Below are 88,796 nucleotides of genomic sequence, written 5' to 3'. Positions count from 1 at the left end.
GAAAAGTGAGTACACTTGAAGATTCACTCCGTTTTCAAGAGGGAAAAGTGGGTACACTTGAAGATTCACTCCGTTTTCAAGAGGGAAAAGTGAGTACACTTGAAGATTCACTCCGTTTTTAAGAGGGAAAAGTGGGTACACTTAATGATTCACTCCGTTTTTAAATGGGAAAAGTGAGTACACTTGATGATTCACACTTATAAGAGTAATAAAAATTTCAGTTCTGATGAGAAAAGCTGAAATACAGCATTAAAAAGTGAAATGGAGGATTGCAATTTTTGATAAGAGATGTAAGTAAACATTGATTTTCACCAATTGTTACTTCATTTTATAAATCTATTGAGGTATTAATAAAAACATTAATAGATGCAAAAACATTAAGGCTTTGGATAAAAATAGCGAAAGTTGCTAAGGTTTTCGATGAAAAGGGTATGATTTTCGATGAAAATGATCGAAATTTAAATTTATTAGTTACAGAGTCATTTTCACAAAATTTTAAGATGATATTTATAAAAAAAGTAAAGCTAGTGAAAGTTGCTTTACTTTTTTCCTTATTCATTTTGTGCAAATCAAAAATTGTTTGTCCTGGTTCTAGCGTTATCCATTTACCAGAGGATTGTTCAGCTCTATGCGCGTATAGAGTATTTATTTCTTCATCTTCTTTTGAGTCTTCTAGATCTTGAGAAAGTCTATCAGTATTTTTCATTTATTTGCAACCTCCAGTATGCTTATAAAAGTATATGCAGATGTGAGTGTAGGATTTCAGTGATGCTCTACTTTAATTAAGCTCCCGTTAATTTTTTGTTGGTTCAAGTATTGCAGAACAAGGCTGCAACTTTTCAATTTTATTTTCAGAGTGTGTTTGTGAAGGAAGAGTTACTAAAACGAAGATAAGGCTAAAAAGCATTTTTTTCATTTCTAATTCTCCTTAAATTTGTTTAGTATCATTATCCCCCAAAACTCCATATTTATTGAATTTCAATCGTTCCTTGTTGTACTAACTTGCCTCGTTAGTTGAAGAAGAAAAAGATGGGATCTCTGTGGAATCCCATCTTGAAGTAAAGCACCCGTTAGTTGAGTAAGTAAATTATTTTTTTACGCCACTGAATTCCACGTGACTTAAATCGCTACCAACAAATTTTGCCGTCGGGATACTCCACTTGCCAGGGAAAGACTTCTTAAGCTATTAATTCACCTTCACGGCATTTTCCTTAGTTCTTTACTTTTTCTTCTGTTTCTTTATTCAATTTGCCTTCTACTTTTGTTTCTCCTTCTACTGTTGTCTCATCTTTCTTTTTCGATGCTTGCCACCATTTCACCCCGGTAAAAATACTCACTAATAAGGCAGCGCCTGTATTAATTACAGCACTTGTTAACACTTCATTTACAAAGAACCAAGATATTCCAGTGGTTATCAACACAGCAACAGAAATGAAAACCGATGCTTTTAGATTATTTGGAAATAAACCATATACAATTGTAAGAGCTATCGCAATAAGATTTGTTATAACGTTAAGAACATCTATATTCAGCTCTTTATCAATATACTTTATTTCGTAACTCTTTCTACTGTCTATATAATCCACCTTAACCACAGAACCATTAACTTTTTGGGGTTTTCCGGACCGATAAACAGAATAACCATTTGGAAATTTAGCATAAACTTCTGAATAATCCTTAATTAAAATAATTCCCTCGTTGTTTACCCATCCATAATTTTTCTCAATCGTTGCATCTTCATTACTCACTACAAGATATCCATTTACAATTTCTGCATTAAAAGGTTCATTTACTAAGCCAGAGGGGTTACAAGCAAACTTCACTTCATTTTTCTCAGCAAAAAAACTAGCTAAAGTAAAACCGTCAGAAACGCTCATCCCAATAAAACTATCATCTACATTCATTGCATTTGAACATTCGGTAGGTATTAATAGGGTGATGATATCTTTATTCTTTATATCAACATTTTTCACTTCTAAACTCATTTCCAAAATTGCATCTTTATCTACAGTAACTAGCAAATTAGACTCGTTTGCAAATGCAACCTCGATTTGCACTAAATATAAGAATAAACTGAATATTAAAATCCTTCTCATACTTTCACCTAAATACGTATTGCTGTTGAGATTAAATAGAGTATATTTAGAGCCCAAAATATAATCAAGAAATATAGAGACAAATTCAACTTCCCTACTAACTTTTTATTTTTCTTCATAAATCCAATGTCATCCCCATCCCAATTGGATTCATTAATCGAAAAACTCTTTAAGACATTATTGAGAACAGAATATAAAATCACCCAACCAGACAATAAAAAGATATATCCTATTATTGATGCAAAATACATTATTATATGAATTGTAGCAAAAAACCTAAGATCCCTTAATTCATATCGGCCTATTCCATCTAATGCAAAACCTGAGCTTAAAACATACACCAGGAGCAACATTAAACTAAAAACCAATAAACTAAATTTCCTTAAATTTTCATCATTAATCACATTCATCTCTCCTAAATTACTTTTTTCCTCATCGCTCAATATTAACAAAAAATGATTAAAAAAACAAAAAGTGTAAAAGTATTTTCTCGCTACTTATAGAATATTTAAATATTAATGAACACCATTTAGAAAACAGCCGAAAATAAAAATAACTTCCCAGTGATCTCCATTGGGAGGTAATATTGCTCGATTTATATCTTAGGCTGTTTTCGTAAATCACCAGTTAATCCTTTTCTTCTTAAGCTAACCTGCCCCGTTAGTTAAAGAACAGAGAATTATTAAGTAATGTTGTCTAGAGAATAGACAATGGTAAATGAAATAACTCCAATGCTTAAGAAATTTAAGTACAATAAAGGGGGGAAGAATCAAATGAAAGAGAAAAAGGATGATGGGATGGGGACTATGAATCAAGAAGAAAACCAAGTTGATATTGAACAATATTATGCTACTCGTGAATCAATCGGTGAAGTATTATCGGGAGAAGCGTTAGCTAAAGCAACAATTAAGTATATGAAAGAGCTAGCTAGTAAAATTTCTCCTGAAGAAGAAGCGGCATTTAGAAAAGAACTGTTAGAATTGAGAGGAAAAAGGGGAAAATAATATTAGGTGAGCATCTAATAATAGTAATGCAAGGATTACTTAATGATGAATATAAATAATTTGTAAAAAGCAAATGTTATACAAGATCTAATGCTAAAGATGCTAGTTAAGGAGGTTGCCATTGTGAAACCGGAAACCACATTTTTAACAAAAAACGTAGTATGGAATATTGATGGCAAACAATATGTAGTCGAAAACGTCCCCTATTCTGAATTAAAAGCTGAAGAAAATGAATACTTCGATATGGACGTTTCTATTCGTTTAACGATGCTACGTGATTTAATGCTTATGGAAGAAATACCGTCTAAAATAGATTATAGTATGGTAGCGAATTTTGAAGTTTAGCCTATACTTGATGCATATTCATAAAACTTCTAATGACTTATTAGGGGGTTTATTTTTTCTTTTTTAGGCTGTTTTAGCAAGAATTACGTTGTTAAAAGGTTGATAAATGAATTTTATGAGGTCTGATGGAGCTTAGTAATATATAATTAAAACAACTTAAAAGGGGTGTATTTATATGACAAACAATGAAAGAGCCTCCGGTGGGATTTGAAAGTTCTGAAGAGTATTTTGCAAAGCGAATAGTTGATGAATCTGAATTGTTGGAAGGCGAAGAGTTGGTGGCAAAGTCCATTAAACTTATTGACGAACTTTATGAGAAACGTGATCGTGAAGAGTTTTCCGGAGACTGTGAACGCTTTGAAGATTATGCTGAGTTTGAGGCTTATGTTTTAAAACGGATGGCAAACGAGTTAGGAACACAGCTAGAAGGAGAAGAATCAATTAAAGCAACTACTGAATTTTTATCAAAGATTACAGAGGAACATAAAGATTATTTAGAGAGTGTTAGAGAGCGTTGTTTAGAAATGAGACACCCAAAAAAGCCGTTGTAATCGAAAAGAAGGAAATTGAAATAACTCAAATTGATTTTATTGAACAAATGATTAGACATAACCGATATCCTGTTCAAGGACTTCATTTCAGAGTTGGAGGTACTAGAAGATCAATTTGCTATCGAAAAGGATCTAGAGAAAGTGAAGTACATTAAACAAGTGCTAATGCTTTTAGAATAACAACAATCTTTGGGAAAACAGCCTTAAAAAAAGATGCAATTTAGTTCTGCATCTTAGAAATTGCCCCAACAGCATAATTTAGTAGCCGTAGTCAAAACCGTAGTCAAAGCTATTTTTATAGCAATTAAAATAGCCCTTAAACATTGATATAACAGCTTTTTTTATAATTTGCGGCTTTCCTCCCGCCGTCTCCATATATATAGTGACTACAGGCGTAATCATATCATATGACGTAAAGTATAAATTTTCCGTTTGGAATTTTTATGCTTTATTTCATTTTAGGAATTTTTATTATCGATTGAGTGTAAGGTAACGGGAATAATGTTTAGTTTTGTGTGATTTTGTTATTAAAAGCATAGCTTTGCCTTGTTGGCAGGTGATAATACAGCTGTAGTTCAATAAAACTCACAGAATGGCAATTATATAACTATAAGAGACCTATTAAATAAAATGGGATATTTTAAATTTAAAATCTAATTTATTACAAAATTTAATTAATGTAAAAGTGATAAAAAAATTTCAGGGGGATTGCCAATATTTTTGTGTAATTGATAATCTAACCTTTTCCAATAGATCATCACCACAAAGTTTTATATCCTTCTAACTGTGGAACAAGGAAGCGTCAGGTGATTCTTCTTTTGAAGATGCTCTTTGCGTTTTGTATATTTCTTAATTCTTTGATTAAACTACACAAATTCCCTTGGGAATCTTAACTACACATCCTATATATTGTAATATATAGATTGAAGGGAGAGGTTATTATGAGCTTTCAAACACCAATGACAATCAAAGAAGTAATTGATAATATTCGTCGACATGAATATGTGCTACCAGCAATTCAGCGTGAATTCGTGTGGGATACAGAGCAAATTGAGCATTTATTTGATTCAATTATGCAAGGCTATCCAGTGGGGTCGTTTTTATTTTGGAAGGTATATAAGGAAAATAATTCAAAGTTTCAATTTTATGAATTTATTCGTGATTATCATGAGAAGACGAATAAACATAACAGGGTAGCAGAAATTGATCGTGATACGGATTTAACGGCTATTTTAGATGGTCAGCAACGTTTAACATCATTATTTCTTGGCTTGTTAGGTAGCTATTCCTATAAAATGCCGCGCATGCGTAGAGAAAATCCGAATGCCTATCCGAAACGTTTTTTATATTTAGACATATTAGCAGAGTCTGAAGATTTTGATATGAAATATGACTTTTTATTTTTGGCTGAAAAAGAGGCAGCTGAGGATAATGCGAAAGGTGTAGCACATTGGTTCAAGGTTGGAGATATTTTAAAGTATGAGGAGCCATTTGAAATTAATAATTACATTATGGATAAAGAGTTAAATGCGTTGCCGCAATATAAATTTATTAGTTCTACACTATTTAATCTACATAAGGTAATTCATCAGTCACCGATTGTTAATTACTATTTGGAGAAAGATCAAGAGTTAGATAAGGTGCTCAATATTTTTATCCGAGTAAATAGTGGAGGAACGGAGTTAAGTTATTCAGATTTATTGTTATCAATTGCGACTGCACAGTGGAAGCAAAAGGATGCACGTAAAGAAATCACAGAATTTGTAGATGAAATTAATCAAATAGGCAATGGTTTTTATTTCAATAAGGATTTCGTATTAAAAACGAGCCTTGTGCTATGTGATTTCCCTGATATTGCGTTTAAGGTGGATAATTTTAATGCTTCAACAATGCAAAAAATTGAGGAGAATTGGGATTCTATTAAAGAATCGATTCGCAAAGGTGTCCAGCTAATTGCAAGCTTCGGCTACTCAGAGCAGACATTAACTTCTAATAATGCGATAATACCGATCATTTATTATTTACATAAAGCGCAAGTTTCGAGTAATTATTATATTGATCAAAACTATAAAATTGATTGTAGCGATATTAAAAAGTGGTTAAACATCGCACTATTAAAGAAAGCATTTGGCGGTGCACCAGATACGATTATTATTAAGCTGCGTAAAATTATTGCAGAAAATCATCAGCAATTCCCGTTAACTGAAATTGTGCAAGCTTTCCGTGGAGAGGTGAAAAATTTCAGTTTCGATGATGATGAAATTGATAATTTATTGACCGCAAAATGTGGAAACAGTCGTACATTCTCGATTTTAGCAATTTTATATCCAACGCTAGATTATCGTAATCTGTTCCATTTAGATCATATTTTCCCTCGAAGCAGCTTTACGAAAAAGCGACTGCTAAATGCAGGTGTGGATGAGGAGAAAGTAGACGGTTATATAGCACAAGTAGATTCCATAGCGAATATTCAATTGCTCGAGGGCATCCCGAATATTCAAAAATCGGATAGTCCATTTAAAGAATGGCTTCAAAAAACGTACACAACAAATATGGAACAGAACTACTATATGAAATTGAATTACATTCCAAATATTGATTTAGAACTCACTAACTTCGAAGTATTTGTAATTGAACGAGAGAAATTACTCAAGCACAAGTTAAAACAAATTTTGCAGTAGTTAAATGGAATTGATTTGTGGTGTTTGTAATCTTAAATTTCGTATTTGATAGAGCACAGAGGGAAGGGTTTAGGAAACCTTTCCCTCTGTAATTTTCAAATAATAAATCTTGTTTAAGATATATACGTTGGGTGTATAATCCCACATTTCGTTTTGTAGAGTTATTTTGAATCAAAGATTTATAAAATAAAGGAATATCGTTTAAAAAAGAGAGGAGTATTATATGGATTTAACAAAGCTTATCAAGGAGAATATTCAGATTTCTTTCGCAGTAGCTCTTTCCTTATTTTTTATTCAGATCTTTATTATGCAGGTCTATACAAGCCTGAGAAACAAACTTATGTACACTAACTTTTGGAAGTATTTAACTGAGAGGAATATTTCACGAACGATTACATATGTAGTACTACCTATAGTTTTACTATCTTCGCTCACAGCTTTTCAACAAAAATATGGTATTATACAGCTTGGGAAAGAGGATAATTATATTGCGTTGGTTATTAGCATTCTAACTTTATACGGTATTTTATATACTTTTCTGCAGTTTACAATTGGTTATGCCCTTCAAAATAAAAATGATAAGTACTGGGGGCGAAGTATAACTAAGGATTTCATTCTTAAACGTCTAGGTTTCGAAATATTTAAATCCACATTTTTTAAGATACTTTTGCTATATGCTGTTATTTACCCAACTATAAGTAAGACTACTATTTTAAGAATTAAAAACTTTAACATTCCCCTTAGCAATACAATTCCTCAAGCCTTTTGGGAAGTGAGTGTATCGTTCATTTATATTCTGTATGCATATTTATTTTTACAAAGCCTAAGCAGCATGAAAACGTTATATAATACTCTGGAGAGAAGAGACTCGAGGTTAGAATGGAAAATAGAATCGGCTGTAGCTGAAGAATATAAGTATTATTTCGATTATTCTTACAAGAATAATCGTGATTATTTTTTAAATAAACTGTTTGATGAGTTAAAACCATTAGATCAAAAAGAACAAGGTAAAATGTTGATGTATATTTTAGGAGAGATATTCAGCTCAGAATCTTTTCCTAAAAATCAACAAGGAGGTCTATTTAAACTTTTCAAACAGGATGAATATTTATTTAGTCATGGACCGTTTTATCTAGATAGATTATTTAATAGCCTTTATGTAAAAATAGAAGAGTGTAATATTCAATTAAGTTTACGTGAGTTATTAGCTATATATAGATGGCATGATAATGCTATTTATAGCAGTTTAAGAAGTTCGAATAAACATGATGATTTACTGAATGGAGATGTTCTCGATGAACTAATTAGTGTCTACTCTAGAAAAAAAAATTTATCTTATAATGAAGACTGTCCTTATTTTAAGTTGCCATCTATCATCGAAAAGCGTATATCCTCCTACAAAGATATTGAGGAAATTCATAGTCAAATTATCCAAAAACAAGGTTTCAAATTTGTCTTAGATAACAAAGTAAATGCTTCAGAACATACAGACTCTTATGACATGATGGTTAATAGTTACTATCAATATTTTTATAAAATGTTGGATTATTATGGGGATTATTTAAGCATTCTAAAATACAATCATTATTCCGGATTCTTTGGAACATTTGGAAAAAGTATAATGAATGAACAGGAAAGTGAAATTATTTATGGTTATTTAATTAATATGGAATTTACAGAACAAAATAAAGATTATGCTATTTTTTTAACAAGTAAGCTAGATTTTAAGTATAGAGCATCCTTCATTTTCTATAACATTCTATACACAGGACCTTCGCGAAAATGGGAAAAAGAAATTCTGTTTTTTAAATATATAATAAATAGAAATATGATGGATGAATCAGTTCGTGATGAACATATACTAGAATTTGTTTGTAATAAAATTAAAAAACATAGAATCGATAGTGACTTGATTAAATGGATAATTAAAAATATCACTATTTCACAACTTAATGAAGAGATTCTTAAAAGATGTCTATCAGAGCAACATATGTCTTATGCTAAATTTCTTAAATTAAAATATATTTTTACTGAACATCATTTTTGCTCATTATATTTCTATGATTTTGATTTTGACATAGTGAATTTTAAACCTCATTCAAATTGGGAACTAGATTTATTAAAGGATATTATGCAAACTCCTGAGTTATTAAAAGAACAATTTTTTTCTCAACATTTGTTTTATTATTGCCAGAAAATTTCATATGAAACAGAGCATTTTCATTACGAACGTAATTTTAGATTATTCCTTATCAATAGTTCCTTCCAGCTCTCGGAAAAACAATTCATTGATTTGCTTGATAACCGTTATTTAGGCAGAGGTATCATAGATTTTTTAATTTTACAATTAGTTAAATCAAAGTACAAATATCTAACGGAAGGGGTAGCCTACAAATCGTTTTCTACTGAGGTGAGAAAAATCATAAGGGAAGCAAATATGTCTGTTAATAGCTATATAAATGAATTAGTTAGTCAGGCTAATAAATGTAGGGATGGAATTATTTACGAAGAAGAAAAGAATGAAATTGTCCAAATAGTAGAGAAGATGATTAAGATAACAAAATAAAAGTAGTGATCTGATTAAGGAAATATAAAAAAAGCAAGTAATTATAAAAAAACCTTCTCTGTAATAGAAATGGCAAGAATAGATGAGGGAATTGCAACTTGGAGGATTTGATTATCAAATCCTCTTTTCTTGTTATACCCTTAGGCTTTCTTAATGTCTATAATAAAATAAATTAGTACAAAGATTGTCTTTCATGTCTAACACGTTTTTTTGAAAAATCCTCTTTGTTGCATTAGCTTTCTTTTAAATATAGATCTATTCGATTTCACTACATCTATATACTTTATAAAAAACAACTAAATTAATGGAAAACGATTATGCCAAAATAAAGAGACGTTGTTTTTGCAACGGTTTTTTATACAAAAAAAAGCATGAATTATAATAGGTTAAATACAAAAAAAGAGTATTTAAAAGTAATTAGTTATTTAAATAAACTAGAAGTAGTGTGTAATTTTGAAAATCATTCAGAATTTTTGAGATTCTTACAAATTTATATGCGATCTTTAACGAGATTAGGAATTTGTCATGCAAGGGAGTATCTCGATGACTATTCTAATTTTGAGCAAGCAAGTACACAAATAGCTAAATTAGAATTGATAAAAAAACAATTAGTCAATACCAAAATCCATCACCAAAGTTTAGGGATTGTAGCAATGCAAGATGATTTGACTATAATTATTGCTTTTTTAGATAAATTGTTAGAAATCATCCAATTCAATATTAATTTAGCTAATTTACAGAGTAACAATGATAGGAGAGCTGGTTTACAAGTTAATAGAAGTCATTTGGAATCATTTGATAATTTAGAAAACTGTTAAATGAACAAATAGATCTTAATTCCGTTTTTAATGATCTTAACGAGAGTTATATAAAAGTGAAATTTCTTATAACAAATAACGGAATTAGTAAAGAGGAAAGAACTACAAATAAAGAATGGATCGAAGTAAAAAATCCAATCGTTTTGATGAATCTTTTTTCAAAACGATTGGATTATTCAATGAAAATCAATAGTTTTTAAAGCAACACCCATCACATTAAAGTGATAAAGTTCAGGCTTTCCTTGGTTTCGGATATCCAATAAGGATAGCGATAATCCCGCAAATCCCTATCAAAATCGGATAGAAAGAGTATTGCAACATGCTCACTGGCGATATTCCAGCAACGCTTGCGGCTGCCAGGAACTGGGCTCCGTATGGCAGAAGACCTTGGGTTGTACAGGAGAAAATATCTAATATACTTGCGGACTTTCTCGGCTCAATCCCATACTGGTCAGCAATATTTTTTGCAAGCGGACCAGCAATTAAAATAGCAATTGTATTATTGGCTGTAGATAAATTAGTTAGCCCCACAAGACCGGCAATCCCGAATTCAGCACCCTTTTTCGATTTAATTCTTCGTGTGGCAAGGTGAAGTAGGAAGTCAATCCCTCCGTTAAGCTTAATAATTTCCACCATTCCAGCTATTAAGATCGCAAGAAATGCCATTTCATACATGCCTGACATTCCTTCGCCGATCTTTTGAAAAAGGTCCATTAACTGATAGCTGCCATCCGCTAAGCCGACAGCCCCGGCCAGAACAATCCCAAATGCAAGAACAAGGAAAACATTCATGCCAATTAGCGCAAAAATAATAACTAATACATAAGGAACAATTTTTATCCAACTATAGCTTAAATGCTCTACTTGTGTCGCAGTTCCACCCATTGTGATAATTCCTAAAATAATGCTCGTTACAATAGCTGCTGGCAACACAATCCAAAAATTCACCTTAAATTTATCTTTCATTTGTGCGCCTTGTGAACGAACGGCAGTAATGGTTGTATCTGAAATAAAGGATAAATTATCGCCAAACATCGATCCTCCAACAATAGCTGCCATTACTAAAGCCATTGAAAAGTCGGTATGCTCACTGATCCCAACTCCAATTGGCGCCAGTGCAACAATCGTTCCTACTGAAGTACCCATTGATAGGGAGATAAAGCAGGCGATGATGAATAAGCCTACGACAAGGAGATTTTGCGGAATGACCGACAAAGCAAAGTTAACAGTGGAGTCCACTGCTCCCATACCTTTTGCTACTTCTGAAAAGGCGCCAGCTAATAGAAAAATAACAACCATCAGCATGACATTTAAATTTCCTGCGCCTTTACAAAAAATATCAACTTTATGTGAAAATGATTCTTTTCGATTCATCGCCAGAGCCACAGCGCCCGCAATGGCAATGGCTACAATGACTGGGAAGGCGTAAAAATCACCTGTAATAACCCCTGAACCAATAAATAAAATCAAAAAAACAACAAATGGGATTAGCGCCCATGGATTTTCTTTCTTCATTGTTCTACCTCCAAAAATTAAAAATGGATCGTCTTTGTCCATTTTTCTCTAAAAAAAGACCTCTTCTTGAAAAACAAGAAGAGGTCTTATATTTATAAAACACTCCTCTTATCTATCAAGCCTTTGCTTGCTGGATTTGGCACAGTAACTTAATCACAAAGTTCCGCTGCCGAGATTTCATAGGGCCAGTCCCTCCATCTCTCTTGATAAGAAGAAAAACATATTATTTTTTGCACAATAATGAAATATTATAATAAAACATCTATATTTGCAACTTATTTTTAATCAAATTGAATTTCAAAACGACATAAAAGTACTTTTTCTCAAAAAGGTCTGCTTTAAGGCTACTAAGAGAAGCTTTAAATTCTCGCGAAATTTAGTGCCTTTAATCTCTTGAAACTGAAAAAGATTTAATATTATTCATCTGGTAATGGATTTTTTTGACAATATAGTAATCGTAAACTATAGTAAAAATACAATATTTAAATAATATTAAAAATGAAATGGAACGTTTCCTAAAGCTAAGGGTGAATTTATGAGTAATTTTATTGTAATGCAAAATGCTACACACGAGGAAGAAATTATCGGAGGATATATGTGGTCCCCGCAAAAAAATAAAAATGGAAATAGCAATCATGCGTATGAACGAATGGCTACAATTAAGGCTGGTAATAAAATTTACAGCTGTTATGGTCAAGCGATTCGTGCGGTAGGTATAGCGACGTCAGATTGTTATATTGCAGAACAACCACATGAGCTACAAGAGAAAAATCTATGGTCAGACGATGGGTATAAAGTGGATGTAGATTTCACAATTTTAGAACATCCAATTATAATTAGAGCTGTTTGGGGAGATATGGAATCTGATCGTCCGCAAAAATATTCTGCCTTTCAAGAAAATGGACATGGAAATCAGGCTTACTTATTTCCATGTCCTGAAGCTTGGGCTAGCTTGTTTGACAGCTTTCTGAACGAAGATAGCTCAGAGGCTGGAGCAGAAGCAGAACTAATAGAAGATGGTGAAATTAACGAGGAAACGTTTGCGACTTCTAGTTACGAGCAGGGAGAGTCTAGAGTTAGTAATAGGGTAGCGGGTAGTACAAAGAAACGTGGTCGAGTAGTAAGCCAAGAACAGCTACAAAAAGACTTGAAAAAGCGTAAAAAAATTGGTGATATTGCAGAACAAAAAGTATTTGAATATGTAAAAAAGAAAGTAATAGAAGTATTCGGAGAACAATACGGAGAGCAGGTAGAGCATGTTGCGCAAACACAAGGTGACGGATTAGGATACGATATTACAGCGTTCGATTATTTACAGCCACAGTCTCCTCCAAGACCAATAAAAATTGAAGTGAAGGGTACAACATCAACAAGTACAAGCGCAGTCTATTCAATTTCTTATCCTGAATTGGAAAAATTTATTCAGTATAAGGATGAAATGTGGCTAGTACGTGTATATGGTGTAGGTAAGAAAAGTGAAATGAAAATGGAAATAGATAATGACTTTAGTAGTTATCACTCAGTAAGTGATTTGCTGACACGTAAGTATGCATATATTCCATCAACTATTGATGTATATGGCACACGAGTGGAGAGTAATAAATATAGATAAAAAATAGGGTTTGAAAATTCACTACATAAGAAAGACTCGACATACATAAAAAATGCAGCAAACTTCAAATAAGTTTGCTGCATTTTTCTTTCGGTTTATAAACCTTCCTCAAAAAAGTCTAAATCCATACGTTTTATTGTAAAGGTTTGTACATTCGATACACCTACATTGTATAAAAACATTAACTCAGTAAGTTTCATCCCATCAATTAAAATTAATGATTTCTCGATACTCTCGGAATATGCAATTGCTTCTTTCGTAAAACGAGAGGTAGTGATAAAAATGCCTTTGTTAGCTTTAAAGCCTACCAAGCTTCCAACAAATGCTTGGATATCAGGTCTTGAAACTGGATTTGTCCAACGTTTTCCCTGTAAGTAGATTTTATCTAATCCGAGGATGTCTTCTTTCACAATGCCATCGATTCCTCCATCACCCGATTTCCCTACTGCTTTCCCGGCATCTGAAATCGATCCCCCGTAACCCATTGCTACGATTAAGTTAACAATTAATTGCTCAAAGAATTGAGGGGAGCATTCCATAATTTTTTCTAATAGTTCAGTTTGCAATGACTGCTTTAAGATTTGATAGTTTTCATTCATAATTTCTAAGGGGGTTCTGGAATCCTCAGAAATAACTGTTTTTATATAAGAATCTGTGGAAGGTTTTGTCCGGTTTTTAAATTCTAAAAATTGAGGGTAACGTTCTAATACTTTCTGATTGATTTCTTTAACAGACGAATCTAGAAGAAGTCTTAAGCCTTCAGGTGTAATTTTAAATACAGCGCGTTTTGGACTACTAATGAGACCAGCATTTTTAAGGTATGTACGTGCCCAACCTATTCGATTGACGACAACTGTTTGATTTCCACTAGGGAGAAGTTCTTCTACTTGTTCTTCTGATAAATTGAAATATTGAGGTAGGAATTCATATAATTCTTTTAATGTATGCTCATTTTCATCTTTGAGATAGTCTAAAAACGGAAACATAAACTGTTCATAAGTAGGTATTTGCAAGTGAGTCATCCCTTTGTATTAATGTTAAAAAACCTATACTTTTATTTTACGATAATTGTATAAGATATGGGACATAATGTTAGATTATAAGGAAGATATATAAGTTATAAAACCTGAGAATTATAAGATAAAAAAACTCAATAGATATGGTAAGAACGACCAATACTATTGAGCTTTTTGTATTCAGCTTTTTAAACTTTAAAAGGTAGAGATTAAATTTCGTTAATCCCACGCTCTATTAATTTGGCATAATCTTTAATATAGGTTTTATACTACAATAAAGATTTTAACATTCCTGAAATTCTGTATACTTAGTCTAAAATAACTGCTAAATTATTTTTATCGACTTTACCATTTAACGTTAAAGGTAATTTATTTAATTCAACATAATAAGACGGTACCATAAAATCAGGCAAAAATTGCAGCAAGTATTCTTTTAATTCTACGGCAGAATTTTGCTCATTCATCACTATATAAGCCGTTAGATATTTATTTTTATTTTTATTTTCTCTTGCAATAACACAAGCCTCTTCAATGGAAGGATGTTGTAAAAGTTTTTCTTCAACTTCACCAGGCTCAGTTCTTCTCCCACCAATTTTTATTTGATTATCAATTCTACCCAAAAATTCAATATTCCCATCAGGTGACCATCGTGCTAAATCACCACAAATATACATTTTCTCATTTTCTACGAATGGATTTTGCGTATAACGTTCACTAGTCAAATCAGGACGATTTAAATATTCTCGAGAAACGCCTACGCCTGATATACATACTTCTCCAGGAACACCAATAGGGGCAGGCTGACGATTTTTATCTAAAATATAGACTTTATAGTTAGCAATAGGTTTACCAGTTGGAATATTATTTCCTACCTTCTCACTTGTTACTTCATAATATGAAATACAAACAGTAGTTTCAGAAGGGCCGTAGGTGTTATATATTTTTACTTTGTCAATCAAATTACTGATATATTCTTTTCTTAACACATCGCCGCCGCTAATCATTGTATGCAATGATTCAACAAGAGGATATTTATTTAATTCATTCAATAATAGTGGAAATCCACTAATCATTGTGACTTTATTATTTCTCATTATATCTAGAAGTTTTTCTGTAGAGGCTACATCATCCCTACAAGCTATAACTAAAGTTCCGCCTGTAAGCAAGATTGGGAAAATTTCTTCTACAGAAATATCAAATGATACTGTTGATTGTTGTAGCATAATATCATTTTCGTTTATGTTGAATTCATTTCTAAAACTATGATAATAGCCTACAACATTTCTATGTTCAACAGCAACTCCTTTTGGTTGGCCGGTTGAACCAGAAGTATATAAAGTATACATTAGATTATTTACATCATGTAATTTATCTAAATTACTAGTAGGATAATGATGTAAAGGGGAATCGTCTAAATATATTTTCTCGCAAGGAATTGATAATTCTATATTTATATGGCTATGAGTTAATAGTAAATTTATATCTGCTTGTTCAAACATATAATTAATACGTTCTAACGGGTAAGCTGGATCAACTGGGAGATATGCTCCTCCCGCTTTAAGGACAGCAAACATACAAATTATCAAATCTTCTGATCGTTCTACTATTAAACCAACTAATTTTTCTGGTTTAACACCTTTTTGGCGTAATAAATGTGCTAATTGATTTGATTTTTCATTTAGTTCTTTATAGGTTAATTTTCTATCTTGGCAAATCAATGCGATTCTATCTGGCCCTTTTTTAACTTGATATTCAAAAAATTCATCAATGGTTTTAGTTGAATCGTAATTAAGTAGATGGGAATTAAAATCATATAATACTTGATGTTTTTCTGTTTCTGAAAGAATATTGATGGCATTAAATGTTTTATGTGGGTTTGATAGTAGGTCAGTTAATATATTAATGAAATGTTCGTTCACTTTAGAAATTGTAAAAGTATTAAATAATTCAACATTATAAAGGACAGTACATTCCAATAAAGAATCTACCTCTAAACTTATATCAATCTTGTAAGTTTCACAGAGTCGTTGAATGTTTTCATCCTTTTCACCAATCAATAAAGCAGAACCAAATAGTCCATTTTTAAATTTTATTTGACTATAAGATGCAACTTCTTCTAAAGCCAGATCTTCATATTGCTGTCTTAGTTTCGTCTCGTATTCAATTTGCTTAACGTATTCTAATCCTGTTGTATTAATATTAGATTTAACACAAAAAGGTAAAATGTTTTTATCAATAGTCATTGTACCGAACATAACATGATTTATATCATTATACTTTTGTAGTAAAATTCCCCATGCTGAATATAAAATAGAAGTAACATTAACACTGTAAGTTCTAGCAAATTTCCAAATTGACTGTTTGGTTTCCTCGTCTAAAATAAAGTTTTCTCTTGTCAATTGGAAACCATTATTATTAAATGTGCCTAAAGGTACAACCGTTTTCAATTCAAACTCTTGTAAAATAGTTTTCCAATACTTGTCCTTTGTATCTTGCTTTGCAACTTGCATTAATGTCATCCCCTTTAATAATATATTTCATACCATTGTATATAGGAGCCGTGTTCTATTTTGTTAATATATGTTCATTCTGAATCATGTCCTCTTTTATCTCTTGGCTAGTAACAGTTTTATTTTGGAAGTAAATCAATATTGTTAAACTGATTAAGAGAAAGAAACCTCCAGTAATTTGAGAAAAATGTAACCGTTCATTTAAAAATACAAGAGCAAATACAGAGGTAAAGACAGGTTCTACCATACTAATCATCGATACGTTAGAAGAACTTAATAATTCTAGTGACTTAAAAAATGCTATTTCAGCAATAATGGTTGAGAGAAATACCATACATGCTATGTATAGCCATGCATGAGCATTAAAATCAAAAGAAATTTCCTGCTTTACTAAACCAAATGTGAAAACACCCATTCCTGCAAATAGCGTTGTATAAGCACTGATTATCACAGGAGAATTATTGATCGTTACTTTTTTTCCAACAATCATATATATGGCAAATACTAAAGCTGCTAGAAGGGATAATACTACTCCATAAATATTCATTTTATCTAATGAAACTCCCAGTAAATAAATCATGCTAATGAAAGCTGCCACTAAAGAGATCATAGATCCAATATTCAACTTTTCTTTATATAAAAAATAGGAAATGATACAAACCAATAAAGGGAAACAATAGAGGAGTAGGACTGCCATAGATGAGGAGATATATTTTATTGATTCAAAATGAAAAATAGATAATAGTGTAAATAATACACCACCTAATAAGAAAAGATTTGTAATATCTTGTTTTCCTATTTTTATATTTATGCCTCTAAAAAGGAAAAACGAAAAAAATATCACGGAACTTAATGCAAATCTTAAAAAAAGCAATGTGTAAACTGTCACCCCGTGCTCATAAGCTTTGACAGTAAAAATAGGCATAATCCCATAGCCTATAGCTGAAATAACAGCATATACAGCTCCTTTACTAAAGTTACTCATAGAGCTCACCCTCTTGTACATTATTTAGTAAGAGCCGTTCCGGACAGCTGAATCCTGTGAAAGGGAAACTATAGAAGTCAATTTTTATTCTTTAAATACATGAAACTTTTCCTCGAATGTTCCATTAGCCTCCTCCTTTAATCTGATATTTTTTAATTATCATATGGAAAATCTTAGTTGTTTATATAAATATACATTTTTACCTTTTTATTGTAAATACAGTTTTTTTATTATATTTTTTTGTTACCAATAATCACCATCTGATTTCGGGCGTAAATGTAAGAAAATGATGCAACAAAGTGATTATGAAAAGTACGAATAAAAAAAGAGACATATATAAAAAGCTCAATAGGTATGCCATAACTATTGAGCTTTTTATATTCAGAGAATTTCCACATGATTAATACAATAAATTTGACTGATCATCTAACAAAACATAAATATATTTAATTTAAACTAGTTTAATTTGTTTAATCTAAATCGGTATTTTTTTAAGTAAAGATACTAATGTTACAATTAAATATGCTGTAGCTAATGTTTTTGTCAATCCTTTATAATCGTTAGGTATATGTAGACTGGTGATAAACGCTATTACTGCCATTACTATATAAGTTAAAATGCTTTTTAATTTTGTATTTTTTATTGTAATTAAATACATTAATGATTCAGCAAATAAAATAATAAGTAATAAAATAAATATATTTATTAATACATAACCCAAAGTCTTCACCTTCTTTTAAACGATTAAAAAAGGATATCAAACAATTAATACTCTTTATTGATACCTTTTTTTATAAAATTAAATTTTCTAATAATAGTCTCGTGCACCTAACCATTCCCTTAGTTAAAACTATGCGGGTGTATTCTTAGGGCCAAACATACAATAACCAATCTAGATTGTTTAGTTATAGAACCTGAGGATAATAAAAAATGTAGGGGTATTTGCAGGAATTGATAATGAACTGCTACAGGAGGATGAAGAGGTAGATAGTTTACTAGAAAGCCTAAAACCAGATTTACTTTCTTTATTCGAGCTTACGAATGACCTAAAAAAATTAAAGCCTTGGCAATATTTAAGAGATGATGAAGTCGTTATCATTGACTTTGAAGATGCAGATTACAAAGTACTTGTTTCTGTTATGGGAGCTGGTGGTGAAGAGTTTGGATTGATGATTTTTGACATGGAACTCCAAACTGCACCTCCAATTGTAAGATGGTATGTCTAACAATTGGAGCGCAGTTCAAATACGGATCAGCATTTTTTATATCACTATTTCAAATTAAATCATACTTTTTTAGATTGAGTTGGCACAAATATGGTACAAGTATTTCAGAGGCTAACCTTCAAAAAAGGTCAGCCACTTTTACAATTTATTTCTAAAAATGAGGTTGTTGCTCAATCAATTTCCTCAATCACTACGGTTTAGGTTTACTACTTGATTAGCAATATAAAATTTACCCTCTCGTTTATACACTACAGATTTTGGAAATTCATCTCCGTTTTTTCTTTCATATATAGGAGTACCCTTATTTAAAGAATTAGACTCAAAATTATTATCCGGAATTTGATATCTATTTATTTTTTGCTTAATCTCCCCCAATTTTCTTACTACTTGGGAATTTCAACTGGTTCCCAGGTTACGACATAGACTGTATCTTGAATTTTTAGCATCTCTACAAGATTGTGTTTGCTCTCGTAAACCTTATCATAAGTTATAAGCAAGGCAACTATAAGTATTGTTATACTAATAATCCAAAATGTTTTTTTGTTTTTCATACGGAACACTACTCTCTATTTATTTCTACTCGTAACATATGTACTTGAGCATTGCTTACATATTTTGTCGTGGAACCATTGTATATTCCTGCTCCATTATATTTCTTCACATTGTATTTAGTCACATCCATGATATTTCCTCCTTCTTTATTTTCCCCGAGTATATTACAAGCATATCAGTAGCTTTAAATAATAAAAAATCAACTTTTGTTATAAATTGAACTAAAATTGATAAAAATCGGAAAAAAGCTATTGTAATGGACTTTGTAGAAAGTTATTTGAGGAGTGAGAGAGTTTATGAAAACTGTGAAAATGGATTTATTTAAAAGAATAGTGTACAATTATTCAACATTTTCGTGTTTATAGCAAGTTAATATACGTTCAAACAAATCTTATAGGTAATAAAAATTATTTATAAACTATTAAGCAACCATACAAAATCCCACGGAAAGGGTGTAGCCTTTTCCGTGGGATTTCTTTTTAAAGTAACTACCTATCCCCGATAAACACTTTCACATGTATCAGGTGCTGGTTCATAGAAGCAATGATTTTTAAATTGACCAGTAAAAGGTTGACCGTACCATGTTGGTGGGCATGGTGCGTATGGATTGAAGTACCAAAGTGCGAATTTCGCTGGATGTTCTCTCCAGTAATCCAACGTCAGTTTGGCTAATCTTTTTTCATTAGGTCGCGCTCTTTGGTAAAATAAATTCCCTTTTTGAACCGCTTCAAAAGAAAAATTTCCTCCTTGTACCTGATAAATAACATCATTAATGGTTCTTAAATCTTTGAAGTCTGGACATTCTGCTACAAGACGATTCACAATGACATTGCCAACATATAGCATTCCTTGATTTCCTTCACCTTCCGCTTCCGCTCTCATCATCCTTGCCACTAAGCCAATGTCAGAATCTATATATTTTACTCTTGGCATTTTTTCACCTCCACCATATAGTATGAAAAAGAGCCTTCATTATTGTCATTTGAAAATCTAAACGTATCGACAACTAAAAAACACACCATCTATGCTGTCGGCAAAACGGCAAGAAGGTGTATTTATAGGGTAGTATTAAAAATTCTTTTTGAAGTACGGTGTTTTTTTCATCACGATACATACTGGAATTGCGATGATTAATCCGACAATGTTTTGGATTAAGTCTCCAGGAATGGATGCCATCGGGGCAACCCAGCTTTTGAACATAATCGCTTGCCCGATATAGTAAACCCCCATCATTACGGGCATAGCTACAACTGCTGCTAAAATGTTTAATCGGATGTCGTCGCCTCTACGTCCTTTAGACCAAGCGATTTTACCAACGATGGCGCCTTGTAATGCGCGGGAGATAATTGTAGTTGGCGCCCAAATTAACCAACCACCTACAATATCGAATAAGCCCATTCCGATTGCTCCGGCAAGTGCTCCCTTTTTAGGTCCGAATAAAATCGACGTGATTAATAGCATAGATGTCCCTAAGTGAATAAGGCCACCTTGCCCAAATGGTAGCCTAATATTAATAAACATTGTGGCGACGAAAACAAGTGCTGCTAAAATGGACGTAATCACCAAATCAAATGTTTTCGTGCGTGGTTTTGTATAGGATCGACTTTGTATTGTTTGCATTTGCATGTCCTCACTATGATGAATTTTTTGATAATTTTAATTTAGCAAAGGGCTGACTATCGTAAAAGTGCCAATTTGATAAAAATATTAAAGGTCAGTTTAATTTTTTATAAATATGCACATTTTCGCATCTTTCTAATTGTGATACGATGAAGAGAGTACAAGCAGGATTAGTTAGGTGGGGAGTATGATGAAAAAAGTTGCTGTAATTCAAGATATGTCATCCTTTGGGAAGTGCTCGTTAACTGCCGCGATGCCTGTGCTGTCAGTGATGGGAGTTCAGGCGGTGCCACTACCAACAGCGATTTTAACGGCACAAACAGGGTATCCGAGTTTTTATTGTGAGGATTTAACGTCAAAGATGGATTACTTTGTGGATGAGTGGAGCAAGCTTGGCGCGACCTTTGATGGCATACACACAGGCTTTGTGACAGGGAAGGAGCAAATCGATAATATTTTTCGATTTTTAAATGTGTTCCACTCAAGTGAAACGAAGCTGCTTGTCGATCCTGTAATGGGCGATTTGGGCGAGGTGTATAAAATGTATACAGGCGAGTTGCTTGATCGTATGAAAGCGCTAGCGAAGTGTGCAGACATTATTACGCCAAATGTTACGGAATGTTGTTTGCTTACAGGATTGTCATACGAGAAGCTACAAAGCTATCAAGATGATTCAGATTATCTTCAGACGTTAGAGGAAGCGGGTCAGCAGCTACAGCAGACGACAGGGGCAAACGTCATTATTACCGGTTTGAATCCGCCGCCAGCAGAGGCGAACAAGCGCTATGTAGGCAATATGTATGTCGATGCAGAACGTTCATTTTCTAGCATCCGAGAATATAACGGCGAGAGTTATTCAGGCACAGGTGATTTGTTTGCATCCGTCATAATGGGTGGCATGATGCGCGGGCAGGATTTAGTTGAATCGATGAAGCTTGCTGAGACGTTTTTAGCCGCTTCAATTGAAGCTACGTCAAAAGAGCATATTCCGCGCGAAGCAGGCGTGAATTTTGAAAAGTTTTTACGAATGCTCCTTTAGATATCTTTTTAATACGTTAATTGGTGGTACCGGCTATACTTCACGTCTTCTATTTAACGGGGGATGGATTTTTTGTAAAAAGGACATAATGAACTTCATGAATTGGGGAGGTGTATAATGGATTCAATTAGATATTACGTAGTGCAAGTAAATGATCTCTATTACCAGGGCGAAATAGACCTTCAATCATGCACAGATGATGAAGAACAGGCCTTTGCGTTTACGGATATTGTGGCAGCAAACGAATTGGCTCATGAGATTAATGGAATCGTCCTGACAAGAGACGTCAGTTATAAGGAGCTAGAAGATCTTTCAGCACAATATCTGATTGAGTACGAAGCATTGCCAAAAGAAGAGCGTGACACTATAGAATCATTTTGTAGGGAGCTCAGTTTAGGAATGTTTGAATAAAAGTCGAATCGAATCTTTTCGGTTCTTTTTTTATGTAGTTTTTGATTGAACTTCAACCTATCTCTCTAAATCCAGAAAATTGTAAACAGCCCGTAGCCACGATTGATGGTACGGGCATTCTTCCTCAAAGATAAAAGAAAAAGCTTCGAAGAAACTAACTCTTCAAATGGCTTTGCTAAACGCTTTATTTAGACATGTTGAACACACAACTATTTAAAAACTACATGTAGAATTATGATCCGTCCCAAAGTATATATGAAAATGCTTGCTGCAATTTGGATTAAAAAGAGTATGACAATGCTTACAGTTTGTGCTATTCATATATTCATGAATCGTTAATTCCTTTTTGCAGACACCACAAAATATTGCCTTTTCATCAAAATCCTCTTTATCCCATGGCTGGATTGTATGATTTGAATTTTCCTCATGGCATTTATAGCAAGGATAATATTCGCCACAACATTTGAATTTTATTGAAATCGTATCTTGCTTATTAGAATAGTGTGTACATCTTCCTTGATCATCAATAACATTTCCTAGAATAATCATAGTTCTAACCTCTTTTCTTAAATGAACTGGACATAATTTTCTTAAGTTAATATTTCGCTGGACGCAATCAATCTATTATATTGCTCCCTCATCATTCTAAAATGATGCTTTTCGTGGATGGCAAGTAGCTGGATCGATTGAATAAGATTAGGGTAGTGGGCGATGGGATCAGGAAAGACAATATGCCCGGCAATATCCTCCTCAATATTTTTTACTAATTTTTGCATTGCGCTCGATTCATTTATTAGTAATTGTTCTATCTCATCACTGTTCAGCGTAAAACGTATTTTAGAGGGAGGCACTAATATTCCTGGAGCTCTCATGCCTCGTCCTTTTTTGCTTTTATATTCGTCGTAAATATCATGTATTTCAGTGGCGAATGGCTTGTTTCTCCGCATTTTCGCGTAAGGGGTAAGTAGTAGTGAAAATTTTGTTGCTGTTTTCAACATTTTTAGGATGAGATAAAGGTGATAGAAATGTTCGCCAATCGACCATTTATCTTCTTTCTCGCGATGCCATAGTTGCTCCTGCGAGAGTGAGTGAATACAAGGTAGGTAGTGAGTTCGCTGCTCTTGTAATGTATGAAAATGATGCGCCATATTGTTCGATTTCATAGTTGGAATCTCCTTTATGCTGTTATTCCTATTTTAGGAAACTTTGTGGTGAAAGTACATGAAACATTATTTATAATTGTCATAAAAATAAAAAATATCGGAGGAGGGGAACGAATGAATAGTAGACGTTTAGCAGCTACAGATGCTAAAGCCTATCAGAAATTACGATTAGAGGGATTACAACATAATCCAGAGGCATTTGGTTCTAGCTTTGAGGAGGAAAAGGATTCTCCGATCGAGCTGATTGCCAGCAGATTAAAATCACAGAGTTCTTATACGATAGGGGTATTTGATCAAGAAGAATTAGTGGGCGTAGCGACGTTAGTTCAGGAAAGTATGCTTAAGCTAAACCATAAAGCAGGTATCTATGCCGTTTATGTTTCTCCCGAAAAGCGTGGACTTGGCATTGGCAAGCATTTAATGGTTGAAGCAATTAATAAGGCAAAAGAGTTAGAGGGAGTTGAGCAGCTTAATTTAACAGTTGTGTCAACGAATGCTTCAGCGAAGAGACTGTATTCCTCTTTAGGTTTTGAGGTTTTTGGGACGGAGAAGAAGGCATTAAGAATAGATCAGCAATATTTTGATGAGGATTATATGGTTTTGTTTCTTTAATGAAAAAACTCCAATAGCTTTTTAGCCATTGGAGCTTTAATTTTTATGGAGATCCCCAAAGAAAAAATGAAAGCAAAGCAGTAATTAAAATAATCACAGTAATCATAAAAGCAACGTAGCTGCTAGCGTTGCTCGTTTTATTTTTCAATAGCTTTAGACTTAGTACTATATTAATTATCGATAAAGGGAATGCTAGCCAAAACCCTAAATGACCTAATCGTTCAATTTGTATGGGTGATTGATTGTAAAAATAATAATAGGTGATACCTAGAACAAGTAAAATTGACAGCACGATATTGGTCGATGCAATTTTATTGTTGCTAATCATAATTGCCTCCAATCGATCCTCTTCTTGATGTATAGTATGCATGAAATAAAAATCTGATAAAGAATTTATTTATAAGTGTCCTTATAGATCCCGGGATTACCTTTATCATCATTTGTTAAATGATAGCCATTTCTATATTTTCAGCTAGCAAAAAAATACCCTGAAAATGTTAGTAAATGTCTAACGTTTTCGGGGCAGAACAGGATACGTATCGTTAGTCGTAATATTCAGTAAACTCAATAGATACATCTCTTTAGCTTTTAGGACCTATTCTTTCACCTCTTGTTAACCAACTCCAACATATCTCGAAAAACTTCACTTTTTCTTGTAATAAATAGGGAAGGCCAATAAAAAACCAATACATAAAAGCAAGAATGAACACACCAGTTAATATACTGTCCATCTGTGTAGCGATAAAAATGCTAAGGAACATAATAAGAAGATATAGTATAGCTATTCTTTTGTAGGCTATCATAAAATTCCCCTCACTAATATTAATAATTGTGATTTCTAAAAATGAATTTTGGTTCTTTTAAGGTTCCTTAAATCCATAAAAAGCCATTAGATAAATCCAGCTAAACACTACTAATATAAACGAATTTAGGACGACTAAAATCATACGAGTGGGCCCTTTTATCCCTAAAATAGCGAATATTAATCCTAAAATTCCTGAAATAAATGGAATTGTTAAGCTAATTTCCAGGATGTATTGTGGAGCTAATCCAATAACAAATGTTAATAACAAGAAAGTTATTGATAAATACGTAAAAATTTTTCTTTGCAAATAGCACCGCCCCTTGTATGTAAAGAATATAAAAGTTGACTACACATTTACATGAATTTAGCTTATACAAAATCAAACCTTAACATAATTAATGTTAAGGTTTGACTCTATTACAACTATACCACATATGTTATTTATTTACAGTTTTTATCGTATCAAATAAACCTTTCTTTACTTGTTTTGCTATCGTTGTCAAATTCGGCACTTATATCACTTATTTAAAACTAAAATCCACCAAATAAAATTAGGTATTTCTAAACCTAAATTATTTGGTGGGTCTATTTTGTTAATAGATCATATTTCATTAGCATGAATCTGACAATATTCCCTCAATAAATTAGAAGAAATACTGGAATTTTGTATAAGATTTATTAGTAAGTCGCGTTCTTTTAGAGACAGACTGTCATTCGTTAAACAATTTGTATAAAATGATTGAACTTCTCTTGCTTTACAGTAACAGGCCATTAATTTTTCAATTTCCATGTGGATTACCCTCCTTTTTTGTAATTAAGAGATTTAATAACTTCAGATAACTCCATGATGACCGCTTCTAATTTATCTATTTTCCTTTCAAAGCGAATGAATAGATAGACTGTAATAGCAATAGGGAATCCAAAATTTCCTATTAGGCTAATCCAAATTGGAACATTTTCTGGTGTCATAATGTAAATCACCCTCCCTCTTACTCCAAATTAGTAATATAAGGTGATACTCGGATTCGAACCGAGGATCCAGGTTTTGCAGACCCTTGCCTTACCGCTTGGCTATATCAGCAAAATTGTAACTGTACTATGTAAAGAGGATCTTTCTATAATAAAAACAACCTTTCAGTAAAAACATATTATTTTGTCTTGGTTTCATTTCTTATGTTTTTGTCCTCTTTATAGTAAAAAGGAGGTCTCTAAGATGAAGTATGATATAACGGTATATTCAAGCGATGGATGTCAATATTGTGTTAAGTTGAAGGAATGGTTAGAGGAAAATAATATTACTTATATTAATAAAGATATTAATGAAGAGCACGTATTAAAGGAGTTTAAGCAATTTAATAGTAGCGCTATCCCATTTACTTTATTAGTCGCTGATCATAAAGAAGAGAGAATTATTGGTTATCAGCCAGAAAAAATAAAAGCTATATTAGTAGTTGAATGAGTTGGATTAAATCACCTTTTTTTTTATAAAAGGTGATTTTTTTACTCCTTTTAAGAACATTTGTTCTTGTTTTGGTTTATAATATAGATACGACATTCACTTTAAAATAGAAAGAAGGCGGATATATTGGAGGGATAATAAATGGAGAATCAAAAAGTAGAGGAATTCTTCTATAGAAATAATGAGCAGGTTAACAATCCAATCATAAAAAGCTTTTTGTCGGATTCCAATAATCTTTATTTGGTGCAACAGGCGATTTTATATCCAACCGAACATAATAAGAAACTTGTCGATGAATCTTTCCAATTGCACTATATAAATGTTAGGAAAATCAAATATGTCAGTAATTTAATTTATTTCTTTAGCTTAGATTTTGATAAAAAAAGGAGAAGGCTGCAAAATCGTGCTTTATTAATATTAGATAAGGGCTTATCAGAAGAAGGTGGCACGACCGCGAAAGAGCTAATGGAAGATGCAAGCGTTGGAACGGGACTGGATTATTTAGTTGGTGGAGGATTATTGGACAATATTGAAGATGAACTGCTTTTAAAGTCTTTGCAAAAACTAACGGTTAAACAGCTTCAAATATTAGAGATGATTTATGTAAAAGAGCTTTCTATAAAAGATATAGCTCACACATTACAAACTACACCACAGAATATATCAAACCTTCATCGGAAGGCTTTAAATAAACTCAAAACTACACTCAGGGAAAAGGAGGAATAGTTTATGGCGATTTTAGAAAATCGATACAATGAAGAGACGCTAACGATTATAGAGAATTTCATACCGAAAATAAAACAATGTTTGCACAATACCGACTTTCAGGAAAGAGAAGACTTGGAACAAGAAATTAAATTGAAAATTATAGAAAAGCTTGCAACAGTAGATTTTCAGGATGCCCCTAGTTTTTGGGATATTCTCTCGTGAACTTTATACTCGGTTATCTCGAGTGGCCACCCGGCAACCTAAATTCCAACACCTTAAAATAAAACGATGTACATAGTAAAGATATTATGTACATCGTTTTATTAATGGATTAGCCTTTTAGGAAATCAGGCTTTTCGAAGCTTGGGTTTGGATATTTATAGAAGCCTTCGCCTGATGCTCGACCTAGTTTGCCTTTTTCGATATACTTTGTTCTTAAAAGGTTAGCTAATTTATTCAAGCTTTCATCATTAGTAGCAGCGGCTTTCGCTTCTACAATGTTGAGGGAAGTATTAATACCGATAATGTCAAGGATTGCGAATGGACCTAGTGGTGCTCCTGTTGCGATCATCCATGTTTTGTCGATTGTTTCTGGGTCTGCTATTTCTTTTACTAGTAGTGATTCAGCAGCATCTAAAAAGGGAACTAGTAATGAATTCAAAATATAGCCTGGTTGTTCTTTATATAACTGTAGTGGAACCATGCCGATTGCAAGTGCAAATTTTACGACTTCATCGAATACGTTCATATCAGTGCCAGGGTGTTTCATAATCTCGGCTGTGTTGTTTTTCCAAATCGTATTTGCAAAGTGAAGCGCCAAAAATTTCTCTGGGCGACCAGTTGCTTCTGCAAATTGGCTTGGTAATAAAGTTGAAGAGTTTGTTGCGAAAATTGTTTTAGCAGGGGCAACTTTACCAAGATTTGTGTAAAATTCTGTTTTAATTGTAACAACTTCTGGGATCGCCTCAATGACAAGATCAGCATTTGCAACGGCTTCCGATAAATCACTTTTAAATGATAAGCGTGCATAAGCAGCATTTACTTCTTCTTGAGTGGCACCTAGATCTTTTTGGTATAACGGTTTTAATTTTGTAATACGATCTTGTGCATTTTTTAATGCTTCATCATTAATATCGTATACTGTTACATTAAATCCTTTAAAAGCTGATTGATAAGCAATTTGACTACCTAGAACACCGCTACCTGCAACGGTAATATTTTGATAATCCATCCTAAATTCCTCCTTTGTTATTTTTTTCCTTATTACAATCCCATACTACTCCTTTCAATTTTGAAAAATCAAATGATAGCCAATGATAAAAAAAATTCTAAGCTGCATTAATTTTTCCGGGAGCATAACAATAAAAAAAACGCCATAGAGTGACGTTTAATTTTCAATAGCTACTAAAGCATTATCCATTTGGCGTTCATTATATTTTATTGCATTACTATTAGTCGATTCGAGTCCCTTAAAAGTATAATTAGAATTTTGATAAAACCCAAAGACAAAATCGTTGATAGGTGTTTCTTCCTCTCCATAATATCTATTCACTACAGTTGACTTAAAAATATTTCCTAGCATATATTCATCATTTTGTACGTCTGCCAAATATTTTTTGTTTTTATATTCGGCAATAATGTAATCCTCGAATTCTTTGATTTCAGCCTTTGTAGCTGGATACTTTTTAGCGTAGGCTACAATTGTATCGAACTTTTCAGTAGGAGGACTATTAAGAGACGCAATTTCCTTTACGTTATCCTGCCAAGTTACATCTTCTGTTTCTACTTTAGCTACAGGCTCTTTTTCAGACGTATTAGCTACATTTGCTTTATTTACTTCATATTCAGGGGAAATATCCCAATAGGCTAACATACATAAAATCATAAAGATTATGGGAATCGCAGTAAATTTCAGCATTTTCAGAGCTTTAATTCTGTCCAATTTGATGAAATGGAAAACGGCAAGAAGAAGAAATACAACTATCATAATGATACTAATAAGAGTAATAAGGACTAATATATTTACAAGGGTATTTACCAATTATAAAAAACTCCTTTCTTTAGATCGAACTCTTCTGTTTATCAAATATTTTAATATATAGAATAAAATAGAACTACAATCTAGCTGAAATTTTATGCTATAAAAAAGAACAGCTCTCGAGCTGCCCTTGCACTAAACAAAATTTCACTTGCTACTTATAGTGTAACTTTAAAACTGATCGCTTTTCCAATAATCTTTGCAGGATTATTTTTGTCTATAAGGTTCATGTTTAGGGTTATCTGGCATAAGTAAAATGGTATTACCTTGTTTTTTAACACGCTTAAGAGTTGCTTCTGTATCTCCGTTTACAAGTACAGCTGCTATCTCACCGTATTCAACTTCACTTTGCTCTCTAATCAAAACCTTAGAGCCATTTGGTATACCGAAACATATCGCTCTCAAGAAAGACAAAATTATTTATATTCCCAAGGACGTACTCGGCCAGGGCATGTCGTTACTTGGACGCTTAAAAGCAACCATAGCAGTCGTTTAGCTTGGGATATTGCCGTTGGTCCTCCAAAAACACTTTATGATGTAGCTACACTTAATAAAGTAGGTACTATCGCTCGCAAGCTTGGCATTACATGGGGCAGGGATTGGATCGGTAGCATTGACCGACCACATTTCGAAGTTAGATCAACTTGGAAAATGGCTACAGGTTATAAGTTAGAAGGTCAAGTAATCGTTCCTAGCAGTAGCAAAACAACAGTGCAATTACTTGTAGAAGACAAGAAGGAGGACAACAAAGTGACACAAGTATGGAATCCTGCATCACCAACAATGCGCACAGAAACAGAAAATTATATAGCGCAAGCAATTAAAGAAGGTATTATTCAAGATTCGCATTTAAAAGATTTAAAAAATGGTGTAATGACAACTGATCGGTTATTAGGTCTGTATATTACAATTCAGCAACGTCGAGCTAATTAGTTTTAAAGACACCGCCAAAATAATGGCGGTGTTCATTAGCTTGGCGTAGGTTTATTTTTTGGCAAAGAGATTTTATATCAAATGATTCTCCATTATTTAGCCCCACAATCTACATAGTTTTACCCTCTGCTATTTCTTTAGAGTCTTTTTGACTGGGAATATATTCATATTTACTATTCTTTATACCTAATAAAGATTGAACAAGTTTACTATTTTTTCTACATAATTTAATAAGAGGGATAAAGCATATTTATAATAGGGTGTTAATTCAAAATAAGAAATAATGATACAATACGTTGGATTTACTGAAAAAACTTCATAATGCATAGTAGAAATATGCAATATGTTCTCTGGGTTTACATGGGGATTTAGTAATTTTTTACGTTATGAAAAATAGGACTTTCTTATAATTTTGAATAACTTACATAATTTTATAGATTTACTAACAGTTGTTTTAGTACACTAAATTTATGAATTGAAAGGGGCAAGATTAATAATGAAAAAGACACTTATAGCTGGTGCACTTAGTATTGCATGTTTTACAGGAGGTTTTGGATTACAAGCAAATGCACAAGAACAAGTACGAGAAAATTTAAATGTTGCTAGCATTATCCATCCAAAACAAGAAGTTGCTGTAGTTATTCCGTGGCAATCATTGACTTACCAGGACCTTTATAAACAACTGTTAATTTCCGAATTAGCTATTGATCATCGTGGTATTGTAACAACAAAAAATAGTATTACAGCAAAGTGGGCAATAGATCCTACAATGACTCCACAGGAACAAAAAGAATTTAAAGAGTTGTACGGTAACGCTATGCAAGTAAAATTTACTCCATCTGGGAATTCATTTAAAGGAGAAGTTTTGATTAAAGGAAAATGGATACCTTTAGATAAGGAAGAATTAAATGATTTTATTAAAGAGATATTCCGAGATGAAACTATTGATTTAAAACCAGGCGGTTACTTCACAGATTCTATAGGTCACTGGGCTGAGAGCTATATCCAAGTACTTTATCAATTTGACATTATTAATGGTACATCTGCTACAACATTTAATCCAAACGGAAAAGTAACACGCGGACAATTAGCTTCTATGATTTTCCGTGCTTCTGGATTAGATGTGAAGGAAGATTATGAAGGTCCTGCTTCATATAAGGATTTGGGGAATTTTGCAGGTGCAAAAGAAGTAGCGGTTTTAGAGGCATATGGCTTACTTGATATTTTTGATGGTGCTAATTTTGAGCCAAATAAACCTGCTACACGTGAGGAAATGGCATTTGTAACAGCAAGATATATAGAAGGAACGGACTATGATGTAAGTAAGGTTAGTAAAAATAACCCATTTACAGACAAAAGTAAAATGCGTCAAGAAACTGTTGAATCTATCGGATTATTAAAGCAATTAGGTATAATTGATGGAGTGAACGGTCAATTTAATCCAAAAGGTAATCTTACACGTGCCGAGTTCTCTAAAATTTTTACACTAACATTAGCGTTATTTGATGATGCTGAGTAATTAATATAAAGCAATCCACATATTTGGTGGATTGCTTTTTTATTCGACTAGCATATGAAATACGTGACTTAATAAATAACCTAATAAAATATATGCTATAAAGGATGTTCGTGATACTGATCGAATATGATGCAAAATAAATTCTGAAATACTGGCGGTTGCGATTAACCCAATCGATACACCCATTAGTACGCCTTGTGCATTATCGGATAACTGCCAATATTGACCGATCTGTATAAAAATACTGAAGAAAATCGAAAATGCTACAAAATAAATAAAAAGTCTCCATAGCTTTTCTCCCTGTGATAGTAATGCTGTTGAAAGTGCAAAGCCTTCTGGTAGATGATGTAGAATAATGGAAGCTGTTATTGCAATACTTAATGCGGATTTCCCTAGTAACTGTCCGACAGTAAGGCTCATCGGAATCGTATGGATAATGATAGCGATGGCAAGTAGTGATACAGAGGGATTTTGTGTATGTGAAGTGTGAAATACACTATTCAGTATTTCAAATATTAAATAGCCCATCAAAATTCCGAGTATAAGGCCTAGTGAATTATATAATTGAAAAGAAGAAGGAATGACGTCTACTACAAGTAAGCCCACTAAAAATCCGCCACATAATAATGATAATCCATGCGTTGTATGTTGAAATAGCCTTGAGAATACCCAAGCTAGGGCTCCTCCAATGCTAGCACTAAAAAATAGAAAACCACCAAGTATCATTGCACTCAACTGCAAAATTCCTCCACCCTATATATACTTTAAGCTGTTTTAAAATATATGCTAAATAGAAACGAATATGATAATAGTCAGTTTTTAGAAAAAGATTCATTGTATTCATTACTAAAATTAAAAGATCATTTTTCGATGAATCTCTTTTTGTCGTTTTATTATCGAATTTTGCGTCATTGACATGTTGGTGATATTGAATTGACTGAATATTGTTTAAATTTTATACTTTTTAGTAGTAATACCAGATTCATTGATTTAGTAACTACTAATGAAGGTGAGGAATGGAAGTATGAAATGGGATGCGAGTTATGATGTGGTAGTAGTAGGTTCAGGCGCAGCAGGGCTAACGGCAGGTCTGACAGCAAAGCTACATGGGATGAAATCATTAGTTATTGAAAAGACAGAGCGTTATGGAGGGGCATCTGCCTTGTCTGGTGGAGCACTATGGATTCCAAATAATCATGTGATTAAGAGTGAAGGTGTTCCTGATACACATAAACTAGCGCGTTTATACTTAGATTCAACTATAGGTGATCGTGTACCAGAGGCTTTAAAGGAAGCTTATATTAAACGAGGACCAGAAATGTTAAGGTATTTCAATAATCATACTCGGCATATGCGTTTCCAATATGCGAAAGGTTATTCGGATTATTATCCTGAAAAACCAGGTGGCTTCCCTCAAGGACGGTCGATTGAGCCACTTATTTTTGATTTGAAGAAAATGGGGGCATTAGTAGATACGATGCGTCGTTCTTCATTATCCACTAAAGGTTTTACGATGAATAGCTCTGAGTTTCATAAGGTAAATATGATTAGACGTACGACAAAAGGGAAAACAACTGCATTAAAACTAGGCTTACGATTAGTGAAATCGAAAGTAACAGGAAGTCTGCCTGTTGCATTAGGGGAAGCGCTCATTGCTCGTTTACGAATGTCACTTGCAGAAGCGAATGGAGAACTGTGGATCTCGACTGCATTTAAAGATTTTATAGTTGAAAATAATCGAGTGACCGGTATTGTAGTTGTACGAGATGGGCAGGAGATGCGGATTGAGGCGAAACGTGGGGTAGTCCTTTCTTCAGGTGGATTTTCTCATAATCAAGCATATCGCGAAAAATATTTGCCGGCACCAACAAACTCAAAATGGACTTCTACGCCAGAGGGACAAACGGGAGATATTATCGAACCAAGTGTGAAAATAGGGGCGACGCTAGATTTAATGGATAAAGTATGGGGAGCTCCTTCCGTTATTGATCCACAAGGGCAACCTTTCTTCCTTGTTGCAGACCGCGGAGTGCCTAATATGATAGTTGTGGATGGTGTTGGGAAACGATATTTGAATGAAGCGGCACCTTATCATGAATTTGTAGATAATATGTATATTCATCATCAAGAAACAAATCAGGCTATACCTTCTTGGATCGTCATCGATGCAACAGCAAAGAGCCGTTATATTTTCACAGGATTATTTCCAGGCCAAGCTTTCCCAAAAAGTTGGTTTGATAACGGCGTAGTGAAAAGTGCACAAACAATCGAAGAGCTTGCAGAGCAAATGAATGTTCCGGTGGAGAATTTAGTGGAAACTGTAGAGCGTTTCAATACCTTTGCTCGTAATGGCCGAGATGAAGATTTCCTTCGAGGAGATAGTGCTTATGATAAGTATTATGGAGATCCTACTTTGAAGAATCCGAACCTAGCAGAGCTTACAAATGCTCCATTTTATGCACTCGCTTTATATCCAGGAGATATTGGGACTAAGGGGGGCTTAGTGGTGGATGAGCATGCGCGCGTTTTAAAGGCAGACGGTACGGCAATTGAAGGGTTATATGCATCAGGCAATTCCTCAGCCTCTATAATGGGAGAGACTTATCCGGGACCAGGTGCAACATTGGGCCCTGGTATGACATTAAGCTATATTGCAACAACGCATATGGCGAAAGAAGGTAATAAGGAACAATTGCCTTTGCTAAAAGTTTAACATTGTAATAATGCCTAAGTTCAGTATTTTACTGGATTTAGGTTTTTTGTTTGATCTTCATTCAATTGATTATTGAATAAAGGGTTCTATAAGTTAATAGATACGAATATAGATTCAATTAAGTGTAAAATTGGTTCATACCCAAAAATAGGGATAATATTTATCGAAATGCATGTTAACTATAAGTTTTGGTGCAGAGCCTGAGCGACACTACGTAGGAATGGAGATCCCCGCTTTATGGAGATGAGCTGTAAAAAACTTAGAAGGGAGAGATTATGCACGTGCTATCTTATAGACTCGTAACAACGATAGAAGAGTTAGAGATCTATAAAAGTACTTGGTCACAAATACTTGAACGTGAAAAAAATAATAATCCATTCATTGAATTTGAATGGGTTTCGACATGGTGGACGACGTTAGGTGTTCATGACAACGTAGAGATTTACATAGTCGAACATAAAGGTATGGCGATAGCCTTTTTCCCGTTTGTTCGTTGTCAACGATTAGGTGGTACACAGTATTATGTTTTTTTAGGACAAGGGTTTGCGACTTATATGGACGTCATTGCAGAGAAGCAATGGAAGGAACCTGCAATAAAATACTTACTAAAGGAGCTTTCTCAGAAAGATGGTCGGTTTATTATAGCGTTAAATGGCTTGTTAGAGAGTGAACAAACATCTCAACTATTAGAAAAATATGCAATAGAGCATCAGATCCCTCATTCTATTTTTCGTACGGTCACGTCTTATATTGATTTTCAATCTATAAAGCTTGAGGACTTTCTTCATAAGCATAGAAAAAATTTTAAATCGATTCAACGTCGTGAAAAAAAGTTAAAGGTGCTTGGTCAAGTATCTTTTCAAGAGGTACATCCTGAAGGCCTAGCTGGCATGTTTGATTTGTTTGCGAGAAGATGGCGGAAGAAACTCGATACGAGTGGGTTTACAGAAGCTAAAACACGACTCTTTTTTGAGCGATTGGCAAAGGAGAAAAGTAACGCGTTCCGAGTAGAAATCGATAGTCTCCAGTTTGGAGGATATTGGATTGGCTTTACTATCGATATTTGCTGTAGAGATCGAAATTTTTGCCAAGCTATGGGACATGAACCTGATTTTAATATGTTCGGACCTGGTCGTATAATCGAGAGAGAAAATATGCTCAAAGCACACGCCAAAAACTATCGTTTTTATGATTTAGGCAGTGGTTATGAGCCCTACAAGTTTGAGTGGTATACAGATGTTGATTTTTCAAGAAAATTTGTAATGAGTACAAACGGCAAAAGAGAGCGTATTTTACGATTCATGATGGTCTTACGAGACAGATTGAAAGGTCAATTAAAGAATAATCACCAGCTCGTGAAATTGAAGCGAAATCGATTAGGGGAGCTGTGCTATTTTTTAAAAAATGCCCGACTAAAGGATTGGTTCCATTGTTTCAAAAAGGGAATTAATCGCATGATAGCTGTTCATATGTTTGATATTTATGTTGCTAACAATGGACAATGTAAAACTACATCCAATTTTAATGAAGTGTTTATTCAGGATGTGATGGCATGGGAGGGTCGTGCTAATTACGTCTCAAACTATCATAAAGGCTATCGGATCTTTAGAAATAGCGCGGATGAAATAGCTTATGTAAGACATGATCAACTATTTCGTGAAGAAGCGACAGGATTTACACTCAAGCTTCCATCAAATGTTTCCTACATTAAAGAAAAAAATCAACAGCTGTCCGATGTTGTTGCCAATGTGCAGAAGGAAGGAATAGCCGTCTGTACATCCGTTTATTGGTATGAAAGAAAAAGACGTAGAGAGCTAGCGCAATTAGGTTTTCAAAGGATAGAGAGGATAAAAATAATTCAATTATTTAAAAAGAAAAAGATATACCGCCAAGAAAACAATTGGTTAAAATATCTTCAATCACAAGGGCAAAATATTGACCATCTATGGCAATTAGCACTATTACCTTTATTAATCTAACTTCTTTCAGCAAATGTCTTTTGTACCGAATGCGTAGTTACAGATACAGGTGTCCAAACACCGGCTGAAATAGAGGAACTCAGTCAAAGAACGCCACGTCCTGTGGCAATGACTGAGTGACCAACATCTCGTTGGCCTAAAGCCTCCGGCGGATGTCACGGAATCGGAAAGGAGTTCTTAGGGGATGCTAGCCTAAAAACATCGCATCCATGCGATAACGGCTAACTGACCTGCATCGGTAAAAACGCCACGTCCTGTGGTATTACCGAAATGACCGACATCGTGTCGGCCCTCGTGCAGGCCAAAGCACAAAGCCGATTCCAGACGCAATTATGCCGAGGCATAATTGATAAAAAAATCCCTAGCGTCAATGACGCTAGGGATTTTTTATGATTAAAAGTGTATACCTGGTTTATCAGAAAGCTTGCAGCCTGTACCATATTTCGCTTTTAGAGCACCTTTAAAATTAGTTTGCTCAAGTTCAGGGAATGCTTGTTTCCAAAGTTCAAACACATTGTGACTTGAAGCAGTACCTTCTTTTGTTAGTCGAACAATATGGAAACCATATTCATCGTTGCATCGAGCTAATGGACGATTTACACGCACATTAATGATTCGACCGCTCGCTGTAACTTCATATAAGCCTTCGTAACCTGAAATGGCACGTTTTACTTCATTAATCTCAGCTGTTTTTTCTACTTTTTCTTTCTTTTCTTTTTGTGCTTCTTTGACTTCATTTTTTTCTACAGGCTTAGTAGCTTCTTTAACTTCTTCTTTTTCTACAGGCGTAGCTACTTCTTTAACTTCCTCTGTCTCCACAGTCGTAGCCTCTTCGTTATTTTGAGGTGCAAGCTGTTCCATAATGACAAAATCCTTGTTAGAAGCTTTGTCGCTCATTGTAGCCATTATGTTCATAATAGAGCCTACATAACGCACTGGTTTATCTTTACCTTCTTCAAATACGAAAATATTATAATCGGTTTTATTCATTTTTTTCATAATAATATTTCCTGTTTTAGTAGTAAAACCGATAAATTTGTTCTTTTTAAGTGCTTGTATTGCTTGTTGCTTTGTTAAAATCATTTTTTAAATCTCCTAAAGAATCGTTTTTTCTATTCTACCATAAAATCAGCTTCTCTGTTTTTCTTAAATATTTGCTGTTTTATTATTGCATTAATAATTCAAAGAAAAGTGATTATCGACATAGTGTGGGGGTGATTTTCGTTCCGGCTGGCGCTTTCGATGAGTCGCTTGGGGTAACCTTGCAAACTGTTTCGGTAGGTAATAGAATTGTCGGGTAATCAAGAAAACTGTTCCGAGCGTGTGGAACTGCTCGGGTAACCGCTCTAATCATACCCACATAACCAAAAGGAGGATTTTATTATGGTTCAACATTTATTTAATATGAATTTAAAATGGTCGGAGGGGAGAAATGGGACTGGTACGATTGTTGCGGACAATCTTCATACGAAAATTTCTATTCCTCGAGAAATGAATGGACCAGGGGTTGGGACAAATCCTGATGAAATGCTGCTCGGAGCGGCAGCGACGTGCTATTTAATTACACTGGCTGCATTACTTGAAAATGCGAAGGTTGCTCTGTTGGATTTGACTATGCAAGCTGAAGGTTATGTAGATGTCACGAATGGTGTTTTTACTTATGAGCGAATCGTCCATAAGCCGAAAATTGTTGTACAAAATTTAACGGAGCGAGAACAAAAGAGAATTAATCGATTAGCGGAGAAGGCTGAACAAACATGTATGATTAGTAAGGCATTAAAAGGCAATGTTCACATTGCATGTGATGTACAAATTATACAAGGGTAACATTTGAACATATCCATTTATGGCAGGAGTTTTTCAAACTAGTTTTGAAAAAACTCCTTTTTTGAGGCATCCACAAAAATCAACCCATGTCATGGTGATGAACCCCTTTTTACCATTTTATTATGAAAATGCTTTATCAAAAGTAGTTCTATAAATGTCCCAAATGAATATATAAAGTTAAGTGCTAAAAAAATGCAAAGGATGATGTATTGCACGGGCAGTTAGCTCAGACTAAAACATTTTATAGTAAAATCGGAAAAAGAATTTTTGATATTGTGGGGGCACTCCTATTACTTTTCATAACCATTCCTCTTATGTTAGTAGTTTTCCTCATTCTACTCATTAGTACAGGTCGTCCTGTTTTTTTTAAACAAATCCGTACTGGACAGGAACATCAGCGCTTTATTATTTGGAAGCTGCGGACAATGACCATACAGGCAGTTCCGGTAAAAATGCCAAGATTGTGTGCTGACGGAATTCCAGATGATTTTTATTTTAAAACCGAACAGGATGCACGCATTACAAGGGTTGGGGCTGTTCTTCGGAAGTTAAGTATTGATGAAATTCCTCAGCTCATTAATGTCTTAAAAGGGGATATGAGTATTGTTGGACCAAGGCCAGAAGTTCCAACCATTACAAATGCTTATAACACTTTACAGGCACGACGTTTAGAAGTGAAGCCTGGTTTAACAGGGCTTGCTCAAATTAACGGCCGCTCTAATATTTCTCACGGACAAAAAATTTCATATGACCTAGAATACGTTGTTAAATATTCATTTTGGATGGATATAAAAATTATCATCAAAACACTTTTCGTAGTTTTAGCGAGAACAGGTGCTTATTAAATATTAAGGAGTGTTAGGTACTGAAAATCGTTCAGCTTATTACACGGATGGATAGGATTGGCGGAGCGCAAAAGCATGTGGAGGCTCTTGCCATAAAATTGAAGCAAGATGCTCACGAGGTAACAATTGTAACGGGCCATTATGATCCATCATTGTGGCGTTTTCAAGAAGAAAAAATTGATGTTATTAGTATTCCGGCTATGCAGCGGGAGATTCACTTAAAAAAGGATTTACAAACCTTTTGGCAATTAAGAACCGCATTTAAAAAAATAAAACCAGATATTATTGCAGCCCATTCATCAAAGGCAGGAGCAATTGGACGTGTAGTAGGTAGGCTTTTACATATTCCTACTGTTTTTACAGCCCATAGCTGGAGTTTTACCGAAGGCGTACCACATAAAAAAAAGATGGTGTATCGTCGAATGGAAAAATCAGTTCAGCCGTTAACAGCTAAAATTATTACGGTATCTGAATATGACCGCAAGTTAGCATTAACGAAAAAAATTGCTCCTGCTCATAAAATGCTGACGATTCATAATGGCATTGACCAAATAGAGAAGCAAGTAGCACCTAATAGAGAGAAGCAGGAGCATCCATTAATTGTGATGGTTGCTCGTTTTGAAGTGCCAAAAAGACAGGATTTATTGCTAGAGGCTTTAGCAGAGCTTTCTGATATACCTTGGCGCCTTCAATTAATAGGTGATGGCTCATTACGTCCTAATTTAGAACAATTTATTGCTACTAAAGGTTTAACGGATCGTGTCTCATTTTTGGGCAATCAATTAGATGTCACCTCTTTGCTTGAGGAAAGTCATTTATTTATTTTGCTATCAGATTGGGAGGGCTTACCGATCTCAATTATTGAAGCGATGCGAGCAGGGCTTCCGATTATTGCCACGAATGTAGGTGGCGTCAATGAGTTAGTTACTGATAATGAGAATGGATTTTTAATTAACCGAGATGATAAAGACCTATTAAAGAACAGGCTTAAACAACTGTTGATGGATAAGAACAGTCGTCAAAAAATGGGGGACGCAAGTGAACGTAGATTTTTAAGGGATTATACGTTTCTACCAATGTATCAGAAAACTCTATTTGTCTACGAACAAGCTGTATCAGAGTCCGTTAAGAAAGGTGATTAATTTGCAATTAATTCGCATTCGAACAGATGATGAGCTTATGTGGTACAAGGATATTTGGGATGGAATTTTAGAAGCGGAGGGCAATGATAATCCATTTATAGAATTTGCTTGGTTTTATAACTGGTGGCAAATTGTTGGGCGTAGAGAGCGCATTGAACTCTATGCTGTTGAAGAAAATGGTACAATCATTGCCTTTTTCCCCTTTACGGTTCGACTTCGATGGGGAGTACGAATTTATGCCTTTGCTGGAGAAAATATTGCAAATTATTCCGGTGTTGTAGCGGAAAAAGAATGGTTGTTTTCTGCTACCACCTTTGTATTTGATCAGCTCATTGAAAAGTATAAACATCTACTATTTTCCTTTCATGGATTATTGGAAAGTAAAGACTCTACAAAGGTTATCGAGCAATATTTTGTTGAAAGGCAGTTACGCCCGAGTATTTTTCGTGTAGTAACACCGTATCTCGCCTTTCGCGATATAGATTTTCATACTTATTTCAATCAACGTAGAAAAATGCATGGTGTGGATAGAAGAGAACGGAAGCTACGGAAATTAGGCATATTAACGAGGAAAATACCTTCACAGGACGAGCTTTGGCAAATGTTTAAATTATTTAATCGACGATGGGCAAAAAAAATAGACACAAGTGATTTTACGAAAGGCAAGAAAAAGGATTTCTTCGAACAGTTAACGCTTCTTAAAGGGGAGGCGTTGCAAGCCAAGGTAGACGCACTTGTTTTTGAAGACCAATGGATTGCCTTTACCTATGGAATTTGCTGTCGAGGACGTTATGTCACTTATGCACTTGCGCATGAGCCGACATTTAATATATTTGGGCCGGGTAGATTAGTGAATCAGGAAACGATCAAGCGGATCTATTCTGAAGACTATCGCTTGTTCGATATGAGTATTGGCTATGAGTCGTATAAGTTCGATTGGCGCTCTAATATTGATTTTACAAGGCGTATGCTCGTAAGTAGTGGTACGAAACGGGCAAAGCTATTGGCGGGTCGTTTTACGCTGAAGGAACGACTAAAGGAATTATTAAAAGGCAATCACCGTATTGTTGAATGGAAACGCAACACTCTAGGTCAATTACGTTACTTAGTAAAGTATGGAAAAGTGAAAGATTGGCTAGAATATGGACAACTATTCGTAGAAAGATTTATTCGTTTTAAGCAAGTGGATTTGTATGAATTATCCCCATCAAATAGTGTGACACCGCATCGGCCTGTAGGTGATTTGTTTGAGGAGTTGTCGATTCAGGAGGCGATGCAACTCGATGATGAGGAGATTATTTCTTTATTTTATAAGGGATACACTATTTATAAAGATTCTTTTGCAGCAACGAATAAGCCTGCGTTTGCGTTACATGCGGTGAACTGGCGTGTAGATGAATTGCAAATTGTTGAAGCATTGCCGAAGCAGACATGTTTTTTAACCTATGATGTTTATAAAAATATCGATATTATCACAGCCTTTTTCCAAAAAATGAAACCTGCACAAACACTTTGTGTTACTGCAAGCTTTTGGCACTGGCGAAAGCGTAAACGATTATTGCAGCTAGGCTATAAACGTATTTCTCGAATGAAACATTTTAAATGTGCTCGTTTTGAGCGAAATCATGTAGAAAAATACACAGAGAGTGGGGGCGATGTTCATTCTGTCCATTAAAAGTAAGCGATGGAATATCGCAATGCAGCATTTTTATTTTGTAGAAAAGCCAGCCAATATTAGAAAATCAATGAAGGTCGTTGGCTATACAAATTCACTTGTACCGAGCCGTAAGCTTGTTAAAAGTGAAACGGTTCATATTCACCTGACAGATAGTGAGTTATCATTGTATCTTGCTCTTTCCGAAAGTAATCGAAAAATACTTCGTCGTGCACAAAAAGAGTCCTATCAAGTTTTTATTTATAAAGAACCATCAGATGAAAATTTACGAGCCTTTCAACAGTTTTATAATAATTTTGCGAAAAGGAAAAAACTCGAGCTCATAAGTAAGTCTCAAATGGAAGCTATTACGCTCTTAAAAGATAAAGGAGCGTTATGGTTGTCTGAGATTCGAAGTATTTGTGGACAAACACTTTGCTATAGACTCGATATTGTATACGGTAAAAAAGCAATGTCCTATTATGTAGCGACTTGTCATTCGCAATCGGTGCCAGATCATTTAAAAAGACCAGTTCGTTATGCAAATCGTTTTTTACTATGGCACAATTTATTGCATTTAAAGGAACAGGGCTTTAGCTTATATGATATGGGGAAGCTAACGGATGACCAAAATGTTCGTGCATTTAAGCAAGGCTTCGGTGGACAAGTCGTCGATGTATACTCTGGCTACATTACTCAATCAAAAATACGTGCAATGTTATTGGGCGTGCAAAAATGGAGGAAGTAGTAATTGAAGTGAATCGTGGAGGACTTGTTATATCATTGGATTTTGAGCTAAATTGGGGTGTCCACGATGTATTTAAGTACGGGCAATACAATAAAAATTTATATGGTGTGCGTGAGGCACTGCCTAAAATACTAGAGTTGTTTGAACAATATGGCATTCATGCGACTTGGGCCACGGTTGGTCTATTGTTTGCAGAAACGAAAGCAGAAATGGCTCACTACTTAAGAGGGATCCCTGTAAAATATACAAACAGGCATTATGCAGCACATACACAATTTGCAAAAGTAGGAGAAGATGAGCAGGATGACCTCTTACATTTCGGCAAATCCTTAATTGATAAAATTAAACATACACCACATCAAGAAATAGGAAGTCATACATTTTCACATTTTTACTGTTTAGAAAGTGGACAAACTGAAGCAGATTTTCGTGCAGATTTACACGCAACTGCAATGATTTCTGAAGAATATACCGCACCGGCGAAATCGATTGTTTTTCCGCGAAATCAAGTGAATGAAGCATATTTCCCAGCATGTCAGGAAGTAGGGTTTATATGCTATCGTGGAAATGAAAAACATCCGTTATACGACCCTCAAAAATTCACAAAAAAAGGTCGACTATTAGGGGCGAAAAAATGGCTGGATAGCTATGTGAATGTAACAGGAAATCATCTAGTAACACTAGAAGAAATGCAAAAGGATCCCTTTATTAACATTCGTTCAAGTGCATTTTTAAGACCTTATTGTAGCCCATTACGGTTTTTTGAAGGCTTCAAGATTAAACGTATAAAAGAGGGGATGCATGCAGCTGCAATGTCTCAAGCTTTTTATCATTTATGGTGGCACCCTCATAATTTTGGCAAGAACATAGAAAAAAATTTAGCAATGCTTGAGGAACTTTTACAGTACTATCAGGAATTACGTCATCAATATAACTTTCAAAGCTATACGATGCACGAGGTCGCAGAGCTTTGCCAATCTATATCCCGTAAAAGCCCGATCGGTGAAGACTAATAATCAGTGAGGTGAAAAACCCCCACTGTATAGAAGAAGGAGCAAACTAGAAAATGGCCTAGTTTGCTCTTTTTTATGTTCTAAGGGTAAATGGAGTGAGGAGAATTTTTCAAAATTAAGAGGAAAAATCCTGAACTTTGACGAAAATGTGTGTACTAATGGTACTATTAATGTTAAAGGTAATTCTCTAGGTATTTTTAAGGGGACGATAAATTAATGCAGGGCAATTGACTTTAATTTTGCTCATCACCTAAAAGATGGGGATGACATTTTGTTAGAACATATGTCATGTGGATAAGTTGATTTCAGTTCCGACTCGACGCCCCTAGGAAAGCGCCCTGTCGGAACTGAAATCAACCCCACGCTAAGATATAGAAAAATAGTATGAAGGGGTCGAAAACATGTTTATTCAACCAGAATGGCAGTATAAGCAAGAAAATGGTTCAGCTATGCATCAATGGATTAAACAAAAAGAAAATCCAGTTCCAAGTGATGTAGATATTATTTTGTACGGAGCTTTATTATCGTATAGTAGTAAACCATCCGAAAAAGCACTATATCCAACAGCATTTCGAAAGGCTTGGCCAAGCTTTCAATCTTATAATTTAGATGAGCAAGTAGATTTACGTTCGTTGGCAGTCGTTGATGTAGGCGATGTGGCTATCCATGAGACGGATAGAATGCTTTCAGAGTCAGCTCTTGAAGCTGCTGCAGAAAGCTTAAGTACTGCATATTCTAAAAGTTTCACCTGTCTTATAGGGGGAGATCATGCGATTACAGCTTGTTCCTTAAGAGGAATAAAGAATGCTTTTCCAAATGATCGCATAGGGATTATTCAAATTGATACGCATTTGGATGCCCGGAATCAGGAGGAAATTGGTTTAGCTATGGATTCTCCAATGCAGAAGCTTATTGCAGCAGGGATTGTAGAGGGAAAACATATTTATAATGTCGGGCTACACGGCTTTTTTAATTCCCCAGAAATGATTCACTATGCGAAAGAACAAGGAATTCATATGATTACGTTAAAGCAAATGCGTCGTGACGGCATTCAATTAACCATTCGCGAAATGCTCCGTCAGCTTATGTATGAGGTAGATCGCATTTATGTATCTGTCGATTTGGATGTGCTCGATATTACATTCGCCCCAGATGTACCTGCAGCAACACCAGGTGGATTAACGGCCTATGAATTATTCGATATTCTAAAGCTCATTGGAGAAAATGAAGGAGTCCGCCATATTGACTTTGTTTATGCGGATCCAAAAGAGGGGGACCTACGCCCAGAAACCGTAAAGATGGGCGTAACAGCATTTTTACAATGGTTAACAGGTATTCGACTGGATTACCGCAATCGAATTTCTAAAAGAGGCAACGCCCTAATTAGATAGTTGGAAAATGAGACGTAGAATGATGGCTTGTATATATTTACAATGAAGTTTGATGATAGTTTGCTATAATAGAACAATGCTTAATATTAATATACTATGGCAGGCCTGTTGATTAGGGAATTATAGGTTTATTATTGATCGACAAAAGAATTTTTTTGTAGATACTTTGTTTATGATGCTCATTTTTTAACTGATTGTAGCGGAGGGCTACTCGACTCCCGCGGGAAAAGCGGGACAGACGAGACCCTGCACGGAGCGGATGTTTCCTGTGCGAAAGCGAAGCGACAGCAACAAAAGCGGAGGAAGCGGCTCGACGCTCGCCCGCAGGAAAGCGAGTAGCCCGTAGCGGAAATCAGGTTTTCTAATTAAGAGCGTGGATGCAAATGGTTAATCAACACACCTGAAATATTATAGATGAATACAATCATTGTATTGTTATAGAGAGGATTATTTATCATGACAACAAAACCAAAACTACTAATTGTTGATGGCATGGCGCTATTATTCCGTTCATTTTTTGCGTCTGCAGCGATGGGGCATTATATTCGCCTTGCGGATGGGACACCTTCGAATGGCGCTCAAGGATTTGTACGTCATGTTTTAACGGCACAATCTATTATGAAGCCGACCCATCTAGCTGTTTGTTGGGATATGGGGGCACATACATTCCGCAATGAATTATTTGATGGCTATAAGGCTAATCGACCATCACCACCAGAGGAAATGCTACCGCAATTTGATATGGCGAAAAATTTATCTCAACAAATCGGCTGGCAAAACTTCGGTGTGAAAGGGATGGAGGCAGATGATTTAATTGGCTCAATGATTACAAAATTTCAGGATGAGGCTGACATTACGGTAATTAGTGGAGACAAGGATTTACTGCAGCTTTTAAGACCATCAACGGAAATTGCTTTTACGAAAAAAGGCTACACAGAGTATGACGTTTATACGGATTCACGCTTTAAAGAGGAGTATGGCATCGAACCTATTCAATTTGCACAGGTCAAAGCTTTTATGGGAGATTCGAGTGACGGTTATCCTGGCGTAAAGGGAATTGGACCAAAGCAGGCACTTACGTTAATTCAAACGTATGGTTCTATCGAAAATGTTCTTACATCGATTGACGAATTAAAGCCTGGCCAACGTACGAAAATTAAAGAGAATGTAGATATGCTTAATTTGTCACATGAGCTTGCAACAATTCAAACAAACGTATCAATCGAGGCAGATTTAGCAAGCTTAGTATTACCTAATTACGAGCCGCAAATGTTCAAAGAAATAGAACAACGTGGCTACACATTAATCGCAAAGCAGGCGCGCTCGTTGTATTCACTTATTTAACTTATTTCAGCGGGTGTTCAAACATCCGCTGAAATAAAGGAACTCAGTCTAAGAACGCCACGTCCTGTGGCAACGACTGAGTGATCAACATCACGTTGGCCCAAAGCCTCCGGCGGATGTCACGGAAATCGAAAAGGAGTTCACATAGGATGTTAGCCTAAAATCATCGCATCCATGCGATAACGGCTAACTGACCTGCATCGTGCAGGCCTAAGCACAAAGCCGATTCCGGACGCAATTATGCCAAGGCATAATTGATTAACAAACATCAAGGTCATCAAAGCAGAGTATAGAAATATGCTCTGCTTTTTTATTGCTCTTCATCATAAGTTGGGGATGACATTTTGCTAATTCGTATATCATGTATAAGTTGATCTTCGTTACGACTGGGCGACTACTTGGGGATTAGCGATATAGAGGAACGAAGGCTAAAAGCATCACATCCTGTGATAACGCCTTCGTGACAAACAACAAATGTTTTATCTGTGCGAAAGCGTAGCGTCAGCAACAAAGCGCCCAGTCGGAGGAAATCAACCACACGTTATGGTGAAGAAACTATAATTTTTTGTAACCTTTTCCTAGCCTCAAACGAATTATAAGCAAATAAGTAAAAGGAGGGGAAAGATTGATTGATTCAAATAACTTGGAATCAAGAATCGTTGAAATCTACAATTTGTATTACTTAGACGTTTATAGATTTCTTGTTTGTTTTACAGGAAATCAAAATGATGCTGAGGATTTGACCCAGGAAGTATTCATTCGGGTATTAAAAGGTTTATCGAATTTTAACGGAAACTATCAGTTAAAAACATGGATTTTTTCAATCGCAAAACATGTGGCGATCGATCACTACAGAAAGAAACGATTTTCCTCACTATTTAAGGACGGTTTTTTTAATCAATTATCATCGAATGAAAAGAGGCCTGATGAGGAATTTGAGGTAACAGAATTAAAACGATTTATTCATGAAGCTATTGCTAAATTAAAACCAAAATACAGAGCTGTAGTCATACTTCGAGGTATTAATGAATTTTCCATTAACGAGACTTCGGAAATTCTTCAATGTAGTGCATCGAAAGTTAAAGTTGATTATCACAGAGCCCTAAAAGAGCTCGAAAGAAAACTGAATATTGAAATAGAGGGGGTATTGACAAATGCAAAATGAAAAAGACTTTTTTGATATGCTAAAAGAAATGTACCCTCAACATCCTAGAAAGGAGTTTGTTTCTGCAACTGAGAATACGCTTAGACAACGAGCACGTAGCATGGGTAAAAAAAGAATTTTAACAAAATTCTCCGTGATTACAGGTGGTGTTTTAGTTTGTGCATTTATTTTTTCATGGTTACTCTTCTTTAATGAAAATGGCAAAATTTCAGAGGTAATCCAAAGTGTTGGTGGGACTTCATCGTCTTCTGCAATGGACGAAAAAGAACCTGTAGTCTATATTTATCATTCACATAATATAGAATCATATATTCCAGAGATTCCTGCACAGCAGATGTATAGAGAGCAGGCGTACAGTGATACTAAAAATGTAACATTGGTAGGTAAAGAGTTAAGTAGAGCATTGAAGGGATTGCAGGTTCCATCAATTCATGATGAGACTGATATAGCTGGAATCTTAAAACAAAGAGGTTTACATTTTCCGGATTCATATAAAGTGTCACGGGAAAATTTACAAAAAGTCTTAGCTGAAAATGACAGTATTCGCATGGTTTTTGATATACATCGAGATTCTACAAAAAGACGGGACTCCACAATTGAAATTAAAGGCAAAGATTACGCAAGAATTAAATTGGAAGTATCAAAAACGAGTGGGAACTATGAAACGAATAAAAAATTTGCAACTCAGCTTCATGAACAACTAGAAAAATTATATCCGGGACTATCAATAGGTGTAGTAGAAAAAGGGGTCAATCCCCAAAACACCTATAATCAAGATCTTCACGATAATTCCGTATTATTAGAAGTTGGAAGTATAGAAAATACGCTGGAAGAAACGTATAGAACAATGGATGTTTTCGCACAAGTTCTAAAAGCTATTCTTGAAGAGTAAATAAGTGAAAAAACAGCGTGTCTAACATTGTAGGCACGCTGTCAGTTAGCTCGGTGTGATTTTGACAAAGCTCAATACTTTCTCATTATCTTTAAAAAGGGCCGTTCGAATTTTACTTTCACGATTAGCACCACCATTATCATGGAACATTAATAACAGCTCATCATTTCGTATTTCATAGCCAATCAGAGGTACCCAATGATACGCGAAGGCAGCCTTTTTATCTCCCCAATTCAGGCTAAAATAGCGGTCAAAGCGTATGGCGACAGGTCTCCCTGCATCGATTTCCTGCATAGCCTCCTTTAAAGTACAATCACGAATATCCCATGTCGGCCGGAGCCGCCGAAGATTGCGAATTAGACGCCACTTAAATAACCCAATTTTGGTGCCACCAAGAAGTTTATAAAGATCATTTACCGAAGGAGCTTGATCTTCCAAGTAGTTTAAAATTACATGTACAGTTGTAGGTCCACAAGCGGAATTACGATAGTTTGGTGAAATAGATGCATCATATTGTGATCTTCCGAGTAGCGACAATTGCTGGCGCATCATATTCTCCTTTCTAAAAAGAGCCGCATTTCAAAAAGAAATGCAGCTCCGTTTTTCAATTATTTTTGTTCAGATAAGAAATCTGTAACTTGCTGAGGTGTTTTAGCATTAGCACTATGTAAGTGTGCTAATTTTTCACCGTTTTGGAAAATTAGTAGGCTTGGAATACCCATTACATCATATTTGTCCGCAATTTCTGGAAGTTCATCACGGTTAAGTTCATACCAGTCAAATTGGTTGTACTCTTCGATAATTGGATCGATGAACATATTCATGCGTGTGCAATCTGGGCACCATCCAGCGTAAAATTTTACTAGCACTTTTTGGTCACTAGAGATTAGTTCATTAAATTGGTCAGCAGTTGTAATTGTTTTCATTTGTTATTTCACTCTCCTCGCTTTCCATTCTACACATTTTTAACGTATCCTGAAAGTTTTCTGTTTGGAATAATCGCTATCTGCTTATTGTCTTGTTTTCGCTCGTAAAAAACGAAAAAAGTTGTATATCGCAAAAATAATTGGAGAAAAAAGATTGCTAAATGAAACAAAATATTCTACACTGAAAACAGAAAAAGTAGTTTTATCTTCATTCGACGGAAAAATTTACCTCAAAAACTAAAATGGTAGTTGAACGAAGATAAGCCTTAGTTGTACGTCACAGATTAAATTTGAATAGAGCTAAACTAATTCAAATACTGGACAAAAATACACGAGGCAAACTTTGATATTTTTTTGGTCAAAAAATGAATGACTATTCATTCAATGGGAGAATAAGGGGGAATTGCTTGTGACTTACAACATTAAAAAAGCAGCTGTTCTAGGTTCTGGGGTAATGGGCTCTGGAATTGCAGCACATTTAGCAAACATCGGTATTCCAACATTATTATTAGACATTGCGCCGAAGGAACTAACAAAAGAGGAAGAAGCAAAGGGTCTTTCCTTAGAGCATCCTGCTGTGAGAAATCGTATCGTTAACGGAGCTCTGCAAAAGTTATTAAAGCAAAAACCAGCACCACTTACTTCTAAGAAAAATTTATCACTACTAACGGTTGGAAACTTTGAGGACGATTTAGAGAAATTAAAAGATGTAGATTGGGTTATTGAAGTTGTCGTTGAAAATTTAGCGATTAAACAAAGCCTATATGAAAAAATTGATGCTGTACGTAAGCCAGGCACAATTATTAGTTCAAACACATCGGGCATTAGTATCGATGCAATGGCAGAAGGGCGCTCAGAAGATTTTAAAAAGCATTTCTTAGGAACTCACTTCTTCAATCCGCCGCGTTATTTAAAATTACTTGAAGTCATTCCAGCAAACACAACAGCGTCAGAGGTTGTAAGCTTTATGAAAACATTTGGCGAAGATGTGCTTGGGAAAGGTGTCGTACTTGCTAAGGATACACCGAACTTCATTGCCAATCGTATCGGAACGTACGGTTTACTAATTACTTTACAAGAAATGATGAAGGGTAGCTATTCAGTTGGCGAGGTGGATTCTGTAACAGGTCCATTAATTGGTCGTCCAAAATCTGCAACCTTCCGAACGTTGGATGTTGTTGGTTTAGATACATTTATTCATGTAGCGAAAAACGTCTATGATCAAACAACTGGTGAAGAGCAGCAAGTATTTGCAGTACCAGACTTCCTACAGAAAATGGTCACAAACGGCTGGCTCGGAGCAAAATCAGGTCAAGGGTTCTTCTTAAAGCAAGGCAAAGAAATACTTGAAATTGATCCAAACACTTTAGAGTATAGCCCAGTTAAAAAGTTAAAAACTCCTTCTATTGAAATGGCAAAACAAACTCGTGGACTAGCAAATAAAGTGAAAGCATTAACTTATGCTAAGGATCGTACAGGAGAGTTATTATGGGGTATCTTCGCTCCGACGCTCATTTACTCTGCACAGTTACACGGTGAAATTGCTGATGATATTGTTGCCATTGATAATGCTATGAAATGGGGCTTCGGCTGGCAGCAAGGGCCATTTGAAATATGGGATGCAATCGGCGTCAAAGAGTCCGTAGCTAAAATGGAGGAAGAAGGTCGTGAGGTACCGGCATTCGTCAAAGATATGCTAGCAAGCGGCTTTGAAACTTTCTATTCCGACATGGACGGTGACCTAGCCTATTATAATGGCTCTGAATACGTAAAAGTGCCAGTGAATGAAAAGGAAATTAACTTAAAACGCTATAAGAAAAAGCACGGCGTTATTAAATCAAATACAGGTGCTAGTTTAATAGATATAGGTGATGGAATTGCATTACTTGAATTCCATTCCCAATCAAATGCAATTGGCTTAGATATTATCCAAATGATTAACTTTGCAATCGATGAAGTAGAAGCGAACTATAAAGGCTTAGTCATCGGTAACCAAGGGAAAAACTTCTGTGTTGGTGCAAATCTAGGAATGATTTTAGTAGAAGCACAGGATGATAATATTTTTGAACTAGATTTCGTTATTAAAGCATTCCAAGATGCGATGCAAAAGATTAAATACTCTCGCAAGCCTGTTGTAGCAGCGCCTTTTGCTATGACACTAGGTGGCGGAGCAGAGGTTTGCTTACCAGCTGCGCATATTCAAGCAACAATGGAAACGTATATGGGCCTAGTTGAAGTTGGCGTAGGATTAATCCCTGGTGGAGGCGGTAATAAAGCACTTTACCAAAAATTCCTTAAAGGGTTACCAAATGGCGTGGAAGTAGACTATCAACATATTGCTAATAAAGTATTTGAATCGATTGCGATGGCAAAAGTTTCGACATCTGGTGAGGAAGCACGTGAAAATAATTTCTTAAACTTTGCTGATGGGATTTCTGTTAACCCAGATCACCAACTATATGATGCAAAACAAGCTGCACTAGCGCTTTATGAGGCAGGTTATTTACCACCTATTCCTACGAAAGTTCCTGTAGTCGGCGCATCAGGATACGGTACGCTACTAATCGGTGCGCAAGGGATGCTTGAATCAGGCTATATTAGTGAACACGATTTAAAAATCGCTAAAAAATTAGCGTATGTCATTGCTGGTGGTAAAGTTCCATATGGCACATTAGTAGATGAACAATACCTATTAAACCTTGAGCGTGAGGCGTTCCTAAGCTTAGTGGCAGATCCGTTATCTCAACAAAGAATGCAGCACATGCTTTTAAAGGGAAAACCATTGCGTAACTAACTTTAAGACTGAATTCACTATACTTGCACATGAAACAAAGGGGGATTAATACGATGCGTGAAGCCGTTATTGTAGCAGGAGCACGAACTCCGATTGGAAAAGCGAAGAAGGGTTCTTTATCAACAGTTAGACCAGATGATTTTGGAGCGGTTGTTGTCAAAGAAACATTAAAAAGAGCGGGCTATGAAGGTCCGATTGACGATTTAATTTTAGGATGTGCAATGCCGGAAGCTGAGCAGGGCATGAACGTAGCACGTAGTATTGGAGCGCTTGCTGGATTACCAGATACAACGCCAGCACTAACAATTAATAGATTTTGTTCGTCAGGTTTACAAGCAATTGCTTTTGCAGCAGAGCGTATTATGCTAGGACATTCTAAGGCAATTCTTGCTGGTGGCGTCGAGTCTATGAGTATGGTGCCAATGGTAGGTAATACACCTCGCTTAAATCCAACATTAGCTGAAACTGCTCCACAATATTATATGGGGATGGGGCATACAGCTGAGGAAGTGGCACGTCAATACAATGTTAGTAGAGAAGATCAGGATGCATTTGCTGTTCGTTCACACGAGCTTGCGGAAAAAGCGATTAAAGAAGGTAAGTTCAATGATGAAATCGTACCAATCGAAGTGGAGCAACATTATGTAGATGACAACAACAAACTACAGGTGAAAAAATTCACGTTTAGCATGGATGAAGGTGTACGTCCAGGTACATCTGTAGAAGGTTTAGCGAAGCTTCGTCCGGCCTTCCATGTTAAAGGTAGTGTTACAGCTGGTAATGCTTCTCAAACTTCGGATGGTGCAGCAGCGGTACTAGTGATGGATCGCGAGGAAGCAGAAAAACAAGGTCTTACTCCGATGGCGAAGTTTTTAGGCTTTGCAGTTGGTGGCGTACCTCCTGAGGTGATGGGTATTGGACCAATCGTGGCAGTACCTAAAGCACTTGAAATTGCAGGCTTATCAATAGATGACATTGATTTATGGGAAATTAACGAAGCATTTGCGTCACAATCCTTACAAGTCGTCCGTCATTTAGGCATTGACCAAAACAAAGTAAACGTTAATGGTGGAGCAATTGCCCTAGGTCACCCACTTGGTGCAACGGGAGCTATTTTAACATTAAAGCTCATTCATGAATTAAAGCGTCAAGGTAAGAAATATGGTGTCGTAACAATGTGTATCGGCGGCGGTATGGGTGCTGCGGGAGTATTTGAACTTCTATAATTTTTGCTAGATCAGCTTGGAGTGCACCGTTTTCGGTTGCCTCCGAACGTAGTACTTCAAGCTTTTCTATATATTGGGGATAAAAACTATTAAAAATAGATATATAGGGAGGAATTTAGAATGACAGAAAAAACAACGGATTTCATTAAAGGCGGCGGATTTATTATTGAAGATGTGGAATTAGATCGTGTGTTTACACCAGAAGATTTCACAGATGAGCATAAAATGATTGCTAAAACTACAGAAGAGTATGTAGCAAATGAAGTGTTACCAGTCGTTGAAAATTTAGAAAACCATGAATTTGAGCATTCGGTTCGTCTACTAAAAAGCGCAGGTGAACTCGGCTTACTAAGCGCGGATGTACCTGAAGAATATGAAGGGCTAGGATTAGACAAAGTTTCTTCTGCATTAATCGCAGAAAAAATGTCTGTAGCTGGCGGTTTCTCTATTACACATGGAGCACACGTAGGCATTGGTTCTTTACCAATTGTCCTATTCGGAAATGAAGATCAAAAGAAGACGTATTTACCAAAGCTTGCTTCAGGTGAATTAATCGCTGCTTACGCATTAACAGAGCCAGGTTCAGGTTCTGATGCATTAGGTGCAAAAACGACTGCGAAGTTAAACGATGCAGGAACACATTATATTTTAAATGGTGAAAAGCAATGGATTACAAATGCAGGCTTTGCAGATGTATTTGTTGTCTATGCAAAAATCGATGGCGATAAATTCTCGGCATTTATCGTAGAACGTGCCTTCAATGGCGTTTCAGTTGGCGCAGAAGAGAAAAAAATGGGAATCAAATCTTCATCAACACGTACTTTAATCCTTGAAGATGCAGAAGTACCTGTAGAAAACCTATTAGGTGAAGTAGGTCGCGGACACGTTATTGCCTTTAATATTTTAAATATCGGTCGCTATAAATTAGGGGTTGGAACAATCGGTGGCTCGAAACGTGCATTAGAGCTTGCTATTCAATATACAAACCAACGTCAGCAGTTTAAAACGAAGCTGTCTGATTTCAATCTAACAAAAGAAAAATTATCGACAATGGCATCACAATTGTATGCGTCTGAGTCATTAAACTATCGTACAGTAGGTTTATTTGAGGACCGCTTAAGTCAGCTAAGCCCAGATGAGCAAAAACAAGGGAAAGTGATTGCTAGTGCAATTGCTGAGTATGCTATTGAATGTTCTATTGCTAAAGTATTTGGTTCTGAGACTTTAGATTACATTGCGGATGAAGCGGTTCAATTACACGGTGGTTACGGCTTTATGGCTGAATACGAAGTAGAGCGCATTTATCGTGATTCTCGTATTAATCGTATTTTTGAAGGTACAAATGAAATTAACCGCATGATTGTACCAGGTACATTTATGAAAAAGGCAATAAAAGGTGAATTGCCGTTGCTACAAGTTGCTCAAAATTTACAACAAGAGCTTCTTATGCTAATGCCTGAAGATGTAGGTACAGAGCCATTAGCACAGGAAAAATACCTTGTGAAAAATGCGAAGAAAATTGCTGTATTAGCATCAGGTTTAGCAGCACAACGCTTCGGCGCGAAGCTTGATCAAGAGCAAGAAGTATTAGTGAAGATTGCAAATATCGCAAACCAACTATTCGCTATGGAATCTGCTGTATTGCGTACAGAAAAGGCGATTGCTCGTGACGGTGCTGAAAAAGCTCATCAAAAATTACTGTATACTCAAATCTTCTGCCAAGAAGCATTTGCAGAAATTGAAAAAGAAGCAAAAGATACGATTCTTGCTTCAGCAGACGGCGACGCTGCACGCATGACATTGTCTGCACTGCGTAAATTAACTCGCAACAACCCATACAACTTAATCGCGAAGAAACGCGAAGCTTCTGTTAAATTAATTGAAGCAGAAAAATTTGTAGTTTAATATGCAAAAAAACCCTAGCTATCCACAGAGTTGCGATAGCTAGGTTTTTTTGTTGGAAGTAAAAGTATAGCTCTTAAAATGAGGGGGTGATTTCCGTTCCAGGCTACTCGCTTTGTTGCTGCCGCTACGCTTTCGCACAGAGCAAGGCTTCCTGTGGGCGAGCGTCGAGCCGCTTCCTTCGCTCGGCTCAGTCCAGGATCTCGCCTGTCTCACTTTCCCACGGGAGTCGAGTAGCCTTCCACTCCAATCAACAATATCGTAGAACTTTAATAAATTTTATGAATGGCAAATGAGAACGCTAAGGCTACACATCATAATCAATCAGAATAGTAAGGGCGATTGTACATCTGTTGTTGATTCTGCTACGATAACACTTCGCTTTCGCACGAAAAAACACCGGTAGCTAAAGCTTGGTTTTATTACATTAAATCGGATAAATATGCAAGAAACACACGCTATATGAATTGGTTGATTGGAGTGGAGGCTGGGCGACTCCTTGGGGATCAGCGTCACAGATGAGACCCTGCAGCGAAGCGGCTCATCGGACGCTCCCAGGAAGCTCTGCGCGAAAGCGAAGCGTCAGCGGCAAAGCGCCCAGCCGTAACGGAAATCAACCCCACGATATGGAAGGAATAAGTTAATAATTGTTTCATTTTGGTTCGTAACGGTTATGATGGTATACTACAGAAAATGAGGGATACACTGAAAATGTAGTTCCTAAAAATGATAGTAGAGGAGCCTTTAAATGACGATTCAATTTATTCAATATCCGAAATGTACTACTTGTAAAAAAGCACAAAAATGGCTAAATGACAATGGAGTTTCATATGAAGATGTACACATTGTCGAACAACCGCCAACAAAGGACGAACTATCAAACTTATGGCAAGTAAGTGGACTACCTTTAAAGAAATTTTTTAATACTTCTGGTATGAAATATCGCGAGCTTGGCTTGAAAGATAAGCTTGCTGAAATGACTGAAGTGGAGCAACTTGAACTGCTTGCTTCAGATGGTATGTTAATTAAACGTCCAATTGTAACTGATGGGAAAAAAGTTACGTTAGGGTTTAAAGAATCAGATTTTGAGCAAGCTTGGAAATAACCGCTTTTAATCGCTTTTAATCTTGTTTTTATGAAAGAAGTATGGCACACTGAAAGTGAATATATTACATATTTATGGAGGGGTTTTTGCATGAACACACCTAAAGACTTACGTTACTCTGAAGAGCACGAATGGGTTAAAGTAGAAGATGGAAAAGTACGTATCGGTATTTCTCATTTCGCACAATCTGAACTTGGAGATATCGTTTTCGTTGAACTTCCACAAGTTGGCGACGAAATCAAAACAGATGATCCATTTGGTAGCGTAGAATCTGTAAAAACAGTTTCTGAATTATATGCACCAATCTCAGGTACAGTAGTTGAAGTAAATGCAGATTTAGAAGATAGCCCAGAATTCGTTAATGAATCACCATATGAAAAAGCATGGATGATCGTTGTAGAGCCTGCTGATGCATCAGAAGTTGAAAAGCTTATGACAGCTGAGCAATACGATGAAATGATTGCAGAATAAGACAAGCTTATAAGACAAGCCTGTAATAGAAAAACGTCGGAAACTACCGACGTTTTTTATTATCTTCATCCATTCTGCCATCATAGTGGATGAGGGTGAATGCCAGTATATTCCCTTAACAATAGGTGTCTAACAGTATCAATGACAAGATTTATTGATATAATAATGATAAGGGATATGTCTAAACGGGGGTGGCGTTATGTTCGAGGGGAAATGCTTAATTGTCGAAGGCCGTTCGGATAAGCTTCAAATTGAACCTATTTTAAATGAACATGTTAAAATACTTTGCACGAATGGTACAATTGGTGTGCATCAATTAGAAGAGTTACTTGATCCATATGAAGGCTGTGAGCTTTATACATTTTTTGATGCAGATACATCGGGTGATAAGCTACGAGCATTAATGGACAGACATTATCCAGAGGCCGAGCATTTACGTACAATGCCAACATATAAGGAAGTAGAGACAACTCCGAGAAAGGTGTTAGCGGCGATTTTGCTTCGTGCACATTTCTCAATCCATAATGAATATATTTTGTAAGGTTGCGTGAAAAAAGATGGAAGAATGGTCAAAAGAGCAGTGGGACGTGGCTATCCAGTCTGGTGAAAAGGCTGCTTTTTATTTATATACACCAATGTGTGGAACGTGTGTAGTTGCATCGAAAATGATGTCGGTTGTTGAACAATTGCTGCCACAGCTACAGATTGGTAAAGCGAATATTAACTTTATTGAGCAAATCGCTTATGAAAATAAAATTGAAAGTGTACCGTGTTTACTTGTATGTGAAGGCGGAAAAGTGACGGAGAAGGTTTATGCCTTTCAATCCGTACCGTATTTATACGAATTGTTAAAAAAATAAATTGACTGGACTTTACTCACGTGGTAAAGTACGAATATACTAAAAAATATAAATATATCGAACTCTTATAAAGAGCGGCTGAGGGAAGTGCCCTATGAAGCCCGGCAACCATCACAAAAGTGAAAAGGTGCCAAATCACCCAAAGATTTTATCTTTGAAAGATGAGAGAACGGTTCAACGTATAAGTTACGTGACCCCTTCTACTTGTCTATAGTTGAAGGGGTTTTTTACTTCTTTCAGCCGCTGAAATAGAGGAACTCAGTCTAAGAACGCCACATCCTGTGGCAACGACTGAGTGACCAACGTCATGTTGGCCTAGAGCCTCCGGCGGATGTCATGGAATCGAAAAGGATTTCTTTGTGCCAGCACAAAGCCGATTCCAGACGCAATTATGCCGAGGCACAATTGATATAAGAAAAGGAGAATTCGCTATGATTCAGCTTCAAAATATTACGAAGAAATACAAGACCTCGAATGGCGAATTAACAGCAGTTAAAGACGTCAACCTTTCTATCGATAAAGGTGAAATTTATGGCATTATCGGCTATAGTGGCGCTGGTAAAAGTACAATGATTCGTTTGTTAAACGGTTTAGAAAAGCCTACATCTGGTACGGTAACGGTTAACAATCAAGAATTTTCATCCATAAAGGGGCAAAAGCTTAGAGATGCTAGACAAAAGGTCAGTATGATTTTCCAACATTTCAATTTACTTTGGTCTCGAACTGTTGCGGAAAACATTGCTTTCCCACTAGAAATCGCAGGTGTTCCAAAGGCAAAACGTGAGGCACGTGTGAAAGAATTGATCACACTAGTTGGCTTAGACGGACGTGCTAAAGCGTATCCATCACAATTATCGGGGGGACAAAAGCAACGTGTAGGCATCGCTCGTGCACTTGCTAATAATCCAGAAGTATTGTTATGTGATGAGGCAACATCCGCACTCGATCCGGAGACAACAGATGCTATCCTAGATTTACTTGTCGATATTAATGAACGACTAGGTTTAACGATCGTGTTAATCACACATGAAATGCATGTTATTCGTAAAATTTGCCACCGTGTAGCGGTTATGGAAGCTGGAGAAATTGTAGAACGTGGTGAAGTATTACAAGTATTCCAAGCGCCACAAGCGGACATTACAAAAAAATTCGTTTCTCAAATTACAGATACGAAGGAGACACAGGAAACTGTGGCACAAATTAAAGCAAATTACCCTAATGGACAACTTGTAAAGCTAATATTTGTAGGAGAAAAAACAGAGCAGCCTGTCATCTCACATCTTGTAAAACAGTGTGATGTAGAAGTAAGTATAGTACATGGTAATATTTCGCAAACAAAAAATGGTGCGTACGGTACACTTATTGTACAAATTGAAGGCACAGAGTCGAATGTTGCAGCTGCACTTAGCTACTTGCATACAGTCGAAGTACAAACGGAGGTGATTGCCAATGCTAACTAATTTCTTTCCGAATGTCGACTGGGAAAAAATGTGGGAAGCTACGTATGAAACGTTGTATATGACAACAATCTCTACGGTGATCACATTTATACTTGGATTAGTAATTGGGATCTTATTGTTTTTATCAAGTCCAAACCAACTATGGGCCAATAAACTGGTGAACTTTTTAACAGGCTCAATCGTTAATATTTTCCGTTCGATTCCATTTATCGTTTTGATTATTTTATTAATTCCATTTACGAAATTTTTACTCGGCACAATTCGTGGCGCAGATGCTGCTTTACCGGCACTAATTATCGGAGCTGCACCATTTTATGCGCGTATGGTATTAATTTCATTGCGTGAAATCGATAAAGGCGTTATTGAAGCGGCTCGTTCAATGGGTGCTAAAACGTCAACGATTATTTGGAAAGTTTTAATTCCAGAATCGTTCCCAGCGCTTATTTCTGGTCTTACTGTAACGGCTGTAGCACTTGTTGGCTATACTGCGATGGCAGGTATTATCGGTGCAGGCGGTCTAGGAAACTTAGCATTCTTAGATGGTTTCCAACGTAATCGCCAAGATGTAACTTTAATGGCGACTATATTAATCTTAATAGTAGTATTTATTATTCAATGGATTGGCGACTTAATTACAGCCAAAACAGATAAACGCTAAAAAGAAAAAAGCGTATCTCGCTACGAACATCAAAAAAGTTATTTCGGTTTTATGCCGCTAACATATTTTAAATTAGTTAAAAGGGAGTGCAATAAAATGAAGAAATTTTTAACAGGATTATTTTTATCAGTATTAGTATTAGCCTTAGCTGCTTGTGGTGCTGGTAAAAAAGATGATACAAACTCAAACGCATCATCTGGTGATAAATCAGACAATAAAGAAAATGTAACATTAACAATAGGTGCTTCTAATACGCCTCATGCGGTTATTTTGGAAAAAGCAAAGCCAGCTTTAGCTAAAGAAGGTATCGATCTTAAAATTGAAACGTATCAAGACTATGTATTACCAAACCAACATTTAGAATCAGGTGAACTTGATGCAAACTATTTCCAACACCTACCTTTCTTAGAGCTTAGCATGAAAGAAAATGGCTACGACTTTGTAAATGCTGGTGCCATTCACATTGAACCAATCGGAATTTACTCTAAAAAATATAAAACTCTTGAGGATCTACCAAAAGGTGCAACAATTTTACTTTCTAGCTCAGTTTCAGACCACGGTCGTATGCTTTCATTGTTAGAAGCTAAGGGCTTAATTAAATTAAAAGATGGCGTTGATAAAACAGCAGCAGAAATAAAAGATATCGCAGAAAACCCTAAGAACTTCAAATTCGATGCAAATACAGCTCCAGAAATGCTTGTACAAATGTATGAAAATAATGAAGGCGATGCAGTTTTAATTAACTCGAACTTTGCAATCGATAACAATATTAATCCATTGAAAGATGCAATTTCTCTTGAAGATAAAGAATCTCCTTATGTAAATATTGTAGCTGTACGTGCTGGTGATGAAACAAAACCAGAAATTAAAAAATTGATAGAAGTATTAAAATCTAAAGAAATCCAAGACTTCATTATTGAAGAATGGAAAGGCTCAGTTGTGCCAGTTAAATAATTTATTTAAAGGGGTGTGTAAGTATAAAACTTACATACCCTTTTTCTTGTTATCGAAAGAATTGAATAATAAACAAAGGCTGATTTTCACTCCGATTTGGCGCTGACAGGATGAGTCGACAAGCTGGAATAAAATAGTGTTTTTTGTAGTTTGAAAGGGTATGTAATTTAAAAGATTACATACCCTTTCTTCTTATTATAAAAAGGCTGTCTTTTATCAGAAAAATATAACTTTTTGTCAGGAGAGGTATTATTCTGTAGTTTATAACAAAAATATAATAATATTTTAAAAGTGATCGATTTACCAAAAATTTTGTATAGAAATTGTTTAGTCATATTTATTACTATAGTTGTTGTGTTTATAAATCAAAAGAATGATAGAAAAATAACGAAGAAGAATAAAATGCTTCTTCCATCAACTGGAGTGAACACAAATGAATAAATTAATCGTTGCGGAAGATATCATGCAGGAGCATGAGGTGAAGGGTTATTTTGAAATTTTGCGTGAGAGTGTTATTCGTTCGCGTCTAACAATGACTGCAGTCTTTTTTAAAGTAGCGAATTCCTCACAAGGAACTGATATAGAACGTAATCAAGTGAATCATCAAATTTCAGCTTTTTTAAAATCTAAAATACGAAAAACAGATTTACTTTTCCAACTAGCAGATGGCATGCATTGGGGGATATTTTTTCTGCAAAGTAGTGAAGTAGAGGTAAAAGCATTTTTAAAGCGGATTTTCGCAATTCTAACGCAAGAAAGGGAATTTCAACAAATAGCGTTAAAAGCTTCCGTTACTGAAATAAGAAATAATAATGTTGATTTTGAAACATTGTTAGAGAAAAACAAGCACAAACTAGCAGATGAAGAACAGCCGACTTGGTCAGTAGAACAGGTTACAGATTATCGTGTACAACCGACGGAGCAAGTAAAGGTTAGCATTATTGAACAAAATGAAATCTTTAGAAAAGTGCTAGAAACGACACTCGAAAATTTAGACATTCCTCATTATACTTTTGACGTGTCGACCTATGAAGATGGCTATGATTTTTTACAGTCCGATAACTATAAATCTGGCCATATGCATTTAGTTTTGATGAACGATATTTTACCACGTAAAAATGGCTTAGAAATTTTGCACGTTTTGCGAGAAATGCCGAATGAGAAAAAGTTCATCATTTATATGATGTCAGAACGAAACTCAGAGGGTGCAACACTGAATGCTTATGAAGGTGGCGTCGATGAATATATCGTAAAACCATTTAATTTACGTTTGTTAGAAGCAAAAATTAAGAAGACTTTTGCGAGGTTTTGGCTATGATCAAGCTGTCGATTCCTTTTCTTTTAACGGTCAGCGGTATTTTATTAACAGTTCTATTTTTATTTACGATCTATATACTTGTTCAGCGCAAGCGGGAGATTCGTTTTGCAGAAGTGCGTGATACTTTTTTACAAAACTCTTCACAGCAATGGTACAACTATTTAATCAATGATGAAATTTTCTCTATAGTGCTTGTACCCCGAGAGAGAGCTCAAGTAGCAGCTATAGAAATAATCTTTTCATCTTATTTGAAAAATATAAGCAATGAGAAAGTTGAACACAAAATAAAAGAGTTTTCTAATCTCTATTTAAAAAAGTATTATGAAAAGGATTTGACCAGTAAACGATGGAGCATTAGGATGAATGCTTTATATCATATTGCTGATTTACAGATAGAGGATTTATTAGAGACATGTCTTCAATTCGAAAAAACCAAAATTTCGGAGGAGGAATATTTTCAACTGTTAAAAATATACTCTCTCTTCCAACCAGAATTGTTTATCGAAAAAATTAAAGAATCGAACATTCATTATTCTGAAAGCGAATATAGAAGAGTATTTGTCTTGTTAGAGGATGACGTATTTATTCGATTATTTGAAGACTTTAATAGCTGGACAACAAATATCCAATTTGCTGCAATTGATACTGCAGCTGTAAAAAGAAATATACAATACATTGATCGGTTAAAACAGCTATTAACGCATGAGGTTCCAGAAATACAAATAAGAGCATTAAAAGGTCTTTATGAAATTGGTGTAATTGATGAAATCGATCCTTATGTTCCATTTGTGACATCAGATATGTGGGAAATAAGATTAATGGTTGCGAAAATCTTTAAGCATGTACCTCTAAACTATACCTATGCTTATTTAGAACAACTTCTTCAAGATGAAAATTGGTGGGTTCGCTCACAGGCTGCTAAAACAATTGCTGAAAATAGAGATGGAATTGCGAAATTACAGCAATTTATGGAATCCTCAAATGACCCATATGCAATTGACATGGCTCGTGAAACAATCGTCAGAAAGCGAGGGAACAAATGAAAGTATTTTTAGATTTTTGTATGTGGTTCTTTGGTGGATTTATTCTATTTTATATGTTGTTCGTTATTGTTTCGTATTGCGCCATGTTTGTTATAGCCATGTTAGTTATGCGAAAACGCTATAAATTAGACCCCTCAGAGTATGATGATGCGCATACAGATGCCTTTTACTCAAAACCAGTATCCTTATTAGTTCCTGCTTACAATGAAGAGATTGGCGTTGTAGACACAGTCTATTCATTGTTGAATTTACGATATCCACAAACGGAAATTATCATTATTAATGACGGGTCTACTGACTCTACACTACAAACCGTAATCGAGCATTTCCGAATGAAGCCCGTTGATAAAATTGTTCGTACACATATCCCTACAAAACAAGTTAAACAAATTTATGAATCTGAAATCTATAAAAATTGTATTTTAGTAGATAAAGAAAATGGTGGTAAGGCAGATGCATTAAATGTTGGTATTAATGTATCTCAATATCCATATTTCTGCTCTATTGATGGTGATTCAATCTTAGATGAAAAATCATTGCTTCGTGTGATGAAACCGATTGTTTTATCTGATGGTGAAGTGATTGCGGCAGGAGGAAATATCCGAATTGCCAATGGCGCAAAAATGCAGCTTGGTTCCGTTACTGAAACACACTTATCAAATAATTACTTAGTGATCATGCAAATAATAGAATATGCGAGAGCCTTTTTAATGGGGCGAATAGCTTTAAGTAAATACAATCTTGTGCTTATTATTTCGGGAGCATTTAGTGTGTTTTCGAAGGAATGGGCTGTGGAAGCGGGCGGTTATTCAACGAATATTATTGGAGAAGACATGGAGCTCGTCGTGAATATTCACCGTTTGATTAGAAAGAAAAAAGAAAAGAAACGTATAGAATTTGTTCCAGATCCTGTATGCTGGACTGAAGCACCTCAGTCATTAGGGGTTTTGCGAAACCAGCGTAGACGTTGGCATCAAGGATTATTTGAAAGCCTATGGAAGCATAAGACGATGACGTTGAATCCTAAATATGGCTTAATAGGCATGCTTTCATTTCCATACTTTTGGCTAGTAGAATGCCTAGGACCACTAGTTGAGCTAGGTGGTTATATTTATATCGTAGTGGCATTTTTCTTAGGGGAAATCTATTATGAAGTAGCCATAATCCTGTTACTTCTTTTCGTTATTTATGGGGTAATTTTTTCAATAGCTTCTATATTATTCGAAGCATGGATTTTGAATACTTATCCGAAACCGAGAGAGCTACTACGCATGATACTTTTAGCATTTACTGAAATTTTCTGGTATCGACCACTCACTCTTTTTTGGCGCTGTGAGGGATTGCTCCGGTTTGTGCTAAGAAGAAGCGATTGGGGTAATATGAAGCGTGTCGGCATCGGTGAAAAGGAGAAAAGTGTATGAAGCGTATATATATAGGAATTATAGTCGTTCTAATTCTCATTATAACACCTATAGCATGGTGGTATTTCAGCGATGAAAAACCACTCAATGTTGCGATTCTAGATAAAACGGTTCCGAATGAAACTTATCGAGAGCATTTAGGTGTGAACTGGTTTTTAAACCATTATAAATACACAATCGATGAGCATCCGTATGATATACAAAAAAATTACTATGGTACGCTTCCGAATGATAAAACGAAGAAAGTGTCGGAAAAAAAGTTTCCGACTGACTATAGTAATTATGATGTTATTTATTTGGCTGATACGTACGGGGTTTATAAGGATGATTTAGATGAAAAAAAGCGCTTAGGTAAACGTTCAGAAAAAATTGTAGGCGGCTTGGAAATGGATGAATGGCAGTCTATAGTAGATCGTTTAGCAAGCGACAAGAAAAGTATGTTGATTGCTGAATACAATACATTTGCGTCACCAACGTCAGTGGAAGTTAGAAAAGAGTTACAGGATTATTTAGGAATTTCATGGTCTGGATGGATTGGGCGATATTTTGATGAGCTTGATTATCATAAAAATACAGAAATTCCACAATGGGTTATAGATGAACATGGTGATAATTGGCCATACAAAGGCGGAGGCTTTCTTCTATTTAATGAAATTACAGAAAAGCTCATTGTGCTAGAGTTGGACAAGCATGTTAACACAGAAGGTATTCAAGTGCAATTTACTGAAGAAGGGAAAAAGTTCTTCAACACCTCTGCTCATGCAGAATATGGCTATTGGTTTGATATTATCACACCTAAATATGCAGAGGATGCTCTCGCTAATTATGAATGGGACTTAACAAAAGAAGGGGAAAAACTATTAGAGGACAACGATATTCCACAGCAATTTGCGGCAATCGTTTCACAGGATAAACGCTACACGACAAGCTATTATTTTGCAGGAGACTTTAACGATATGTCCCAGGTACCAACCCTTTACAAAATAAAAGGATTACCGACCATTTATAAATATGCTGAGAAATATGCAGATAGTTCATTTTATTGGTCAATCTATATACCGGTCATGCATAAAATTTTTGAAACGTTTGAACAAAAAGAAGTTCAAGAAAACGTTAATCATGACAAATTAAATTACAACGCACGTATTAAGGGCGAGTCATTTGAAATCTTACGAGATGGAAAATGGGAGCCGATAGTCTTTAAGGGCGTTAATATCGGTATGGGTAAACCAGGAGCATTCCCTGGTGAGGCTGCTATTACAGAAGAAGAGTACTATCGATGGTTCCGTCAAATTGCTGAGATGAATGCCAATACGATTCGTGTATATACATTACACCCGCCAGGTTTTTATCGGGCACTTGCAAAATACAATGAAGAACATCCAGATAAACCACTGTATGTATTGCATGGTGTATGGATTAACGAAGAAGGCTTGGTTGATTCATTAGATGCCTATGATGAAGCTACTCTAAAGGATTTTCAACTTGAAATGAAACGAATGGTAGACGTTATCCACGGTAATACTTATGTGAAGCCAGTAACAGGGCATGCCTCAGGATTATATGATGTGGACGTTTCAAAATATGTAATAGGCTGGGTGCTAGGAATCGAATGGTATCCACATATGGTTGTTGGTACGAATGAAAAACACGCTAATATAGGCGAATATAATGGAAAGTACTTTGAAACGAAAAGTGCTTCACCATTTGAGCATTGGTTAGCAGAGCAAATGGATCTAATTACTGTTTACGAGAAGGATAAATATAATTGGATCCGTCCAATGAGTTTCACAAACTGGGTAACAACCGACTTATTAGACCATCCATCTGAGCCTTCTGAGGATGAGGATTTGGTAGGCGTAAATCCAAATGTCATCTATACGAAAGGTGAGATGCAGGCACCAGGTCAATTTGCTTCCTATCATGTTTATCCTTATTACCCTGACTTCTTTAACTACGATCAAAAATATTTAAATTATAAAGATTTCCGGGGCAATAAAAATAGTTATGCAGGATATTTAAAAGAACTACATGAGGCGCATAATATGCCTGTTCTTGTTGCGGAATTTGGAATACCTGCAGCTCGTGGTATGACACATGAAAATGTTTATGGCTGGAATCAGGGCCATATGTCCGAACAGCAGCAAGGTGAAACGTTACAACATTTATATGAAGATATTATGCATGAAGGCTTGCTCGGAGGTCTTGTCTTTACTTGGCAGGACGAGTGGTTTAAGCGGACGTGGAATACGATGGATTATGATGATCCAAACCGTCGACCGTTTTGGTCTAATGCACAAACAAATGAACAACAATTTGGCGTACTAAGCTTTGATCGATCTAAAGTAAAAGTAGACGGCGATACAAAGGAATGGAAAGGTACACAAATGTACAATACCTCACCTTCTGACTCAACAGATTTTGCTGTCGATTATGATGAAAGATATTTGTATCTCAAATTAAAAAGTGATGTTTTAGAACAAGCCTCACCTCGTATTTTACTTGATGTAGTACCAAATCAAGGGAATACTTCAGCTACATCCATAAAAGATATGACGTTTTCAAATGGCGTAGATTTTATTGTGGAATTAAATAAAAGTGGAGACTCTCGAGTTGTCATAGATGAATACTATGATTTCTATGATTATTTTTACGGTCATAATATAAATCTGATTCCACCTCGTATGGCAGTTCCTACAAAAAATAGTGGTAAGTTTACTCCGATTTATTATGTGTTAAATAAACAACTGTACTTACCAGAGGAAGATAGAACTACCGACTTTAGTTATTATGAAACAGGGAAGCTGCTTCAAGGGAATGCCAATCCAAAAGCAAAAGATTATAATTCGTTAGTAGACTATACGTGGACGGATGATCATGTGATTGAGCTACGAATTCCTTGGCTACTAATCCAAACTAGAGATCCAAGCCAGCGTGAGTTTATGGGAGATTTATATAAAGATGGAGAGACAGCTTCGATGAAAGTCGATAATATTTATATTGGTGCGGTCTTTGTAGATAGAGAGGGCAAAGTTGTAAAATCTTTACCTGAGAAAAATGGCCAAGTCTTACCGAAACTCTCACCTTATACTTGGGAGCCATGGCAAACACCTAAGTATGAAGAGCGTTTAAAACAATCATATTATATTTTACAAAAATTATTTAAAGATTAATCAATTATGCCTCGGCATAATTGCGTCCGGAATCAGCTTTGTGCTTGCACAAAGAACTCCTTTACGATTCCGTGACATCCGCCGGAGGCTTTAACTTCTTTCAGCTGATGTTTGGACACCCGCTGAAAAGGGCTTAAAGCCACATTCATCTCATCATCTTTAGAGGTGGGAGATCTTTGCTGAAAGAAGTTACAAAGAGCTTAGGATAGGTGATTTTTTACCTATTCTAAGTTTTTTTATTGTTCGATAGAAAATAAAGAAAAGTTTTGCAATTCCGCCTATTCTCCGAACTGTATATTCTCACGATTGTTTATGTTAAATTACTACTAATACATTCGAGAAAGACAGTTGTTTTTTTAAGGAGGACATTATAGTGAAGTTTAAATTTGGTCTATTGGCAAAAATTATTGTCGCTATCTTTTTAGCGGTAATACTTGGAGGTTTTATGCCGGAGCCATTTGTACGTATATTTGCAACATTTAATGGCTTATTCGGTAATTTCTTAAACTTTGTAGTACCACTTATTATTATTGCATTTATTGCACCGGGCATTGCCCAGCTTGGGAAAGGCTCAGGAAAATTATTAGGCTTGGCAACATTCTTTGCTTATTTCTCAACAATCATTGCAGGCATGTTCGCCTTTTTAGTAGCGCGAAATGTGTTGCCTAACTTCATATCAAATGGTGCTATGGAAAGTATGAAAAACCCAGAGGAATTTTTAGCACAGGCATTCTTTAAAGTTGAAATGCCGCCATTAATGGGTGTGATGTCAGCATTAATTTTTGCATTCATCGTAGGGATTGGTATGACAGTCATCAAAGGCGATGTGATGAAACGTGGTTTTGAAGAGTTTAATGTAATCATTGAAAAGGTAATTGCATTTGTCATTATTCCACTTTTACCATTCCATATTTTTGGGATTTTCTTGAACATGACATATGGAGGTCAAGTAGCAAAAATCTTATCTGTCTTTGCAATTGTCTTCGTACTAATAATTGCGATGCATTGGGTAATATTGCTAGTGCAATACACTACTGCGGGAACTTTAAATAAGAAAAATCCGCTTAAGTTACTTCGAACAATGCTACCTGCGTATTTTACAGCATTAGGCACACAATCTTCAGCTGCGGCTATTCCGGTTACATTGCGACAATCACAAAAAACAGGGGCTTCAGAAAAAGTAACGAATTTTACAATCCCACTGTTTGCAACTATTCATTTATCAGGTAGTACAATTACAATCGTAACTTGCTCTTTAGGTGTTATGATGATGAACGGTATGGATATAGGCTTTGTGCAATATATCGGCTTTATATTTATGCTAGGTATTACAATGGTTGCGGCACCCGGTGTCCCAGGAGGAGGAGTCATGGCAGCAATAGGCTTACTGCAAACAATGCTCGGCTTCGACGAAACAATGGTTGCACTAATGATCGCACTGTATATAGCACAAGACAGCTTTGGTACAGCTACAAATGTAACGGGAGATGGTGCATTAGCCATGATTGTCGACCGTTTCAACAAACAAGCAAATTAATAAATATCAAAGTGAACGGATAGAATCACTAAAGAAAAAAATCGCCTGCTACGGCGATTTTTTTTTGCTTAGGTCGCGAAATAATATTGGAGTTCTCTTAAAGATTAACTAGGGGGTACTACTTTTCAAGATAAATAGCTAATGGTGATAAAGCGTTACGGATTCAATAGTATGAGGTAGCACACATTTTTTAAGACTAGAAAATTTTTTTGTGATAAGTAATTAAAGTTTTTACTTGCTGAAATTTAATAAAATTACATGTTTATGTAGGGATATATCGAAGGATTATAGTTCTAAAGAAAGGATGTGTGAGTTTATTTGGGATACTGGTAATTGGTAAAATAGTTATTTTTTCATTTATAAAGGAAATTGTATAGAAAATGTTAAGTTTTATTTAGTACTATATATGTATTAGATAGGTGCATTTTGAATTATAGGATAATGTTACTTCGTTGGATGTGCGATGAGGGAAAACATTACAAAAAAAATGAATCGTAAAAGAAATAACGATTGTAGAGATAGTCTTTGAATTAGGTTTTTAATTTCTTTCAGCAATTTTAGTAGCGAAAGTGAAACGCCAGCTACAAGTGTTTTTGTAGTGACATGCAAGCCTAAGCAAGAAATCGATTCTGGACGTAATTTTGCCGAGACATAATCGATCATAACTTAGACAAAGGAGGAATTTGTTTATGGGGATAAAAATTGAGCTAAGGGGATTAGCTTTATCAAAAAAAATCAAAACAAGAAGTGCAACAATTGGAATTGTTGGACTTGGTTATGTGGGGCTCCCGTTAGCCTTGGAAATCGTCAATAAAGGCTTTGCAGTAATTGGATTCGATAAAGACATTGAAAAAGTTACTAAAATAAAAAGCGGTGATAGTTATATTGCTGATATGTCTAATGCAGCCATAGAGAAAGCGGTTAATGAACAGAATTTTGAGCCGACATATGATTTTTCTAAACTTGCACAAGTAGATATTATTATTATTTGTGTACCAACACCTACAACCTCAGATGGAACACCTAATATCTCGTATATTGTTGATGCAGCAAATGCAATCGTACAGAACGTATCCTCAAATACTTTAGTTATTCTTGAAAGTACAACTTACCCTGGAACAACAGAAGAAATAGTTCAACCAATCTTAGAAAATGGTAACTTTGTTATTGGACAAGATCTATTTTTAGCTTATTCACCTGAACGTGTCGACCCTGGAAATTTTAATTTTTCAGTTTCCAACACGCCTAAAGTAGTTGGTGGAATAACAACATCTTGTTTAGAAGTTTCTAAGCTTTTTTATGAATCAGTAATCAATACAAATGTATTTGCTGTAACAAGTCCAAAGGTTGCCGAAATGGAAAAGTTACTAGAAAACACATTTAGGCAAATTAATATTGCTCTTGTCAATGAATTAAGTCAGATTTGTCATAAGATGGATATAGATGTGTGGGAAGTTATTGAAGCGGCTTCGACAAAGCCTTATGGTTTTATGCCATTTACACCTGGCCCAGGAGTAGGTGGTCATTGTATCCCGGTGGACCCTAAATATTTATTATGGGCTGGCCAGCAACATGGTATTGCTGCAACTTTAATTGAGACCGCTGATAAAATTAATAATTCCATGCCAAGCTTTGTAGTTGCAAGACTTGAAACTTATTTAAATGCGCAAGGAAAAGAGATAAGTGATGCGGAAATTGTAGTGATTGGAGTTTCCTATAAGCCAAATATTAATGATTTTAGAGAATCACCAGCATTACGTGTCATTGACGAATTAATGGACAAGCAATGTGGGCTAAATGTTATTGATCCATTTATTGAAACGTTTACAACTGGTAATTACATGTTAAACACAGTTTCACTTACAAAAGAAATCATTCAAAAAGCAGATGCTGTAGTCATTTTAACGAATCATACAACAATTGATTATTCATTAATTGATCAGCACGCTGCTTTAGTTTTTGATACACGTAATACCCATCACTTATTCGAGAATGAAAAATACTACAAATTATAGGAGGGATTCTGTGAATGTGAGTCGACTGAAAATATGTAGTCTATTATTCATTTTATTTTTAACAGGATGTCAATCGTCTGCTCAAACTAATCAGGTTCAACCAGTTGATTCAACAATTGAGGTAAAGGAACATGATGGGACGATGAGTGAAATTTATAGTCACGCAAGCATTCTTAGTCCGAGGATAGCATTAACCTTTAATGGGCTTGCTGACAATGAAACAATGCTGAAGCTATTAAAGGTATTAGACCAATGTAACATGAAGGCAACATTTTTTGTAGAAGGAACGCGAGTGGCACAAGATCCTGAGTTAGTGAAGGACATTTTAGCAAAAGGTCATGAAGTAGAAAATGGTACGCTGACGTTTCCTGATATGACCGATTTAAATTATGAAGAAACCTATAAAGAGATCTATTTAACGAATCAAGTTTTTGAAGAGCATCTAGGTTATACACCAAAATACGTTCGAAGTCGTTCTGGTGACTCAACTGACAATATGCGTTTAGCAACTAAAACGCTCAATATGAAGGGAGTCGTAGCATCTTCCATAAATCCGAAAGATCGAAATATGCAAAGTGCCGAAGAGATAACGGATTATATTCATCGTTTTATCAACAGTGGATCAGTCATTCATTTAAACACATACATTAATCCTGCGATTATTGATGTTGTACCACTATTGTCTCAATTGGGGAAAGAACAAGGATATGCTTTCTCTACATTAACGGACGTATTAGATGAGCAATATATAGCAAAACCCTTAGAGTCAATAGAAGGCTATGACGCTATTAAAGTGAATCTGGATTATGAAAATGTAAAACCAAATATGTACTACCGTAAAAATACTTCTAAAAAGGAAGTTGCTTTAACCTTTGATGATTGGGCGAGTGAGGAGAGACTTAAAGAAATTTTAGATGTTCTTGATAAGTATAACGTTCACTCTACATTCTTTTTAATCGGCAAAGGTGTGGAAAAGGAACCGCAACTAGCGCGATTAATTGTTGAGAAAGGCCATGAGGTTGCAAGCCACTCCTACAATCACCTTGATGTAACGACAATGACACCGGAGGAACTCCAAGAGGATGTCGTGAAGGCGCATAAGGCGTTAACATATGCCTTACAGGAAGAACCTTTATTGTATTTCAGACCTAATAAAGGTGCTATTAATGAAGAATCAGCGAAAATTATTGCCGCAACAGGTATCAAATCCATTGCTATGTACGATATTGCATCATTCGATTGGAATTTAGAATATACCGTTTCAGATATTTATAATCGTGTGATGAGTAGGATTGGTCCAGGAAAAGTAATTGTTATGCACATTTTAGATGGTACAAAAACAGTCGAGGCTTTACCAGTAATCATTGAAAAGCTGCAAAAAGATGGGTATAGCTTTGCAAAAATGTCGACTTGGATTGAAGAAGATTCAAATAAGAAAGTGAATTGATAATCATGAATAAGAAAAAAGAGATTTTAACGATACCGCGCTCTGATCGACGAATTTTATCGAATATTCCTGACCCAGAAAATGTACGAAATCTCGTTAATCGACGAGGTGCTTCGTATCAAAAGGAAGAAATCGATCCTACAGATGTCAATGAAATATATCGTTTACAGCTGTTAAGTTTACGCTATGAAACTAATTTTGAAGTACAAATTAAAAGAGTAAAGCAAAAGGTTAGTGACAAACATTATGCGGAGGATATTTCGGTTACAGGTATCCTTATATTTTCAAATAGTCCTAATAATTTTGAAATAGATGAAATTATTACGATGAAATTTACTATACCTGGTGGTGCGATGCCGGAGGGCTATGAATCTAAGGTAAAGGTAAAAGCGAAAGTTGTTCGCCATTTTACGAAAGAAGTAGATGGTGAAACTAGATGCTATTATGCATGTGAATTTCTACAGCCTTTAAATGACTATATGACTAAAAAACGTTGGGGACTATCAATCTTTGTGGCAAGTTTATTTCTATTGATTGTTTCTCTTATTGTGGTATTAATGAGGGCTGAAAGTGTTATTTATTTCAGATTCAATAAATTCCTATATCTATATAGTATTATTGCTGCAACATTTCTTTTAAGTCGATATTTATTCGGTATTTTCTATAGGAATGTCCCGATAAATCCTAAATTTGAACCGGGCGTTTCTATTATTATTCCAGTGTTTAACGAAGAAGAGTGGATTCATAGAACAATTTTAAGCTGTATTAATCAGTATTATCCTGTAGACAAATTAGAAGTTATTGTTGTAGATGACTATTCAACAGATAGAACTGAGGAAAAAGCTAAAGAAATGATTGAACTTATTCATAGTGAGGGTGAGCGATTTAAAACAAAGAATCGTTTAAGCTTCCATAAGCTACCTCAAAATGGGGGGAAACGAGAGGCTCTAGTGGCCGGAGTGCATCTAGCCAAACACGATTTAGTCGTTTTCGTAGATTCAGATAGTTTTTTAGAACCTCATGCTATTCGAAATATAGTGCAGCCTTTCCAAGATCCTAAAATGGGCGGTGTGGCTGGAAGAACAGAGGTTGAAAATAAATTTACAAATGCTCTGACAAAATTGCAAACCGTTCGCTATTATATAGCCTTCCGGATAATGAAAGCTGCTGAGTCTTGGTTTGATACAGTAACTTGTTTATCTGGTCCATTAGCGTGTTATCGAAAAGAGCTTATTTTAAAGAATGAAACAGCATGGTTAAACCAAAAATTTCTTGGACAACCCGCAACATTCGGTGATGACCGTAGTATGACAAATTATATTTTAAAAACACATCGAACGGGATATCAGGATAATGCCGTATGTTCTACAATTGTTCCATCAGATTCAAAAGTCTTTTTATCTCAACAAATGAGATGGAAACGATCTTGGCTACGCGAATCGTTACGAGCATTTTTATTTATGTGGAAGAAGGAACCTTTTATGTTTCTTTTCTTCATCATCGGTTTAATCGTACCGATAGCAGCCCCTATTGTTGTTGTTTACAATCTACTTTATGTGCCAATTATGCATGGCGTTTTTCCAACTACGTTTTTAATGGGCTTGTTATTGATGGCAATGCTAATGAGTTTGGCCCATCTTTTCTTTCGAAAAAGTAAGTTATGGACATTTGGCTTTATCTTTGTACTTTTCTATGAATTTATTTTGCTGTGGCAAATGCCTGTTGCATGGGTTACATTTTGGAAATCAACATGGGGTACGAGAGAAACACCTCAAGATGTCATCGCCAAAGAAAAGAAATTGGAAAAACAAAAATTGCGAAAATCCCGATTTTCGATTCTAAATAGAAAAATGGGTGAGAAGAAATGAGTGAAAAAAATGTTGTATTAAATCCAGCAAAAAAAAACCGAAGGAAAATAATACGATCCATTGTTCAAGCGATTATCGTTATATTTTTAGCGATCATTTTAATACGTGTAGTGTTTTTAACAGAAAAAAGGGTAGAGGAAACGGTTCCTCTAGAAAATAAAGATGGTTTCATCGCATTATCATATTTTGGTGTGAGCAGAGGCGAGTCTCCTAAATACGTATCTAAAGAGAATTTAAAAAAACAACTAGCATTACTTGAAAGTCAGGGTTATCAAACAATTACTCAGCAAGATATTTTAGATTTTTATCAGAAAGACAAACCGTTGCCAGAAAAAGCTTTGTTTTTATCATTTGAAGATGGACGGACAGATTCTAGTATATTTGCTCAAAACATCATGGAGGATCTAAACTATAAAGCTACGATGTTTACGTACGCCAATAAAATGGATACACGGGACAACAAATTTTTAAAGCCGAAAGACTTATTACTCATGGAGAAAAGTGGGTATTGGGAGTTGGGCTCTAATGGGTACCGTCTAACATATATTAATATTTTTAATAATAAAGGACAGTCGTTAGGTGTATTAGATGAAAATAATGTGCCGAATAAAACAACTATCGAATATTATAATCATTATTTAATGGACTTCATTCGCAATCAATATATGATTCCAAGTGAAACGCGACAGGAAATGGAAAAACGTATTCAAAAAGATTACAAGCTAATGCAAGATATTTATGAGGAGGAATTAGGAGAAGTTCCTAAAGCTTATGCGATTATGCATTCCAACTCACTTTATAATAATATGGATTCGTTAGTTGAACGTGCGAATAATAAAGAAATTAAAGATAAATTTAATATGCATTTCAATTTGGAGCTAGGGGCATATAATGATGCGGATGCTAATCTTTATAACTTAAGTAGATTGCAAGTTTCGCCCTATTGGTCTACCAATCACTTGATGATGAAAATCCGCCAAGCTAGTAAGCAAAATGTAGAATTTGAAGTCGGAGATCCTAATCGAGCAAAAGAATGGTCTGTCATGAATGGTGCAGCAGAATATGAAAATAATGCGATTACTATAACATCTGCACCTGCTAGTGAAGGTCGGGTAATATTGAAGGAAACACTTCCAGAGCAATATAATATAAACTTTGCCTTTAAAGGGAATGTCGTTGGACAACAATCTATTTATTTAAACTATGATGAAAAAAATGATAGCTATATTCGGGTAGCTTTAATCGATAATGAGATTGTTGTTTCTGAGAAAACACCAGAATCAAGCGTTGTTGAGAAGGGGCGTTTCCCGTTAAATGAAATAAAGTGGAATGAAGAAGAGTATGCATTTAATAAGGCTACTGTATACAATTATCAGGATACGCAAAAAGGCTCTAGAATTGATAAGGAAGAATATCCACGAAACCTAACAAAAACAAGAGAATTTAACATTGCTGTTAATAAGGATAAAATTAAGATAGATGTAGATAAGGTATTATCCAAAACAATACAAGTAAATCCTGATATTCAAGGATCACAAATTGGATTTGGTGCGATGTTCAGCACAAAAGAAACTTCGCATGAACAGTATGCAGATGATATTTATGATACATTCATCGAAGATATTTTGATTACAGATAGTAACGATCGTACACTTTTTACTAACCAATACACGAACTTCGATAAAGTAAAGCACAAAACAATGACTTTCATTAATAGCGTTGTGGATTTCTTTATTGAAACCTTCTAAAGCGGGGAGAACTAAATTCAAGTGAAAAAAATTTTATTGTTTATCTGTCTAGCGCTACTAATTATCACGGCCTGTAATAATAGTAAAGAAGAACCTGTGAAGGCGAGAGAACTATTGAAGAACAAAGAAAAGCTTCAATTATCTATTTGGTTACCTGAATGGCAAATCAAATCTGCCATCGAGGATGTGGGAAATTCAGAACAGGGCTTACAAGACATTCGCGTTTTTGGTGCTTATTTTAATGAGAGTGACCAATTATTATTAACTGAAGATACGATAGAAATGTTGAAACAAACACAGCAACAATTTAATGAATCACATCAAGTGATACTTACGTTAATTAACGATACTGTTACAGATAACGCCCCTTCAGTTCAGAAGGATAGCAAATTATTAAATCGATTGTTTCAAAATGCGTCATCAAGGCAGCGACATATTGATAATATTTTGCAAGTTGTTGACCAATACAATGTGAATGGTATCGAAATTGATTATGAAAAGGTTGCTAAAGAGGACCTTCCTGGGTATGTCCGTTTCCTAAACGAACTTTATAAACAGTTATCAAAAAAAGGTATTTCATTACATGTCGTACTAGAGCCTAGCTTCCCGTTTGATGTTAAATTGCCAAATGGACCTAAATATACAGTGATGGCTTATAATGTGCACGGATATCATAGTGGTCCAGGTGCAAAGGCGGACTTTTCATTTTTAAATGATTTAATAAAAAAAATTAAGAAGTCCAATCAAAAACTAGCGATTGCTTTTGCAACTGGGGGATTTGAATGGGTAAATCAAGGCAAAACAGTTGCATTAACAGAGATAGAGGCAGAGGAATTACTGAACAAAACGAAAGCGGTTAAACAACGAGATAAAGCAAGTGGTGCTGTATATTTCACGTATGTAGATGAACAAAAAGTGAAGCATGAAGTTTGGTATGCCGATCAGGAAACACTTGAAAAATGGACAGCACACGTACGAAAGAAACGCTACAATGAGATTGTTTTATGGCGTGCCGGAGGTCTAAGTTCGAAAACGTTACAATGGATTAACGAACAATCAGAGGAGTGACGAATCGGATTGCTAGAGAGACGGATGGCACAGTCGAAGTCGTGGATAGAACAGCCGAAGTCGTGGATAGAACAGCCAAAGTCGTGGATAGAAACGTCAAAGTGGCGGATAGAGAAGCCAAAATCGTGGATAGAATCGCCAGAGCGACGGAAAGACCCGACGAAACGACGGATATAAATATCAAAGCGACAGAAAGAACCGCCAGAACGACGGAAAGAAACACCTAAACCTACAAAAAAATCGCCACATACGGCGATTTTTTTATTGGAATTGAGAAAGTCGTGAAAAGAAATTGGTAACGAAGTCTAAAAATATTTTTTCTGATGGAGCAATTTCGCGGTTTACAGGTGAAATAATACCGACTGTTCTTGGAATTGTAGGTGATTTAATCGGTACCTTTACTGTGAAGCGAGCAGCTGAATCATATAGGGAGCTTTCTGGTAATAAGCTAACCCCGATGCCCGCAGCGACAAGACCTTTTAGTGCATCTAAGTCTTCACCCTCAGAGATGACTTTTGGCAAGAAGCCGGCAGCGCGACAGGCATCCATAGCTACTTTATGTAAAATATAGCCATCTGGGAATAACACAAATAAATCATTACGTAAATCAGCAAGTTGAATACTTTCTTTTTTGGCTAATGGATGTTTTGCTGGCAGTAATGCAGCGATATTTTCAGTAAATAATATGGTTGAACGAATTGTTTCGTCCTTCGGTGGAAGTGGACCTAAAAAAGCTAAATTTAACTCGCGGTTTTTGACTGCATCGATTAAAAAACGATAAGAACCTTGACGGAGTTGGAATTGCAAATCTGGATATTCACGCGTAAAGGCAGAAATAACAGTTGGCAATACATAGCTAGCTAAGCTTGTTGGAAAGCCGATTTTTATTGTACCTTTAGCAGGGTTTAAATATTCTTCAACTTGCTTTGCGGCAAAATCGATGGCTTTTAAAGCAGTAATGGTGTGCTCGAGAAATGTTTTTCCAATCGGTGTTAATTTAACATTGCGTCCTACACGTTCAAAAAGTGGTGTGCCTAATTCATCTTCTAAATTAGCAATTTGTCGGCTTATTGCAGATTGAGCAACATGAAGATGTTCGGCAGCCTCTGATATGTGTTCGCGTTCTGCAACTTCAACAAAATATCGTAATTGACGTAACTCCACTAGATATTCACCTCTATTAATCGAAAAATACGATTGATTATTCTTCAATTATATACTATTAAGATGAAAATAACTGAAAATAAACAAATGTTAACCGGTGCGAATTAAATGACGGGATATCTCAGTAGCTTCATTGAAGCGCGGAGAGGAACGAATGCTAAATGCGTCACGCCCTGTAATAAAGCCTTCGTGACCAACACCTGCCACTGTCGCGCAAAAACAACTACCGCTACTGCAACGTTAGCACTTCACTGCCGCGCAAATAAGATCCTGCTGCCCCGAAGTCCCCAGCCGGAACGGAAATCCCTCACGTTATGGTGGTAAATCTTTTTTTACGAACTAGAACTCTATAAATTTCTTTCCCTTATTTGATTCTATTCTAATAAAAAAGGTTATAGTATTGGTACTGTTCTTTATACATTTTTGTCACAAAACCGCTACAATTAGCGATTCCTAAGGGGTTTCCACTATGTAGCTAGATGAAATCCGTTCTCAATTAGATTTATTTTATTGAAAATAAGGGAAGTCGATTCTCATTGTCAATAACGATAAGCAATATTTTGAAAATGCTTACAAACTCTTTGTTTTTAAGGATTGTTTCAAAGAAAAGTGAAAGTGATTGAAATGGTTTGCATAGAGAACGATTTTCAGTTAAGATTAGAATGATGATAATTAAGGGATGGTTCACCATTCACTGAACACACTATGGAGGTATTTTATGTCAACTTTAGTTATTAAAGATCTTCACGTTGAAATCGACGGGAAAGAGATTTTAAAAGGCGTAAATCTTACGATCAATACAAATGAAATTCATGCAATCATGGGACCAAACGGAACTGGTAAATCTACACTAGCTTCTGCAATTATGGGTCACCCTAAATATGAAGTAACTTCTGGTACAGTTGAGCTTGATGGCGAGAATGTACTTGAAATGGAAGTGGACGAGCGTGCTCAAGCAGGTTTATTCCTAGCTATGCAATATCCTTCTGAAATCGCTGGTGTAACTAATGCTGATTTCTTACGTTCAGCTATCAATGCACGTCGTGAAGAAGGCGATGAAATTTCTCTAATGAAATTTATCCGTGAATTAGATAAAAACATGGAATTCCTTGAAATGAATGAAGATATGGCACAACGTTATTTAAATGAAGGTTTCTCTGGCGGTGAGAAAAAACGTAACGAAATTCTTCAATTAATGATGATTAAACCAACTTTCGCAATTTTAGATGAAATTGACTCTGGTCTTGATATTGACGCGCTTAAAGTTGTTTCAAAAGGAATCAATGCAATGCGTGGAGAAGGCTTCGGCTGCTTAATGATCACTCACTACCAACGTCTACTTAACTACATTACACCAGACCATGTACACGTAATGATGCAAGGCCGTGTTGTTAAATCAGGTGGCGAAGAGTTAGCACAACGTTTAGAAGCGGAAGGCTATGACTGGATAAAAAAAGAATTAGGTATCGAAGAAGAAACAGAAGAACAAGAAGCATAAGAGGGAGGACGAACTAGCATGACAGAGGAACTTAACTTGCCTGTAACAGTACAGGACGTGCGCTCGTTCTCAGAAGCAAAGCGAGAACCGGCTTGGTTTACTGAGCTTCGCGCGGCAGCACTAGACAAAGCAACTGGTTTAGATATGCCAAAACCAGACAGAACAAATATTACAAAATGGGATTTCTTAAATTTCCCAACTCATACAGTTGACAGTGAAGGATTTGCTTCACTTGATGCTTTACCAGAAGAAGCAAAAAGCTTAATTGATCTTGAAGCACAAGAAAACCTTTATGTTCAACGCAATAATACACCAGCTTTCATTAAAACATCACAAGAATTAGCTGATAAAGGTGTTATTTTTACAGATATTTTAACGGCGGTTCGTGAACACGGTGACCTTGTTAAAAAGTACTTCATGACAGAAGCTGTAAAAGTTGATGAGCATAAATTAACTGCGCTTCATGCGGCACTTGTTAACGGTGGTGTATTCGTATATGTACCGAAAAATGTAATTATTGAACAGCCACTTCAAGTAATCTTCTTAAACGATAACGCAGAAGCTTCATTATATAACCACGTGTTAGTTGTAGCTGAAGCAAATTCAGCTGTAACATATGTTGAAACATATATTTCAACAGTTGAAGAAGCAAAAGGTCAAGCAAATATTATTGCTGAAGTAGTAGTTCAAGACAACGCACAAGTTACTTACGGTGCGGTTGATGTACTTGCGAAAGGATATACTACTTATGTAAATCGTCGTGGACGCCTAGCTCGTGATGCGAAAGTAGATTGGGCTCTTGGCTTAATGAATGACTCAGATACTATTTCTGAAAACATTACACATCTAATCGGTGACGGTTCTAATGCTGATACAAAAACAGTCGTTGTTGGTCGCGGTGAACAAAAACTTAACTTCACTACTGAAGTTCGTCACTGGGGTAAGAACTCAAATGGTCATATCTTAAAGCATGGTGTAATGAAAGAAGCGGCACAATCAATCTTTAACGGCATTGGCTACATCGAAAAAGGTGCGACAAAAGCGGATGCACAACAAGAATCACGTGTGTTAATGCTTTCTGAAAAAGCTCGTGGCGATGCAAACCCAATTCTATTAATCGATGAAGACGATGTAACAGCAGGACACGCAGCATCTGTTGGCCGAGTTGATCCACTGCAACTTTACTACTTAATGAGTCGTGGTATCTCGAAAGCAGAAGCAGAGCGCCTTGTTATCCATGGATTCCTTGCGCCAGTTGTTACGCAATTACCAATCGAAGGCGTTCAAAAGCAACTGACGGAGGTTATTGAAAGGAAAGTTCGCTAATGATGAATAAAGACATTAAAAGCTATTTCCCGATTTTAAATCAGGAAGTAAACGGTCATAAACTTGTTTACCTTGATAGCGCAGCAACTTCTCAAAAACCTATTCAAGTAATTGAAGCGATGAAGCATTATTATGAATTTGATAATTCCAATGTTCACCGTGGTGTGCATACATTGGGTAATCGTGCTACTGACAAGTATGAGGGCGCACGTGAAAAGGTTCGTAATTTTATTAATGCTACTTCAACACAAGAAATTATTTTTACTCGCGGTACTACAACTGCTTTAAATACAGTAGCAGCAAGTTATGGTCGTGCTAATGTGGCTGATGGTGATGAAATTGTCATTACCCACATGGAACACCATTCCAATATTATTCCTTGGCAACAGCTTGCAAAGGAAAAAAATGCAACACTGAAATATATTGAGCTCGAAGCAGATGGCACACTTAATCTAGAAAAGGTTCGTGCGACAATTACACCTAAAACAAAGATTGTGTCGGTGTCTATGGCGTCAAACGTCCTTGGAACGATTAACCCAATTAAAGAAATCGCTCAAATTGCGCATGCTAACGGTGCGGTAATGGTAGCGGATGCTGCACAAGCAGCACCACATATGAAAATCGATGTACAGGATTTGGATGTAGATTTCTTAGGGTTCTCAGGTCATAAAATGTGCGGACCAACTGGGATAGGTGTACTATATGGTAAAAAAGAACACCTTGAAAAGATGGAGCCAATTGAATTTGGTGGCGAAATGATTGACTTTGTTGGACTTCATGAGTCGACGTGGAAAGAATTACCGTGGAAATTTGAAGGTGGAACTCCTATTATTGCAGGTGCAATAGGTTTAGGGGCTGCTATCGATTTCTTAACTGAAATTGGGCTAGATAAAATTGCGGAGCACGAGCATAAGCTTGCAGGCTACGCGATGGATCAGCTTGAAACAATTGACGGACTTAAAATTTTTGGCCCACGTGACCCGATGAAGCGTTGTGGCCTTGTAACGTTTAACCTAGACGATGTACATCCACATGATGTGGCAACGGTTCTTGATATGAGCGGTATTGCTGTTCGTGCAGGACATCATTGCGCGCAGCCACTAATGAAATGTCTTCAACAAGTAGCGACAGCGCGTGCAAGCTTCTATCTGTATAACACAGAAGAAGATATTGACCGCTTAGTGGCAGGGTTACGTTCTGCGAAGGAGTATTTTGGCGATGTCTTTTAATAATTTAGATCAACTATATCGTTCAGTCATTATGGATCACTATAAAAATCCTCGTAATAAAGGATTTATAGAAAACGATGCTGTAACGATTGATATGAACAACCCGACTTGTGGAGACCGTATTCACTTAACGCTAAAAGTGACTGACGGTATTGTCGAGGATGCGAAGTTTGACGGTGAAGGCTGTTCAATTTCGATGTCTTCTGCTTCCATGATGACGCAGCTCATCAAAGGGAAAAAAATTGATGAAGCATTAGAGCTTGCTGATGTTTTTTCTAAAATGATGATGGGTGAAGACTATAGCGATAAATATGACCTTGAGGATGTTGAGGCACTACAAGGTGTTTCTCAATTCCCTGCACGTATTAAATGTGCAACATTAGCTTGGAAAGCGATGGAAAAAGGTGTTAAGGAATAAATAATTCCTAATTTCAAGTGAAAGCATTAATTGTGCTTTCACTTGAAGTAAGGTTATTGAGCATTAAACAAAATAACAATTATTTATGAACGGAGGAGAAAAGATGGCTAAAAAAATGCCTGATATTGGCGATTACAAATACGGATTCCATGACAAGGACGTATCAATTTTCCGTTCAAAACGTGGTTTAACTGAAGAAATCGTCCGTGAAATTTCTAATATGAAACAAGAGCCAGAGTGGATGCTTGAGTACCGCTTAAAAGCACTTGAAACTTTCTATACAAAACCAATGCCGCAATGGGGTGGCGACCTAGGAGATTTAGATTTTGATGAAATTACGTATTACGTAAAACCATCAGAAGCTACACAAAAATCTTGGGATGAAGTACCTGATGAAATTAAAGCTACTTTTGATAAATTAGGTATTCCAGAAGCAGAGCAAAAATACCTTGCAGGTGTATCTGCTCAGTACGAATCTGAGGTTGTTTATCACAACATGAAACAAGACCTTGAAGATCTTGGTATTGTGTTCAAAGATACTGACTCAGCTTTACGTGAAAACGAAGATATTTTCAAACAATACTGGGGCAAAGTGATTCCTTACACTGACAACAAATTTGCTGCACTAAACTCAGCAGTTTGGTCAGGTGGATCATTCATCTATGTACCACCAGGTGTAAAAGTGGAAACGCCATTACAAGCTTACTTCCGTATTAACTCTGAAAACATGGGTCAATTCGAACGTACGTTAATTATTGTAGATGAAGGCGCGCACGTACACTACGTTGAAGGTTGTACAGCTCCTGTTTACACAACAAACTCTTTACACTCAGCAGTAGTAGAAATTGTTGTACGTAAAGATGCATACTGCCGTTATACAACGATTCAAAACTGGGCAAACAACGTTTACAACCTAGTAACAAAACGTACAGTTGTTGAAGAAAACGGTACAATGGAATGGATCGACGGTAACATCGGTTCTAAGTTAACAATGAAGTACCCAGCTTGTATCCTTAAAGGTGAAGGCGCTCGTGGTATGACATTATCAATCGCATTAGCAGGTAAAGGTCAACACCAACACGCAGGTGCGAAAATGATTCATATGGCACCAAACACATCTTCAACAATCGTTTCTAAATCGATTGCCAAACAGGGTGGTAAGGTAACATATATGGGTCAAGTTCGTTTCGGCCCTAAAGCAAGTGGTGCACGTGCTAATATCGAATGTGATACGTTAATCATGGACAACCAATCTACTTCAGATACAATTCCATACAACGAAATCTTAAATGATAATGTTTCTTTAGAGCATGAAGCGAAAGTTTCAAAAGTATCAGAGGAACAATTATTCTACTTAATGTCTCGTGGTATTTCTGAAGAAGAAGCGACAGAAATGATCGTAATGGGCTTCATCGAGCCATTCACAAAAGAATTACCAATGGAATACGCAGTAGAAATGAACCGCCTAATCAAGTTTGAAATGGAAGGTTCAATCGGATAATATAAGTAAAACCCCGTCACATCAACGTTTGTGGCGGGGTGTTTTTTTGCTTTCTTTGCGGTGTTAAAAGAATTATCACCATTCATTTTTCCAATGATACCTTCTATATTTTATATTTGAGTTTAAACAGATTGGGCTTCCTTTTATTATAAAGAATCGTTATCCATTGTCCTTCCTCAAAAAAAGGACGATTTTTCGTATGCGTCCATACTTTGCTCGTGACGGTGATAGGTTTATTTTGGAATGACGTAAATTGTACTGTCAGCTTCACCCTACGTTGTGATTCGCCTTTTGCATATGTAACCTCATTGGCAACTGTTCGGTGTGAAAAATCACTTTCGATAATCTGTGCGTTCGTTTCAATCCATTCAATTTTTTGATACTTCAATGGTAATAGCCATAGCGTGACGAGAATGATTAGAAAAAAGATACTCAAACCAATAATAATGAACATTTGTATCCTCACTTATTTTCTTTTTTTATTAAAATGTTAGAATATTAAGCTTCCAGAACTTAAAAAGTGAAATAAGGGAACCTGCTAGAGAGCGGTCCTTTACTTATTAAGTAATTATAACGCTATAAAGGTAATATTTTGTAGTCTTGAAGCTTCGATTATTACTTAGTACTCTTATATCTCCATGAGAAGTGCGAATGTGGCGGTCTCAAAAGTGCCCAAGCATCGTATAAAATAGTTTTGTCATATATAATATTTTTTTCAAAAATAGTTGACTTATTTTCAAGTTGTAACTATAATGGTTACAGCTGGAGGTGATGAAGATCAAAATTAGCAGTCGTTTTACAATCGCTGTTCATATTTTATCAATCATCAAGCAAAATCCATCGACCATTTGTACATCGGAATTTATGGCGGAGAGCGTAAATACAAATCCGGTAGTAATTAGGAAAATAGTATCCTATCTTAAAAAGGCAGGTATAGTGCAAGTGCGCCGGGGAACAGGTGGAGCTTCTTTGGTCAAAGATCTAGAGGCCATCACTTTGCTAGAGGTTTTTCGTTCAGTAGAAGTTGTAGAAGAAGATCAGTTATTTCATTTACATGAAAATCCAAATCCTGATTGTCCTATAGGTGCCAATATACAGGCTGTGTTAGAGCTGATTTTAGTGCAAGCACAAGAAGCTATGGAACAAGTATTAGCCAATATTACTATGGCGCAAGTAATTACATCTTTAATCCGTGAGATTCAACAATCACAAAAAATGCATTCTTGAATGCATTATTTATTTGACTTAGTTGTAACTAAGATGGTTACAACTAAAAGAGAAAGAGAGGTTTTAGTGGGTGACGCTTAAAATAAAAGCATATTCGGATTTTATTTGTCCTTTCTGTTTTTTAGGGAAAGGGCCATTAGATGAAATTGCAAATGAAAAGAATATTGAAATAGAGTGGATGCCATTTGAGTTAAGACCTGAACCATATCCGAAAATTGACCCTTGGAAGGAGCCGGCTAAATTAGGATCATGGGATTCCTATATTCTCCCTACAGCTAAAAAGCTAGGGATTGATATGCGATTACCGCGTGTATCCCCACATCCTTATACAAATTTAGCTTTTGAAGGATATCAATTTGCTAAGGTGCATGGAAAGGGAAATGAATTTCATCATAGAATTTTCACAGCGTTTTTCCAAGAAGAACAAAATATTGAGGATGTAGAAGTGTTAACTCAATTAGCGAATGCGGTAGGTTTACCTACAGGAGAATTCAAAGAAGCTTTACGTTCAGGTAAATATCGGGAAGCTCATCAAGAAGCTTTAAAGCATGCTTATGAAGAGGCGAATATTACTGCCGTTCCTACATTAATTATTGGTGATGAAATAATCCAAGGATTAGCTAGTAAAGAAAGACTAGCACAAGTGATCGATCAGCAATTAAAAAAGTAGGTTATGTAAATGATTTAAACAGTAGTGTATAAAATAAAGCTACTTGTAAAAATCTATGTAGATAAATAAATCTTATTAAAATTTGGAGGAAATACAAATGTCAGTAACAACAACTAATTTAAAAGAAGCAATTATTAATCGTCGTTCAATCCGTAAGGTGAAAAAGAACACAGCAATTACAAAAGAAAAAATTGAAGAGCTATTAAAAATCAGTGTACATGCACCGTCTTCATTTAATATGCAAAGTGGACGTGTAGTAGTATTAATGGATAATGAACACGAAAAGTTTTGGGACATTGTCAAAGAAACATTACGTGCACGTGTGCCAGCTGAAAATTTTGCAGCGACTGAAGAGCGCTTACAAGGCTTTAAAGATGGCGTAGGAACAATTTTGTTCTTTGAAGACCAAGCAACAATCAAACAAATGCAAGAAAACGCGCCTTCTTATAAAGAGCAATTCCCATTCTGGTCACATCAAGGAAATGCAATGTTACAATACGCAACATGGATGTCTTTAACTACTGAAGGAATTGGCGCATCTCTTCAGCACTATAATCCAATTATTGACGAGGAAGTTAAACAAACTTGGGATATTCCTGCAGAATGGAGTCTTGTAGCTCAAATGCCATTTGGTGAACCAAATGAACAACCAGGAGAAAAAACTTCTTTACCTTTTGAAGATGTAGTGAAGTTTTATTAATTAAAATATAACTACAATTAAACCCCATTAAGTGGACACGGTTCACTTAATGGGGTTTCTAACATATTAGTAGAATGAAAACTCGTATCCTACATAGTTGAAAACATTGGAAAACCCTATATTTTCTGCTACAGCGATGGATGGTTTGTTTGAGTCCATACAATCCCAATATGGAACCGAACTTTGCGTTAAGCAATCTTTTACAAAATAGTGAGCTAACTTTTGGGCTAATTTATTTCCTCGGTGAGCTTCTAATGTTTCAATGTCAATACAGTGGGTATTCTCAACGACAAAGCCTGAAAAACAAAGACTAACAATGTAACGATCGTAAACGATACAGTATCCGATCCCTGTATTCAAGAAACACTCAATTGAAGCCCAAAACGATAATATTTTAGAGTGTAAAAATGCGGGGTTTTTAATTGTGTTATCTTCAAACAGAGCGTTATCCATTTTTAAAACAGTATAGCCTTCTTTAATATTTGGCACATTATTGGCTTTATAGTTTTCTTTATGAAGCTTATATACTCTTTGCTTCCAACTACCAAGTTCCTGATGCTTAAATATTTTTTCAATCGTTTTATTCCACTTTTGATGAATACCAATGCCTTCGAAGTAATACAATCCCACTTTTTTCGCCTCTGGTACAATTACCTGATCAATAAAGTCGTTAATTTGATTATTAAATTGTTCATTATCTTCATTTCCTATAAAGAGAAATCCATCATTGTTCCCTAACCAAATAAGTGCTGATTGTGGTGAATCGATTTGATCCGCAAATATTCGACCAGGATTCACTCCCTCTACGACAGCTTTTACTTCTAATTGACCGTGCTCATTTAACAAAGCTTTACACCTGTAAAATTTATTTTTCTGCAGTTCAGTAATCATTTACATCTATCCTTTCACGTTCAGAATGATAATTAATAAAACGTATATTATGTGTATAAGTTGATTGGAGTGGAGGCTGGGCGACTCCTTGGGGATCAGCGATATAGAGGAACGAAGGTTAAAACCATCACATCCTGTGATAGCGCCTTCGTGACCAACATCGGTGCTGTTGCTGTCGCTGCACTTTCGCACAAACAAAACCCTCTGCTGCTGCCGCTACGTTAGCACTACGCTTTCGCGCAAAAAACATCCTGCTGCTGCCGCTACGTTAGCACTACGCTTTCGCGCAAAAAACATCTGTTGGCCCGAGACCCTGGAGCGAGCCTTGCGAGTGAAGCGGCTCATCGGACGCCCCAGGAAGCTCTGCTCTGCGCGAAAGCGAAGCGTCAGCGGCAAATGTTTTAACTGTGCGAAAGCGAAGCGGCAGCAACAAAGCGCCTAGCCGGAGCGGAAATCAACTCCACATTTTGATGATAATCCTATATTTCGTCGTAAAGGTAATTTGTGGTAATATCCATCTTTACCTTATTTATGAGCTATGATTTTTTAAGATACGTTTAATTAGAAGGTGTATGCTATGATAAATGTACATGAAGGAGGGACCCACATGATTATAGTTGGATTAACTGGTTGGGGCGATCATCCTTCACTGTATAGTGGAGTGACTGCCTCAAAGGACAA

General features: G+C 35.7%; 85 protein-coding genes, 1 tRNA gene, 1 pseudogene and 2 riboswitches. Of the genes and pseudogenes, 57 read left to right on the top strand and 30 right to left on the bottom strand.

From position 1 onward, the window contains the following. Nucleotides 1-328: 328 nt before the first annotated feature. The 4 genes from AC3WSK_RS11870 to AC3WSK_RS11855 form a co-directional block, all read right to left on the bottom strand. Nucleotides 329-706 carry a hypothetical protein gene (locus AC3WSK_RS11870; protein ID WP_079561416.1) on the bottom strand — a complete coding sequence of 126 codons (378 nt, stop codon included), beginning with the start codon at nt 704-706 and terminating at the stop codon, nt 329-331. A gap of 87 nt (nt 707-793) precedes the next feature. After that, nucleotides 794-916, bottom strand: coding sequence for a hypothetical protein (locus tag AC3WSK_RS11865; protein WP_276207752.1), 123 nt, complete (start codon nt 914-916; stop codon nt 794-796). A 295-nt stretch (nt 917-1,211) separates the two neighbouring features. After that, complete coding sequence (locus tag AC3WSK_RS11860) at nt 1,212-2,096, bottom strand: hypothetical protein (RefSeq protein WP_079561417.1); 885 nt, start codon at nt 2,094-2,096, stop codon at nt 1,212-1,214. 8 nt (nt 2,097-2,104) lie between these two features. Beyond that, entirely contained in the window at nt 2,105-2,500 is a 396-nt protein-coding gene (locus AC3WSK_RS11855) for a hypothetical protein (RefSeq protein ID WP_079561418.1), read from the bottom strand. Nucleotides 2,501-2,869: 369 nt separating this feature from the next. On the opposite strand from AC3WSK_RS11855, the gene AC3WSK_RS11850 reads away from it, so the two are divergent. From AC3WSK_RS11850 to AC3WSK_RS11825, 6 genes are all read left to right on the top strand, one after another. Further along, on the top strand, nt 2,870-3,100 hold the full coding sequence (locus AC3WSK_RS11850) for a hypothetical protein (RefSeq protein ID WP_079561419.1): 231 nt from the start codon (nt 2,870-2,872) through the stop codon (nt 3,098-3,100). A gap of 123 nt (nt 3,101-3,223) precedes the next feature. Next, nucleotides 3,224-3,445 carry a hypothetical protein gene (locus AC3WSK_RS11845; RefSeq protein ID WP_079561420.1) on the top strand — a complete coding sequence of 74 codons (222 nt, stop codon included), beginning with the start codon at nt 3,224-3,226 and terminating at the stop codon, nt 3,443-3,445. Between the two features lie 200 nt (nt 3,446-3,645). Beyond that, nucleotides 3,646-3,996, top strand: coding sequence for a hypothetical protein (locus tag AC3WSK_RS11840; protein ID WP_492412428.1), 351 nt, complete (start codon nt 3,646-3,648; stop codon nt 3,994-3,996). Nucleotides 3,997-4,937: 941 nt separating this feature from the next. Beyond that, complete coding sequence (locus tag AC3WSK_RS11835) at nt 4,938-6,677, top strand: DUF262 domain-containing protein (protein ID WP_427484372.1); 1,740 nt, start codon at nt 4,938-4,940, stop codon at nt 6,675-6,677. A gap of 223 nt (nt 6,678-6,900) precedes the next feature. Continuing rightward, on the top strand, nt 6,901-9,243 hold the full coding sequence (locus AC3WSK_RS11830) for a hypothetical protein (RefSeq protein WP_492412426.1): 2,343 nt from the start codon (nt 6,901-6,903) through the stop codon (nt 9,241-9,243). A gap of 371 nt (nt 9,244-9,614) precedes the next feature. Next, nucleotides 9,615-10,061: a hypothetical protein gene (locus AC3WSK_RS11825; protein ID WP_427484375.1), complete on the top strand. Its 447-nt coding sequence runs from the start codon at nt 9,615-9,617 to the stop codon at nt 10,059-10,061. A 231-nt stretch (nt 10,062-10,292) separates the two neighbouring features. Here AC3WSK_RS11825 and AC3WSK_RS11820 read toward each other — a convergent pair whose 3' ends face one another. Beyond that, nucleotides 10,293-11,576 carry a Na+/H+ antiporter NhaC family protein gene (locus AC3WSK_RS11820; protein ID WP_427484376.1) on the bottom strand — a complete coding sequence of 428 codons (1,284 nt, stop codon included), beginning with the start codon at nt 11,574-11,576 and terminating at the stop codon, nt 10,293-10,295. A gap of 105 nt (nt 11,577-11,681) precedes the next feature. Continuing rightward, a riboswitch (SAM riboswitch) is annotated at nt 11,682-11,789 on the bottom strand. Between the two features lie 322 nt (nt 11,790-12,111). Here AC3WSK_RS11820 and AC3WSK_RS11815 point away from each other — a divergent pair. Further along, nucleotides 12,112-13,188: a protein NO VEIN domain-containing protein gene (locus AC3WSK_RS11815; RefSeq protein ID WP_427484377.1), complete on the top strand. Its 1,077-nt coding sequence runs from the start codon at nt 12,112-12,114 to the stop codon at nt 13,186-13,188. A 95-nt stretch (nt 13,189-13,283) separates the two neighbouring features. Here the strand turns inward: AC3WSK_RS11815 and AC3WSK_RS11810 are convergent, their stop codons facing one another. The 4 genes from AC3WSK_RS11810 to AC3WSK_RS11795 all read right to left on the bottom strand — a co-directional run bounded on the left by AC3WSK_RS11810 (nt 13,284) and on the right by AC3WSK_RS11795 (nt 18,420). Further along, nucleotides 13,284-14,201, bottom strand: coding sequence for a restriction endonuclease (locus tag AC3WSK_RS11810; RefSeq protein WP_492412423.1), 918 nt, complete (start codon nt 14,199-14,201; stop codon nt 13,284-13,286). A 311-nt stretch (nt 14,202-14,512) separates the two neighbouring features. Further along, the gene (locus tag AC3WSK_RS11805; RefSeq protein WP_492412421.1) at nt 14,513-16,714 is read right to left on the bottom strand and encodes a non-ribosomal peptide synthetase; all 2,202 of its coding nucleotides are present in this window, start codon (nt 16,712-16,714) and stop codon (nt 14,513-14,515) included. Nucleotides 16,715-16,769: 55 nt separating this feature from the next. Then, a complete protein-coding gene (locus tag AC3WSK_RS11800) occupies nt 16,770-17,699 on the bottom strand; it encodes a DMT family transporter (RefSeq protein WP_492412419.1) in 930 nt (309 codons plus the stop codon). A 475-nt stretch (nt 17,700-18,174) separates the two neighbouring features. Then, a complete protein-coding gene (locus AC3WSK_RS11795) occupies nt 18,175-18,420 on the bottom strand; it encodes a hypothetical protein (RefSeq protein ID WP_079561427.1) in 246 nt (81 codons plus the stop codon). A 193-nt stretch (nt 18,421-18,613) separates the two neighbouring features. On the opposite strand from AC3WSK_RS11795, the gene AC3WSK_RS11790 reads away from it, so the two are divergent. Further along, entirely contained in the window at nt 18,614-18,925 is a 312-nt protein-coding gene (locus tag AC3WSK_RS11790) for a DUF7309 domain-containing protein (RefSeq protein WP_492412561.1), read from the top strand. Nucleotides 18,926-19,108: 183 nt separating this feature from the next. On the opposite strand, the gene AC3WSK_RS11785 is transcribed toward AC3WSK_RS11790, so the two are convergent. From AC3WSK_RS11785 to AC3WSK_RS11770, 4 genes are all read right to left on the bottom strand, one after another. After that, a complete protein-coding gene (locus AC3WSK_RS11785) occupies nt 19,109-19,300 on the bottom strand; it encodes a hypothetical protein (RefSeq protein ID WP_492412417.1) in 192 nt (63 codons plus the stop codon). Nucleotides 19,301-19,484: 184 nt separating this feature from the next. Next, a complete protein-coding gene (locus AC3WSK_RS11780) occupies nt 19,485-19,607 on the bottom strand; it encodes a hypothetical protein (protein ID WP_276207753.1) in 123 nt (40 codons plus the stop codon). 362 nt (nt 19,608-19,969) lie between these two features. Beyond that, nucleotides 19,970-20,410 (bottom strand): cell wall hydrolase, encoded by a 441-nt coding sequence (locus tag AC3WSK_RS11775; RefSeq protein WP_079561429.1) that lies wholly within the window; start codon nt 20,408-20,410, stop codon nt 19,970-19,972. Between the two features lie 135 nt (nt 20,411-20,545). Continuing rightward, nucleotides 20,546-21,097 carry an ECF transporter S component gene (locus tag AC3WSK_RS11770; RefSeq protein ID WP_492412414.1) on the bottom strand — a complete coding sequence of 184 codons (552 nt, stop codon included), beginning with the start codon at nt 21,095-21,097 and terminating at the stop codon, nt 20,546-20,548. Between the two features lie 190 nt (nt 21,098-21,287). Here AC3WSK_RS11770 and AC3WSK_RS11765 point away from each other — a divergent pair, with 190 nt between their 5' ends. Together AC3WSK_RS11765 and AC3WSK_RS11760 are read left to right on the top strand one after the other, a co-directional pair. Beyond that, complete coding sequence (locus AC3WSK_RS11765) at nt 21,288-22,136, top strand: pyridoxamine kinase (protein ID WP_427484404.1); 849 nt, start codon at nt 21,288-21,290, stop codon at nt 22,134-22,136. A gap of 117 nt (nt 22,137-22,253) precedes the next feature. Then, nucleotides 22,254-22,547, top strand: a complete 294-nt coding sequence (locus AC3WSK_RS11760) for a hypothetical protein (RefSeq protein ID WP_427484386.1) — start codon at nt 22,254-22,256, stop codon at nt 22,545-22,547. Nucleotides 22,548-22,760: 213 nt separating this feature from the next. Here the strand turns inward: AC3WSK_RS11760 and AC3WSK_RS11755 are convergent, their stop codons facing one another. Then, on the bottom strand, nt 22,761-23,096 hold the full coding sequence (locus tag AC3WSK_RS11755; RefSeq protein WP_079561433.1) for a CHY zinc finger protein: 336 nt from the start codon (nt 23,094-23,096) through the stop codon (nt 22,761-22,763). A 41-nt stretch (nt 23,097-23,137) separates the two neighbouring features. Continuing rightward, entirely contained in the window at nt 23,138-23,710 is a 573-nt protein-coding gene (locus tag AC3WSK_RS11750; protein WP_492412411.1) for a DinB family protein, read from the bottom strand. Between the two features lie 114 nt (nt 23,711-23,824). Here AC3WSK_RS11750 and AC3WSK_RS11745 point away from each other — a divergent pair, with 114 nt between their 5' ends. Beyond that, nucleotides 23,825-24,322: a GNAT family N-acetyltransferase gene (locus tag AC3WSK_RS11745; RefSeq protein WP_492412410.1), complete on the top strand. Its 498-nt coding sequence runs from the start codon at nt 23,825-23,827 to the stop codon at nt 24,320-24,322. Nucleotides 24,323-24,365: 43 nt separating this feature from the next. Here the strand turns inward: AC3WSK_RS11745 and AC3WSK_RS11740 are convergent, their stop codons facing one another. From AC3WSK_RS11740 to AC3WSK_RS11720, 5 genes are all read right to left on the bottom strand, one after another. Next, entirely contained in the window at nt 24,366-24,650 is a 285-nt protein-coding gene (locus tag AC3WSK_RS11740; RefSeq protein WP_079561436.1) for a hypothetical protein, read from the bottom strand. A 532-nt stretch (nt 24,651-25,182) separates the two neighbouring features. Then, nucleotides 25,183-25,434 carry a hypothetical protein gene (locus AC3WSK_RS11735; protein WP_492412408.1) on the bottom strand — a complete coding sequence of 84 codons (252 nt, stop codon included), beginning with the start codon at nt 25,432-25,434 and terminating at the stop codon, nt 25,183-25,185. A gap of 294 nt (nt 25,435-25,728) precedes the next feature. Continuing rightward, nucleotides 25,729-25,917, bottom strand: coding sequence for a hypothetical protein (locus tag AC3WSK_RS11730; RefSeq protein WP_492412406.1), 189 nt, complete (start codon nt 25,915-25,917; stop codon nt 25,729-25,731). A 5-nt stretch (nt 25,918-25,922) separates the two neighbouring features. Then, on the bottom strand, nt 25,923-26,096 hold the full coding sequence (locus AC3WSK_RS11725; protein ID WP_016993736.1) for a YvrJ family protein: 174 nt from the start codon (nt 26,094-26,096) through the stop codon (nt 25,923-25,925). A 41-nt stretch (nt 26,097-26,137) separates the two neighbouring features. Further along, nucleotides 26,138-26,206, bottom strand: a tRNA-Cys gene (locus tag AC3WSK_RS11720). A 134-nt stretch (nt 26,207-26,340) separates the two neighbouring features. On the opposite strand from AC3WSK_RS11720, the gene AC3WSK_RS11715 reads away from it, so the two are divergent. The 3 genes from AC3WSK_RS11715 (at nt 26,341) to AC3WSK_RS11705 (ending at nt 27,516) form a co-directional block, all read left to right on the top strand. After that, nucleotides 26,341-26,586 carry a glutaredoxin family protein gene (locus tag AC3WSK_RS11715; protein ID WP_492412404.1) on the top strand — a complete coding sequence of 82 codons (246 nt, stop codon included), beginning with the start codon at nt 26,341-26,343 and terminating at the stop codon, nt 26,584-26,586. A gap of 141 nt (nt 26,587-26,727) precedes the next feature. Continuing rightward, a complete protein-coding gene (locus AC3WSK_RS11710) occupies nt 26,728-27,312 on the top strand; it encodes a sigma-70 family RNA polymerase sigma factor (RefSeq protein WP_079561440.1) in 585 nt (194 codons plus the stop codon). Nucleotides 27,313-27,315: 3 nt separating this feature from the next. Further along, the gene (locus AC3WSK_RS11705) at nt 27,316-27,516 is read left to right on the top strand and encodes a hypothetical protein (RefSeq protein ID WP_079561441.1); all 201 of its coding nucleotides are present in this window, start codon (nt 27,316-27,318) and stop codon (nt 27,514-27,516) included. Between the two features lie 109 nt (nt 27,517-27,625). Here AC3WSK_RS11705 and AC3WSK_RS11700 read toward each other — a convergent pair whose 3' ends face one another. The 3 genes and pseudogenes from AC3WSK_RS11700 to AC3WSK_RS11690 form a co-directional block, all read right to left on the bottom strand. Further along, the gene (locus AC3WSK_RS11700) at nt 27,626-28,525 is read right to left on the bottom strand and encodes a 3-hydroxyacyl-CoA dehydrogenase (protein ID WP_079561442.1); all 900 of its coding nucleotides are present in this window, start codon (nt 28,523-28,525) and stop codon (nt 27,626-27,628) included. Between the two features lie 156 nt (nt 28,526-28,681). After that, on the bottom strand, nt 28,682-29,335 hold the full coding sequence (locus AC3WSK_RS11695; RefSeq protein ID WP_079561443.1) for a hypothetical protein: 654 nt from the start codon (nt 29,333-29,335) through the stop codon (nt 28,682-28,684). A gap of 155 nt (nt 29,336-29,490) precedes the next feature. After that, nucleotides 29,491-29,716 (bottom strand): annotated as a pseudogene (locus tag AC3WSK_RS11690) (LexA family protein); the annotation flags it as partial. Here AC3WSK_RS11690 and AC3WSK_RS11685 point away from each other — a divergent pair. Together AC3WSK_RS11685 and AC3WSK_RS11680 are read left to right on the top strand one after the other, a co-directional pair. Then, nucleotides 29,681-30,265 carry a M15 family metallopeptidase gene (locus tag AC3WSK_RS11685; RefSeq protein WP_079561444.1) on the top strand — a complete coding sequence of 195 codons (585 nt, stop codon included), beginning with the start codon at nt 29,681-29,683 and terminating at the stop codon, nt 30,263-30,265. The pseudogene AC3WSK_RS11690 and the gene AC3WSK_RS11685 overlap by 36 nt on opposite strands. Nucleotides 30,266-30,761: 496 nt before the next feature. Further along, complete coding sequence (locus AC3WSK_RS11680) at nt 30,762-31,784, top strand: S-layer homology domain-containing protein (RefSeq protein ID WP_079561445.1); 1,023 nt, start codon at nt 30,762-30,764, stop codon at nt 31,782-31,784. Between the two features lie 39 nt (nt 31,785-31,823). On the opposite strand, the gene AC3WSK_RS11675 is transcribed toward AC3WSK_RS11680, so the two are convergent. After that, the gene (locus AC3WSK_RS11675; protein ID WP_240518274.1) at nt 31,824-32,510 is read right to left on the bottom strand and encodes a ZIP family metal transporter; all 687 of its coding nucleotides are present in this window, start codon (nt 32,508-32,510) and stop codon (nt 31,824-31,826) included. A 298-nt stretch (nt 32,511-32,808) separates the two neighbouring features. Between AC3WSK_RS11675 and AC3WSK_RS11670 the strand changes: the two genes are divergently transcribed. Then, the gene (locus AC3WSK_RS11670) at nt 32,809-34,497 is read left to right on the top strand and encodes an FAD-binding protein (RefSeq protein ID WP_492412400.1); all 1,689 of its coding nucleotides are present in this window, start codon (nt 32,809-32,811) and stop codon (nt 34,495-34,497) included. A 275-nt stretch (nt 34,498-34,772) separates the two neighbouring features. Then, entirely contained in the window at nt 34,773-36,476 is a 1,704-nt protein-coding gene (locus AC3WSK_RS11665; protein WP_492412398.1) for a GNAT family N-acetyltransferase, read from the top strand. A gap of 393 nt (nt 36,477-36,869) precedes the next feature. Here the strand turns inward: AC3WSK_RS11665 and AC3WSK_RS11660 are convergent, their stop codons facing one another. After that, a complete protein-coding gene (locus AC3WSK_RS11660; RefSeq protein WP_492412396.1) occupies nt 36,870-37,559 on the bottom strand; it encodes an NUMOD4 domain-containing protein in 690 nt (229 codons plus the stop codon). A 300-nt stretch (nt 37,560-37,859) separates the two neighbouring features. Between AC3WSK_RS11660 and AC3WSK_RS11655 the strand changes: the two genes are divergently transcribed. The 10 genes from AC3WSK_RS11655 to spoIIP all read left to right on the top strand — a co-directional run bounded on the left by AC3WSK_RS11655 (nt 37,860) and on the right by spoIIP (nt 48,497). Then, the gene (locus tag AC3WSK_RS11655; protein ID WP_079561449.1) at nt 37,860-38,303 is read left to right on the top strand and encodes an SACOL1771 family peroxiredoxin; all 444 of its coding nucleotides are present in this window, start codon (nt 37,860-37,862) and stop codon (nt 38,301-38,303) included. Nucleotides 38,304-38,512: 209 nt separating this feature from the next. After that, a complete protein-coding gene (locus AC3WSK_RS11650; protein ID WP_427484395.1) occupies nt 38,513-39,148 on the top strand; it encodes a sugar transferase in 636 nt (211 codons plus the stop codon). Nucleotides 39,149-39,195: 47 nt separating this feature from the next. Beyond that, the gene (locus tag AC3WSK_RS11645; RefSeq protein ID WP_492412394.1) at nt 39,196-40,290 is read left to right on the top strand and encodes a glycosyltransferase family 4 protein; all 1,095 of its coding nucleotides are present in this window, start codon (nt 39,196-39,198) and stop codon (nt 40,288-40,290) included. Between the two features lies 1 nt (nt 40,291). Next, on the top strand, nt 40,292-41,965 hold the full coding sequence (locus AC3WSK_RS11640) for a GNAT family N-acetyltransferase (RefSeq protein WP_492412392.1): 1,674 nt from the start codon (nt 40,292-40,294) through the stop codon (nt 41,963-41,965). Next, the gene (locus AC3WSK_RS11635) at nt 41,946-42,692 is read left to right on the top strand and encodes a GNAT family N-acetyltransferase (protein ID WP_492412390.1); all 747 of its coding nucleotides are present in this window, start codon (nt 41,946-41,948) and stop codon (nt 42,690-42,692) included. Before AC3WSK_RS11640 ends, AC3WSK_RS11635 begins: the two co-directional genes overlap by 20 nt. Continuing rightward, nucleotides 42,680-43,705 (top strand): polysaccharide deacetylase family protein, encoded by a 1,026-nt coding sequence (locus AC3WSK_RS11630; protein WP_240518271.1) that lies wholly within the window; start codon nt 42,680-42,682, stop codon nt 43,703-43,705. Before AC3WSK_RS11635 ends, AC3WSK_RS11630 begins: the two co-directional genes overlap by 13 nt. A 401-nt stretch (nt 43,706-44,106) precedes the next feature. Next, nucleotides 44,107-45,096, top strand: coding sequence for an agmatinase family protein (locus AC3WSK_RS11625; protein ID WP_492412388.1), 990 nt, complete (start codon nt 44,107-44,109; stop codon nt 45,094-45,096). Between the two features lie 456 nt (nt 45,097-45,552). Beyond that, the gene (locus tag AC3WSK_RS11620; protein ID WP_427484399.1) at nt 45,553-46,440 is read left to right on the top strand and encodes a 5'-3' exonuclease; all 888 of its coding nucleotides are present in this window, start codon (nt 45,553-45,555) and stop codon (nt 46,438-46,440) included. A gap of 625 nt (nt 46,441-47,065) precedes the next feature. Next, on the top strand, nt 47,066-47,605 hold the full coding sequence (locus AC3WSK_RS11615; protein ID WP_079561455.1) for an RNA polymerase sigma factor: 540 nt from the start codon (nt 47,066-47,068) through the stop codon (nt 47,603-47,605). Next, entirely contained in the window at nt 47,595-48,497 is a 903-nt protein-coding gene (gene spoIIP / locus AC3WSK_RS11610; protein WP_079561456.1) for a stage II sporulation protein P, read from the top strand. Before AC3WSK_RS11615 ends, spoIIP begins: the two co-directional genes overlap by 11 nt. A 45-nt stretch (nt 48,498-48,542) precedes the next feature. Here spoIIP and AC3WSK_RS11605 read toward each other — a convergent pair whose 3' ends face one another. Further along, nucleotides 48,543-49,046: a C39 family peptidase gene (locus tag AC3WSK_RS11605; protein ID WP_079561457.1), complete on the bottom strand. Its 504-nt coding sequence runs from the start codon at nt 49,044-49,046 to the stop codon at nt 48,543-48,545. 59 nt (nt 49,047-49,105) lie between these two features. Further along, nucleotides 49,106-49,423: a thioredoxin family protein gene (locus AC3WSK_RS11600; protein WP_079561458.1), complete on the bottom strand. Its 318-nt coding sequence runs from the start codon at nt 49,421-49,423 to the stop codon at nt 49,106-49,108. Between the two features lie 409 nt (nt 49,424-49,832). Between AC3WSK_RS11600 and AC3WSK_RS11595 the strand changes: the two genes are divergently transcribed. The 21 genes from AC3WSK_RS11595 (at nt 49,833) to AC3WSK_RS11495 (ending at nt 77,668) form a co-directional block, all read left to right on the top strand. Continuing rightward, a complete protein-coding gene (locus AC3WSK_RS11595) occupies nt 49,833-52,217 on the top strand; it encodes a 3-hydroxyacyl-CoA dehydrogenase/enoyl-CoA hydratase family protein (protein WP_427484401.1) in 2,385 nt (794 codons plus the stop codon). Between the two features lie 53 nt (nt 52,218-52,270). Next, complete coding sequence (locus tag AC3WSK_RS11590; RefSeq protein ID WP_079561460.1) at nt 52,271-53,443, top strand: acetyl-CoA C-acetyltransferase; 1,173 nt, start codon at nt 52,271-52,273, stop codon at nt 53,441-53,443. A 120-nt stretch (nt 53,444-53,563) separates the two neighbouring features. Further along, nucleotides 53,564-55,348 (top strand): acyl-CoA dehydrogenase FadE, encoded by a 1,785-nt coding sequence (locus AC3WSK_RS11585; RefSeq protein WP_079561461.1) that lies wholly within the window; start codon nt 53,564-53,566, stop codon nt 55,346-55,348. A 745-nt stretch (nt 55,349-56,093) separates the two neighbouring features. Next, nucleotides 56,094-56,450 carry an arsenate reductase family protein gene (locus tag AC3WSK_RS11580; RefSeq protein ID WP_079561462.1) on the top strand — a complete coding sequence of 119 codons (357 nt, stop codon included), beginning with the start codon at nt 56,094-56,096 and terminating at the stop codon, nt 56,448-56,450. A 90-nt stretch (nt 56,451-56,540) separates the two neighbouring features. Then, a complete protein-coding gene (gcvH, locus tag AC3WSK_RS11575; RefSeq protein ID WP_079561463.1) occupies nt 56,541-56,921 on the top strand; it encodes a glycine cleavage system protein GcvH in 381 nt (126 codons plus the stop codon). A gap of 199 nt (nt 56,922-57,120) precedes the next feature. After that, nucleotides 57,121-57,462 (top strand): toprim domain-containing protein, encoded by a 342-nt coding sequence (locus tag AC3WSK_RS11570; protein WP_079561464.1) that lies wholly within the window; start codon nt 57,121-57,123, stop codon nt 57,460-57,462. A gap of 16 nt (nt 57,463-57,478) precedes the next feature. Next, entirely contained in the window at nt 57,479-57,781 is a 303-nt protein-coding gene (locus tag AC3WSK_RS11565) for a thioredoxin family protein (protein ID WP_079561465.1), read from the top strand. A 62-nt stretch (nt 57,782-57,843) separates the two neighbouring features. After that, a riboswitch (SAM riboswitch) is annotated at nt 57,844-57,949 on the top strand. A 263-nt stretch (nt 57,950-58,212) separates the two neighbouring features. Then, the gene (locus AC3WSK_RS11560) at nt 58,213-59,241 is read left to right on the top strand and encodes a methionine ABC transporter ATP-binding protein (RefSeq protein WP_079561466.1); all 1,029 of its coding nucleotides are present in this window, start codon (nt 58,213-58,215) and stop codon (nt 59,239-59,241) included. Further along, nucleotides 59,231-59,899: a methionine ABC transporter permease gene (locus AC3WSK_RS11555; protein ID WP_079561467.1), complete on the top strand. Its 669-nt coding sequence runs from the start codon at nt 59,231-59,233 to the stop codon at nt 59,897-59,899. Before AC3WSK_RS11560 ends, AC3WSK_RS11555 begins: the two co-directional genes overlap by 11 nt. 96 nt (nt 59,900-59,995) lie before the next feature. Continuing rightward, nucleotides 59,996-60,853, top strand: a complete 858-nt coding sequence (locus AC3WSK_RS11550) for a MetQ/NlpA family ABC transporter substrate-binding protein (RefSeq protein WP_427484751.1) — start codon at nt 59,996-59,998, stop codon at nt 60,851-60,853. A 433-nt stretch (nt 60,854-61,286) separates the two neighbouring features. Beyond that, nucleotides 61,287-62,171: a response regulator gene (locus tag AC3WSK_RS11545; RefSeq protein ID WP_079561469.1), complete on the top strand. Its 885-nt coding sequence runs from the start codon at nt 61,287-61,289 to the stop codon at nt 62,169-62,171. Next, complete coding sequence (locus AC3WSK_RS11540) at nt 62,168-63,214, top strand: HEAT repeat domain-containing protein (protein WP_427484754.1); 1,047 nt, start codon at nt 62,168-62,170, stop codon at nt 63,212-63,214. Before AC3WSK_RS11545 ends, AC3WSK_RS11540 begins: the two co-directional genes overlap by 4 nt. Continuing rightward, nucleotides 63,211-64,635, top strand: a complete 1,425-nt coding sequence (locus tag AC3WSK_RS11535; protein ID WP_079561471.1) for a glycosyltransferase family 2 protein — start codon at nt 63,211-63,213, stop codon at nt 64,633-64,635. The genes AC3WSK_RS11540 and AC3WSK_RS11535 overlap by 4 nt, the downstream gene beginning before the upstream one ends. Then, a complete protein-coding gene (locus AC3WSK_RS11530) occupies nt 64,632-67,808 on the top strand; it encodes a hypothetical protein (RefSeq protein WP_492412382.1) in 3,177 nt (1,058 codons plus the stop codon). The genes AC3WSK_RS11535 and AC3WSK_RS11530 overlap by 4 nt, the downstream gene beginning before the upstream one ends. Before the next feature lie 373 nt (nt 67,809-68,181). Continuing rightward, nucleotides 68,182-69,345, top strand: coding sequence for a dicarboxylate/amino acid:cation symporter (locus tag AC3WSK_RS11525; protein ID WP_079561473.1), 1,164 nt, complete (start codon nt 68,182-68,184; stop codon nt 69,343-69,345). A gap of 689 nt (nt 69,346-70,034) precedes the next feature. Further along, complete coding sequence (locus AC3WSK_RS11520) at nt 70,035-71,360, top strand: nucleotide sugar dehydrogenase (RefSeq protein WP_079561474.1); 1,326 nt, start codon at nt 70,035-70,037, stop codon at nt 71,358-71,360. A 10-nt stretch (nt 71,361-71,370) separates the two neighbouring features. Then, nucleotides 71,371-72,807, top strand: coding sequence for a polysaccharide deacetylase family protein (locus AC3WSK_RS11515; RefSeq protein ID WP_240518272.1), 1,437 nt, complete (start codon nt 71,371-71,373; stop codon nt 72,805-72,807). Between the two features lie 5 nt (nt 72,808-72,812). Then, a complete protein-coding gene (locus tag AC3WSK_RS11510; protein ID WP_079561476.1) occupies nt 72,813-74,675 on the top strand; it encodes a glycosyltransferase family 2 protein in 1,863 nt (620 codons plus the stop codon). Next, nucleotides 74,672-76,423, top strand: a complete 1,752-nt coding sequence (locus AC3WSK_RS11505; protein WP_492412379.1) for a polysaccharide deacetylase family protein — start codon at nt 74,672-74,674, stop codon at nt 76,421-76,423. Before AC3WSK_RS11510 ends, AC3WSK_RS11505 begins: the two co-directional genes overlap by 4 nt. Nucleotides 76,424-76,444: 21 nt before the next feature. Further along, a complete protein-coding gene (locus AC3WSK_RS11500; RefSeq protein ID WP_079561478.1) occupies nt 76,445-77,491 on the top strand; it encodes a glycosyl hydrolase family 18 protein in 1,047 nt (348 codons plus the stop codon). Between the two features lie 9 nt (nt 77,492-77,500). Continuing rightward, nucleotides 77,501-77,668 (top strand): hypothetical protein, encoded by a 168-nt coding sequence (locus AC3WSK_RS11495; RefSeq protein ID WP_427484747.1) that lies wholly within the window; start codon nt 77,501-77,503, stop codon nt 77,666-77,668. An 84-nt stretch (nt 77,669-77,752) separates the two neighbouring features. Here the strand turns inward: AC3WSK_RS11495 and gltC are convergent, their stop codons facing one another. Continuing rightward, nucleotides 77,753-78,655, bottom strand: coding sequence for a glutamate biosynthesis transcriptional regulator GltC (gene gltC / locus AC3WSK_RS11490; RefSeq protein WP_079561480.1), 903 nt, complete (start codon nt 78,653-78,655; stop codon nt 77,753-77,755). Nucleotides 78,656-79,373: 718 nt separating this feature from the next. On the opposite strand from gltC, the gene sufC reads away from it, so the two are divergent. The 5 genes from sufC (at nt 79,374) to sufB (ending at nt 84,627) form a co-directional block, all read left to right on the top strand. Next, complete coding sequence (gene sufC, locus AC3WSK_RS11485; protein ID WP_068985348.1) at nt 79,374-80,153, top strand: Fe-S cluster assembly ATPase SufC; 780 nt, start codon at nt 79,374-79,376, stop codon at nt 80,151-80,153. A gap of 18 nt (nt 80,154-80,171) precedes the next feature. Further along, nucleotides 80,172-81,479: a Fe-S cluster assembly protein SufD gene (gene sufD, locus AC3WSK_RS11480; protein WP_492412376.1), complete on the top strand. Its 1,308-nt coding sequence runs from the start codon at nt 80,172-80,174 to the stop codon at nt 81,477-81,479. After that, entirely contained in the window at nt 81,479-82,708 is a 1,230-nt protein-coding gene (locus tag AC3WSK_RS11475; RefSeq protein ID WP_079561482.1) for a cysteine desulfurase, read from the top strand. The genes sufD and AC3WSK_RS11475 overlap by 1 nt, the downstream gene beginning before the upstream one ends. Then, a complete protein-coding gene (gene sufU, locus AC3WSK_RS11470) occupies nt 82,698-83,126 on the top strand; it encodes a Fe-S cluster assembly sulfur transfer protein SufU (protein WP_427484745.1) in 429 nt (142 codons plus the stop codon). Before AC3WSK_RS11475 ends, sufU begins: the two co-directional genes overlap by 11 nt. A 103-nt stretch (nt 83,127-83,229) precedes the next feature. After that, a complete protein-coding gene (gene sufB, locus AC3WSK_RS11465; protein ID WP_031417705.1) occupies nt 83,230-84,627 on the top strand; it encodes a Fe-S cluster assembly protein SufB in 1,398 nt (465 codons plus the stop codon). Between the two features lie 103 nt (nt 84,628-84,730). Here the strand turns inward: sufB and AC3WSK_RS11460 are convergent, their stop codons facing one another. Then, complete coding sequence (locus tag AC3WSK_RS11460; protein WP_427484744.1) at nt 84,731-85,081, bottom strand: DUF3592 domain-containing protein; 351 nt, start codon at nt 85,079-85,081, stop codon at nt 84,731-84,733. A 323-nt stretch (nt 85,082-85,404) separates the two neighbouring features. On the opposite strand from AC3WSK_RS11460, the gene AC3WSK_RS11455 reads away from it, so the two are divergent. The 3 genes from AC3WSK_RS11455 to AC3WSK_RS11445 all read left to right on the top strand — a co-directional run bounded on the left by AC3WSK_RS11455 (nt 85,405) and on the right by AC3WSK_RS11445 (nt 87,224). Next, complete coding sequence (locus AC3WSK_RS11455; protein ID WP_079561560.1) at nt 85,405-85,854, top strand: Rrf2 family transcriptional regulator; 450 nt, start codon at nt 85,405-85,407, stop codon at nt 85,852-85,854. A gap of 70 nt (nt 85,855-85,924) precedes the next feature. Then, complete coding sequence (locus tag AC3WSK_RS11450) at nt 85,925-86,524, top strand: DsbA family oxidoreductase (RefSeq protein ID WP_427484743.1); 600 nt, start codon at nt 85,925-85,927, stop codon at nt 86,522-86,524. A gap of 97 nt (nt 86,525-86,621) precedes the next feature. Continuing rightward, a complete protein-coding gene (locus AC3WSK_RS11445) occupies nt 86,622-87,224 on the top strand; it encodes a nitroreductase family protein (RefSeq protein ID WP_427484742.1) in 603 nt (200 codons plus the stop codon). A gap of 66 nt (nt 87,225-87,290) precedes the next feature. On the opposite strand, the gene AC3WSK_RS11440 is transcribed toward AC3WSK_RS11445, so the two are convergent. Further along, nucleotides 87,291-88,115 carry a GNAT family N-acetyltransferase gene (locus AC3WSK_RS11440; protein ID WP_492412372.1) on the bottom strand — a complete coding sequence of 275 codons (825 nt, stop codon included), beginning with the start codon at nt 88,113-88,115 and terminating at the stop codon, nt 87,291-87,293. Nucleotides 88,116-88,796: the final 681 nt, after the last annotated feature.

This window comes from Lysinibacillus sp. EB271-A1-10B (assembly GCF_058791335.1).
This window is presented reverse-complemented; position numbering and strand designations above follow the sequence as displayed.

Bases quoted from the DNA above. Each gene is read 5' to 3' on its own strand.
- AC3WSK_RS11870 (WP_079561416.1), bottom strand. From the start codon at position 706: ATGAAAAATACTGATAGACTTTCTCAAGATCTAGAAGACTCAAAAGAA.
- AC3WSK_RS11865 (WP_276207752.1), bottom strand. From the start codon at position 916: ATGAAAAAAATGCTTTTTAGCCTTATCTTCGTTTTAGTAACTCTTCCT.
- AC3WSK_RS11860 (WP_079561417.1), bottom strand. From the start codon at position 2,096: ATGAGAAGGATTTTAATATTCAGTTTATTCTTATATTTAGTGCAAATC.
- AC3WSK_RS11850 (WP_079561419.1), top strand. From the start codon at position 2,870: ATGAAAGAGAAAAAGGATGATGGGATGGGGACTATGAATCAAGAAGAA.
- AC3WSK_RS11835 (WP_427484372.1), top strand. From the start codon at position 4,938: ATGAGCTTTCAAACACCAATGACAATCAAAGAAGTAATTGATAATATT.
- AC3WSK_RS11830 (WP_492412426.1), top strand. From the start codon at position 6,901: ATGGATTTAACAAAGCTTATCAAGGAGAATATTCAGATTTCTTTCGCA.
- AC3WSK_RS11825 (WP_427484375.1), top strand. From the start codon at position 9,615: ATGAATTATAATAGGTTAAATACAAAAAAAGAGTATTTAAAAGTAATT.
- AC3WSK_RS11820 (WP_427484376.1), bottom strand. From the start codon at position 11,576: ATGAAGAAAGAAAATCCATGGGCGCTAATCCCATTTGTTGTTTTTTTG.
- AC3WSK_RS11815 (WP_427484377.1), top strand. From the start codon at position 12,112: ATGAGTAATTTTATTGTAATGCAAAATGCTACACACGAGGAAGAAATT.
- AC3WSK_RS11805 (WP_492412421.1), bottom strand. From the start codon at position 16,714: ATGCAAGTTGCAAAGCAAGATACAAAGGACAAGTATTGGAAAACTATT.
- AC3WSK_RS11800 (WP_492412419.1), bottom strand. From the start codon at position 17,699: ATGAGTAACTTTAGTAAAGGAGCTGTATATGCTGTTATTTCAGCTATA.
- AC3WSK_RS11780 (WP_276207753.1), bottom strand. From the start codon at position 19,607: ATGGATGTGACTAAATACAATGTGAAGAAATATAATGGAGCAGGAATA.
- AC3WSK_RS11775 (WP_079561429.1), bottom strand. From the start codon at position 20,410: ATGCCAAGAGTAAAATATATAGATTCTGACATTGGCTTAGTGGCAAGG.
- AC3WSK_RS11770 (WP_492412414.1), bottom strand. From the start codon at position 21,097: ATGCAAACAATACAAAGTCGATCCTATACAAAACCACGCACGAAAACA.
- AC3WSK_RS11765 (WP_427484404.1), top strand. From the start codon at position 21,288: ATGAAAAAAGTTGCTGTAATTCAAGATATGTCATCCTTTGGGAAGTGC.
- AC3WSK_RS11760 (WP_427484386.1), top strand. From the start codon at position 22,254: ATGGATTCAATTAGATATTACGTAGTGCAAGTAAATGATCTCTATTAC.
- AC3WSK_RS11755 (WP_079561433.1), bottom strand. From the start codon at position 23,096: ATGATTATTCTAGGAAATGTTATTGATGATCAAGGAAGATGTACACAC.
- AC3WSK_RS11750 (WP_492412411.1), bottom strand. From the start codon at position 23,710: ATGAAATCGAACAATATGGCGCATCATTTTCATACATTACAAGAGCAG.
- AC3WSK_RS11745 (WP_492412410.1), top strand. From the start codon at position 23,825: ATGAATAGTAGACGTTTAGCAGCTACAGATGCTAAAGCCTATCAGAAA.
- AC3WSK_RS11740 (WP_079561436.1), bottom strand. From the start codon at position 24,650: ATGATTAGCAACAATAAAATTGCATCGACCAATATCGTGCTGTCAATT.
- AC3WSK_RS11730 (WP_492412406.1), bottom strand. From the start codon at position 25,917: ATGGAAATTGAAAAATTAATGGCCTGTTACTGTAAAGCAAGAGAAGTT.
- AC3WSK_RS11725 (WP_016993736.1), bottom strand. From the start codon at position 26,096: ATGACACCAGAAAATGTTCCAATTTGGATTAGCCTAATAGGAAATTTT.
- AC3WSK_RS11715 (WP_492412404.1), top strand. From the start codon at position 26,341: ATGAAGTATGATATAACGGTATATTCAAGCGATGGATGTCAATATTGT.
- AC3WSK_RS11710 (WP_079561440.1), top strand. From the start codon at position 26,728: ATGGAGAATCAAAAAGTAGAGGAATTCTTCTATAGAAATAATGAGCAG.
- AC3WSK_RS11705 (WP_079561441.1), top strand. From the start codon at position 27,316: ATGGCGATTTTAGAAAATCGATACAATGAAGAGACGCTAACGATTATA.
- AC3WSK_RS11700 (WP_079561442.1), bottom strand. From the start codon at position 28,525: ATGGATTATCAAAATATTACCGTTGCAGGTAGCGGTGTTCTAGGTAGT.
- AC3WSK_RS11680 (WP_079561445.1), top strand. From the start codon at position 30,762: ATGAAAAAGACACTTATAGCTGGTGCACTTAGTATTGCATGTTTTACA.
- AC3WSK_RS11675 (WP_240518274.1), bottom strand. From the start codon at position 32,510: ATGATACTTGGTGGTTTTCTATTTTTTAGTGCTAGCATTGGAGGAGCC.
- AC3WSK_RS11670 (WP_492412400.1), top strand. From the start codon at position 32,809: ATGAAATGGGATGCGAGTTATGATGTGGTAGTAGTAGGTTCAGGCGCA.
- AC3WSK_RS11665 (WP_492412398.1), top strand. From the start codon at position 34,773: ATGCACGTGCTATCTTATAGACTCGTAACAACGATAGAAGAGTTAGAG.
- AC3WSK_RS11660 (WP_492412396.1), bottom strand. From the start codon at position 37,559: ATGATTTTAACAAAGCAACAAGCAATACAAGCACTTAAAAAGAACAAA.
- AC3WSK_RS11655 (WP_079561449.1), top strand. From the start codon at position 37,860: ATGGTTCAACATTTATTTAATATGAATTTAAAATGGTCGGAGGGGAGA.
- AC3WSK_RS11645 (WP_492412394.1), top strand. From the start codon at position 39,196: ATGGATAGGATTGGCGGAGCGCAAAAGCATGTGGAGGCTCTTGCCATA.
- AC3WSK_RS11635 (WP_492412390.1), top strand. From the start codon at position 41,946: ATGTTCATTCTGTCCATTAAAAGTAAGCGATGGAATATCGCAATGCAG.
- AC3WSK_RS11630 (WP_240518271.1), top strand. From the start codon at position 42,680: ATGGAGGAAGTAGTAATTGAAGTGAATCGTGGAGGACTTGTTATATCA.
- AC3WSK_RS11625 (WP_492412388.1), top strand. From the start codon at position 44,107: ATGTTTATTCAACCAGAATGGCAGTATAAGCAAGAAAATGGTTCAGCT.
- AC3WSK_RS11620 (WP_427484399.1), top strand. From the start codon at position 45,553: ATGACAACAAAACCAAAACTACTAATTGTTGATGGCATGGCGCTATTA.
- spoIIP (WP_079561456.1), top strand. From the start codon at position 47,595: ATGCAAAATGAAAAAGACTTTTTTGATATGCTAAAAGAAATGTACCCT.
- AC3WSK_RS11605 (WP_079561457.1), bottom strand. From the start codon at position 49,046: ATGCGCCAGCAATTGTCGCTACTCGGAAGATCACAATATGATGCATCT.
- AC3WSK_RS11600 (WP_079561458.1), bottom strand. From the start codon at position 49,423: ATGAAAACAATTACAACTGCTGACCAATTTAATGAACTAATCTCTAGT.
- AC3WSK_RS11590 (WP_079561460.1), top strand. From the start codon at position 52,271: ATGCGTGAAGCCGTTATTGTAGCAGGAGCACGAACTCCGATTGGAAAA.
- AC3WSK_RS11585 (WP_079561461.1), top strand. From the start codon at position 53,564: ATGACAGAAAAAACAACGGATTTCATTAAAGGCGGCGGATTTATTATT.
- AC3WSK_RS11580 (WP_079561462.1), top strand. From the start codon at position 56,094: ATGACGATTCAATTTATTCAATATCCGAAATGTACTACTTGTAAAAAA.
- gcvH (WP_079561463.1), top strand. From the start codon at position 56,541: ATGAACACACCTAAAGACTTACGTTACTCTGAAGAGCACGAATGGGTT.
- AC3WSK_RS11570 (WP_079561464.1), top strand. From the start codon at position 57,121: ATGTTCGAGGGGAAATGCTTAATTGTCGAAGGCCGTTCGGATAAGCTT.
- AC3WSK_RS11565 (WP_079561465.1), top strand. From the start codon at position 57,479: ATGGAAGAATGGTCAAAAGAGCAGTGGGACGTGGCTATCCAGTCTGGT.
- AC3WSK_RS11560 (WP_079561466.1), top strand. From the start codon at position 58,213: ATGATTCAGCTTCAAAATATTACGAAGAAATACAAGACCTCGAATGGC.
- AC3WSK_RS11555 (WP_079561467.1), top strand. From the start codon at position 59,231: ATGCTAACTAATTTCTTTCCGAATGTCGACTGGGAAAAAATGTGGGAA.
- AC3WSK_RS11550 (WP_427484751.1), top strand. From the start codon at position 59,996: ATGAAGAAATTTTTAACAGGATTATTTTTATCAGTATTAGTATTAGCC.
- AC3WSK_RS11545 (WP_079561469.1), top strand. From the start codon at position 61,287: ATGAATAAATTAATCGTTGCGGAAGATATCATGCAGGAGCATGAGGTG.
- AC3WSK_RS11540 (WP_427484754.1), top strand. From the start codon at position 62,168: ATGATCAAGCTGTCGATTCCTTTTCTTTTAACGGTCAGCGGTATTTTA.
- AC3WSK_RS11535 (WP_079561471.1), top strand. From the start codon at position 63,211: ATGAAAGTATTTTTAGATTTTTGTATGTGGTTCTTTGGTGGATTTATT.
- AC3WSK_RS11530 (WP_492412382.1), top strand. From the start codon at position 64,632: ATGAAGCGTATATATATAGGAATTATAGTCGTTCTAATTCTCATTATA.
- AC3WSK_RS11520 (WP_079561474.1), top strand. From the start codon at position 70,035: ATGGGGATAAAAATTGAGCTAAGGGGATTAGCTTTATCAAAAAAAATC.
- AC3WSK_RS11510 (WP_079561476.1), top strand. From the start codon at position 72,813: ATGAATAAGAAAAAAGAGATTTTAACGATACCGCGCTCTGATCGACGA.
- AC3WSK_RS11505 (WP_492412379.1), top strand. From the start codon at position 74,672: ATGAGTGAAAAAAATGTTGTATTAAATCCAGCAAAAAAAAACCGAAGG.
- sufC (WP_068985348.1), top strand. From the start codon at position 79,374: ATGTCAACTTTAGTTATTAAAGATCTTCACGTTGAAATCGACGGGAAA.
- sufD (WP_492412376.1), top strand. From the start codon at position 80,172: ATGACAGAGGAACTTAACTTGCCTGTAACAGTACAGGACGTGCGCTCG.
- AC3WSK_RS11475 (WP_079561482.1), top strand. From the start codon at position 81,479: ATGATGAATAAAGACATTAAAAGCTATTTCCCGATTTTAAATCAGGAA.
- sufU (WP_427484745.1), top strand. From the start codon at position 82,698: ATGTCTTTTAATAATTTAGATCAACTATATCGTTCAGTCATTATGGAT.
- sufB (WP_031417705.1), top strand. From the start codon at position 83,230: ATGGCTAAAAAAATGCCTGATATTGGCGATTACAAATACGGATTCCAT.
- AC3WSK_RS11460 (WP_427484744.1), bottom strand. From the start codon at position 85,081: ATGTTCATTATTATTGGTTTGAGTATCTTTTTTCTAATCATTCTCGTC.
- AC3WSK_RS11445 (WP_427484742.1), top strand. From the start codon at position 86,622: ATGTCAGTAACAACAACTAATTTAAAAGAAGCAATTATTAATCGTCGT.
- AC3WSK_RS11440 (WP_492412372.1), bottom strand. From the start codon at position 88,115: ATGATTACTGAACTGCAGAAAAATAAATTTTACAGGTGTAAAGCTTTG.